Origin of the sequence: Saccharibacillus sacchari (genome assembly GCF_037722395.1) — a bacterium.
Taxonomy (GTDB): Bacteria; Bacillota; Bacilli; order Paenibacillales; family Paenibacillaceae; genus Saccharibacillus; species Saccharibacillus sacchari_A.
This window is the reverse complement of the sequence record NZ_JBBKAR010000048.1, coordinates 1-115343: the sequence shown is the minus strand read 5'-3', so window position 1 is coordinate 115343 and position 115343 is coordinate 1. Positions and strand designations below refer to the sequence as shown.

The 115343-nt window shown below is 52.0% G+C and carries 98 protein-coding genes, 11 tRNA genes, 1 rRNA gene and 1 riboswitch (1 of these 111 running past the window's edge); of the genes, 17 read left to right on the top strand and 93 right to left on the bottom strand.

What is annotated here, in order from left to right:
• The 10 genes from gatC to yyaC all read right to left on the bottom strand — a co-directional run.
• On the bottom strand, window positions 1-237 hold the 5' portion of the coding sequence (gene gatC, locus WKI47_RS19390) for an Asp-tRNA(Asn)/Glu-tRNA(Gln) amidotransferase subunit GatC (RefSeq protein ID WP_340228825.1). Its footprint begins 51 nt before the window's first position; the window shows 237 of its 288 coding nt (coding positions 1-237); the start codon lies at window positions 235-237; the stop codon falls past the left edge of the window.
• 679 nt (window positions 238-916) lie between these two features.
• A complete protein-coding gene (locus WKI47_RS19385; RefSeq protein WP_340228824.1) occupies window positions 917-1303 on the bottom strand; it encodes an ATPase in 387 nt (128 codons plus the stop codon).
• Between the two features lie 200 nt (window positions 1304-1503).
• Window positions 1504-1764 carry a hypothetical protein gene (locus WKI47_RS19380; protein ID WP_340228823.1) on the bottom strand — a complete coding sequence of 87 codons (261 nt, stop codon included), beginning with the start codon at window positions 1762-1764 and terminating at the stop codon, window positions 1504-1506.
• Window positions 1765-2115: 351 nt separating this feature from the next.
• Window positions 2116-2748 carry an MBL fold metallo-hydrolase gene (locus tag WKI47_RS19375; RefSeq protein WP_340228822.1) on the bottom strand — a complete coding sequence of 211 codons (633 nt, stop codon included), beginning with the start codon at window positions 2746-2748 and terminating at the stop codon, window positions 2116-2118.
• A gap of 1 nt (window position 2749) precedes the next feature.
• The gene (locus WKI47_RS19370; RefSeq protein WP_340228821.1) at window positions 2750-3319 is read right to left on the bottom strand and encodes a thioredoxin family protein; all 570 of its coding nucleotides are present in this window, start codon (window positions 3317-3319) and stop codon (window positions 2750-2752) included.
• Window positions 3320-3372: 53 nt separating this feature from the next.
• Entirely contained in the window at window positions 3373-3987 is a 615-nt protein-coding gene (locus WKI47_RS19365; protein WP_340228820.1) for a DedA family protein, read from the bottom strand.
• Between the two features lie 83 nt (window positions 3988-4070).
• The gene (locus WKI47_RS19360; RefSeq protein ID WP_340228819.1) at window positions 4071-5249 is read right to left on the bottom strand and encodes an SAM-dependent methyltransferase; all 1179 of its coding nucleotides are present in this window, start codon (window positions 5247-5249) and stop codon (window positions 4071-4073) included.
• 33 nt (window positions 5250-5282) lie between these two features.
• Complete coding sequence (locus tag WKI47_RS19355) at window positions 5283-5939, bottom strand: DUF6483 family protein (RefSeq protein ID WP_340228818.1); 657 nt, start codon at window positions 5937-5939, stop codon at window positions 5283-5285.
• Between the two features lie 30 nt (window positions 5940-5969).
• The gene (locus tag WKI47_RS19350) at window positions 5970-6755 is read right to left on the bottom strand and encodes an alpha/beta hydrolase (protein ID WP_340228817.1); all 786 of its coding nucleotides are present in this window, start codon (window positions 6753-6755) and stop codon (window positions 5970-5972) included.
• 17 nt (window positions 6756-6772) lie between these two features.
• Window positions 6773-7348: a spore protease YyaC gene (gene yyaC / locus WKI47_RS19345; protein ID WP_340228816.1), complete on the bottom strand. Its 576-nt coding sequence runs from the start codon at window positions 7346-7348 to the stop codon at window positions 6773-6775.
• A 432-nt stretch (window positions 7349-7780) separates the two neighbouring features.
• Between yyaC and WKI47_RS19340 the strand changes: the two genes are divergently transcribed.
• From WKI47_RS19340 to WKI47_RS19325, 4 genes are all read left to right on the top strand, one after another.
• Complete coding sequence (locus WKI47_RS19340; protein WP_340228815.1) at window positions 7781-8005, top strand: DUF1128 domain-containing protein; 225 nt, start codon at window positions 7781-7783, stop codon at window positions 8003-8005.
• A gap of 252 nt (window positions 8006-8257) precedes the next feature.
• Window positions 8258-8515 carry a GlsB/YeaQ/YmgE family stress response membrane protein gene (locus tag WKI47_RS19335; protein WP_340228814.1) on the top strand — a complete coding sequence of 86 codons (258 nt, stop codon included), beginning with the start codon at window positions 8258-8260 and terminating at the stop codon, window positions 8513-8515.
• A 101-nt stretch (window positions 8516-8616) separates the two neighbouring features.
• A complete protein-coding gene (locus WKI47_RS19330) occupies window positions 8617-9186 on the top strand; it encodes a YtxH domain-containing protein (RefSeq protein WP_340228813.1) in 570 nt (189 codons plus the stop codon).
• Window positions 9187-9297: 111 nt separating this feature from the next.
• On the top strand, window positions 9298-9717 hold the full coding sequence (locus WKI47_RS19325; RefSeq protein WP_340228811.1) for a DUF5665 domain-containing protein: 420 nt from the start codon (window positions 9298-9300) through the stop codon (window positions 9715-9717).
• A gap of 183 nt (window positions 9718-9900) precedes the next feature.
• Here the strand turns inward: WKI47_RS19325 and WKI47_RS19320 are convergent, their stop codons facing one another.
• The 10 genes from WKI47_RS19320 to WKI47_RS19275 form a co-directional block, all read right to left on the bottom strand.
• Window positions 9901-10674 carry a sigma-70 family RNA polymerase sigma factor gene (locus WKI47_RS19320; RefSeq protein WP_340228810.1) on the bottom strand — a complete coding sequence of 258 codons (774 nt, stop codon included), beginning with the start codon at window positions 10672-10674 and terminating at the stop codon, window positions 9901-9903.
• On the bottom strand, window positions 10671-11126 hold the full coding sequence (rsbW, locus tag WKI47_RS19315) for an anti-sigma B factor RsbW (protein WP_340228809.1): 456 nt from the start codon (window positions 11124-11126) through the stop codon (window positions 10671-10673). The genes WKI47_RS19320 and rsbW overlap by 4 nt, the downstream gene beginning before the upstream one ends.
• Window positions 11127-11144: 18 nt before the next feature.
• Window positions 11145-11483: an STAS domain-containing protein gene (locus WKI47_RS19310; protein ID WP_340228808.1), complete on the bottom strand. Its 339-nt coding sequence runs from the start codon at window positions 11481-11483 to the stop codon at window positions 11145-11147.
• A gap of 118 nt (window positions 11484-11601) precedes the next feature.
• Entirely contained in the window at window positions 11602-13260 is a 1659-nt protein-coding gene (locus WKI47_RS19305; protein WP_340228807.1) for a response regulator, read from the bottom strand.
• Between the two features lie 18 nt (window positions 13261-13278).
• Complete coding sequence (locus WKI47_RS19300) at window positions 13279-14148, bottom strand: protein-glutamate O-methyltransferase CheR (protein ID WP_340228806.1); 870 nt, start codon at window positions 14146-14148, stop codon at window positions 13279-13281.
• A 74-nt stretch (window positions 14149-14222) separates the two neighbouring features.
• Complete coding sequence (locus WKI47_RS19295) at window positions 14223-17915, bottom strand: response regulator (RefSeq protein WP_340228805.1); 3693 nt, start codon at window positions 17913-17915, stop codon at window positions 14223-14225.
• Window positions 17916-19079, bottom strand: coding sequence for a fused response regulator/phosphatase (locus WKI47_RS19290; RefSeq protein WP_340228804.1), 1164 nt, complete (start codon window positions 19077-19079; stop codon window positions 17916-17918). It abuts the gene before it with no gap.
• Window positions 19080-19266: 187 nt separating this feature from the next.
• Window positions 19267-19614: a general stress protein gene (locus WKI47_RS19285; protein WP_340228803.1), complete on the bottom strand. Its 348-nt coding sequence runs from the start codon at window positions 19612-19614 to the stop codon at window positions 19267-19269.
• A gap of 81 nt (window positions 19615-19695) precedes the next feature.
• The gene (locus WKI47_RS19280; RefSeq protein WP_340228802.1) at window positions 19696-20229 is read right to left on the bottom strand and encodes a hypothetical protein; all 534 of its coding nucleotides are present in this window, start codon (window positions 20227-20229) and stop codon (window positions 19696-19698) included.
• Between the two features lie 104 nt (window positions 20230-20333).
• A complete protein-coding gene (locus WKI47_RS19275) occupies window positions 20334-20855 on the bottom strand; it encodes a DUF948 domain-containing protein (protein WP_340228801.1) in 522 nt (173 codons plus the stop codon).
• 370 nt (window positions 20856-21225) lie between these two features.
• Here WKI47_RS19275 and WKI47_RS19270 point away from each other — a divergent pair, with 370 nt between their 5' ends.
• The 3 genes from WKI47_RS19270 (at window position 21226) to WKI47_RS19260 (ending at window position 22875) form a co-directional block, all read left to right on the top strand.
• Entirely contained in the window at window positions 21226-21393 is a 168-nt protein-coding gene (locus WKI47_RS19270; RefSeq protein WP_340228800.1) for a DUF1328 domain-containing protein, read from the top strand.
• 496 nt (window positions 21394-21889) lie between these two features.
• Window positions 21890-22516, top strand: a complete 627-nt coding sequence (locus tag WKI47_RS19265) for a hypothetical protein (protein WP_340228799.1) — start codon at window positions 21890-21892, stop codon at window positions 22514-22516.
• A gap of 176 nt (window positions 22517-22692) precedes the next feature.
• The gene (locus tag WKI47_RS19260; protein ID WP_340228798.1) at window positions 22693-22875 is read left to right on the top strand and encodes a hypothetical protein; all 183 of its coding nucleotides are present in this window, start codon (window positions 22693-22695) and stop codon (window positions 22873-22875) included.
• A gap of 201 nt (window positions 22876-23076) precedes the next feature.
• Here WKI47_RS19260 and WKI47_RS19255 read toward each other — a convergent pair whose 3' ends face one another.
• Complete coding sequence (locus WKI47_RS19255; protein WP_340228797.1) at window positions 23077-24702, bottom strand: ABC-F family ATP-binding cassette domain-containing protein; 1626 nt, start codon at window positions 24700-24702, stop codon at window positions 23077-23079.
• Between the two features lie 241 nt (window positions 24703-24943).
• The gene (locus WKI47_RS19250; RefSeq protein ID WP_340228796.1) at window positions 24944-26050 is read right to left on the bottom strand and encodes an MBL fold metallo-hydrolase; all 1107 of its coding nucleotides are present in this window, start codon (window positions 26048-26050) and stop codon (window positions 24944-24946) included.
• A 158-nt stretch (window positions 26051-26208) separates the two neighbouring features.
• Between WKI47_RS19250 and WKI47_RS19245 the strand changes: the two genes are divergently transcribed.
• Together WKI47_RS19245 and WKI47_RS19240 are read left to right on the top strand one after the other, a co-directional pair.
• Window positions 26209-27357 (top strand): conserved virulence factor C family protein, encoded by a 1149-nt coding sequence (locus WKI47_RS19245; protein ID WP_340228795.1) that lies wholly within the window; start codon window positions 26209-26211, stop codon window positions 27355-27357.
• A gap of 180 nt (window positions 27358-27537) precedes the next feature.
• A riboswitch (Lysine riboswitch) is annotated at window positions 27538-27724 on the top strand.
• Between the two features lie 117 nt (window positions 27725-27841).
• Window positions 27842-29311 carry an amino acid permease gene (locus tag WKI47_RS19240; RefSeq protein ID WP_340228794.1) on the top strand — a complete coding sequence of 490 codons (1470 nt, stop codon included), beginning with the start codon at window positions 27842-27844 and terminating at the stop codon, window positions 29309-29311.
• Between the two features lie 70 nt (window positions 29312-29381).
• Here WKI47_RS19240 and WKI47_RS19235 read toward each other — a convergent pair whose 3' ends face one another.
• The 3 genes from WKI47_RS19235 to xylA form a co-directional block, all read right to left on the bottom strand.
• Window positions 29382-30503, bottom strand: coding sequence for a transglutaminase domain-containing protein (locus WKI47_RS19235; RefSeq protein ID WP_340228793.1), 1122 nt, complete (start codon window positions 30501-30503; stop codon window positions 29382-29384).
• Between the two features lie 261 nt (window positions 30504-30764).
• Window positions 30765-32270, bottom strand: a complete 1506-nt coding sequence (xylB, locus tag WKI47_RS19230; RefSeq protein WP_340228792.1) for a xylulokinase — start codon at window positions 32268-32270, stop codon at window positions 30765-30767.
• A gap of 332 nt (window positions 32271-32602) precedes the next feature.
• Entirely contained in the window at window positions 32603-33916 is a 1314-nt protein-coding gene (gene xylA, locus WKI47_RS19225; protein WP_340228791.1) for a xylose isomerase, read from the bottom strand.
• Between the two features lie 620 nt (window positions 33917-34536).
• On the opposite strand from xylA, the gene WKI47_RS19220 reads away from it, so the two are divergent.
• Window positions 34537-35778: an ROK family transcriptional regulator gene (locus tag WKI47_RS19220; RefSeq protein WP_340228790.1), complete on the top strand. Its 1242-nt coding sequence runs from the start codon at window positions 34537-34539 to the stop codon at window positions 35776-35778.
• Window positions 35779-35881: 103 nt separating this feature from the next.
• Here the strand turns inward: WKI47_RS19220 and WKI47_RS19215 are convergent, their stop codons facing one another.
• From WKI47_RS19215 to kduI, 8 genes are all read right to left on the bottom strand, one after another.
• Window positions 35882-36112, bottom strand: a complete 231-nt coding sequence (locus WKI47_RS19215) for a glutaredoxin family protein (protein WP_340228789.1) — start codon at window positions 36110-36112, stop codon at window positions 35882-35884.
• A gap of 111 nt (window positions 36113-36223) precedes the next feature.
• A complete protein-coding gene (gene trxB / locus WKI47_RS19210) occupies window positions 36224-37177 on the bottom strand; it encodes a thioredoxin-disulfide reductase (RefSeq protein WP_340228788.1) in 954 nt (317 codons plus the stop codon).
• A 238-nt stretch (window positions 37178-37415) separates the two neighbouring features.
• Complete coding sequence (locus tag WKI47_RS19205) at window positions 37416-38711, bottom strand: homocysteine synthase (protein ID WP_340228787.1); 1296 nt, start codon at window positions 38709-38711, stop codon at window positions 37416-37418.
• A 924-nt stretch (window positions 38712-39635) separates the two neighbouring features.
• The gene (locus tag WKI47_RS19200; protein ID WP_340228786.1) at window positions 39636-40466 is read right to left on the bottom strand and encodes an SDR family oxidoreductase; all 831 of its coding nucleotides are present in this window, start codon (window positions 40464-40466) and stop codon (window positions 39636-39638) included.
• 131 nt (window positions 40467-40597) lie between these two features.
• Window positions 40598-41470: a sugar phosphate isomerase/epimerase family protein gene (locus WKI47_RS19195; protein ID WP_340228785.1), complete on the bottom strand. Its 873-nt coding sequence runs from the start codon at window positions 41468-41470 to the stop codon at window positions 40598-40600.
• A 119-nt stretch (window positions 41471-41589) separates the two neighbouring features.
• Window positions 41590-42342: a 2-dehydro-3-deoxy-D-gluconate 5-dehydrogenase KduD gene (gene kduD, locus WKI47_RS19190; protein ID WP_340228784.1), complete on the bottom strand. Its 753-nt coding sequence runs from the start codon at window positions 42340-42342 to the stop codon at window positions 41590-41592.
• A gap of 42 nt (window positions 42343-42384) precedes the next feature.
• A complete protein-coding gene (locus WKI47_RS19185; protein WP_340228783.1) occupies window positions 42385-43164 on the bottom strand; it encodes a DeoR/GlpR family DNA-binding transcription regulator in 780 nt (259 codons plus the stop codon).
• 41 nt (window positions 43165-43205) lie between these two features.
• Window positions 43206-44039 carry a 5-dehydro-4-deoxy-D-glucuronate isomerase gene (gene kduI, locus WKI47_RS19180; RefSeq protein ID WP_340228782.1) on the bottom strand — a complete coding sequence of 278 codons (834 nt, stop codon included), beginning with the start codon at window positions 44037-44039 and terminating at the stop codon, window positions 43206-43208.
• A gap of 256 nt (window positions 44040-44295) precedes the next feature.
• On the opposite strand from kduI, the gene WKI47_RS19175 reads away from it, so the two are divergent.
• Both WKI47_RS19175 and WKI47_RS19170 read left to right on the top strand, forming a co-directional pair.
• The gene (locus tag WKI47_RS19175; protein ID WP_340228781.1) at window positions 44296-46305 is read left to right on the top strand and encodes a glycosyltransferase family 39 protein; all 2010 of its coding nucleotides are present in this window, start codon (window positions 44296-44298) and stop codon (window positions 46303-46305) included.
• Between the two features lie 33 nt (window positions 46306-46338).
• Window positions 46339-46737, top strand: a complete 399-nt coding sequence (locus WKI47_RS19170; protein ID WP_340228780.1) for a GtrA family protein — start codon at window positions 46339-46341, stop codon at window positions 46735-46737.
• Here the strand turns inward: WKI47_RS19170 and WKI47_RS19165 are convergent.
• On the bottom strand, window positions 46734-47840 hold the full coding sequence (locus WKI47_RS19165; protein ID WP_340228779.1) for an SGNH/GDSL hydrolase family protein: 1107 nt from the start codon (window positions 47838-47840) through the stop codon (window positions 46734-46736). The genes WKI47_RS19170 and WKI47_RS19165 overlap by 4 nt on opposite strands.
• Window positions 47837-48775, bottom strand: coding sequence for an ArsR/SmtB family transcription factor (locus tag WKI47_RS19160; protein WP_340228777.1), 939 nt, complete (start codon window positions 48773-48775; stop codon window positions 47837-47839). Before WKI47_RS19160 ends, WKI47_RS19165 begins: the two co-directional genes overlap by 4 nt.
• A 173-nt stretch (window positions 48776-48948) precedes the next feature.
• Between WKI47_RS19160 and WKI47_RS19155 the strand changes: the two genes are divergently transcribed.
• Window positions 48949-50448 (top strand): glycoside hydrolase family 43 protein, encoded by a 1500-nt coding sequence (locus WKI47_RS19155; RefSeq protein ID WP_340228776.1) that lies wholly within the window; start codon window positions 48949-48951, stop codon window positions 50446-50448.
• A 405-nt stretch (window positions 50449-50853) separates the two neighbouring features.
• Here WKI47_RS19155 and cyoD read toward each other — a convergent pair whose 3' ends face one another.
• The 16 genes from cyoD to WKI47_RS19075 form a co-directional block, all read right to left on the bottom strand.
• The gene (gene cyoD, locus WKI47_RS19150) at window positions 50854-51198 is read right to left on the bottom strand and encodes a cytochrome o ubiquinol oxidase subunit IV (RefSeq protein ID WP_340228775.1); all 345 of its coding nucleotides are present in this window, start codon (window positions 51196-51198) and stop codon (window positions 50854-50856) included.
• Window position 51199: 1 nt separating this feature from the next.
• Window positions 51200-51817 carry a cytochrome (ubi)quinol oxidase subunit III gene (locus tag WKI47_RS19145; protein ID WP_340228774.1) on the bottom strand — a complete coding sequence of 206 codons (618 nt, stop codon included), beginning with the start codon at window positions 51815-51817 and terminating at the stop codon, window positions 51200-51202.
• Window positions 51817-53790: a cbb3-type cytochrome c oxidase subunit I gene (locus tag WKI47_RS19140; RefSeq protein WP_340228773.1), complete on the bottom strand. Its 1974-nt coding sequence runs from the start codon at window positions 53788-53790 to the stop codon at window positions 51817-51819. Before WKI47_RS19140 ends, WKI47_RS19145 begins: the two co-directional genes overlap by 1 nt.
• Before the next feature lie 62 nt (window positions 53791-53852).
• The gene (gene cyoA / locus WKI47_RS19135; protein WP_340228772.1) at window positions 53853-54821 is read right to left on the bottom strand and encodes a ubiquinol oxidase subunit II; all 969 of its coding nucleotides are present in this window, start codon (window positions 54819-54821) and stop codon (window positions 53853-53855) included.
• A 696-nt stretch (window positions 54822-55517) separates the two neighbouring features.
• Entirely contained in the window at window positions 55518-55727 is a 210-nt protein-coding gene (locus WKI47_RS19130) for a hypothetical protein (protein WP_340228771.1), read from the bottom strand.
• Window positions 55728-56010: 283 nt separating this feature from the next.
• Window positions 56011-57363 carry a GH1 family beta-glucosidase gene (locus tag WKI47_RS19125; RefSeq protein WP_340228770.1) on the bottom strand — a complete coding sequence of 451 codons (1353 nt, stop codon included), beginning with the start codon at window positions 57361-57363 and terminating at the stop codon, window positions 56011-56013.
• Window positions 57364-57764: 401 nt separating this feature from the next.
• Window positions 57765-60122, bottom strand: a complete 2358-nt coding sequence (locus WKI47_RS19120; RefSeq protein WP_340228769.1) for a glycoside hydrolase family 95 protein — start codon at window positions 60120-60122, stop codon at window positions 57765-57767.
• Between the two features lie 798 nt (window positions 60123-60920).
• Complete coding sequence (locus WKI47_RS19115; protein WP_340228768.1) at window positions 60921-61103, bottom strand: hypothetical protein; 183 nt, start codon at window positions 61101-61103, stop codon at window positions 60921-60923.
• Between the two features lie 241 nt (window positions 61104-61344).
• Entirely contained in the window at window positions 61345-63075 is a 1731-nt protein-coding gene (locus tag WKI47_RS19110; RefSeq protein WP_340228767.1) for an ABC transporter substrate-binding protein, read from the bottom strand.
• Between the two features lie 206 nt (window positions 63076-63281).
• Window positions 63282-65009 carry an ABC transporter substrate-binding protein gene (locus tag WKI47_RS19105; protein WP_340228766.1) on the bottom strand — a complete coding sequence of 576 codons (1728 nt, stop codon included), beginning with the start codon at window positions 65007-65009 and terminating at the stop codon, window positions 63282-63284.
• Between the two features lie 280 nt (window positions 65010-65289).
• On the bottom strand, window positions 65290-67023 hold the full coding sequence (locus tag WKI47_RS19100; RefSeq protein ID WP_340228765.1) for an ABC transporter substrate-binding protein: 1734 nt from the start codon (window positions 67021-67023) through the stop codon (window positions 65290-65292).
• Between the two features lie 362 nt (window positions 67024-67385).
• Window positions 67386-69086: an ABC transporter substrate-binding protein gene (locus tag WKI47_RS19095; protein WP_425355488.1), complete on the bottom strand. Its 1701-nt coding sequence runs from the start codon at window positions 69084-69086 to the stop codon at window positions 67386-67388.
• 173 nt (window positions 69087-69259) lie between these two features.
• Window positions 69260-70168 carry a carbohydrate ABC transporter permease gene (locus tag WKI47_RS19090; protein WP_340228764.1) on the bottom strand — a complete coding sequence of 303 codons (909 nt, stop codon included), beginning with the start codon at window positions 70166-70168 and terminating at the stop codon, window positions 69260-69262.
• A gap of 13 nt (window positions 70169-70181) precedes the next feature.
• Window positions 70182-71177, bottom strand: a complete 996-nt coding sequence (locus tag WKI47_RS19085; protein WP_340228763.1) for a sugar ABC transporter permease — start codon at window positions 71175-71177, stop codon at window positions 70182-70184.
• Between the two features lie 439 nt (window positions 71178-71616).
• Window positions 71617-73203 carry a response regulator transcription factor gene (locus tag WKI47_RS19080; RefSeq protein ID WP_340228762.1) on the bottom strand — a complete coding sequence of 529 codons (1587 nt, stop codon included), beginning with the start codon at window positions 73201-73203 and terminating at the stop codon, window positions 71617-71619.
• Window positions 73200-75011: a sensor histidine kinase gene (locus tag WKI47_RS19075; RefSeq protein ID WP_340228761.1), complete on the bottom strand. Its 1812-nt coding sequence runs from the start codon at window positions 75009-75011 to the stop codon at window positions 73200-73202. Before WKI47_RS19075 ends, WKI47_RS19080 begins: the two co-directional genes overlap by 4 nt.
• 193 nt (window positions 75012-75204) lie before the next feature.
• Between WKI47_RS19075 and WKI47_RS19070 the strand changes: the two genes are divergently transcribed.
• Window positions 75205-76164, top strand: coding sequence for an MraY family glycosyltransferase (locus WKI47_RS19070; protein WP_340228760.1), 960 nt, complete (start codon window positions 75205-75207; stop codon window positions 76162-76164).
• Between the two features lie 84 nt (window positions 76165-76248).
• Here the strand turns inward: WKI47_RS19070 and WKI47_RS19065 are convergent, their stop codons facing one another.
• The 13 genes from WKI47_RS19065 to WKI47_RS19005 all read right to left on the bottom strand — a co-directional run bounded on the left by WKI47_RS19065 (window position 76249) and on the right by WKI47_RS19005 (window position 86764).
• Window positions 76249-76761 carry a GNAT family N-acetyltransferase gene (locus WKI47_RS19065; protein WP_340228759.1) on the bottom strand — a complete coding sequence of 171 codons (513 nt, stop codon included), beginning with the start codon at window positions 76759-76761 and terminating at the stop codon, window positions 76249-76251.
• 133 nt (window positions 76762-76894) lie between these two features.
• Entirely contained in the window at window positions 76895-77089 is a 195-nt protein-coding gene (locus WKI47_RS19060; protein ID WP_340228758.1) for a YwbE family protein, read from the bottom strand.
• 133 nt (window positions 77090-77222) lie between these two features.
• Complete coding sequence (locus tag WKI47_RS19055) at window positions 77223-78308, bottom strand: metal ABC transporter substrate-binding protein (RefSeq protein ID WP_340228757.1); 1086 nt, start codon at window positions 78306-78308, stop codon at window positions 77223-77225.
• Window positions 78305-79165, bottom strand: a complete 861-nt coding sequence (locus tag WKI47_RS19050; RefSeq protein WP_340228756.1) for a metal ABC transporter permease — start codon at window positions 79163-79165, stop codon at window positions 78305-78307. Before WKI47_RS19050 ends, WKI47_RS19055 begins: the two co-directional genes overlap by 4 nt.
• Before the next feature lie 5 nt (window positions 79166-79170).
• Window positions 79171-79899: a metal ABC transporter ATP-binding protein gene (locus tag WKI47_RS19045; RefSeq protein WP_340228755.1), complete on the bottom strand. Its 729-nt coding sequence runs from the start codon at window positions 79897-79899 to the stop codon at window positions 79171-79173.
• Window positions 79900-79992: 93 nt separating this feature from the next.
• Window positions 79993-80142: a 50S ribosomal protein L33 gene (gene rpmG, locus WKI47_RS19040; protein ID WP_340228754.1), complete on the bottom strand. Its 150-nt coding sequence runs from the start codon at window positions 80140-80142 to the stop codon at window positions 79993-79995.
• A gap of 182 nt (window positions 80143-80324) precedes the next feature.
• The gene (rpsN, locus tag WKI47_RS19035) at window positions 80325-80594 is read right to left on the bottom strand and encodes a 30S ribosomal protein S14 (RefSeq protein WP_340228753.1); all 270 of its coding nucleotides are present in this window, start codon (window positions 80592-80594) and stop codon (window positions 80325-80327) included.
• Between the two features lie 48 nt (window positions 80595-80642).
• Complete coding sequence (locus WKI47_RS19030; RefSeq protein ID WP_340228752.1) at window positions 80643-81848, bottom strand: GTP-binding protein; 1206 nt, start codon at window positions 81846-81848, stop codon at window positions 80643-80645.
• A 568-nt stretch (window positions 81849-82416) separates the two neighbouring features.
• On the bottom strand, window positions 82417-82677 hold the full coding sequence (locus tag WKI47_RS19025; RefSeq protein WP_340228751.1) for a YqkE family protein: 261 nt from the start codon (window positions 82675-82677) through the stop codon (window positions 82417-82419).
• Window positions 82678-82915: 238 nt separating this feature from the next.
• Window positions 82916-83587, bottom strand: coding sequence for a hypothetical protein (locus WKI47_RS19020; protein ID WP_340228750.1), 672 nt, complete (start codon window positions 83585-83587; stop codon window positions 82916-82918).
• A 57-nt stretch (window positions 83588-83644) separates the two neighbouring features.
• The gene (locus WKI47_RS19015) at window positions 83645-84976 is read right to left on the bottom strand and encodes a hemolysin family protein (protein WP_340228749.1); all 1332 of its coding nucleotides are present in this window, start codon (window positions 84974-84976) and stop codon (window positions 83645-83647) included.
• 182 nt (window positions 84977-85158) lie between these two features.
• Window positions 85159-86043, bottom strand: coding sequence for a DMT family transporter (locus tag WKI47_RS19010; protein ID WP_340228748.1), 885 nt, complete (start codon window positions 86041-86043; stop codon window positions 85159-85161).
• A gap of 100 nt (window positions 86044-86143) precedes the next feature.
• Complete coding sequence (locus WKI47_RS19005; RefSeq protein ID WP_425355490.1) at window positions 86144-86764, bottom strand: lysophospholipid acyltransferase family protein; 621 nt, start codon at window positions 86762-86764, stop codon at window positions 86144-86146.
• A gap of 292 nt (window positions 86765-87056) precedes the next feature.
• Here WKI47_RS19005 and WKI47_RS19000 point away from each other — a divergent pair, with 292 nt between their 5' ends.
• A complete protein-coding gene (locus WKI47_RS19000) occupies window positions 87057-87476 on the top strand; it encodes a chemotaxis protein CheW (RefSeq protein WP_340228747.1) in 420 nt (139 codons plus the stop codon).
• Between the two features lie 382 nt (window positions 87477-87858).
• Here the strand turns inward: WKI47_RS19000 and mmuM are convergent, their stop codons facing one another.
• From mmuM to WKI47_RS18955, 9 genes are all read right to left on the bottom strand, one after another.
• Complete coding sequence (mmuM, locus tag WKI47_RS18995) at window positions 87859-88812, bottom strand: homocysteine S-methyltransferase (RefSeq protein ID WP_425355489.1); 954 nt, start codon at window positions 88810-88812, stop codon at window positions 87859-87861.
• A gap of 8 nt (window positions 88813-88820) precedes the next feature.
• Entirely contained in the window at window positions 88821-90215 is a 1395-nt protein-coding gene (mmuP, locus tag WKI47_RS18990) for an S-methylmethionine permease (RefSeq protein ID WP_340228745.1), read from the bottom strand.
• An 845-nt stretch (window positions 90216-91060) separates the two neighbouring features.
• Window positions 91061-92044 (bottom strand): hypothetical protein, encoded by a 984-nt coding sequence (locus WKI47_RS18985; RefSeq protein ID WP_340228744.1) that lies wholly within the window; start codon window positions 92042-92044, stop codon window positions 91061-91063.
• A 9-nt stretch (window positions 92045-92053) separates the two neighbouring features.
• Window positions 92054-92800, bottom strand: a complete 747-nt coding sequence (gene map / locus WKI47_RS18980) for a type I methionyl aminopeptidase (protein WP_340228743.1) — start codon at window positions 92798-92800, stop codon at window positions 92054-92056.
• 20 nt (window positions 92801-92820) lie between these two features.
• Window positions 92821-93288: a DUF523 domain-containing protein gene (locus tag WKI47_RS18975; protein WP_340228742.1), complete on the bottom strand. Its 468-nt coding sequence runs from the start codon at window positions 93286-93288 to the stop codon at window positions 92821-92823.
• A 104-nt stretch (window positions 93289-93392) separates the two neighbouring features.
• Entirely contained in the window at window positions 93393-94484 is a 1092-nt protein-coding gene (locus tag WKI47_RS18970) for an SGNH/GDSL hydrolase family protein (protein ID WP_340228741.1), read from the bottom strand.
• A 103-nt stretch (window positions 94485-94587) separates the two neighbouring features.
• A complete protein-coding gene (locus tag WKI47_RS18965; RefSeq protein WP_340228740.1) occupies window positions 94588-96219 on the bottom strand; it encodes an ABC transporter ATP-binding protein in 1632 nt (543 codons plus the stop codon).
• Between the two features lie 170 nt (window positions 96220-96389).
• Complete coding sequence (locus WKI47_RS18960; protein ID WP_340228739.1) at window positions 96390-97910, bottom strand: glycoside hydrolase family 43 protein; 1521 nt, start codon at window positions 97908-97910, stop codon at window positions 96390-96392.
• Between the two features lie 16 nt (window positions 97911-97926).
• On the bottom strand, window positions 97927-99609 hold the full coding sequence (locus WKI47_RS18955; RefSeq protein ID WP_340228738.1) for an ABC transporter substrate-binding protein: 1683 nt from the start codon (window positions 99607-99609) through the stop codon (window positions 97927-97929).
• Between the two features lie 220 nt (window positions 99610-99829).
• Here WKI47_RS18955 and WKI47_RS18950 point away from each other — a divergent pair, with 220 nt between their 5' ends.
• Window positions 99830-100690, top strand: a complete 861-nt coding sequence (locus WKI47_RS18950; RefSeq protein WP_340228737.1) for a helix-turn-helix domain-containing protein — start codon at window positions 99830-99832, stop codon at window positions 100688-100690.
• A gap of 181 nt (window positions 100691-100871) precedes the next feature.
• On the opposite strand, the gene WKI47_RS18945 is transcribed toward WKI47_RS18950, so the two are convergent.
• Window positions 100872-101912 carry an NAD(P)-dependent alcohol dehydrogenase gene (locus WKI47_RS18945; RefSeq protein ID WP_340228736.1) on the bottom strand — a complete coding sequence of 347 codons (1041 nt, stop codon included), beginning with the start codon at window positions 101910-101912 and terminating at the stop codon, window positions 100872-100874.
• A 166-nt stretch (window positions 101913-102078) separates the two neighbouring features.
• Here WKI47_RS18945 and WKI47_RS18940 point away from each other — a divergent pair, with 166 nt between their 5' ends.
• Window positions 102079-102495, top strand: coding sequence for a MerR family transcriptional regulator (locus WKI47_RS18940; RefSeq protein ID WP_340228735.1), 417 nt, complete (start codon window positions 102079-102081; stop codon window positions 102493-102495).
• Between the two features lie 144 nt (window positions 102496-102639).
• Here the strand turns inward: WKI47_RS18940 and glmS are convergent, their stop codons facing one another.
• The 19 genes from glmS to rrf all read right to left on the bottom strand — a co-directional run bounded on the left by glmS (window position 102640) and on the right by rrf (window position 115316).
• Window positions 102640-104472 (bottom strand): glutamine--fructose-6-phosphate transaminase (isomerizing), encoded by a 1833-nt coding sequence (gene glmS / locus WKI47_RS18935; RefSeq protein WP_340228734.1) that lies wholly within the window; start codon window positions 104470-104472, stop codon window positions 102640-102642.
• A gap of 582 nt (window positions 104473-105054) precedes the next feature.
• Complete coding sequence (gene glmM, locus WKI47_RS18930) at window positions 105055-106395, bottom strand: phosphoglucosamine mutase (protein ID WP_340228733.1); 1341 nt, start codon at window positions 106393-106395, stop codon at window positions 105055-105057.
• Window positions 106396-106502: 107 nt separating this feature from the next.
• On the bottom strand, window positions 106503-108086 hold the full coding sequence (locus tag WKI47_RS18925) for a CdaR family protein (protein WP_340228732.1): 1584 nt from the start codon (window positions 108084-108086) through the stop codon (window positions 106503-106505).
• The gene (cdaA, locus tag WKI47_RS18920) at window positions 108079-108912 is read right to left on the bottom strand and encodes a diadenylate cyclase CdaA (protein WP_340228731.1); all 834 of its coding nucleotides are present in this window, start codon (window positions 108910-108912) and stop codon (window positions 108079-108081) included. Before cdaA ends, WKI47_RS18925 begins: the two co-directional genes overlap by 8 nt.
• A 429-nt stretch (window positions 108913-109341) precedes the next feature.
• On the bottom strand, window positions 109342-109962 hold the full coding sequence (locus tag WKI47_RS18915; RefSeq protein WP_340228730.1) for a zf-HC2 domain-containing protein: 621 nt from the start codon (window positions 109960-109962) through the stop codon (window positions 109342-109344).
• A gap of 210 nt (window positions 109963-110172) precedes the next feature.
• Window positions 110173-110745, bottom strand: coding sequence for an RNA polymerase sigma factor SigW (gene sigW, locus WKI47_RS18910; RefSeq protein ID WP_340228729.1), 573 nt, complete (start codon window positions 110743-110745; stop codon window positions 110173-110175).
• A gap of 377 nt (window positions 110746-111122) precedes the next feature.
• Complete coding sequence (ppc, locus tag WKI47_RS18905) at window positions 111123-113918, bottom strand: phosphoenolpyruvate carboxylase (RefSeq protein WP_340228728.1); 2796 nt, start codon at window positions 113916-113918, stop codon at window positions 111123-111125.
• Window positions 113919-114207: 289 nt separating this feature from the next.
• Window positions 114208-114281, bottom strand: a tRNA-Gly gene (locus tag WKI47_RS18900).
• 8 nt (window positions 114282-114289) lie between these two features.
• Window positions 114290-114363: transfer RNA gene (locus WKI47_RS18895), tRNA-Pro, on the bottom strand.
• Between the two features lie 17 nt (window positions 114364-114380).
• Window positions 114381-114457, bottom strand: a tRNA-Arg gene (locus WKI47_RS18890).
• Between the two features lie 7 nt (window positions 114458-114464).
• Window positions 114465-114539, bottom strand: a tRNA-Gly gene (locus WKI47_RS18885).
• A gap of 8 nt (window positions 114540-114547) precedes the next feature.
• Window positions 114548-114632 (bottom strand) — tRNA-Leu (locus WKI47_RS18880).
• Between the two features lie 20 nt (window positions 114633-114652).
• Window positions 114653-114728, bottom strand: a tRNA-Lys gene (locus WKI47_RS18875).
• A gap of 6 nt (window positions 114729-114734) precedes the next feature.
• Window positions 114735-114809: transfer RNA gene (locus WKI47_RS18870), tRNA-Gln, on the bottom strand.
• A 14-nt stretch (window positions 114810-114823) separates the two neighbouring features.
• Window positions 114824-114899, bottom strand: a tRNA-Val gene (locus tag WKI47_RS18865).
• 9 nt (window positions 114900-114908) lie between these two features.
• Window positions 114909-114980 (bottom strand) — tRNA-Glu (locus WKI47_RS18860).
• A 35-nt stretch (window positions 114981-115015) separates the two neighbouring features.
• Window positions 115016-115088, bottom strand: a tRNA-Thr gene (locus WKI47_RS18855).
• A gap of 3 nt (window positions 115089-115091) precedes the next feature.
• A tRNA-Asn gene (locus WKI47_RS18850) sits at window positions 115092-115167 on the bottom strand.
• Between the two features lie 32 nt (window positions 115168-115199).
• A 5S ribosomal RNA gene (gene rrf, locus WKI47_RS18845) occupies window positions 115200-115316 on the bottom strand.
• Between the last annotated feature and the right edge of the window lie 27 nt (window positions 115317-115343).

Genomic DNA, 115343 nt, shown 5'->3' with positions numbered 1-115343 from the left:
ATTATGCAGCACCCGCTCGATCGGCAAACTTTCATGTACCTTGTCTTCACGCATAACGCTATGCAGCGGCAACACGTGCGTCGTCGGCTCTACGCCTTCCGTATCCAGCTCGTCCAACTTTTCCGCATATTGCAGAATCGCGCTCAGCTGCTCGGCGAACAATTCTTTTTCTTCGTCGCTTACATTCAACCGCGCCAACTTGGCCACGTGCTCGACCTGTTCCACCGTAATTTTCATGTTAAGTTCTCCTATCGTTTAAAGGGTTAAAGTGCCGAAACTCCTCAACGTCCCCATTATAGGTTAGCAACCCGCAAAAATCTAGGGCGTGTACGTTCTCAGGCTGTCCTCGAAAGTTACGTTTGCGGGGGAAGGTAACAGGCTCCGAGAGAAATTCGTTCCGGTCGCGTGTTGAAATCGGGAAAAAGATTGAATTTTAGTGGAATTTTCCCGATTTCAAAGGCGATCACTATTGTTCCTTCACTGAATTTCTCTCTCCGCCTGCTGCCTTCCAGCTACGTTAGACTTTCTCGACATTTTGAAGACGTGTACGCCTTTTACTTTGTCAGTATTAAAGATAAGGTATTAGAGCTAGACCCTCCCGAAGTCGGCAAAGCCGCTTCCCCGAGCTTTTCCGCTGCGCGAAACTCCGTTCGTACAGCCCTAACAAAGAAAAAAGCCGGCAGCAGCCGGCTTCATATGTAGGGAAGGTCTGGTTCGTAAAAGGCTGATTTAGCGGAGGGAAAGTTCCGTGAAGGAGCGTTAGCGATCGCCTTTGAAATCGGGAAATCTCAACTTTAATCCAATTCTAATTTCCCGATTTCAACAAGCGACCGTAACGGAACTTTCCCGGCGCGTGCTACAAGCCTTCCTTCCGAACAGGACCTTCCCGGCAATCAAAAGCCGGCTCCCGCCGACATCAAATCCATGCCCGTAAATTAATCCGCTTAATAAACTCCGCCTGCGTCATCGGCTCAGCCGACGCTTCAGCTTCGGGTTCAAGCGTCTCTTCGTCTTCGCCGTTCATCACTTGATAGAACAGCTTCTCGTTGTGCGTCGCCAGCGCATAATCAATCAATGCGGCACGCTCGACCTGATCCGCCTCAAAACGCAGCACATTTTCCTCCGGCTCGATATCTTTTTCCGTTACGAAAAAGTTGCGGTTAGCCTGCGGGATTCGGACGATATAATCGAAAGCGTTATCCGGATTACGGTCATAAGCGATCAAGTAGCCGTATTCTCCCACAGGGAGGTTCTGCTCGAAGACATCCGCGACGATCACGATTTTTTCTCCCAGATGAAGCATTGTTTCTCCCCCTCGGTCGTCATCTACAAAGCCTGGCCCTCCCGGGTCTTTCCGGCTTCATGGTCCACTCACTCGTGAAAATGAATGTAATGCAAATGCTTAGCTTATATCGTACTAAAAAAAGGTTTTGCTGTCCACGCCAACGGCTCACTTTATGTAGGTTTTAAACAAAAATGTAGTCGAATTTTGCCGACTGGGGTTTATCGCGGGTCTTCCCCGTTCCGAATCCGGCTCAAGCGCTCGTACCACGGCTGGTTTACGCGTCCCTCTTGAAACTTGGCAGAGTTCCAGGCGCGCACAAAAACTCTACCGTCCCCATGTCGATACGTTGGCTTTTTATCTCGAATTTCGATCTGTTCGTTCTCCGCAATCGGTTCCGACTCTGTTCGCCGCTCCAGTACGAGTCTTGGTTGTTCTCTTTTGTCCGCGTCAAAAGGCTTAGCTCCGTCCACTTTGCTCATATCCCCCTTGAATGTTACCGGATGTACATCCATCCATATCGGCTTGAACGCTCACTTCGGTTATCTGATTGCCAATTTAATCGTTAAAAAGCAAAAAAAAGAACGCAAACCGGGATTGAATCCTCAGCTTGCGTGCTTCGCAGGCATCATGCGTGTAGCGAATCAACAACAGCCAAAGGCCATGTCCGCAACAAACGCGTATTCACTTCCATCCTATCGAGAAGCAAAGTAATGATGAATAGACCCTGAAAGCCTCTTCTCCAAATATCTTGCGTCAGGACGGATGCTCAATAGGTGTATCTTACTACCGCTCCATCGCCTTGTCCAGCTTTTTAGGGATGCGATCGAATTTTACAAAGCAGGCACGAACGGGTTATTCGCCTTCTCGTAACCGATTTTCGTGCGGGGTCCATGACCTGGATAGACGACCGTTTCGTCAGGCAGCTTGTACAATTTCAAACGAATCGAATCGACCAAATCGCCTTGGCGACCGCCGTACAGATCGGTACGACCTACGCCTTCGCGGAACAGTACGTCGCCAGCGAACAAGTCTTTGCCGCAGAGGAAGCTTACGCTGCCCGGCGAGTGACCCGGTGTATGTAGCACTTTGAATTGGTTGCCGATCAGGCTCAATGTCTGTCCTTGGGCCAGCGCAAACTCGGCAGGATCGGTCGTGATCGGCCCGCCGAGCTCGGACCACATGGCGGAACCGTCATGTTTGGCGTCAGTCAACCAATCGGCTTCCAGATCATGCAGATAGACCGGGCAGCCTTTGGCTTTGCGAAGTTCTTCGACGCCTGCCATATGGTCGAAATGGGCATGGGTGAGCAGAATCGCTTCCACATGGAGATGCTCGACTCGGCGCATCAGCGCGGCCGGATTCATGCCCGGATCGATCACGACGGCCTTCAGATCGTCTTCGCCGCGAAGCAGATACGCATTGGTTTGCAGCGGACCCAGATTGAATGTCTCGACTCTCAGCATCTCAGACCTCCGACAGCAGCGTCCGCAGCTCGTGCACGATCACTTCATGAATCGATGTGCCTTCCCCGTAACGCTCCATCATCTGCTCGCGGACGACTTTCATGTTATCCGCATAGTCGGCTGCTTCGCGGTCCGGATTCTCCGCTTTGAATTTGCGCATCAACTCTTGCACTTTCTCCGGACGAGGTCCCCACTGAAGCAGGGGTTCACCGTCTTCATTAGCAAAGATCACGATCGGCACCGAACGGCCGCCCATGGTCAGATACTCGTCCATCAGATCGAAGTTCTGTTCCAAAATCAAAACGTCTACAGGAATATCGGCGGTTTCCAGCACCCGGAAAACGACAGGCACGTTACGCACGACGTCGCCGCACCAGTCTGCCGCCAAAATGACCGTTCTCAGATCCGTGCGCGAGCGTAAGCCTTCGAAGAAGAGCCGGTCCTCCTCCTTTTTCCAAGTAAAGTCGCGGTAACCCGCTTCAAAAGTTTCTTTGTTTTTTTCCATAGCGTCGATAAAGCCTTGCGGGGTCAAGCCTGTTCCGAATCGGGATTTCAAATTGGATTTGCTCATGTTGTTCCCTCTTTTCTTCATGGTATGGGTATGGATGCGGATAGGATTGTGGATTAAACTCTGGCTTTTTTGCGACGGGTCAGAACAGCTTTGACGATCAGGTACACCAGCATCAGGAATACGGCTCCCAAAATGATCGGTACGACATACGGCGCCGCTTTTTCGTCGATATGCTCCCATTGTCCGCCAAGCTGATAGCCCAGGAATACAAACAGAATCGACCATGGAATAACAGCCAGCGTCGTCAGCAGCGTAAAGCGCCAGGTCGGCATTTTGGCCAAACCTGCCGGGATAGAGATCGCGTGTCTGACAACCGGGATAAAACGACCGCTGAAAATGATGCCGGCTCCGTACTTGTTGAACCACGCTTCGGCGTGATCGATATGCGATTCTTTGATAAAAATGTATTTGCCGAATTTCTCTAATACCGGGCGACCGCCGTAGCGGCTAATCCAATAAATGAACAACTGGGCAAACACGCCGCCGATCGTCCCGAACAAAACGGCTCCCCAGAAGTTGATATCTCCCGAGTAGACCAAAAATCCGCCGTATGCCAAAACGATCTCGCTGGGAATCACTTCGACCATCAGGCCGAACATGATGCCGAAGTAACCCAACCCTTGTATCCACGCAAACAGCTGCGCGACGATATCCGAAATAAAGCTCACCGTTTTCCCTCTTTCCTCTACTTATTGCGCCGACCGCGAACGCTCCGGGCGGCGCATGCCTTAACGTTTATGGACTGCCGCTTTTAGACCACCGAAGGAGCAGGCAAGCGGTCGCTTAGCGCTTTTTCCAGATACGGGGAAGCGCCGAGGAATCCTCGGAACGCTTCGTATTCGCGCCAAAGGGTTGCCGTATCCTGACCGTCCGATTTGACCGCGCGGATCAGGATGTTTTTCGGCGTATGCTCCATATCGATAAATTCGAGCAACTGCGTTTTGTACCCGACGATGTCGAGCAGCTTGGCCCGGATCGCATCGGTCGCGAGCGCCGAGAAGCGTTCTTTCAGTATGCCGTGCGAGAGCAGCGGCTCCAGAAGATCGTTTTGTACCTGCGAAAAAAGTTCATGTTGGCAGCACGGGACGGACAGAATCGCGGAAGCGCCCCAACGTACCGCTTTTTCCAACGCGGCATCGGTTGCGGTGTCGCAGGCATGCAGGGTGATCACCATATCCACAGCATCAAACTCGTTATAATCGGCGATATCGCAAATGCGGAAATGCAGGCCTTCGTAGTTCAGCGTCCGAGCCAGCGATTCGCAATGTTCGATAACGTCGGCTTTCAGATCCAGTCCCACTACATTCAGCTCGAACTTTTCCTGTACGGCAAGGTAATGATAAAGCGCGAAGGTCAGATACGATTTGCCGCAGCCGAAGTCGACGATGGTCAGCTTGCGTTCTTTGGGCAGGGCAGGCAAAATGTCTCGCACCATCTCCAGGAACCGATTGATCTGACGGAACTTATCGTATTTGGCGGCCAGTACGCGACCTTTGTCGTTCATGACGCCCAGCTCCACCAGAAAAGGAACCGGTTCGCCTTCCTCCAGCACATACGTTTTTTTGCGATCGTGGGCGAGGTTGGCAGCCTGTTTTTTGGTCGGCGCTTTTTTCAAAATGCCCAACTTGCCTTTTTTGCTGACCAGCACTTGATAATCGGCTTCCAGGGTGCAGAACAGTCCTTGACGCATTTCTTCTTCCAGCAGAAGAGCGATGCGCGGCAAAGCTTGTTCAAGCGTCAGGTTCTCATGCGTGACTTTTTTCTCATAATGGTACGCCAGCTGGTAATGCAGTTCATTCTTTAGCATAAGCGGCTTTACGGCGACTTTGCTGTACGTTTCGTCATCTTTTCGCCGCGGTTGGCTAAGGGTTGCCGTAATCAGTTTGCCTTCCGGCAGCACGGCGTTTAGTAGCTCATTCATATTTTGCATAAGGTGGTTCTCATCCTCTCGGGCATGGTACGCCTACTCGTCTTGGAGAGCTTCAATGCCTTCTTCTAGTTCTTCGCGAGTCAGACCGCCAGCTTGAAGGATATCCGGTTCAAGCCCGGACAGTCTGGCGTAAAACATTCTTCCTTCTTCGAGCGCGTTTTTGTCATGTTCGGGACTGGCGTTCAGCATACGGTACATCGCGTCTTCGGCCTGCACATAGCGACCTTCCCGTTCTTCGTACAGCATGACGAGCCGTTCGGCATCCGCCGGCAAACGGTAACGTTCCAGCAATGCGGACAATTCGGCGATTCGAACCGGATAATCGACCAATTCGCGACTGCCCCCGTTGAGCGCCGCGTACAGATACAGATGCAGCGCTTTGATTCGGGAAGCTACGGCTTCTTGTTCATCGTTCATATTTTCGCGGATTTCTCCGTTTTCTTGCAACATGCGTGCCACAAGCTGAAGGCTCTCTGCATCGACGCCTTCGCGCTGACGGAATAATTGAATCAATTCTTCGGGCGGCAAAGAACGCAGCATTTGCTCACTCATGCGGAAGTTGCGTTTCAATAAACCGTCGAGTTTTTCCAAGGCTTGCTCGTTTTTTTGTTCGCGGCGCAAGCCTAGCATAGATCCTACGGCCTCGGTCATTTCCTCGATCATACGCGTCAAATAGTCTTTTCTTAACATTTCGATCCCACCTTTGGGTTAGACAAGGTTTTACAAACTTTCGGCAAACGAAGCGATGTGGCGGGCCAACTCCTGGGGCGCTTCAAACAAGCTCATATGGCCCGAACCTTCGATCACGAATTTGGAAGTATGCGCATTTTCCGCGGCAAAGGCTTTTTCAGGCGGCGCAATCCCGTCTTCGCTACCGGCAATCAGCAGGATCGGGAGCTGCGAGTCACGAATGACATGCCCGCGATCCGGCCGTTCTCTCATCGCAAGCGCGGCACCGGCTGCACCTACGGGCTTGGTACCGTAACCGATTTGCAGGACACGGTCCAGCTCGGCCGGCATACGCGTCGCGGCGTTCGGAGCAAACCAATTCGGGGCGGATTGCTCGACGAAAGGCTTTGTTCCTTCGCGCAGCACGCGTTCGGCAACCGCCGTGCGTTTTTCTTTTCCGGCAACGTCATCAGGTAAAGGCATCGAGTGAACCAACCCGAAGGCACGTAAGCGCTCCGGGTAACGCTCCGCAAAAGACAATGCGGTGTAACCCCCCATAGAATGCCCCAACAACACAACTTGCTCGATCCCCAGCGCATCCAACAGATTCAAAACGTCGTCCGCCAATTGCTCAATCGTATACGGTCCTTCCGGAGCTTCCGATTCGCCATGTCCCCGCAAATCCGGCACGATGCAGCGAAAATGTCCTTCCAACAATGGAACAACCCGCTCCCAGTAATCTGCGCTGCCTACAAATCCGTGCAGCAGCACCAATACAGGGCCTTCTCCCCGATCCACATAACGAATCGGAAGACCCGTCTGTTCCTGTCTCTGCATATCGACGCCTTCTTCCTTTATCTTTTATCCGCTAATGATCCCGAAATTCCGAGCCGCGGATTCATGCCAAATGATAGTTGCGCAGCCTCGACGGTTTGCCGAACAAGTTGTAAAACCAATCCCAGCGACGCGGTCTGAAGCGCCTGATACGGCTTGGGTCCATGAATGTTGACTACCGCGGCGATGCTATAGTCACCTACCGGAGCAAACGATCCCTTCATTGATCCGGCCGGTGTCAATGCGGTTCGGGTTGCCAATAACTTCCCGATAGAGCCCGGTTTTCCCAGACAGGCATCAAAAGCGATAATTTTCAATCCAGCAGGCAATGCAGCTACAACCAGCTCCAGATTAGTCGCATCGCAAGGCTCTTCCAATGTGCCGATAACGTACGGGAATCCTGCTGCTTTGAGTTGACTACCCACAAGCGGACCAAAAGCATCCCCGCTGGAGCGGTCTGTACCTATACATAAAAATAGAAGTTCATCCGGGCGATAACGTGCTGCGACTTCTGCAAATAGTTCACGGAAATCCGCAAAACGATCTGCCCGTCTCTCCTCGCCCGTCTGGGCCCATACCGATTCGCTTATACTCACGATTCACTCTCACCTCTTACACTGTCTTCCCTTACATAAAGATCGCACTTCGATTTTATCGCACTTGTAGGGGTTTCTGCAAAAAAGGATGAGTCCTCAGTCGGTTCGTGCTACAATGAGGAATCATGAGCCGTCGAAGCCGCGCATTTTTTCCGATCTTTTAGTACCTTATCAACTCTTAATCATAGGATTATGTTCGCTGGAAACCCACACGCTTTAGGTGGGTTTTCGGCGGGCATAACCTTACTTGTAGCGTTGATAAGGTTCCAGTACTCTGTATCAGGTCCGATAGTAGGTTTACGTTTGGCCGAAACGCACACGGGTCTAGTGCGCTTCGGCCAAACGTAACCTTACCTTCTTTTGATACAGAGTACAAAGTGACGAAAGCGCATCACTCTCCTCGACGAATTGCCTGCCGGAAGGAGATTATACATGGATTTGTCCAATAAAACTCAGGAAAATGTGGAGTATATGATCGAAGAGATCAAAAATAAGTTGCGAATGGCATCCGGAGCGGCAATGCAGCCTTCTTCGTTCTCGGTCGACCAGTACGACGATATTTTCGACGTATACGATCTGATCATGAACAAACCTACGCTTAGTATTTCCGAAGTTGAAGCAATCGCCTCTGAACTGGGCCGGTTGCGTAGGAAATAAGCATGTAAGTGCCGCAAACCTCTTAGAATCCGCATCTTTCGTTAAGCCCGGCCTTTTGTGCTCGTTTTTGAGCAAAAGGCCGGGCTTTTGCTTTCACGCAAACCTCTACTCGGATGTTCATTCGCTCTATGGCGCGCCTGCTTTCCTGTTTCAGCGAGAAAGGTGACGTTTATATAGCAATTAAGAGCGGCGGCGCAGTCATCCAGATACATGCAGTTCGCACGCGAAAAGCTTGGAGTGGAGGTGAGCGGGATGTGGGGGCTGGTCATCAGCCTGATTATGGCGATCGTTATCGGATTTATCGGAAATGCGCTGGCGGATAATATGATGCCGGGCGGAATCATAGGTGCAGCAATTGCAGGCTTCGCGGGTTCATGGATCGGAAATACGTTATTCGGCGGTTTCGGACCGACGATCGCGGACTTCGCCATTATCCCGGCTGTACTCGGCACCGCGATTTTCGTTCTGGTTCTAGGACTTATCGCCAAATTGTTGAGACGTACAACTTAGAAGCAAGAACCTCAAAACATCTTGGAACGATTCGGCCAGTACCTGTACCCGGCCGCACGACCCAATATTGATTTTACGACTAATTGAAGGAGTGATTATTCATGAACGAAGCAGAAAAAGATTATCCGGTACAAAGCGGTTCGACTTTCGCAAAAGGTCTATTGATCGGTGGCCTGATCGGTGCGGCGGCAGCCCTGCTGTTCGCTCCTAAACCGGGACGCGATCTTCGCAGCGATATCTCCGACCAAATCGGTGTCGCTACGGATAAAACAAAAGGCGCAGCGAGCACGATTGGTCTTAAAGCCAAAGATACGGCTACGGTTGTGAGCGAAAAAGCCAAAACGGCAACTGCGGTAGTCAGCGACAAAGCGAAGGCAGCAGCCGAAGTCGTCAGCGATAAAGCAACAACGCTGGCTCAATCGGTATCCGAAAAGACGTCTAATGTCGTCCAATCGGTACGCAAAAACAGTGCCGACGTAGCCGAGTCCGTAAAAGAAGCTTCCGCCGATGTCGGCGAAACGGTAAAAGCCGCTTCCGCAGACGTTGCAAACGAAGCCGCAAAAGCGGATAAGGAAATCATGAAAGAAACGGCTGACAAAACGGAAGAAGCCAAAAAAGAAATCAAAGCTTTGGATTCGGGTTCGTCGAACGGCGAAAAACCGGTTCTGTAATCTTCCACAGTCTTCAAAAGCCGGCTGAATCAGCCGGCTTTTTTTATCGGAATCGTCAGCCCAAGCTTGCGTTTCCGTTGCACTTATTCGAAAGAAAGCGGGGGATTTGCCATGTCTCATACCGAAACCACACCGAATCCTGGCGATCGTTTCGCCAGCGGGACGATCGAACAGAACGAGCGGACCAACGACGGCACGCTTCGTCCGCAAGATTTATCCAAAGACCATCCGTTTGAATTGCGTCATGAAGTCTCCCGTTTGAACAAGCAACTGGAAGACATATCGGTTGCGTTGAAAAAAGGCGATTTTAAAGACTTGGTCGAAAACTATACCGACTGGAAAAAACGTATTATCTCCAACTTTACAGCAGGCATTGCCAGAGGTCTTGGCTTGTCGGTAGGTACGGTTGTCGTTATCGCGTTATTGACCTGGCTCGCCTCGGTAATGGCAAGCCTGGGCGTGCCTTACGTCAGCGATTTCTTCGATTACGTAGGTAGCTTGATTCAAGAAGGACGAGGCGGTACCAAATAAAAAGCTTTGTCAAACAAGTGCAACGTTAAACGAAAAGTCGTTATTTCTGTAACAGATCTTCTGTTTGTTACAGAAATAACGACTTTTTTCGATTTATTTTGTTCCGAATCAATAAATAACCGTGCTCTCTTTTCCGTTAAGGAAGAGGCACGGTCACAGGATACGAATATTGAATCTCTATATTCATAACGAAGACGAATTGGACATGATCTGTTTGAGTTTTTCCGTAGCCCGCTTTTGAATTCGGGATACACTCATTTGGGAAACGCCAAGCTTTTGCGCGATTGCACGCTGCGATTGACCTTCCTGGAAAGCAAGCAGCAGCACTTTCTGCTCCTGCTCCTTCAGCTGACTAAGTGCCTGTTGAAGGTCCATTCGCCGTTCGACCGTATCATAGTCGTTGACGTCCGAGCTGATCAGTTCTCCAAGCGTTGCGGCACTTTCTTCTTGGGAAAGCGGAGAATCGAGAGAAACGTAATGGTAGCATTCGCGTCCGGCCAACACTTCCACCGTTTCTTCTACGCTCAAGTCGAGATATTGCGCAATTTCTTTTACATCGGGTGAACGCTCCAAGCGAACCGTCAATTCGTCGATGGCCTGTTGGACGAGCGCTCCTTTTTCCTTGATTCGTCTAGGCACCTGTATGTACCATGATTTATCGCGCAAAAAGTTCTTCATATGCCCGATCATACTTTTCATCGCATAGGGTTCGAAAGGAATCCCCAATTGGATGTCGTACTGTTGAAGCAGGCGAATCAATGCCATTTGACCAACCTGATACAAGTCTTCGTAGAGATCAGGCCGATTTCTGGCAATCTTGCCTGCGGCCATCTTCACCATCGGTTCATACTTTTTGATCAGTACCGTGGCGATGTCGTTGTCCTTGGTCTGCTGATATTCCCAAATCAAGGACACCGCTTCGGACATGGATTCAGGCGGGGTCACTTTATCATTCATACTTTCTCCTCACTCCTGGTGAGACGCTTGGTCAAAATGACCTGCGTTCCTTTTCCGCTCTCGCTGGCAACACTAACGTCGTCCATAAGAGCTTGCATCAGATAGAAACCAAGGCCGCCGATTTCCACATCGTGCAAATCTTTGTCGTGCAGCGTAGGGGCAGTATCGGAAGGTTCGTTGCCTGGCAACGAGAAGCTTACGCCTTCGTCCTTGACCGTAATCGTAAGTTCTTCTCTGGTTACGCCAAAGACAACTTCCACTAATCCTCCTTCCTGTCCATACGCATATAAAACTGAGTTATTGCAGGCTTCCGACACGGCAACTTTCATATCCTCGATGTCTTCATAGGAAAAACCCATCTTGGACGCGATGCCGTACAGGTTCAGCCGTACAATATCCACATAGTCGGCGGTAGCCGGTAAGTTGAGGGTAACGGTTTGATCTGCTTTCATGCGTTGTTCGATCCTTTCCTATTGGGAATTCTCTTGGGGTTCAAAAAATTTGGCGATGCCTGTCATATCGAATAGCTTTTGAATTTGTGTCGGCACTTCTTCGACGCTAAACGAAGCATTTGCAGAATGCCGTGCTTTCAAAATAGACAGCAAAATGCCAATCCCCGTACTGTCGATATACTTCAATTCTTTCAAATTGATGGCCAAATCGACCTCGGAATCCCCTACAAGCGGCTCCATCACAAGGCGAAAGTCAGGCGCTACAGATAAATCAAGTTCCCCACTCAAATAGACGATGCTTTTGCCTTCTTCAGAAACCGTTCTAGCGTTGAACTTATCATTTTTGTTTGTAGTCATAGACATTCTCCCTAAAAAAATGTTTTCTAAGCTTATTAAACATAAACCAAGCGATTGAAACGAAAGCCGACAGTTCCTCATCCGCAAACCGCGTTCGAAACCAGAGCTTGCAAATAGCTTAATGAGCGGCCCTGTTGATCGAATAACCGCGGTATGCCGACAAATGACGTGTGATCACTTGCTTGATTCCAGCCATCTTGACCGGCTTGCTGATATAATCGTCCATTCCGGCTTCAAGACAGCGTGACTGAATGTCGTTCATTACATTCGCTGTCATCGCCACGATCACCGGGCCTGTCCCCGCCGGGAACTGTTCCCGAATGCGTCTCGTTGCCTCAATTCCGTCCATCACAGGCATTTGCAGATCCATGAATACATAATCATAAGCCCGGTCCCCTAACATCTGCAATGCCTGCTCTCCGTCTTCCGCAGCTGCGGCCGACACTTCCATCTTGCCCAACATGCTGAGCATAAGCTTACGGTTAACCGGGTGATCGTCCACAATCAATACGGATGCAGGAATGCCCGAGTCCTCATGCAATACGTTTAAAGATTCGTTTTGAAACGGAATGGGTTCGTCGGGTTGAAAAGCTTGAACCTGGATGGTGAAGATAAACGTAGCTCCTCCTTCATCCATGGCCTCAACGTAAATATTGCCGCCCATCATTTCGACCAACGTTTTGCAAATGGCCAGGCCAAGCCCCGTACCTCCGTATTTTCGAGTCATCGAAGAATCAAGCTGCGAGAACGGTTGGAACAAACGGTGCACCTTGTCCGGCGAAATGCCGATTCCGGTGTCTTTAACCGCAAATTCCAGCATCAATCGGCCATCTTCTTCCGCTCGTTTGGAGACGACGAGGTAAATGCCGCCTTGATCGGTAAACTTCACGGCATTCGCCACTAGGTTAATCAGTACCTGCCGCAAACGGGTCATATCGCCGTATAGCAGCTCCGGTACCGATTCCTCTGTAAAGTATACCATCTCTAGGTTCTTTCGCGTCGTTTCCATCGTAAACAGATTAAAAACTTCGCTAATACATGTTTTCAGTTCAAAAGGATGCTCTTCAAGCTCCATCTTGCCGGATTCCATTTTGGTGAAGTCCAAGATATCGTTGATGACCGTTACGAGCGAATCCGCGCTGCCGCGAATAATCTCTGTATACTCCTTTTGCTCAGGCTTCAGCTCCGTCTCCATCAACAAATCGATCATACCGATAACCCCATTCATCGGCGTACGGATCTCATGGCTCATCATGGCCAGAAACTCGGTTTTGGCCTTGACTGCGATCTCAGCCGCTTCTTTCGCTTTGACCAGTTCTTCATTGATCTTCTCCAACTCCTGCTTTTTCTGATGCAAAAGTGTGGTCTGATCCTTCAGACGCTTATTGGCCAAATACATGCTAACGAACCCCTCAATTTTGGACTTCAAAATTTGGGGGATGAACGGTTTTACCATATAATCGATTGCGCCCGCGGAATAACCCGCAAACAAATGCTCGGATTCCTTGCTGTTGGCGGAGATGAAGATAATCGGAATATCTTTTGTCTTCTCTCTGGCTTTGACAAGCTTTGCAGTCTCGATACCATCCATGCCCGGCATCTGCACATCGAGCACAATAACTGCAAACTCGTCCTTCAGCAGGCAGCGAAGCGCTTCTTCACCCGAAGTTGCCTTCACAAGCGTATAGCGCTCACTCCCCAAAACGGCTTCCAAAGCGAGCAAGTTCTCCGGACGGTCGTCAACCAACAGGATATGAATGGGCTCTTGAACCACCATGGAATCCCCCTACACTTTCTATTTAATCTTCCGATAGATCTTTTCGACCCGATCCAGCGGCTCATAGCAGTCACTGAATTGAGTGAAATGAATGGACTCTTTCGAACCAAGAACGAGAATGCCGAAACGGCTAAGACTCTCGTAGAAAAGTCCATGCACCTGATCCCGGAGCGTGTCGTTAAAATAAATCATAACGTTCCGGCAAAGGATAACGTTAAATTCATTGAAGGAACGGTCGGTCGCCAGATTATGCTCGGCAAAGATAATGTTTTTACGCAGATAAGGCTGAAGCATGACCGAGTTGTACTTGGCGGTGTAGTAGTCCGAAAAAGACTGCGTACCTCCGGCTTCCAAATAATTTTTCGTGTACAGCTTCATTTTCTCGATCCCGTAAATGCCTTCTTTGGCCTGCTTCAGTGAACGGTCGTTCATATCGGTGGCATAAATGCGCGCCTTGTCATAGAGCCCTTCTTCATGCAACAGAATCGCCATGGAATAGACTTCTTCTCCCGTCGAACAACCGGCATGCCAGATTCGGATATACGGATAGGTTCGCAGGATGGGCACGATTTCGCGGCGAAACGTACGGAAAAGCTCCGGGTCACGGAACATTTCGGTTACCGGAATAGAAAGGCTCTGTACCATACGCTCAAAGCAGGATCGATCATGCAGCACTTTATTTTGAAGTTGGGAGATCGTATCGAGGTTCTCCGCGTGCACATGGTGCCAAATCCGACGCATAAGCGACGGCTTGGCGTAATTCCGAAAATCGTATCCATATAATCGATGCACGCCTTCAAGCAGAAGATCCGCTTCAATGGTCTCGCGCTCGGTCAAATCGGGATTATTTTCCGGTGTGGTCGTTTCTTGAAATCCGTTGAATGTCATAGGTTCAACCTCAGCTTATCTAAAAAAATCTTGAAGATCGTCGTTAATCTTTGTTTATTACCCAAAACTTTTGCTTACGAATACAACCAAACGCGCATCAACGAAAGAAGTTGCTCCGTTTGTATCGGTTTTTTGACATAATCGGATGCTCCGGCCTCGATACATTTGCCTCGGTCTTCTTTCATCGCTTTTGCCGTCAAGGCAATGATCGGAATTCGCTCAAACTCAGGCAGCTGCCGAATATGACGCATTGCTTCGTAACCATCCATCTCCGGCATCATCATATCCATCAAAATCAGATCAAAGTCTTGCTGATTTTCCAAAACTTCAAGTGCTTCGCGGCCATTCTCGGCAAAGGTCACGTCCATCCGGTAACCTTCGAGAACGCTCGACAACGCGAATACATTTCGCACATCGTCGTCGACGAGCAGAATTTTCTTGCCTTCGAACAGCGTTTCTTTGTTATGCAGCTTTTGCAGGATTTTGCGCTTGTCCTCCGGCAGATCGGCTTCGACCCGGTGCAGGAACAACGTAGTCTCGTCAAGCAAACGCTCCGGCGATTTGACATCTTTGACGATGATGGACTCCGCGTATTGCCGCAACTTGGTTTCTTCTTTGGCGTCGAGATCTTTACCCGTGTAAATGATAATCGGCAGATCGCGCAAGCGTTCGTCTTCGCGGATACGGTCCAGCATCTCGAACCCGGTCATATCCGACAGCATCAGATCCAATACCATGCAGTCGTAACGGTGACGCTGCAATTCTTCCAGCGCTTGCGCTCCGGTCCCTACAGCTTTGATCGCTACGTCGTCGTGTCCAATCAACTCGATAATGGCATGGCGTTGTACATCGTCATCCTCGACGATGAGCAGATGCTTGAGCCCTTTGTCCGCATACGAACCAATGTAGGAAAAAGCGCGCTCCAACCCTTCTTTGTTAGCCGGCTTTTTCAGATATGCGATCGCGCCCATCATCAGTCCCTGCTTCACATCATCGACGACGGACACCACATGGACCGGAATATGGCGTGTCTCGGAGTTACTCTTCAATTCGCTCAAAATCGTCCAACCGTCGATCACCGGAAGCTGGATATCCAGAATGATCGCATCCGGCATTCGGCTTCGCGCCGTTTCAAGACCTGTATCGCCTTGAACCTCAACGATCGCTTTATAGCCGTTGCCGCGCGCCATATCGCGCAGGATGACGGCGAATTTCGGATCGTCTTCGATAATCAACAGTACTTTGTCCTGAGGTATCACGCTGTCGCGATCATCCTCGATCTCTGGACGGTTCGGCTTCGGCGCGATCGGTTCGACCGCCGCCGGCTGGCTGCGTCTTGCGATCATTCGTTCATCGTCACTTGGTTGAAGAAGCTGCATGGCGGCGTTGATTTTGTCCCCTGAATCTTCACCGGAGGCATACGTGGTTAATTTCGGCACATAGAGCGTGAAGCGACTGCCTCGGCCGTCTTCGCTGTCGAGTTCGATTCCGCCTCCGAGCAGCTTCGCCAGTTCGCGGCTGATCGAAAGGCCCAAGCCGGTTCCGCCGTATTTGCGACTGGTCGTGCCGTCAACCTGTTGGAAAGCTTCGAATACGATATCCGTTTTGTCCTGCGGAATGCCAATGCCCGTATCGATTACGGAAAACTCGATGAATTTCCGCTTTTTCTCCAAATATTCAGGCAAATGTTCAGGCTTCGCTTCTTGGACTTGGAAGGTTACCGAGCCTTCGGATGTAAATTTGAACGCATTGGACAATAGATTGCGCAGTACTTGCTTGAGTCGATGTCCGTCGGTCAACAACGCATTCGGCAAATGAGCCGCATCAACTTCGATATTCAGATCGATGCCTTTTTTCTCCGCGACTGCCGAGAAGTTGTTAACCACGAACGTCGTGATCTCGTCAAGCTCTACCGGCTCGCGATTCAGTTCCATTTTGCCTGCATCCACTTTGGACAGATCCAGAATTTCGTCGATCATTTTGAGCAAATCCGCACCGGACATATAGATCGTCTGCGCGTATTCGACTTGCTTCGGTTCCAGATTGCCTTGTTTGTTTTCTGCGAGCAATTGCGACAAAATCAACAAACTATTCAGCGGCGTGCGCAACTCATGCGACATATTCGCCAAGAACTCGGATTTGTATTTGCTGGATACGGCCAACTGCATCGTCTGACGTTCCAGCTGCACCCGAGCCTGTTCGACTTCGCGGTTTTTCTCTTCGGTCTCGTGCACTTGTTCTTCCAAAGCACGGGTCTTTGCAATAAGCTCGGTATTGAAATGTTCCAACTCTTCTTGTTGACGCTGGAGCTGTTCTTCGGAGCGCTTGAGCGCATCGGTTTGCGATTCGAGGCTTTCGTTCGAACGTTTCAATTCTTCCTGCTGAGTCTGAAGCTCTTCCGATTGGCATTGCAATTCTTCGGTCAGCGCCTGCGACTCACGCAGCAACTCTTCGACTTTCAAACGCCCGTTGATATTGTTCATGATCACGCCCAGGTTCGTCAACAACTGATCAAGCAATTGCCGCTGAAGATCATTGAACGGAGTCAACGAAGCAAGCTCGAATACGCCGATCAACTCGCCTTCCGTTACGATCGGATGGATCAGGATCTGCGCGGAGGGACTTTCGCCCAACGCCGAATGAATCCGAATATACTGCTGCGAAGCTTCTTCGAGCACGATCGTGCGACGATCGGCCGCGCTTTGTCCGAGCAACCCTTCTCCGACGATAAAAGAAGGATTGGATTTGGCGTGTTGTTCGTTCGAAAAAGCGTATGTACCGTATAGGTTCAGTTCGTTCGGATTTTTCAAATCCGCCAAATACAATGCGCCGTACTCCGCTCCCAATACCGGCGTAAACTCGCTAACGAAAGTCTGCGAAACCTTTTCCAGCGACATGATCCCTTTTAATACGTCGGTGATCCGGGCCATATTCGAATTGATCCAGGCTTGGTTGTTTTGCGCTTCTGCGTAAGCCCGTTCGATCGCTTGTTTTTCTTCGATATCCTGAGCCATCTGTTGGAAAACGCTCGCGACGGTGCCGATCTCGTCTTTCGACTTTACTTTGATCCGGCGGATCGCTTTCAAACGACCTTTTCCAAAACTGGAGATCATCATGGAAACGGTGTTCAATCCCCGCGTGATGCTCGGAATGATCCACATCATGATCCCTAGCCCGAGCAGCAAACCGACGACGAGGAAAGCCGTAGTGATTTGCGTGGAACGTTGATAGGAAGCTTTGACGCTATCCACTTCGGCTTCGACCTGAAGATCCTGATAGTTGGATAACTCGTTCATTGCACTCAGAGCCGCTTTTTGCAGCCCCATGCCTGTCGTATCGCGATAATTTTGTGCTTGTTGCAGCTCCCCGTTTTCAAGCAACTGCATCAAATCGGTTTCGTAAGACGAGAAATTTTCCCAGGCGATGCCTACGTTGTTGACCAAGCGCCTCTCTTCCGCAGAACCTTGCTCCGCCGTAATCCAATTCCAATACTCTTGAGCGCGTTCTTTGGAATTTTCGATCAGCAGACGGCTTTCCGACAAAGCGGACGCTTGACCGCCCAGCAGTTGGTTGGCAAGTTCGGTCGCGATGTTGTTGACTTCGCCTCTCATCCCGCTGCTGTAACGGACTTTCAAATAACGATCCTGATACACGCGGTCAATCTGATCATTCATATAACTCATTCGGTCATAACTTGCTAACGACAACGACAACATAATCAGTAGAAGCGCGGAAAATCCGACGACCAGTTTGGTCTTTATTTTCATTTATTCAGCCGCTCCTTCTTTCAGTGAGATCCATACCAGGCACTTATCGTCATCCTGTTCGGCATCGGGTTCACCTACGAAAAAGGTCTCTTCCATTCGCGGCTTATTGAAAGCATGCTCTCCTCTGAGATGGGAAACCAAAAACGCAAGCTGATCTTCCTGTTCGCCGTCAACCGCTTCAAGCAATCCATCCGTGTAAAGGACCAAGTGGCTTTCGTCTTCGTAGGAAACCGTTTGTGGCTCTGCATCGATGCGATCGAACAATCCCACCGGGTGAGAAGAACGCTCCAACTTGACGACTTCTTCACCGCGGAACAGCAATCCCGGAGGATGACCTGCATTCACATAGTCGATCCGTTTGAAACGCGTGTCCACAACCATATAAATCGCTGTAAAGTAGTATTGGATTAATTGATTTTCGATATGCAGTTGATTGAAGCGACGATTTAATTCCTGAATAACTTTTTCCGGGTCCACATAGGTCACAACCGTGTCTTTGAGAACCGAAGCGATAAACATGGTGAACAACGACGAAGATATGCCATGTCCCATCATATCCAACAAAATAATCCCGTAGCGACCGTCTCCAAGCGGATACCAAGCATACAAATCCCCCGCCAACTCAAAGGAAGGTTTATACAAAGCATCGATTCCGATATTTCGGTCATCGACCGGAAGGCTTAATACGGCATTTTGAACCATAGCAGCCAATTTAAGCTCATCCTGAATGCGCTGATCGCGTTCCTTATGCCAATCTTTTTCCTGCTTCAAGCGCAAGGCAAGGCGAATCCGGGCCATCAGCTCGACTTTGTTGATCGGCTTGGTAACATAGTCGCCTGCTCCGGCATCAAGAGCTTCGGCCAGCTTTTTGGAATCGCCTACAGCCGTAACCATAATAATCGGAATATCGCGAAGATGCTCATAGGTTTGTACGATGCGACATGCTTCGATTCCGTCCATTTCCGGCATCATCATATCCAGCAAGATCAGATCGATATCCGAATTTTTGGCTTTGACCTGCGGATCGAGATCGGCCACTCCCAAAATGGAAAACATTTCGCGAGCGGAAGACGCAATCTCGATATTCCGGTATTCTTCTTTTTTTAAAATTTCACGAATGATAATGACGTTGGTAGGATTGTCGTCGACAACTAGAATCTTCATAATCCTCTCCCTCTTGCGTTAGCCGCGTTATAATGCTGGTTCTCTAACCTTATCCAACCTTTTGTTCAACATCTTGTAAAAGATTCCACAAACATAGATAAGGAATGGGACGCTAAGTTCCCATTCCTTATCTATACCTCGAATCCGCCAAAAGGCGGTAAATCGATCGGGGAGGCGCTTCTGTGCTTCAGATCGCCGGTGTCAGAGCGACAACCAGTACCTTCCCTGTCTCAAGTTGTTCTTCATAATACGTAGATTCCTCTTCGGAAAAACCCATGCCTGCAATACGCTCACGCAATTCTTCTGCACTGGATCTGAATATTTGCGTTCCTTTCAGATCCGGCTCATCCGGATTGGGGAGAATAGGACGGGCTCCTGCGGCTTCAGCCGTCAGTTCGGTATGCCCATCATCGTACGCAAGGACAAACAGTTGATCGCCGGTGTAACCGGTCATTCGAAGTTCGCGGATTGTTTCGACCGCTTGAATGCCGTTTTCTACAATTTTTGCATAAGCCTTGGCATTGGCAGCATCCATAATTGCGCACGCTCCTTTGCAAATTGCTTTACAACGGGCACAAATTATCATTTACCCGTATAGCTTGAGTTTGAAACAGGTTTATATCGAAGTGTTATCAAATAAATCCACGCTTCGAACTTTGCCGCTTGAAGGATCGATAAATATTTTGATTGCTTGCCCATCATGTTCGTAGCCGAAGCCATCATCAGCGGTAAAATCCGGCGTACCTAATTGTTGCTGAATTCGAGTACTGTCCATTGGCAGGTCTTGACCATTGAGATTAAAGCTACCTGCGCTACCCGGAACAGATACATAATAAATCCAATTTTCATAAGCGCCGACTTTTACATCTCCATAATGGTATTCGTCTCCGGCCATATAGGCAGGAATTTTATTAGCGGCTTCGCCGTATAAACGATTCGCGTCTTCGATGTCGTCCTGAAGTGTGAGTCCGTTTAGTGTCTCCACGCCTGATTGGGACGGGTAGACAGAAACGGGAGCTTGCTCGGAAGGTACGAAAGCGGATTGAACAATCGTTGGTGCGTTCACCGCAGCCACGTTATGAGAAGGAACAAGATCCGGCGCCGAAAGAGAAGATAACATTCCAGTGAGCAGCATCATGATTGTAAACATTGTTCTCATCCTTTCGTTTCGCTTCAAGGACTCCGGCAACCTACTTCTACGCGGTCCAGTGACGCACAAACGACGATTGTTCCTTTTTTAAATGGAGACGGGTGTTAGCGGCGGAACTTCTGCCACACCGAAGCACCTGTATCGATCCATTTCACAATCTTTTGTACGCCTACGCCTTCTCCGCTGCGCCCTTCGCTTCCGTAGGTCGCTTTGTAGCTTTGAACAGCCGGGCTTTCTTCGGATTCCGGAAGCAACGCTGCGCCTCCGTTTTCCCGTTTTTGCTTTTCTTTGTTTTCGCGATGATGTTTGGCTTTTTCGATCATGCGGTGGGAATACTGTTGGCTAACCAGCGTTACTTCGTTCAGAAGTTGTCCCAGGTTCTTGACCGATTCCATCACAGGATCAAGTTGCTTCAGCTTGTGATTCGCATCCAACGCGATATCGTTGGTGTGACGAACAACCTGCTTCACTTCATAAGTTAATTCGTCCATCGTTTTTTGTACTTCTTTTAACGTCTGCGCCGTATTTTCCAGCGTTTTGGTTCCCGCTTGCAACGTTTTGATCAAAAATACGATCAGCACCGCAAAAGCCACCGCCACTACCATCAAAGCCCATTGCCAAACCACATATAAAACCTCGCTTTCTCCACATCCGTTATTTTGTTTGTTTCATTTTCGAAACATCTCTTGCTTTACTGCATAGTTACCCTGAGCTTTTTTACCCGAAACAAAACAGCAAAGGCGTACGCCGCTGCCGGAGCGGACGTTGTTTCAACAAGAAAATGCCCGGTTAATTGAAATCTACGAGACAACGGAAACAAAAATCGGGGACGCGCCGAATTCCTTCTATTAATAATGTATCGCCAAGGATATTCAAATTTTCTTTTTAACTTCCATTTAGGGGAATTTAACGAAGAAAATGCAACGATTTTCGTTTCTTGATTTGCCTTTACGAACTGTACCGGATTTCGAATTTAAAAAAAGGAAGGTGACAATCATGTTGAAATGGTCTTTGATTCTGCTCGTGATCGCGGTCGTGCTGGGGATTTTCGGATTCGTCGGCATCATCGAAGCGGCAGCGGCAATCTTTAAAGTTTTGTTCTGGGTATTCTTGGCTCTGTTCGTTATTTCTCTGTTCTTCGGCCGCGGTCGATCAACACGTTAACGACCGGCAACGGTGTTTCGTTACCGAACCGCTCCTTGTGGAGCGGTTTTTTTATTTTTTTATTCCCCCTTTTTAACTGTTATTTTCGACAACGGTTTCGTTCGAAATAAGCGAGCAACCATTGATACTACAGCGATTATAACAACTTCACGCCGTTTATCCTAATCTCTTACTTCTATGAGACAAGTTACGATTCTGTTATTTTTTTTTGCAAGGTTGGTTCATTCCTCAAGCTAGGGTTTATTTTTATAGCAGGATGGAGCAAACAAGCTCCCAAACACAAAGGAGGTTTATTTTCATGAAAAAACTCGTTACTACACTTACAGCTTCGGCTTTGCTGATGGGCAGCCTGGCAACAGCGGTTTCGGCGGCTGAAACTTCGGCTACGGTGACAGATGCTACTTATACTCCGGTAGTGGAGACAAGCGCATCCGCGAGCTTCGTGGGCAACCAAAATGGTTTTAGCTTTTTGATTCCTGCATACTGGGATTCCAGAGTGAAAAACACAGAATATACGGCTGAACAACTGAGAACTGTAGGAGAAAGCGGCGTATACAAAGTTGATTTTACATATACTCCAGAAGTTGCCGCTCCTAACGGTTCGACAGACGCAGTAAAGTTCGCTACGATTCGCGGTTATGAAAAAACGGCTTGGGATGCGATTTCCAACAAAGCGGTACTGGGAACTGTACTCAACGATACAGGTAGCGTAGTATACGTTCTGGAAGGGGTTACAGCTAACCCGTTCACGAACGCAGACGACATGGAGCGCTTCAGCAAACTGCTGCAAGGCGTAAGAAGCGGAATTTCTTCCAACTTCACAACCGTGGTCGTACCTACGGTTCCGGGAACTCCAACTAACCCGACTACGCCAACGACGCCAGGCACAGGCACGGATGGTCCAGCAATCCCTAACGATCCATCTAAAGTGTCGGTTAACCCAACACCAACGATCGACCTGACTAGCATGACGCCGTTCTACAAATCCCCAGGCGGCACAATGATCGGATACCTCGGACCCCAAAAGCTCGATACGACAGGTAATGGTCAAACTGACCCTGCTAGCGGCCAATGGGTAGAAATCTACACTTGGATGGGTCTGGCTTGGATCGTAGTTGAGTAATCGACTCCTTTCCTAACAAACTTCCACATCAAGAAGCTCTGGCATCTGCCAGAGCTTTTCTTTTTTCTTCTTGTTCCGCCGGGTGAAAGCGGATAATATAAAGAAGAAATCCGCAGTCGCACGGCATTCGTTCAAGGGATGTCAGACAAGGCTGCGCCAGCGAGGAGGAGTTCCGTATGACCGAAGAAAAAGGAACCCGTAAAGTCGATCTAGCCGAAGCGATTCGCAATAAGCTGGAGCAAAAGAAGCAGCAAAACGGTTCAAACAAAGGCGGCTTCCATGGTAACGAAACCAAAAAGCTGACGACCCAAAATAACAAAAAACCAAATAATCAACGCCGCCGTACCGGAGGATCGTAAGCCGATCTTTTGCGCAAACACTGAAAAAGCCCGATTCCGGCCTACGCCGAAATCGGGCTTTTTCAGTGTTTGTGCATATCGTCAGATAGTCGAATTTGATCCGACCTGTGCATTTTTCAAAAGGATGAAAAAAAAGCCGCTTGGACAGTGAGGAGATTCCCTTTGTCCAAAGCAGCTTTTGGAACGATGACATGCTATATCTTACACTTGTACCGTGTACATACGATTACGAAGCTCTTTCACTTCTTCGCTCTCCAGGTACTCGTCGTACGTCATTACGCGATCAATGACGCCGTTCGGCGTAATTTCCACGATACGGTTCGCGATCGTTTGAATGAACTGATGGTCATGGGAAACGAACAGCAGAGTGCCGTCGAAATCGATCAGACCGTTGTTCAGCGCCGTGATAGACTCCAGATCCAAGTGATTGGTCGGTTCGTCCATGATAAGCGCGTTGGCGCCGTTCAGCATCATTTTTGCCAGCATACAACGAACTTTCTCGCCACCGGACAGAACGCTGGCTTTTTTCAGGCCTTCTTCGCCCGCAAACAGCATACGTCCAAGGAATCCGCGCAGGAACGTCTCGTCCTGATCGTTCGAATACTGACGCAGCCATTCGACAAGGTTCAGGTCCACGCCGTCGAAGTATTCGGAGTTGTCTTTCGGGAAATACGCCTGGGTCGTCGTAACGCCCCATGTGTATTCGCCGCCATCCGCTTCCTGCTCGCCCATGACGATATCGAACAGCGTCGATTTCGGTAGGCCATGTGGGCCAACGAATGCGATCTTGTCGCCTTTGTTGACGACCAGGTTGAAATTATCCAACACTTTTTCGCCTTCGATCGACTTGCTGAGGTTTTCGACGGTCAACAGTTGCTTGCCCGCCTCGCGCTCCGGCTTGAAGTTGATAAACGGATATTTGCGGTTCGAAGGACGGATATCGTCCAGCGAGATCTTTTCGAGTTGCTTTTTACGCGAAGTCGCTTGTTTGGATTTCGAAGCGTTCGCCGAGAAGCGTTGAATAAAAGCTTGCAGTTCTTTGATCTTTTCTTCTTTTTTCTTGTTTTGGTCGCGAACGAGGCGCAAAGCCAGTTGGCTGGATTCGTACCAGAAGTCGTAGTTGCCGACGTACAGCTGGATTTTGCCGAAGTCGATGTCCGCGATATGCGTGCAGACTTTGTTCAGGAAGTGACGGTCGTGAGAAACGACGATGACGGTGCCTTCGTAGCCCATCAGGAAGTTCTCCAGCCAGTTGATCGATTCAATGTCCAAGTGGTTGGTAGGTTCGTCCAGCAGCAAGATCTGCGGATTACCGAACAACGCTTGGGCCAACAGGACGCGGACTTTCTCGTTGCCGCTCAGTTCGTCCATCTTTTTGTCGTGCATGTCGCGTACGATGCCCAGACCGATCAGAAGCGCGGCAGCATCGGATTCGGCATCCCAACCGTTAAGCTCCGCAAAGTCGCCTTCCAGTTCGCCGGCACGGATGCCGTCTTCTTCGGAAAAGTCGCTTTTCGCGTACAGCGCGTCTTTTTCTTTCATAATCGAATACAGACGGCTGTGACCCATAATCACGGTCTCCAACACTTGATACTCGTCATATTCGAAATGGTTCTGTTTCAGTACGGCCAGACGTTCACCCGGCGTGATCGAAACTTCGCCTTGGTTGGCTTCGATTTCGCCGGAAAGAATTTTGAGGAAAGTCGATTTACCCGCGCCGTTGGCGCCGATCAGACCGTAACAGTTCCCCGGGTTAAACTGGATATTGACGTCTTCGAAAAGAGGTCTTTTGCCGTAACGAAGCGTTACGCCGCTTGTGCTAATCATGTGCATTCCCATCCTTTATTATAAACTTTTTGCTTAACGCCGATAACGCGCCGCAAAACCTGATTCTTCTTGAAAGTCTGATGTTCTTTTCAAAAGCTTATTATAGCATAAAAAGGTGTTTCGTAAGACGTTTCCTGCTGCTTTTCCGGTAAAAATTCATTCGCTGCATACGTTCGCGCCAAAATCCGCCCCGGCACATACCGGGGCGGATCATGCCTAACCGTCTGCAATCCCGCGACTTTTACGATTCGATCACTTTCTGCTGCGCGTGGACGATCATCGTCTCTCCGTGAATCATCAACTTGATGCAATCCCTGGACGTCCCGGTGCGCAGCCGTTCGGCTTCCAGGCGCGCCAACGCTTCTTCCGCCGTATCGTCGGAAAGCTTGAACGTGCCGTAGTGCATCGGAATCATGATCTCGGCTCCGACGTCGCGGAACGCTTGCAGCGCTTGCTCCGGATTCATATGCTGCGGTCCCATGAACCATTCCGGCTCGTACGCCCCGATCGGCATAAGCGTGATATGCACGCGGAATCGCTCGCCGATCTCCCTGAATCCCGCGAAATATCCGCTATCCCCGGCAAAATAAACCGTCGGCGGAAGCGGTTCGCCGTCCGCCGACACGTTGGCGTTCAACGAGTCGTTCCAGCGCCCGCATTTCGCTTTGCCCGCCGAGTCGATAGACGACGGATCGGCATGGCGCTCGTACGCCGGTTTTTCGTGTTCGCCGACGACGGTTGCCGCTGTCTCTTTCACCGCGTCGGCGGGTTCGAGCACGAATCCGCCCCAATGCGACGTATTCGCGTCAAACAAAGTCCGTCGCGTCCAGTGCTGGGTCGGCACGAAAGTGATCTTCACTCCTTCGATCACGATCTCCTCCCACCAGGACAATTCGATGCACCGGGTAACCTGCTTGCGGGCAAGCTTTTTTTTCAAACCCACAGGTACGACGATTTGCGTTTTGGGACTTTGCAATTTGCGGATCGACGCGATGTGCATATGGTCGTAATGGGAGTGCGAGATCAGAATCAGATCGATCGGCGGCACTTTTTCGATCGGAATCCCCGGCTCGGTCAACCGTTTGCCGATCCCCATCCGTTTGGCCCAGATCGGATCGGTCAAAATGTTCAGCCCGGCATATTGAATCAAAAAAGTCGAGTGACCCACCCAGGTGATGGTCACATCGTCGCGATTATCCGTCAGGTAATCCAATTTGGCTGGCTGACTGGGAATAATATAAGAATAATCGCGTTTCTTCCGTCTGCGATGCAGATGCCGATCGCGATGTTCTTTGAGCGTTTTCCCCATCGGGGTATTGTTTCCGTTCAAATATTTAACCTTGGGCATATCCGTTCCTCCTTCGCTAGATTGCCTCTCTATCCCATTACCCTCTCTTTGCTTATATCGACTAAGAAAGCGTAATTTTTTTATGAACCGGCTCTTTTCCTATTGTGACATTTCGTATTGCAGCGTGTAAAATAAGAAAGAAGGAGGTTGGACAACTCATGAAAATCAAATTGATCGAACCTACCCCTAGCCCAAACACGATGAAACTTCATCTGGACGAAACACTGGAAGCGGGTATCCGAAAAACATATACGCTCGACAACGAACGTTCCGCGCCGCCGATCGTTGCGCGGCTGCTGCATATCGAAGGCATGAAAAGCGTTTTCCACACGGCTGACTTCATGGCGATCGACCGCAAAGGCGGCGCCGATTGGCCTGCGATCCTCTCCGGCGTGCAAGACGTATTCGGCACGCGCTTCGAGCAGCCGATCGACTCGGACATCGAAGACGCGGCCGGACATTTTGGCGAAGCTCAGGTTTTCGTGCAATTTTTCCGCGGCATTCCGATGCAAATCCGGGTCAAATCCGGCTTGCAGGAAGAACGGATCGGCCTTGCAAAACGCTTTGTCGACGCGGTAACCGAAGTCGCCAGCGCCACGATGATCAAAGAACGCAAATTGACCGATTACGGCGTGCGCTACGGCGACCTGCCGGACATCGCGCGCGAAGTGGAACAGGAACTCGAAGCGGCGTTTCCCCAGGAGCGCCTCGAACGCGTCATCAAACAAGCGATCGCTCACGGAGCCAAAGCCGAAGAGTTCGTGGAACAACGTCGCGAATGGTCGCAAGCCGAGATCGAAGCTACGTTGAAAAACGAAGATTGGCGCCGACGCTATTCCGCGCTGGAAGCGATGGAAGTCAGCATGGAAAACCTCCCGTTGATCGAACAGGCCTTGAGCGACGACAAAATGCAAATTCGCCGCTTGGCGGTCGTCTACCTCGGGGATCTGAAAACGCCGGAAGCGATGCAGTTGCTGTTCCGCGCCATGAAGGACGGTTCTCCGGCTGTCCGCCGCACCGCAGGTGATACGTTGTCGGATATCGGGGATGCTTCCGCTACGCAGGTCATGCTCGAATCGCTGACCGACGGCAGTAAAATCGTACGTTGGCGCGCAGCCCGCTTCTTGTACGAAGTCGGTACGGACGCGGCACGGGACGCGCTGGAACAAGCCTCCAACGATCCGGAGTTCGAAGTCGGCCTTCAGGCGCGCATGGCTTTGGAACGGATCGATTCCGGCGAAGAAGCCGCAGGCACGATCTGGCAGCAGATGGCGAAAAGCCGTCAAAAACCAATCGAGTCCGCTTAAGACGGACGTCGAAACCGACCAACTCCTTGATTGTAAACCGGTTTTAAAAGATCGTGCGAAATAGGGTTGCTCCATCATAGACAATCCCGTATACTGTGAAAGTTATTCGCCCTGCGGATCGCAGGGCTTTTTCCTTTGAACCGAATAGTTTTCCCCTCATCGCACCCGAGATCGAACCGGTGATGAGGTAGAGGTTGCGGTGGCGATCAGTACACCGGAGGAGGCGCAGCAGAGCGCCGATGATCCCGGTCGGAAAGGCGCACCCGCCGAAGCATGGCATTCTCTGATCTGGATGCCATGCTGGGACCGTCTCCGAAAGGAACGGAACTGTCACCTGCTTCCGGGCAGGTGTTGAGCTATCTTCACGAAACGAAGCGCGTTTGCGATGCGGAATTTGCCTTGCCGGCGGACCCGTGTCTGTCGGCTTTTTGCCGTAAGCTTCTTTTCGTGGCATCCAAAACCACACGAGGAGAGTTGAAACCCCATGAAAGCTTCACCGCAAAAAGCACCACGCAAAAACGAGTTAAAAAAAGGCCTGCAAGCCCGACATATGACCATGATCGCCCTGGGCGGCGCGATCGGAACCGGGCTGTTTCTCGCCAGCGGCGGCGCGATCTCCAGCGCCGGTCCCGGCGGCGCGCTGCTCGCTTACGCCGCGGTCGGCATTATGGTCTACTTCCTGATGACGAGTCTCGGCGAACTGGCGACCCACTCCCCGGAGCCGGGATCGTTTAGCGCCTATGCCGGACGCTACGTCGATCCGGCTTTCGGCTTCGCCATGGGCTGGAACTATTGGTACAACTGGGCCGTGACGATAGCCGCGGAACTTGCCGCAGCGACGCTGATCATTAAATACTGGTTTCCGGACAGCTCGTCGTTCCTGTGGAGCGTCCTTTTCCTGGCGATTCTGTTCTTGTTAAACGCATTGTCCGTACGCGCTTACGGCGAAGCCGAATATTGGTTTGCGTTGATCAAAATCATCACCGTTATCGTATTCCTCGTCATCGGCGTTGCCATGATCTTCGGCGTGATGGGCGGCGAAGCCGTCGGCTTCAGCAACTTCACCGTCGCTTCCGCTCCGTTTAACGGTGGATTCTTCGCCTTCCTGGGCGTTTTCATGGCCGCAGGCTTCTCGTTCCAGGGCACCGAGCTGATCGGCGTCGCGGCGGGCGAAAGCGAAAATCCGAAACGCAACGTGCCCCGCGCGATCAAGCAGGTATTCTGGCGCATTCTGATCTTTTACATCCTGGCGATCTTCGTCATTGGTCTGCTGATTCCGTACACCGATCCCAATCTGCTGAGCAGCGATCTGGATCAAATCGGAACGAGCCCGTTCACCCTCGTGTTCGAACGCGCCGGCTTCGCTTTCGCGGCGGCGGTCATGAACGCGATCATCCTGACGTCGGTCTTGTCCGCAGGCAACTCCGGCATGTACGCGTCGACCCGGATGCTGTACGCCCTGGCTGTCGAAGGCAAAGCGCCGAAGTTCCTGGCCAAGCTCACCCGCGGCGGCGTGCCGATCCATGCGCTGATCGTGACCGCCGCTGTCGGCATGCTGGCGTTCCTGGCTTCGTTTTTCGGCGACGGGGTCGTGTATACGTGGCTGCTGAACGCTTCCGGCATGTGCGGCTTTATCACCTGGGTCGGTATCGCGATCAGCCATTACCGTTTCCGACGTGCTTTTATCAAACAAGGACACAGCCTCGACGAATTGCCGTACCGCGCGCGTTGGTTTCCGTTCGGTCCGTTGTTCGCTTTCGTGCTCTGCCTGTTCGTCATTGTCGGGCAAAGCCTGTCTACGATTGAAAACGGCACGGTCGACTGGCTGGGCTTGATCGCGACTTACCTGAGCGTGCCGCTATTCCTGATTCTGTGGTTCGGCTACAAGCGCGCAAAAGGCACCAAAGTCGTTCCGCTCGACCAATGCGATGTTAGCGGTCGTGACGATATGTAATTCGTATATCCTTTTTACCCACAAGCAAAAAGAGCCTTCGATTCCGGATTTCCGGCGAAGGCTCTTTGTTTTATTTCCAATATAACGTAACCTGCCAGTTGTTCGATCCGCTGAGCGATTTGCTGGTATAGCCGATCGGCGATACTCCGTAACTATAGAGCGTCAACAAATCGTTTTTCAACTTATTTTTCGTGCCTTGATAGCGGAAGGTCAGGCTGTTTTGCCCTTCTTGAGCCGCATCCTGAACGATCTGCTGCAAAATAGCCGCCGTCGACACGAGGCTGCTGGACGATCCGGTATACCCCAGCGCCGTGCGCAGTTCTTTCGCTCCCGTCGTGCCTTTGGCGATCAGCAGCTCCAACGTTTCATTGTACGAAGTCACGGCTTTCGGGTAATTCGCTGTTTTCCACGTGTGGTCCTGCTTCAACTGAGTGTCGGTCACCAAGTAATACGAGGTCGAGACGCGGTCGCCGCGGTCCGGCACCGGATCGTCCCAAGTCGTGTCGATCTGATACCATTTGCCGTCCAGTTTGACCATGTTCCACGCGTGCGCTTCGTCTCCGACATACCCTTCGACGATATTCGCTTCAAAGCCCGCCTGGATCAGCATGTCGTAAGTGAGCAGCGCGTATCCCTGGCACACGGTGCTTCCCGTTTTGAGCCCTTCATACGCCGTGAATTTTGAAAGGGTGGTATCGTATTTGAGCGTACGCACGACCCAGTCGTGAATCGCTTTGACCTTCAAATGATCGTTCATGTCGTCCGTGACGATCTCTTTGAGCGCAGCCGCGACTTGTTTGTGCACGTAAGCACTCTGCTCCGCCGTCTCCCGATACGTCAACTTGACCTCAGCCGTAGCCGAAGAGTTGTTGCCGCGCAGCGAATAGGCATAGCCTTTCATGGTGTAATGAATATAAGGATTTTGAGCGATCGCCTCGTCCAATGCCGGCTCGATCGCTTTTTTCAATTCATTGATTCCCCCGGCATAGGTCAGCTTCACGCTATCCTTATGCGCCGATAACGCCTCAAACAACTGCGCTTGCAGTTGCTTTTGCGCCTGGGTTTGCGATACGGTTGCCGCACTGACGGTCGGTGTAGCGGTCAGCGGCTGAAATCCTCCAAGCGTTCCTCCCGCCACCAGTGCGAGCGCGGTGCCCATCTTCAATAGCTGTCTTTTTGCGTTTTCCTTCATGTGCTTGCCTTCTCCCCTTCATTGACGAAAGTTTCTATTTCCTTTATCGGCACCCTGACCGGAGAACTGTAACGGATCGGCAAACGGATTGATTAAGTTTTTTTAAAAAAGCCCCTTTTTATTTATTATGAACGTCTTCCGTCAAAAAGCAACTTTACAGCCCCGTCCCTCCTTTCCTGCATCTGCACGGCAAAAAGCCGACCTCCCCGCATCGGGAAATCGGCTTTTTGCATCGAATCGGGTACGAATAAAACCTGGTTTTTACTGATCGCCGCCGCGGAACGCCGCCAGCTTGCGATTCAATTCGGCTGTCTGACCATATACGTCTTGGTAAACGTCGAACAGCTTGCTATACGTCTCGGCACGCTGCGCGTCCGGCGTGTACGTCTTGGCTTCGCGAATGAATTCGCGCGCGCAGTCCTGAAGACTCTCGAACCAGCCGCTGCCGAAAGCCGCCAGCATTGCTGCGCCCATCGCGGGACCCTGCTCGCTCTCCAACTTCACGACGTCGGCACCGAATACGTCGGCTTGCATTTGCAGCCATTCCCGGTTTTTCGCGCCGCCGCCGATCGACACCACTTTATCGACCGTTTTGCCGGCTGCGCGCAGGATATCGATCGATTCGCGCAGCGAGAACGTGATGCCTTCCATCACGGCACGGGCAAAGTGCGGAAGCTTGTGACTCGCGTCGATGCCGATAAAGCTGCCGCGAATATCCGCATCCGGGTGCGGCGTACGCTCGCCTACGATATAAGGCGTGAACAGCAGCCCGTTCGCGCCCGGCGCCACTTCGCCGATGCCGGCAAGCAACTCTTCGAACGAAGCTTCGCCGCCGAACGTCTCGCGGAACCATTGCATGCTGTAACCGGCCGCAAGTGTCACGCCCATAATATAGAAAGCATCTTTTTCGCTGTGGTTGAAAAAGTGGACTTTGCCTTCGAAATCCAGGTCGCGGCGAGTCTCGTACGACAGAACGACGCCGGACGTGCCGATGCTGCACATCGTTTGGCCTTCGTTCAGGATACCTGCGCCGATTGCGCCGCAGGCGTTGTCCGCGCCGCCTGCATAGACGCGCGTCACGTCTGTCAGGCCTGTTGCCTTCTGCATCTCGGGCAGCAGCGAACCCGTGTCGTCGAACGACTCGACGAGTGCCGGGAACAACGACGGTTTGAGACCGAACGCTTCGCCGATCTCTTCGCTCCACTTTTTGCCGCCGACGTCCAGCAGCAATGTACCTGCCGCGTCGGAGTAGTCCATCGCGGCATTGCCCGTGAGGCGCAGACGCACATAGTCTTTCGGCAGCAGGAACAGCGAAGCTTGTTCCAGAATTTCCGGTTCGTGTTCTTGCACCCACAGGATTTTCGGCAGGGTGAAGCCTTCGAGCGCGCGGTTGCGGGCGATCTTGAGCAGCTTGTCGCCGAGGACCTGTTCGATCTTGCGGCACTGCGGCGTCGTGCGCGTATCGTTCCAGAGGATGGCGCGGCGCAGAGCGCGTCCGTCTTCGCCGACGAGCACGAGGCCGTGCATTTGGCCGGAGAAGCTGATGCCTTCGATTTCTTCGGCTTTCACGCCGGAAGAAGCCAGCAGGTTTTTGAGGGAAAGGATCGTTTTGTCGACCCAGTCTTCCGCTTCCTGTTCGCTGTAGCCCGGTTTCGGTTGGTACAGCGGGTAAGCTTCGGACTGTTCGCTGACGACGGTGCCGGTTTTGTCGACAAGAACGGATTTGACGGCACTCGTGCCGAGGTCGATTCCGATAACGTAACTCATGATTTTCCTCCTTTGGGTAGGGACGCTGAAAGGCGTGAGCCTTTTTAAACACGCGAAGCATGGAAAAGGACGGCTTCCCTCCCCGAAGGGAGCTTGCGGGAAGCCGTCCGATTTATGGTGCGGTGATCGCTTTGCGCGATTCTTTTTTTAAGGTGAAGCCCTGACTTGGAGCGGGTTGGGAAAAGGGAAATAAAAGATTTCGCTTGGCGCGAGGAACTGGGATTCACTTTGCCCGGAGGGGTAGGTGAATCCTAATTCATTTAAAGATCTTCAAAGATTCTCGCTTAGCGCGGGGTGCAGGATTCTTCTTGCCCGAAGGGGTAGAAGATTCCTTAGCCATAAATATATTGGTTGAGGATCGATTGAAGATGCTCTTGACGTCCCGATTTGTTGGCACGCGGAGTTTCGTTGTTCAGCGCGTACTCGGCCAGGGAAGCCAGTGTCGTTTTGCCAGCAACCACGTCGGCGCCGATGCCTTCGGAGAAGCTGCTGTAGCGTTCTTCGATGACTTTTTCGAAAGCGCGGTCTTCGATCAGTTTAGCTGCGACTTTGAGGCCTTTGGCGTACGTGTCCATACCTGCGATATGAGCCAGGAACAGGTCGTCGGCTTCGAAAGAGTCGCGGCGTACTTTCGCGTCGAAGTTGATGCCGCCTTTGCCCAGACCGTCGTTTTGCAGCACTTCGTACAGCGTCAGTGTCGCGTCGTAGACGTTAACCGGGAATTCGTCGGTATCCCAACCCAGCAGCATATCGCCTTGGTTGGCATCCAGTGAACCCAGCATGCCGTTAATGCGGGCTACGCGCAGTTCGTGCTCGAACGTGTGGCCGGCCAGCGTTGCGTGGTTGGCTTCCAGGTTGAGTTTGAAGTGCTTCGCGAGATCGTATTTTTGCAGGAACGAAATCGTCGTCGCCGCGTCGAAATCGTATTGGTGTTTCGTCGGCTCTTTCGGTTTCGGTTCGATCAGGAATTGAGCGTCGAAGCCGATTTCTTTCGCGTAGTCGACAGCCATGTGGAACATGCGGGCGATATTGTCCTGCTCCAGTTTCATGTCTGTGTTCAGCAGGGACATGTAACCTTCGCGTCCGCCCCAGAATACATAGTTTTCGCCGCCGAGACGTTTGCCGACTTCGAGACCTTTTTTGATTTGAGCCGCTGCGTGAGCGTATACGTCAGCGTTGCAAGTGGAAGCCGCACCGTGTACGAAGCGCGGGTTCGTGAACATGTTCGCCGTGTTCCAGAGCAGTTTTTTGCCGCTGGATTTCATGTTTGTTTCAATCAGATCCACGATCGTGTCGATGTTCGCGAAAAACTCTTTGAGCGAAGATCCTTCAGGCGTGATGTCGATATCGTGGAAACAGAAATATTCCAGTCCCATTTTGTCCATGAATTCGAATCCGGCTTCAACGCGTGCTTTGGCCAGGTCGATTCCCGAGTAGGAATGCCAAGGGCGAATCGCTGTCGTTGCGCCGAACGGATCACTGCCTTCAGCCGTGAGCGTGTGCCAGTAAGCCATAGCGAACTTCAGGTGCTCGGACATTTTTTTGCCCAGAACCACTTCGTCCGCATTGTAGAATTTAAAAGCGAATGGGTTTTGCGACTGACTTCCTTCGTAAGCCACTTTACCGACATTTTCGTAATAAGCCATGTAAGAAATGCCTCCTTGTTATTTCGCAGAAATCGTTTACATCGATATCCTAGCATATTCGAAAAACTTTGTCTATTGGATAAACTAAGTCTTTCGGGGAAACTTTTTGTGGGGTAGAATTGGGGGAGGCGGCTGGCGGGGGACTCCTCCTTGTTGCGGAGGGCTCGGTGTTTTCGTCAGGCGCTCCGGTTGTTTTCCCTTGCGGGAAAGCCAAAGGTCGCTTCTGCCGAAAACACCGAGCCGAGGCAGGTTGGCGTGGGGCCGCCTCCCCCATCTCTTGGGGACGCAGGATTAGAGGAAGCGCTCCTCGATGCTCGGGGCGCAAGGCTTAAGAGGGCTGCCTGTTTCGGGTTTCTTCCGAGAACAGGGGCGCCAAAGGCCAAAAGAGAATAGAAAATAGAAAAGAATAAAGGCAGTATAAATATAAAGCACAAAAGATTTTAAATTCGAAGGTGCTCTTTTGCTTAGGGGCGGATTGGATTAAGATAGGTAAATGTTTGAGACAGGGCCGGGATGCGGGAACCCTAAACGGTAAAAGGGAAATGATCAAGCGATTAAAAGATTCGGGCAGGTTGTATAGATAAACGGCAAAGCTCCGAAACGGGGATGGAGGATAAGGGATGAGGGTGACCGGGGATCAGGCGTTGGTCAAGAAATTGAACAAGTCGATTGTGTTGGATACGATTCGGAGGAAAGGGCCGCTGTCCAGAACGGATGTATCGGAGCGGACGGGGCTTAATAAGGCGACCGTATCGAATTTGACGTTGGAACTGCTGGAGCAGAATTTGGTGGAGGAAACCGGGCTTGGGCAGTCCAGCGGCGGACGGAAACCGTTGATGCTGCTTTTTAACGGCGCGGCTGGATGTGTGGTTGGCGTTGAGTTGGGGGTTACGTTGGTGAAGGCGGCATTGACGGATTTGAATGGGGAGATTTTGCTTGAACGTAGTGCTCCGCTGGGCGGACTTGATCCGGACACGGCTTTTGATGTGATCTGCGAAGTGGTTGAACCGTTGTTGCAGGATGCTCCGGAGACGCCGCACGGAACGGTTGGAATCGGAATCGGGGTACCGGGGATGGTGGATGAATCGGGCTTGATTCTGTTTGCGCCCAACCTGGGCTGGGAAGGCGTAGATTTGAAGTCGCGGATAGAAGATCGATTCGGCGTGCCTGTCGTGATTGATAACGAAGCCAATGCAGGTGCGGCGGGCGAACGCGAATACGGGGCCGGACGGCATGTGAGGCATCTGGTCTATGTCAGCGCGGGGATGGGAATCGGCTCCGGTATGATTATCGACGGGCAACTCTACAAAGGAGCCTGGGGCTACGCGGGCGAGACCGGACATATGTCGATCGAAAGCGATGGGAGACTATGCAGCTGCGGGAGCCGGGGATGTTGGGAGCTGTATGCGTCGGAACGGGCTTACGCCTATGCTTCGCTGCCGGGTCAAAATGAACAGCACAACGAGCATGGTGAGGTGGCGAACAGATCGAAACTAGTGGATTCAGCAGAAGCTTTAAATCGCCTTCCCACTTTTACGACAGCCGAATTGATTGAATACGCTAGGCGAGAGGATTCCGAAACGCTTGCTATGTATAACGAAATCGGACGGCGGCTGGGCATCGGCATTACCAATCTCGTCAATGGCTTTAACCCCGAAAAAATCGTGGTCGGCGGTCCGTTAACGGAAGCCAAGCCCTGGATCGAATCGGCTATGCTGGCGGCGATCGCGGAGCGCGCTCTTCCCTATCATCGACGCGAGCTTGCCGTTGCTTTCTCGGAGTTGGGTAGCCGGTCCGCCGTTCTGGGCGCAGCCCATCTGGCCGTATCGCAATTTCTGGGACGTGTACGGGTATCGTTGTAAGCAAAAAGGCGCAGCCGATATGGCGCGCCTTTTTTGTGTTTCTCTGCGATTTTCGAATACCAACCAACCTCGAAACCCGAGATCGGAAGCGAAAAAGCCGAATTTACGCGTTCAGCGCTTTTTCCAGTTGCAGCTTGTTCATGCCTACGATTTTGGCTTCGCCGATTACGGTAACCGGCACGGCACGCAGTCCCATGTCCCAAACTTGTTGCGCGAAAGCGTCGCTTTGTTCGATGTTGCGTTCTTCGTAAGCTACGCCTTTACCATCCAGATAGCCTTTCACTTGTTTGCAGTGTGGGCAGTTGGTGCTTGTATATACGATTGCTGTCGTCATATTCGATTCTCCACCTTTACCGTATTGTTTTGAAACTAACTTTCTTTATTATATAACGTCAGGCGGACTTATACAAAGCGTTATCCGTGACGGAATTCAGTCGAATTTTTTTTATAAAACAGCTTCGGCAGCCGCTTGTGCGAACTCCAGGCTTTCGATGAAACGTTCAGCGTCCATCGCGGCCGAGCATCCGCTGCCCGCAGCGGTGATCGCCTGACGGTAGCGTGTATCTTGAACGTCGCCGCAAGCGAATACTCCGGGAATATTCGTTTCGGTTGTGCCTGGCGTTACCACGATGTAGCCGTTGGCATCCGTCGTGATTTGTCCGTTCAGGAAGCCTGTGTTCGGGTGGTGACCGATTGCGACGAATACGCCGCTAGCTTCGATCAATTGGTCCTCGCCTGTCTCATTGTTGCGAACGAGCAGTCCTTGCAGACCGTTTTCGCCTTTGACCACTTCAAGCGGAGTGCGATCCAGTGCCCATTCGATCTTCGGGTTCTGACGTGCACGGTCTTGCATGATTTTCGAAGCGCGCATTTCGTTTCTGCGGTGTACCAGCGTTACCTTCGTCGCGAAACGGGTCAGGAAGTTGGCTTCTTCAAGTGCCGAGTCGCCGCCGCCTACGACGATAATTTCTTTGCCGCGGAAAAAGAATCCGTCGCAAGTCGCGCAGGTGCTGACACCCATGCCTACGTTTTCTTCTTCGCCCGGAATGCCGAGGTATTTGGCGCTAGCACCCGTGGAGATGATCAGCGTATCGGTCACCAACTCGCCCATGCCTTCTACGTTCAGCTTGAAAGGACGCTGTGACAGATCCACGTTCTCAACCCAACCCGTACGGAATTCCGCACCAAAACGTTCCGCTTGCTTGCGCATATTGTCCATCAGTTCCGGACCCATGATGCCTTCCGGGAAGCCAGGGAAGTTCTCGACTTCGGTTGTTGTTGTCAATTGTCCGCCCGGTTGCGGTCCTTCAATAACCAGTGGACTCATATTAGCGCGAGCCAGGTAGATCGCGGCAGTCAGTCCGGCGGGGCCGGTACCGATGATGATCGATTTATGCATGATAGGTCCTCCTCTTTCTCAGTCATTCCTAATTTATAATGATTACAATGTAGTTCTTATTATGGAGTCTCCAATTGATTGTGTCAAGTTGAATTTGTTACCATGAAAATGAAGATTTCATGAACCTAAAGCCGTTTTTTTCTCGAAAATATGGCAAGTCGTACAACGAAAAACCCGCCTCCCCCTATTCGGGAAGGCGGACTTTTTTTAACGATCAGAGAATGCTTCCTGGTGTAGCCTAGTTGCTAGCCGAAGCTGCGATGGCTTGCTCCAGATCATGCAGAATATCATCAATCGACTCGGTGCCGATCGACAGTCGAACCATGCCCGGCAGAACGCCCGACGCTTCCTGCTCTTCCGGTCCAAGCTGCTGGTGCGTCGTGCTTGCCGGATGGATAATCAGACTCTTCGAGTCGCCGACATTCGCCAGGTGAGAGAACAATTGGACGCTTTCGATCAGCTTTTTGCCGGCTTCGATTCCGCCCTTGATCCCGAATGTAAGAATGGCCCCCTGCCCTTTCGGCAAATATCGTTGAGCAAGTTCGTAAGACGGATGGCTCGGCAGGCCGGAGTAGTTGACCCACTCTACCCGCTCATGTCCTTCGAGGAACTTCGCGACGGCGAGCGCATTCTGGCTGTGACGCTCCATGCGAAGATGCAGCGTTTCCAGCCCTTGAACAAGCAGCCAGGAGTTGAACGGAGAAATCGCCGCGCCCAAGTCCCGCATAAGCTGTACGCGAGCTTTGATGATATACGCGATCGGGCCGAGCGCTTCCGCGTACACCAGACCGTGATAGCTTGGATCAGGCTCGGTCAGGCCCGGGAACTTGCCGCTGGCTGCCCAGTCGAAGTTGCCGCCGTCGACAATGATCCCGCCGATCGAGGTGCCGTGGCCCCCGATGAATTTGGTCGCCGAATGAACCACGATATCCGCGCCGTGCTCGATCGGACGCAGCAAATACGGACTCGGGAACGTATTGTCCACGATCAACGGGAGACCGTTTTCGTGCGCAATGTCGGCTACCGCTCGAATATCCAGTACGTCGCCGCGTGGATTGCCGATCGTTTCGGCGTAAACCGCCTTCGTTTTATCGTTGATTGCGCGGCGGAAGTTTTCCGGATCGCTGGAATCCACGAAGCGTACTTTGATGCCCAGTTTCGGCAAAGTGACCGCAAACAGATTATATGTACCGCCGTAAAGACTCGCGGAAGAGACGATCTCGTCGCCTGCTCCGGCAATATTCAGCAGAGAGTACGTGATAGCCGCTTGACCGGATGCCGTGGCGAGCGCTCCGGCTCCGCCTTCGAGCGCCGCGATCCGCTGCTCGAACACATCGCTGGTCGGATTCATGAGACGGGTATAGATGTTGCCGAATTCCTTCAAGCCAAACAGATTGGCTGCATGCTCCGTGTCCCGGAAGCCGTACGAGGTCGTCTGGTACAACGGTACCGCACGAGCTCCCGTTACGGGATCGATCTCTTGTCCCCCGTGTACGGCAAGTGTTTCAAAGGAAAGCTTTCTTTCTTCCGTCATGTCCGATTCCTCCCGAAATTCCGGCTTTTGCGCCGGATGGTTAATAGAACGGCATCCCTGTTCAAGCAAACTCTGGCTGTCAACGATTCGTCTTGGAATTCCGTTTTTTTGCTTAGGGCGTGTCTTCAAACCTCGATGGAAGCAGATTTTACCGGAGTTTTAAGACACGCCCTAGTACTCTGTATCAGGTCGAATAGTGGGTTTACGTTTGGCCGAAACGCACACGGGTCTAGTGCGTTTCGGACGAGCGTAACCCTACCTTCTATTGATACAGAGTACTAGGGCGTGTACGCAAACTTCGCCGGGAGCAGATTGAGCTGGATTTTCGTTCTCAGCAAGGAATTTTTCTGAAGGTGTGCCGGGGCACATCAAAGGAAAATGACGCCGAAGAGGGCGAAAAGACAGCTCAAGATGCACGTCGTTGAGTTTGCGTACACGGCCTAGTCTGGTGCTTGACTTGGCTCTTATTCTTACACAGATCGTCAGGAATGAAAAGAGGGAATATTTAAATCCGATACGAATAGTGGTTTATTATGAATCCGCTTACTAGAAAGAAGGCAGATTCTGTTCGGAGTAAACGGATTTCGCTGAATAAGTGCGGATATGCACTTATTCTTTCTACATTTAACGTTTAGGCAGAAATAGATGCTAAAGTGCAATTAATTTCCACTTACCGCGTCTGTTTATAGGTTTTAGGCTTGAATAGTTGCACCTGAGCACTTATTTTGCGATTCGTTCAAAAAAGTCAGAAAATAGTTGCATATTCGCATTTATTTTTCTATTGCTTCCTCTAACAAAAGCCGTGCCGAAAAAGGTATGGTCCGGCTCGACCCGTACGTTAACCGATCTGCGGCCAACCCGAAAAAGCCGCGCGAAGCTTCGATCAAGCTTCGCGCGGCACTGTCGGTTTTCGAACCCTCGAACTCAATCGCTGCTTGGCGGATAGACCGTTCCCCAGCCGTAGCCGGCTTCTTCGGAGGTGTCTTCCGGCATGCCGGGAAGGATCAGGCCGCCGTCGATCCGCAGATTGATGCCGGTGATGTAGGCGGCTTGGTCGGATGCCAGCCAGGCTACCGCTTCGCCGATATCGGCAGGGGTTCCGAGTCGTCCTAGCGGGATTTTACGGCCCAAAGGTTCGGTTCTCGCGTCTTGATCCAAGTCGTTGACGGTTGCGCCGGGGGCTATGCAGTTGGTACGGATGCCGTGCGGAGCCCATTCCAGCGCAAGGGAACCGCAGGAGCGGATCAACGCGGCTTTCATCCCGCCGTAGATGCTGTCGCCGGGATAGGCGCGTTCGCCTCGGGACGACGTGATGAATAGGATGCTGCCTTTGATTTCGCGCTCGATCATGGATGCGGCGACGTATTTGGACAGAAGAATCGGCGCTTTATAATCCAAATCGATCATCCAACTGATGTCCTCTTCTTCAAGCTCGGTTAGAGGGTTCATCGTGCTTTGTCCGGCATTGTTGACGAGCAGGTCGATACGTCCGAAACGTTCCAGTACGGCTTCGGCTACGCGCTTGGGTTCGCCGGGTTGGGTCAGGTCGCTTTGGACGGCAAAAGGCTCCGCGCCGTAGATATGCTTCAGCTCTCGGGTCATTTCTTCCATGTCGTCCGAGCTGGAATGGTAGGTCAATGCGATCCGGTAGCCTTTTTGCGCAAGGACATGACAGATCCCACGACCGAGACCTTTGGCTCCTCCAGTGACCAATGCGACGAGGAACTGTTCGGAAGAATGGGCGTTGCTGCTCATAGTCGGTTCGCTCCTTTTTCAACGATTCTGGCGTACACGCCCCATTACCCGACGGGCGGGCGGCATAAGCGCACCTGCAAGACTTTAGGCGAAAAGTTGCAAGACAAACCTACGCCTATTCCATCGTCCTATTACGCTTGAGCATACAAACGTCGCAGCTCCGCGGCCGAACGCTTGGCCTGATCGGCCGTAACCCCTTCGAGCGAGATGTCGATATGCGGCTTATGTTCTTTTAACAACCGGTACAGCAGTTCCTTATTCAGCAACCCTTCTCCGACCGGACGATCCAGGCGCGGGCGTCCGCTGCCGGCAAAATGACCTCCGTCGCCGAAATCCAGGTCTTTGGCGTGAATGAGTACCATGCGATCGGCGAGGGTTTCGAATGCGTCTTTCATCAGATCGTCCTGGCTGGGCAAACGTTCTTCGTTGAGCAGATTGCAGGCGTCGAACAGCAGCCCGATCGTCGGCGAAGGCACTTCCTCGATCAAACGTCGAACATGCTCCAGCGAATTCAACGTATGGCTCGCCACCGGCTCCATCGCCAGCTTTACGCCCCACTTTTCCGCTTCCTCCGCCAATTCCGTCACCGTTTCGCGCAGCACGCTCCAGCCATGCTCTTCGTAATCGGACGGATGCGATTCCGCGTAAGTCCGAATCGATCCCGTTTCCGTCGCGACCATGCCGCAGCCGAAATCCCGCGCCAGACGCAGATGTTCTTTAAAACGATTGATTTCGGCGCGCCGAATGTCTTTGTCCGGATGCACGGGGTCGATATAGCAGCCGAGCACGGCGATCCGTACCCCTTCCCGCTGAAAAGTCTCGCCCAGATGGTTCGCCAGCCCCGGGCTTAGCTTGCCGGGGGAACAGTCGATATCTCCGATGGCTTTGAGCAAAGCCAACTGCACGGAAGTAAACCCTTCCTCCGCGACTTTTCGTGCCAGCTCCGCCGCCGGAAGCTTGCCGTACGTATGGGCCAAAATACCGAGTTTCATTTCAGGTTTCATTTTTGATTCCTCCTCATATGAACTCCGACAGAAAAGCCGCGAACTTCGAGGACGGATCCATGCCCTCCATCGCCGTCCGCGGCTTCGCTCGAAAATCTTCGGTTACTTGTACGCTACGATCAACGAATCATCCAACCGCCATCGACGCACAGCACATGGCCGTTGATATAATCCGCGGCCGACGACGATAGGAACACGGCGGGTCCGCCGACGTCTTCGCCCGTGCCCCAACGCGCTGCCGGAATACGCACCGTGATCGAATCCGTCCGGTCTTTGTCCTCGCGGATCGGCGCCGTGTTGTCGGTAGACATATAACCCGGCGCGATCGCGTTGACCTGAACCCCTTTCGAAGCCCATTCGTTGGCAAAAGCTTTCGTCAAACCGGCTACGCCGTGCTTGCTCGCCGTGTAGCCCGGAACGTTGATGCCGCCCTGGAACGACAGCATCGACGCGATATTGATCACTTTGCCGCTGCCGCGCTCGACCATATGGTTGCCGACGAGCTGGGTCAGGTAAAATACCGTTTTGAGGTTGATATCCAGCACGTCGTCGAAATCTTCCCAGCTATGCTGCGAGATCGGCGTACGACGGATGATGCCCGCGTTGTTGATCAGGATGTCGATATGGCCGGTGAACGCGAGACACTGTTTCACGACATCTTCAAGCTCTTCCTTTTTGCTGAGGTCCGCTTGAATCTCGTGTGCCTGACGTCCCAGCGCCCGTACCTTTTCCGCCGTGTCGGAGCAGGACGTGAACGAGACGGCGATGATGTCCGCTCCGGCTTCCGCCAACGCCAGCGCCATACCTTGACCGAGTCCCCCGCTTGCTCCCGTTACCAGTGCCGTTTTACCGCTTAGATCGAACATGCTCATCTTTTTTGCCTCCTGATTAGGGTACCGGACCAACCGAAGCCTTTATGCCTGATTCTCCTGTTCGCCGCTTCCATCGTCCAGTCGTATGTTTTTCTGCGCGAAAAGTTTTTTCTGTTCGGCGTCAAGCCCGCTGTCCGTGATGATCACATCCAGCTCCGCGCAATCCGCAAACGTCCATAAAGCGAACTTGCCGAATTTCTGGTGCTCGACCACGCCGTACACCTGCCGCGCCGTTTTAACCAATGCCTTCTTATAAGGAACCAAATCTCCCGTGTAGATCGAAGCGCCGAGTTCCGGATGCAGCGCCGTCGCCGACAGAAACGCTTTGCTGATATTCAGCCCTTCCACGAACGCCGCGCTGCCCGGACCGATCAGCACGTTGCGCACCCGTTCGCCGCCCGGCACGACAAGTCGAATCTTATCCTTGCGTGCCAGTTCGCTCAAAATGAACAAATCGTTCGTCACAACGGTCAGCGGTGCGTTATCGAGCTGGCGTGCCATTTCGAGCGTCGTGCCTCCGCCATCGAGCGCAACAATATCGCCCGGCTGGATATAGCGTAGCGCACGGGCGGCGATTTCCGCTTTTTCCGCCGTATGCTTGTCTCCGGTGCCTTTGGACGATAAGATGCCGAATTGGTCGTTCTGAGCCAGCATCGCGCCGCCGTGCACGCGAACGAGCAACCCTTTTTCCTCCAGACGCGCCAGATCTTCACGGATCGTTTTGCCTGTCACGTCGAGCAGGGAGCTGAGTTCGCCGACGCCGATTTCTTTGCGCTCGATGAGGATCTCCATCAATTTTTCATGCCGTTTGAGTGCGTTCATGGTTGGACATAGCTCCTATTCCGAAAAAAGTCGTGTAGGGTCTATTTTAAGTCCTTCATATCCACGCCGTCCATATCGTCGAACAGTTGATTTTCGCCGCCCATCGCCCAGCAGAACGTGTAGTTGTTCGTGCCGACGCCGCTATGGATCGACCAGCTCGGCGACAGGATCGCTTGCTCGTTGCGCACGACCAGATGACGCGTTTCCTGCGGATCGCCCATGAAGTGGAACACCGCGGCATTTTCCGGCATATTGAAGTACAGATACACTTCGGAGCGGCGGTTGTGCGTATGGCAAGGCATCGTATTCCACATGCTGCCCGGTGCCAGATGCGTAATGCCCATTACGAGCTGACAGCTTTCGATGCCGCCCGGCAGGATGTATTTGTTGATGGTGCGTTCGTTGGAACTGTCGAGGCTGCCCAAGTTCGCTTTGATCGCTTCGCCTTCGCCGGCTTTTTTCGTCGGATAGGCTTTATGTGCCGGCGTGGACACGAGATAGAATTTGGCCGGACTTTCTCCGTTCGAGCTTTTGAAAAAGACGTCTTTGACGCCGAGTCCGATATACAGACACTCATTTTCGCCGATCCCGTACGTTTCGCCGTCAGCCGTGACCGAACCTTCGCCGCCGACGTTGATGATGCCGACTTCGCGCCGCTCCAGGAAATAATCGGCCCCGATCTGCTTGAAGTCCGCTTCCAGCTTGAGTTCTTTCGACAAAGGCACGGCCGAACCGACGATATAGCGGTCCGTATGCGAGTAAACGGTTACAAGTTCGTCCGGTGCAAACAATGTCTCAATCAAAAATTCCTCGCGAAGCCGGGTCGTATCGAAGCCTTTTACGTCTTTCGGATTGGAGTCATAGCGGTTTTCCACAGTAGTCATCCTTTCAATTGGGAGAATTTACGTTAAAAAGCGTTAAATGAACGTTTATATAGGTTCATATTAGTTCATTTAATTCGCTTTGTACATCCTTTTTTGCTAAAAAGAAAAATCCTGCCCTCGCCACATCCGGCAAAGACAGGAACGTTCAGCTTTTTCTAAGCTTGCTTTCATTTCTTATTCATGTTTTCGGGTTATCATAAATATACTTGGATGAAACGGAATTTCGACAGACCGGAGGGACTTTGACGTGAATGCGCGACTACTGAAAAAAATCGATCCTATTCCGGCGATGCTTGCACTGGCGGCTTTGTTTTTGTCACTGTACCAGATTCAAAAATCCGGAAACCTGAACGCCTACTACACGGCTGCGGTCACGAGCATGACGCAGAGCTTTCACAACTTTTTCTATAATTCTTTCGATCCCGGAGGCTTCATTTCGATCGACAAACCTCCGGTTGCTTTTTGGCTGCAAGCCATTAGCGTCAAGCTGCTGGGTTTGCATTCGTGGACGCTTGCCCTTCCGTCGGCGCTGGCCTTTGCGGGCTCGGTCATTTTGCTGTACCTGATCGTGCGCGCTTCGTTCGGGTTGGCGGCGGGACGCCTGGCGGCACTCATCCTGACGTTCACCCCGATCGCCGCCGCCGTCAGCCGGACGAATAACGTCGATAGCGTATTGGTGTTTTTCCTGCTACTTGCCGTATACGTGCTGACCCGAGCCGTTGCAAACGGGAGTCTTTTTCAATTATGTCTGGCTTTTGCATTGGTGGGTGTAGGATTCAATACCAAGATGCTTCAAGCTTATCTGGTTCTGCCCGCTTTCTTTGTATTCGTGTGGGCCGCTTATCGGATGCGCAAGAGTGATTGGAAAAAAACGCTCCGGCACCTGACTGCGGCTACCGGAGTTCTTGTCGCCGTCTCGTTGTCCTGGGCGATCATCGTGGACGCTACGCCTGCCGATCAACGGCCTTATGTCGGCAGCAGCCAGCATAATTCGGTACTGGAGTTGGCGCTCGGCTATAACGGCATCGGCCGATTGACGGGCGACTTGAGCGGCAGCTCGGCTGCCCGGCAAAACGCCGCCCGCATCGCCGCGCAAGACGCCAGCCTGATCCCGGCTCTTCCTTCGGGATTGGACGCTTCGCGATTGGAAGCAGCAGGCGTGCCGACCGATAACCCGGTTCAGGAAAAGCATGCTTTCGCTCCGGCTTCTTTGGCGGGAACGATGAGTTCGACCGGCGAAGACGGACCGCCCGGGTTGCTGCGCCTGTTTGACGTGAAGCTTGCCGGACAAATTACTTGGCTGCTTCCTTTTGCTCTGTTCGGCGCCGTTCTGCTATGGATACGCCGTCCGGAGCGTCGCGTCGCAGTCATGCTGTGGGCGGGCTGGCTGCTGCCGATGATCGTCGTGTTCAGTCTGGCCGGATACTTCCACCGGTATTATCTGATTATGCTGGCGCCGGGGATCGCAGCGTTGGCGGGCGCAGCTATTGCCGAACTATGCCGTTCCCGCCAGTGGCGGTGGATTGCGCCCGGAGCCGCCTTGGCGTTCGGCACCGCGGCCTATATCGTTTACGACGACGGATTTCCGGCGATCGGCTTGGCCTGTGCGGCATTGGGCTTGATTTCCCTACTCGGTCTGTTCGTAAAAAAAAGAGGCGCGTCGAAGATTACGTTAACCGTGACGCTGACCGCTCTGCTTGCCGCTCCTGCTTATTGGGCGCTGACGCCTTCGCTGTACGGCGTAAGCGCCCGTCAGCCGTACGCTTCTCCGCATCTGGCCGAGGGCGGCGGAAGCTGGAGCCGCGACGGCGAGCCGCTCGACACGGCGCTGGTCGACTATCTGATCCGCAATCGCGGCAATGCCAAATATCTGGCCGCCATGCCTTCGTCCAACAGCGGCGCGGATTCGTTGATTATCCAGACCGGTCTTCCGGTACTGGCCTGGGGCGGCTTTAAAGGCGTAGATCCGGCACTGAATATCACGGGGCTTCAGAAAATGGCGAAATCCGGCGAGCTGCGCTACGTATTGATCGGCGGCACGCATAACACCCAAGACGCTCTTGCGCGTTGGGTCGAATCGAACGGAACCCCCGTGCCGGAATCGGCATGGAACGCGATGAAACCGGCCTCCGAGCAAACATTAGGCACGCCCGCGCGGGATACGCAAAGCATTGTTGGAGCGATCGGACAAGTTGTCGACACGCTCGGCCTGAATCGCACCTACACGCTATACGATTTAAGCAACCTGTCTTTATAAAAATCTGGGACGTCGCGAAGGAGGATTGAATCCGTGCCGCAAAAAAAAGTATCCGCCAGGCCGCTGCGCTTCGCCATTGTCGGCGTGTCCAATACGCTTGTCGATTTTATCGTCTTTTTCCTGCTGGAGGGCTTGATCGGTCCGATCGCCCAAATCGCAGGCTATGCCGCCGGTACGGCGAACAGCTACTATTGGAATCGCCGCTGGACCTTCAAGACCGATCAACCCAGACAAAAAGGCGAATTGACCCGGTTTCTGATCGTCAATCTGACCGTCGCCTTGCTAACCACCGCTCTGCTGACGCTGCTTGATCTGTTCATGCCTGTTTGGGCCGCCAAAGTGCTTGTGACCGTACCCGGCATGGCGCTGAATTATGTTTTGAGCAAAGTTTGGGTATTTCGCCCCGCGGCAAGCGAAACACCCAACCGTTAATTCGCGGGTGCAGAAGCAGTAATCCACCCAGGGTTTGTCTGATTGAACTCAGGTAGCCGCTTTCGAATGTATCGGACAAGTTGTTCACTGGCCTGACGATGCGTTTTTCGAGACGGATGGTAGTCAGCGGCATAACCGTCTTCGGCTTGCTGCAGGTTGAATTTCAGCGTCGTCACTTTTGTATCGCCCGTCTCTTGCACATACTGATCTACCGCCTGCTCGACAAACGGATACAGCCGATCGCCCATGATTCCCAACGTGCACAGGATCAACGCGCGATCGTTTCGATGTCTGACCGTTTTCAAAAATTCGGCATACTGCATCGCGAACTCCGTTTGTCTCTCCAAGTTATCCTGCGCATACGAGTCGTCGTTGGTGCCCAAATTGATAATGACCAGGTCGGGAACGAATTGCGCAAAATCCCAATCAACCGACAGCGGATCAAGCATCCCGTCCGGTCTGCCTTCGGATTTGGCCCATTTTTCATAATAATCCGGGACCAGATGGGTGAGCAGCTTGGCATCATTATCCGTATAACCGGAGATAATGCCGTAGCCGCTGTACGACACGATGCTGTAATCGGCGTCGAGCGCTTGAACCGTTCGATACGAATACGCCTTGGTTACGTCTTCTGTCGCGGTAGAAAAGGAGTGCTCCGCATGTTCATCGTCGATTCCGTATCCGCAAGTGATCGAATCGCCGATAATCTCGATTTTGTGCTTCTTTGGTGGAGTTGGCTGAATACCGCCTTCGGCGTCCACGGCAATATGCTGTATTCCGACCGTCGACATTGCCGCTTCCGAGAGCTTGACGATGGTCACGATGACGGTTTCGTCTGTTTCGCTTTCGAACACGGTGTATCTTTTTATCGCCTGATCGACCTGCTCGTCCACGACGCGCGTTCCGTTCACCCAGATTCCGATGCGCGCCCAATTATTCGTTCCCTGCGCCGTGCTATCGCCCCGAAGCGTAATCTCTGCCTTTTTCCCGGTAAAAGAAAACTCGGCGCCGCTACCGGACAAGCCCAGCCATAACGTCTCGTTGTGCGCGTGCGTTCTGCCCAGCTTTTTTACATCATCCCCTGTTGCTCTAAATTCGTTCATTTCCCATCCTCTTCCCTTTCACTTTGACGATCGCCGATATGCACGCGAATCACGATATCCTGATCATGGTTGCCGAAACCTGCGCCGTACAGCGTCAACCCGCCTACATGCTCGGCCTGTTCGTCTACCTGAAAACGCAGCGTCCAAAACGGTTCTTCCAAACGCAAATCAGAAATCGTCACATCCGACATACGTTCTCCGTCAATGGAAGTCCCTGAAGCGTCGATTCGAATAGTCTTAAGCAGGCCGTATTGGTTCACATTGCGATGCCACCAGGACGGCGTATATTTCCCCCTGGCGGCGCGACCGAAGTCTGCCGGACTGGTCCACGTTCCCAAGTCGATCCCGTTAAAAACAAAACCGATATCGGAAGGCCAATCATCGCGAAGCCCCGGCGCTTCCGAAGCCAACTCCATCGAAAGCTCGATCGCTTCCGCCTTCTGTGCAGGGAGTAGATAGTTCGGCGTTTTATACTCCACAAAACCCCGCCCCATCCACAAAATAGCGGCCTGCACCCGTTCCGGATCGAGAAAATAACGCGGATCGTCCCAAACGCCGATTTCCTTTTCCAACGTACCGAGCCCGCAAGTGGGATAAACGTCGAAAGCCGTGTAATGACCGATGGCGATCGACTGCTCCCGAATACGCGCCTCCTCGCTCGCTTGCGGCAAAAGAATCTCGATCCGGCTTTCCTTGATAAAACAGATCTTATGCGTGCCGCCGTTCAACCGTACCCTGCGGCTTCCGATCAATCCGGCTTCCTCCAGTTTCCGGATGTGCATCGTGACGATGGAAGGACTCAGATGGAGCCGCGTCGCTAGATCTTTGACGTTCGTCTCGGCGTCGGCCAGCAATCTCAGCATCTTCCATCTGACTTCGCTCGCCAAGGCTTCGTATAAGGGAATAAATCGCTCTTCGCCGTTCGCTTTGATCATTTACGCTTCACCTATTTCCGCTTATGTTGAAATCACATTCATGTTCATTGAATAGATTTTGTCTTTGCGCCTTACTTTATCATATTGTAAGCGGTATCGGAATACGGTTTAATTTGCTTAGATTCAATAAAATACGCAATTCGCAAAGATGTGAATTCAAGAAGAGGTGCGGCATGAAATACAACAATCCCGTCATCAAAGGCTTTTATCCCGATCCCAGCGTATGCCGAGTGGGCGACACGTATTATCTCGTATGCAGTTCTTTTCAATTCTTCCCCGGCGTCCCGCTTTTCGAAAGCAAGGACTTGATCAACTGGACGCAAATCGGCCATTGTCTGACACGTGAGAGCCAGGTGCAACTGAGTCACGTCAACAGCTCCGGCGGCGTATTCGCTCCGACGATTCGTCATAACGAAGGCCGTTTTTACATGACGACGACCAACGATACAACACGCCAGAATTTCTATGTATGGACAGACGATATTTACGGCGAATGGTCGGAACCTGTCTTTGTCGACCAAGGCGGCATCGATCCCGATTTGTATTTTGAAAACGGACGGGCTTTCTTTATGAGCAACGGCACGGACGATCAAGGCGTAGGCGGCGTGGTGCAATGCGAACTGAATATCGATACCGGAGCGAAGCTGTCGCCGAGCCGTTCGATCTGGAAAGGAACAGGCGGGCGCTATCTGGAAAGCCCGCATATGTACAAAATCGACGGGCGCTACTACCTCATGGCTGCCGAAGGCGGAACCGAATACGGCCATATGGTCATTTATGCGCGCAGCGAATCGCTCTCGGGTCCGTTCGAATCATACGCCGCCAACCCCGTGCTCACCAACCGCAACCTGGGTGGCTACGAGCTTCAGGGCGTAGGCCACGGCGATCTGATTCAAGACGGCGACGGCAACTGGTGGATGCTGCATCTGGGCTTCCGCCAGATCGGACGCTGGCTCACGTATCACCATCTGGGCCGCGAAGTCTTCCTCACCCCGGTCACATTCGGCGAAGACGGCTGGTTCACCGCAGGCCATGACGGCATCACGTTGACCAGCTTCACGACAGACCGTATTCCCGATCACGTGGTGCAGCAAGAACAAAAGACCGTAACCTTCGAAAATACCGACTGGAACCTGGATTGGTGCTACCTGCGTCATCCGGCAACCGAAAATTATAAATTGGAAGCCAATCGCGCAATGCTGAGCGGTACCGACGTTACGTTGGACGCTGCGGCTTCGCCCACATTCATCGGCATCCGGCAAAAAGACTTCGACGCCGTTATCTCCTGTGACGTTAAGCTTGCGGAAAACGTCGGCGAAGCCGGCATCACGTTGTACATGGACGAAAACCACCGCTATGACCTTGCCGTCCGCAAAGACAATGACGGCTCCCTAACGGTCATCGAACGCTTGAACGTGGGCGATATCAAATCAATCGAAAAGTCGATCGCGCTCCACCCTCAACAACCGGCCAAGCTGGTTATCCGTTCCGGTCACGAACGCTACCACTTCTTCCTTGTCCAAAACAACGAAGAAATCGCGTTGGGCACAGCCCAAACCCGCTACCTCTCCTCCGAAGTCGCAGGCGGTTTCACAGGCGTCGTCATCGGCCTCTACGCCGTCGGCGAAAGTGCAGAAGCGGAGTTCACGAATTTTAAATGCGAGTATCTCTAAAAGCTTAGCCCCAACAAAAAAACTACTCTCGTCACAAAAAGAGCTGTCCGTAAGCTAATTTAGCTTAGGACAGCCTCTTTTATATGTATTCTATGTCTTGAATTTGTCGATCATGCATCACCTAATCTCTTGTCTTCTCTTACCCCAGCCGCCCGTTTTGGCTGGCTCTTGGGTTGGGGACGGTTCGATTCCGGCTGAAGCGGAGCGGAGGGAGAAATTCAGTGTAGGAGCATTAGCGATCGCCTTTGCATTTGGGAAGCCTCCTTTTAAAACCTAATCCAGCTTCCCAAATGCAACACGCGACCGAAACGAATTTCTCCCGCAGCGTCTCCCCGCTCCAGCCCCCGAATCCAAACCCCTCCACAACCAAAAAAAGAGCCCGCCGAAGCGAGCCCTTCCCTCATCCTACATTTTCATCCCAATCGAGTTATTGCCCATAATCCAGATCGAACCGACGACGATGGTCAACAGGATCAGGACCCCGAAGATTAGCGTAATCAGGTTCCAACGAGGTTGTTCTCCGTCACGCACGTGCATGAAGAAGATCAACTGAACCAGGAATTGCAGCGTCGCGGTCACCATGATTACCGCGATCGTAGCCGTGCGTCCCATCATGTCGTTCAACACGACGACGAGCGGGATGATCGTCAATACGATCGAAATGATATAACCGATGATGTAGGACTTAAGCGAGCCGTGATCGTGACGTTCCCCACCATGGCTGTTATGCGCGTTGTTGTGATCCGCCATCTTACATCACCTCCATCAGGTACACGATCGAGAGCAGGAAGATCCAGACCGCGTCCAAGAAGTGCCAGTACAAGCTGAATACCGTGACTTTGCCTTTGGTATCGTCGGTCAGGCCGCGGCGGACGATCTGAATGATAATCGAGATCATCCAGAACAGACCGACCGTAACGTGCACGCCGTGCGTGCCGACCAATACGAAGAACGATGACCAGAACGCGCTGGTTTGCAGCGTCGCTCCTTCGCCGATCAGGTGCAGGAACTCATGGATTTCGAGGTACAGGAACCCTGCGCCGAGCAAGCCGGTAATCACCAGCCAGATAATCATCTGTTTGATCTTATGCTGGTGCATGGCCAGAACGGCCACGCCGCTTGTGAAGCTACTGGTCAACAGCAGGAACGTCGAGATGATGATCCCGTTGATTTCCAGCAGTTCCGCGCCGGTCGGACCGCCGTCCGTACCGCCGCGAAGCACGATAAACGTCGCGAAAAGCGTGGAAAACATGATTACGTCGGTTACAAGGAAAATCCAGAAACCGAGCAGTTTCAGATCCTGCGGGTCATGATGACCCGCAGCGTGATGGTCGTGATGGTCCGAGCCGTGTGCCGGAGACTGTGCCATTATACCGCGCCCCCTCTTAACTTAGCTTCGGTTCTTTCAATTTCTTCAACCGGAATATAGTATTCCGCTTTGTGAGCGCTGAAGGAACGAGCAAACATACAAACGAATACGCCGAGCAAGCCCGGAATCGCCAGCCACAACCAGTGGAAGACCAGGCCGAAGCCCGCAAGGAACCAGAATCCGCCCATGATCGGGCCGATCGCCGAGTTTTTCGGCATATGGATCGGTTCGATCTTGCCTTGCTGCCAAGGCTTTTCGCCTCTGGCACGGCGTTCTTTTTCTTCCCACCATTCGTCGCGGCTATGAACTTGCGGAATGACCGCGAAGTTGTATTCCGGCGCCGGGGAAGGAATCGAGAATTCGAGCGTGCGGGCGTCCCAGATATCGCCCGTCGTGTCTTTTTCATGACGGAAGATACTGTAGCCGATTTGCGCCACCTGGAACAGGAACGCAAGGCCCATGATATACGCGCCGATCGTCGAAGTCACGTTCAGTCCTTGCCAGTCCGGATCGCTGAATACGCTGATCCGGCGCGTCATGCCGTCGAGACCGACGAGGTATTGCGGCATGAAGCAGACATAGAAACCGATATTCCACAGCCAGAATGCCCATTTGCCGAGGTACTCGTTCAGCTTGAAGCCGAACATCTTCGGCCACCAGTAGTACAGACCCGCGAAGTAACCGAATACGACGCCGCCGATCAACACTTGGTGGAAGTGGGCGATCAGGAAGTAACTGTTGTGGAACTGGAAGTCGGCCGGTGCGACCGACAGCATGACCCCCGTCATCCCGCCGACAACGAATGCCGGTATGAACGCAATCGTCCACATCATCGGGGTCGGGAAGGTGATCCTGCCCTTATACATCGTAAACAGCCAGTTGAATATCTTGACCCCGGTCGGAATCGCGATAATCATCGTCGTGACTGCGAAGAACGCATTAACGTTCGCGCCGGAGCCCATCGTGAAGAAGTGGTGAGCCCAAGTGAAGAACGAGATGATACTGATGATAACCATAGCGAATACCATCGAAGCGTAGCCGAACAGCCGTTTTCTCGCGAAGGTCGCAACCGTTTCGGAGAATACGCCGAAGGCTGGCAGAACGACGATATACACTTCCGGGTGACCCCACATCCAGATGAGGTTGATATACATCATCGGGTTACCGCCGCCGTCAAGCGTGAAGAAATGGGCACCGAAGAAGCGGTCCATAAAGAGCAGCAGCAGCGTGATTGTCAGGATCGGGAAAGCGAAGATGATCGTTGTCGAAGCAGCGAATACCGACCAGGTGAACATCGGCATTTTCATCATCGTCATGCCCGGAGCACGCATTTTGAGGATCGTTACCAAGAAGTTGATACCGGACGCAAGCGAGCCGATACCGGAGATCTGAATCCCCCAAATATAGAAGTTTTGTCCGACGCCCGGGTTGAATTGCGAACCGGAAAGCGGCGGATACGCAAGCCAGCCGGCGTCAGGCGAACCGCCGATGACGAACGACAGGTTGAACAGCATCGCGCCGGCGAAGAACAGCCAGAAGCTCAGCGAGTTCAGGAAAGGGAACGCAACGTCGCGCGCGCCGATCTGAAGCGGCACGACGATATTGAACAGACCGAACATCAGCGGCATCGCCATGAAGAAGATCATGACTACGCCGTGCGTGGTAAAGATTTGGTTGTAGTGATCGGCTTCCAGGAAGTTTAGATCCGGGAAAGCTAACTGAGTCCGCATCATGACGGCGTCGACGCCGCCGCGGAACAGCATGACGATCGCGGCCAGGATATACATGATGCCGATCTTTTTATGATCGACGGTCGTCAGCCAGTCCCGCCAGAGCCAACCCCATTTTTTGAAGTATGTCAGTACGAACACGATCCCGAGTGTCGCCAGAACGATCGACACGTCAGCGCCGTAGATCAGCGGATCGCCCGTTACAAAAAACTCGGATGCGAACTCTTTGATATTATCGAGCATTAGGGAGCTCCTTTCATTGCATTGATTGTTCAGGCTCTTTTACATCCGGTTTGATCCGAATCTTAGTGGCCGTTGTGCGAAGAAGAATCTTCTTCCGAGTTCGCGGCGTCTGCCGATGCCGTACCGTCCGTATCGTCAGCAGATGCGCTTCCGTGTTGGTGAAGCTCTGCACCGTCATGCATGTACTTGGTTACGATACGTTCGTAAATACCGTCTGGGAACGAAGAGTACAGTGTCGGCTCTTCTTTCTCGGTCGGTTTCGACATTTCCTCGTACGATTCGTCCGTGATTGTGTTTGGCGAGCTTTTCGCCTCTTGAATCCACTGTTCGTACTCGGCGTCGCTGGTTGCGTGAACGTCGAAAGTCATGTTTTCGAAGTGTTCACCCGTAAAGTTGGCCGCCGTACCGAAATACGTTCCCGGCTCGTCAGCTTGCAAATGCAGAGCCATGGACATCCCGGACATCGCATAAATCTGTCCGCCCAATTCCGGAATCCAGAACGAGTTCATCGGCGAATCCGCCGTTAACTCGAAGCGTACCGGACGGTCTTCCGGAATCGTGATCGTATTAACGGTCGCAATTCCTTCTTCCGGATACAGGAACAGCCATTTCCAGTTCAGCGATACGACCTGGATCGTAACTTCGTCCTTGTCCGATGCCAAAGCTTTGGCTGGCTCAAGCTCATGCGTATAACGCACGGTGATGATGGCGAGAACGATAATGATGACAATCGGAATTCCCCACCAGATCGTCTCCAGCAGGTTACTGTGTGCCCATTCCGGCTTATAATCGGCCTTCTTGTTGCTGGCCCGATAACGCCATACAATGATGAACGTAATAATCAACACCGGCACGATAATAATCGAGCATAGAATAACGGTGATAATCATCAGGTCCAACTGCTTGGCTGCGATCGGTCCTTTCGGGTCGAGAACCATATAGTCCGCGCATCCCGAGAGCAACAGCATCGTCATTACCAGAACGACGGCCGAGAAAGCTGCGCGAACGAGCGATCTTCGTTTTTTGCCCATGTGGATCCCCTCTCTTTGTTGAACGCTCAATAAAATCCGATAAGCATTTCACACATTAAAACGCAACTTTGATTCTACACTTAAAGATACCAGAAATGAACAGGTTTTTCGAAAAGTTTTGACTTTGTTAACAAAGATGTCAAACTATCTGCTTCTTTTCGTGATATTGAGCCTTGAAAAACCCTTGTTTCGACATAGTTACTTCCCTTCGATTAGCGGCTAATCTTCCACTCCCCTCTCACTTTATTTCAAATTTTAATTTTCTCTTCCTTTATATGCGCTCTAATAGCTTTTAACGTCTTCCTGTCCTTTCTTAAACATATTTATCTATTTAGTAGATTGTCTTGAATGAATTGCAGGTTTAAGTTCGTCTGAAACGCGCACGGTTTAAGAGGGTTTTCGATGGGCGTAACCTATCCTCTTAAGCGGTTATGGTACTCGTAGCTTGTCTCGCTTTAATCTGGGGTTTGCGCTTGCCTGAAACGTTCAGGACTCTAGTACGTTTTAAGCAAGTGTAATCTTTATCGGATACGCAACAGGTTAGCATTCGACGAAGTTAACGCTTTCTTCGACAATTTTGTGACATTTATCATAGTTGTGATTTTCAGTTCTACAAAAGTAACTCCAAACGGCTCTTTTGGAGCTTCGTTGGAGTTGTGATTTTGCACGTCTTCGGTTTTCGATATCAAAAAGCAATCAGCTGTCTACTTTGCCGTTGCTCCCTTCTTTACGCATCTGGGCTATTCCGACCGCACGACTCAAGCCGTAAATGATAATATTCCAAACGATAAATCCGATCCCTACCGTAACCGGGTAACTTTTGTCGCTAAAATTACCGAGGGCCGTAATAATCATAACGATCCCGATGATCATCAAAACGATAAAGATGATGGTTGAAACCAACATAAGACCTCTGGTGTTTTCGGTTTGTGATTCATTGTCTTTCCCCTCTTTAACTCTTTTTTAAAAGGGATCAAACCATTGCTGGATACTGTTGGGGGAAGGCTGGTGGAGAGAAACTCAAACACCCGACGCTCTAAAAAGAGGCCGGGTGTTTGAAAAATAAGGGGAACTTATTGGAACGGGGGCGCTGCTGTGCTAGTGCTTGCGTGTCATCCGCAAGCCGTTCGCACTGCGCGGCTTCACTATCCCTTGCGGGTCACACGCAAGCCGTTCGCGCTTCGCGGCTTCACTGTTCCTTGCGTGTTTCCATCCAACCGTTTTTCACCACGTTTTGGTACCAGTAGAAACTCTCTTTTGGCGTGCGTTTCAGGGAGCGGTAGTCCACGTGTACGAGGCCGAAGCGCATACGGTAGCCTTCTGCCCACTCGAAATTGTCCATCAACGACCAGGCCATGTAGCCTTTCAGGTTGATGCCGTCCTGGATGACGCGGTGAACCTGCGCGATGTGCTGCTGGAGGTAGGAGATACGGCGTGAGTCGTTCACTTTGCCGTTAACGATGTCGTCGTTAATGCAAGCGCCGTTTTCGGTGATATAGATGTCGATGTTGCCGTATTTTTGCAGGTAATGGATGACTTCGTACAGGCCTCTCGATTCCACCGGCCAGCCGATGTCGGTCTTGACCAGACCCATATCGACTTCTTCCATTTGCAGATAGCCGCCGTCCGGATTGAAACGGTTGACGCTCATCGCATAATAGTTGATTCCGATATGGTCGATCGGCTGCGCGATCGCTTCCATGTCGCCTTCGTGGATCGGAGGCACATGACCGGATTGCTCGAACCACGAGTAGAGCGATTGCGGATAGCTTCCTTTATAGATCGGATCAAGGAACCAGTCGGAGAAGACTTGAATATTGCGGTCGGCTGCGCCTTGGTCTGCTTCGTTTTTGGAATACGGAACCGCCCAAGCTACGTTCGGAGCGATGCCGATCTTGCCGTCTACGCCGATTTCGCGGAACTTGGATACCGATTTGCCATGCGCAACGAGCAGGTTGTGCGCAACGTCCAATCCGGCTTGCAGATCTTGCTTGCCCGGAGCATGTACGCCTATCACGTTGGACAGGAACGCGATGCACCAAGGCTCGTTGAACGTCAGCCAGTATCTGATTTTGCCGTTGAATTCGCGATACATGACTTCGGAGAACTTAACGAAAGCATCGATGCTGCGACGATTTTCCCAGCCGCCTACATCTTGAAGCGCCTGCGGCAGGTCCCAGTGATACAACGTGCAGAATGGCTCAATGCCGGCTTCCAGCAGCTTGTCGACAAAACGGTGATAGTAATCCAGACCTTCTTGGTTGATCTCGCCGTCACCGTCCGGAATGATACGGGACCAGGAGATCGAGAAGCGGTAGGTGTTGATGCCAAGTTCTTTCATCAGCTCGACATCTTCTTCGTAACGGTGGTAGCTGTCGCAAGCGACGTCGCCGTTGTCTCCGTTAAAGACCCGACCAGGCGTATGGGAGAACGTATCCCAGATGGACGGACCGCGTCCGCCTTCCCGTGCGGCTCCTTCGATTTGGTAGGCAGCTGTAGCTGTGCCCCATTTGAAGTCGTTCGGAAATTGAAAAATCGTCATGTTTGTTCCTCCATAGGCTTGTTAGGTTTTATTAAACCGTCGGCTGGAGGCTCCAAGAAAGTTTCGCTTCGGTCGCGTGTTGAAATCGGGAAGCAGGATTGGACAACGATGAAGCTTCCCGATTTCAAAGGCGAATATTTCATTCCTCCGCTGAAACTTTCCCGGAGCCTTAGGCCAGGTTAAATCAAAGCTCCCACAACCCGTAGGTTGTTGGGCAGGGTAAAAGATGCGACCTTTGTAGCTAAGGCCACAGACTGCACATTCAAAGCCATTGAAGCCGCGCTTGGCAGCGGCTCAATGGCAGAGCATACACGAAAAACGGAAAGTATTTTCTCTAAAAAGCTTTAATATCGTTAATCTTTGAATAATGCTACAACCTGAGCTTGGTGCTTAACTACGGCTTATTCAAAAGCAAGCGCGATGCTTTCGCCAGCCGCCAAACTCAGGGTGCGTGCGAATTGAGTGGATTCGCTTGAGGTGGAGACTACAGGCGAAGAACCTTCAAAGGCGCGATGCGTACGCAGGCGGATCGGGCCGGAGAAATCGGCGGTGATTTCGGCGGATTGGATTTGGCCGTTTTGCCACTTCAGGGAGACGGTGTAGCCGCCGCGGGCGCGAAGGCCGCGAACGGAGCCGTCGGGCCATGCTGAAGGCAGTGCCGGAAGGAGATGCAGTTCATCCAGATGACTCTGGAGCAGCAGTTCCGCGATGCCTGCCGTGCCACCGAAGTTGCCGTCGATCTGGAATGGCGGGTGATCGTCGAACAAGTTCGGATGCGTCGAACGTGCCAACAACGTATGCACGAAATGATGCGCGCTTTCGCCGTCGAGCAGACGGGCATACAAGTTGATCAACCATGCGCAGCTCCAGCCCGTGTGGCCGCCGCCATTGGCAATGCGGGCTGCAAGAGAAGCTTTTGCCGCTTCCAGCAGTTCCGGCGTCTGTTCGCTATTGATCGAGCGTCCCGGGTAAACGCCATACAGATGGGAGACGTGACGGTGACCTGGCTCGTGCTCTTTCAATTCAGCTCCCCATTCAAGTAAGCGACCGTCTGAGCCGACCTGAAGCGGCTGCAAGCGTTGCAGCGCAGAGCGGAACTCTGCCGCTTCGGCGCTATTTAAGCCCAAAATCCCTTCCGCTTCGATAACATGCTCCATAACGTCCCGAATCAATGTCAGATCCATTGCCGATCCGAATGCCGTACTGCAAGCTTCTCCGCTTTCCGTGACAAAACGATTCTCCGGCGAAGTCGACGGAGCCGTCGTCAGTTGGCCGTCGGGGCCTTCAACGAGCCAGTCCAACGCAAACAGCGCCGCTTCACGCAGAATCGGATAAGCTTCATTGCGCAAAAATGCCTGGTCTTTGGTAAACAAATAATGTTCCCACAGATGAGAGGTCAGCCACAAGCCGCCCATAGGCCAGAAAGCCCAACTGGCATCGCCGCCCGAAGGAGTGGACATCCGCCACAGGTCAACGTTGTGGTGTGCGGCCCAGCCGCGAGTTCCGTAATGAATTTTGGCTGTGCGCCGACCTGCCTGCGCCAACTCGCCGATCATTTTCAGCATCGGTTCGTGGCACTCGCCCAGGTTAACGCTCTCTGCCGGCCAATAGTTCATTTGCACATTGATGTTTGACGTATAGTTGCTGTTCCACGGCGGTTCGATCTGATGGTTCCAGATACCTTGCAAGTTGGCAGGCTGCGTTCCCGGACGCGAGCTTCCCATCAGCAGGTAGCGGCCGTAATGGAAATAGAGAGCTTCCAGCGCCGGATCAACCGCTCCTTGCTTGTACGCTTCAAGACGCTCGTCCGTTGGCAATTCTGCACGTTCGTTGCCGCCGAGATCCAGCTCTACGCGCCCGAACAACGCTGCATGATCGCGAATATGACGCTCACGCAAAGTTTTTTCATCCCATGTCGAAGCTGCTTTCAACCAGGCTTCGCACAACCGATCTGGACGACGGGAACCGCTTTCGGGAAGTTTGTCGTACGATTCAAAGTTAGTCGCCGCCGCGAGCAGCAACACCACCCGGTCCGCACGCCGAATCTCGATCCGCCCTTCGACAGCCCGAACCTCCCCGCCTTCGGCCTGCGTCTTCAACTGAGCTTCAAAACGCATGCCCAGACCTTCTTCGAACAGAATCGCCTCGGGATGATCGCGGAAGTAATTCGTCTCCACATGGCTCGGCGCCATGCCCTTGATCGCCAGACGACCGTCGGTATAGGAAGCTGTCTCATACGGCAGCAGGCTCTCCAGTGACACATCAACGTCGATCGAACCTGCTTGGTCTGCGCTCAACACGACAGCCAGCACCTGGTCCGGCTCGCTGATCCATACTTCGCGGGTAAAACGGACTCCGTCCGCCGTAAACGCCGTCGTCAGCACCCCGTTGGTCAGATCCAGCTCACGCTCGTAATCTGTCGCTTCCCCGCCGCCGATCCGGTCGATATACAAGTCGCCCAACGGCTGATACGCTTCCGTATTCCAGCCCAGCATACGCAGATTGATGATCTTCTCCGCTTCATCGTATTTTCCCGCAAAAATCAACTCACGCACCTGCTTCAAATAACGCTGCGCATCATAATTGACCTTATCCCGCGGAAATCCCGACCATAGCGTATCTTCGTTCAATTGCAACCGTTCCCGACGCTCGCCGCCGAACACCATCGCGCCCAGGCGTCCGTTCCCCGCAGGCAGCGCTTCTTCCCATCGCTGCGCAGGTTGTTTGTACCATAATTTATACGTTTGATTGCTTTTCATTCCGACTAACCCCCGTTTTCAGAAAACGTTTTAGGTAGATACCGGCCTTCTTCGCTGAAAATGCTTACACATCCGTTTTCAGTATAAGACAGCCGCCAAACACCGTCAATTCATTCCTTCAAATTCTCGTTATATTTTTCGACATCTTTTTTGAGTTTTTTAGGAGATTGCAAGTACGTGTATCGCGTTCGTTGCGAAGCCGGAATTCGTACTTATTGATTGAATCGTTGAAAACGGATAGAACAAACGGTTCATCTGTCCGATGCGCGGATTTGGACGGCATAACGAACCCGATTGTAAGCGAAAAGAAAGCTTCGAGCCTTTTTTTTCGAATGGCCTTTCTTTGACGAAAGTCGTTAAAATAAGTGCTCCTATACACTTATTTTGTCCGATTTACTTGCGAATTTTCAATTAGATGCGTATATACACTTATTTGAAGAAAAAAAGCGTAAAATCGATGATGTACGAGAAATTAAGTGCATATCCGCATCTATTCTTCTCAAATCGAAAAATGAGAGGAAATTAAATGTATATTCGCACTTATTATCGAAATCCCGGCCGAACCTTGTACTAGGCCGTGTACGCAAACTCAGGCGACGTGCATCTTTTACTGCCTTTTCGCCCTCTACTGCGTCACTTTTCCTTGACGTGCCCCGGCACGCCTGCGAAAAAGTTCCTTGCCGAGAACGAAAATTCAGCAAAATCTGCTTCCGGCGGAGTTTGCGTACGCGCCCTAATTCTTCTTTTCCGAACTTTTGAATGTGTCTTTTCGCTTATCCGTCTGTTCGTTGATCTTTTTCATCGTTCATCCGTCCCATCCGCCTCCTCATTTTCCTTTTTCTCTTCTCCATTTTCTTCTGCTTTCTCTTTCTCTTTCTCTTTCTCTTTCTCTTTTGCCCTTGTACTTTTTCTTTTATGTTTTTCCCCATCAAAAAAGGCGGAGCTTAACCCGCCTTTTTTGTGGGAATCTTCTATTCGCAAGAAGTCAGGCCAAGCGGAGGGAAAAATTCAGTGAAATATAGGTTTTCGAAGAAAACCTACGATAACACAGTTAGCGTGTTGGCCTTTGAGCGCGGAAAGCCGAAGGCTTTCTGCGCGAGACAGCGGATTGTGAAGCATTTCGAAGAAATGCACTTCGGAAGCTTATGCTTGTAATTTTTCCCGCAACGCCCTCCCGAGCTTCCCCGCGAACAGGACCTTCCCGGCAAAAACCGTGCCGGCTTTACTCCGCCGACTCGCCCCATGTCGAGACGGTGTCTTTGATCATCTGCGTATACAAAGCCTCCATCTCCGGAATGCCGTTGCCGTCCAGATCGGTTAGCATCTGGTCGTAGATGGCGTCGAATTGGTCTGTCGGCGCCACGATCGCGGCCGGAATCGCTTTGCGCACGATGTCCTGCGACTTTTGATACGGCACGGTGAAGTCCGACGTGCTTGGCGCAGGCAGATTGTACGCCGCTCCCCAAGGCTTGACCGGGAATTCGTCTTTATCCGGGAACAAGTCTTTCCAAGTAGTCGCGTCGTAAGCGGCAAGCGCTTTTTTCTCCGGTTCGCTGTAGCTGTTCGTGATCTGTTCCGGGTAATTCGTGGTGTAATAGTTGCCCGTCGCGTCTTTTACCCCGTCTCCGTAACGCACCGTAAACGGCGTATACAGCCCGATCCCGGTTTGTTTTTGGAACGCGGAGTTGTCGTTGATCTTCTGGTCGAGCACGTCCGCCGGGATCACGCGCTTGCCGTCTTCGACGTTGTACTGCTTGCCTTCGATGCCCCAGTTCACGAGCAGTTGGCCTTCGTCGGACGCCATCCAATCCAGGAACTTGATCGCGCGAATCTGTTTCTCTTCGCTCATGGACGTCGAGAACGAAAGGCCGTAGCCCGAAGCGTTGCCGATATCGACGAACGAATGGTCTTTATACTCTTCCGTCAAAGTAACCGGGAAATGACCGTATAGCTTGTCGTACTTGCCTGCCGCTTTCAGCGAGTTGGTCGCTTCTTGGAAATCCCAATTCTGATCAATTAGGCCAAGCACGCGTCCGCTGGAGATTTTGGCGAGATACTGGTCGTTTTTTTGCGTGAACGCTTCGGGATCGATCAGACCTTCGTTGTACATATGGTTCAGCCAACGGAAATATTCTTTTTCGGCCGGACGTTTGTAATGCAGCTGCGCTTCGTACGTTTCCGGATCGATATAAAATTCGCCGTCGTCGGGAGCGCCCGTCGCCAGAAAAGCCGGGTTGGTGACGGTGATCATGATTTTCCAATCGTCGGCGTTCAGCGTAAGCGGAATGGTCGGCTGCCCGTCGATCGTCGGGTGCTTGGCGTAATACTCTTTTAAAACCTTTTCGAAATCTTCGACGGTGCGAATCTCCGGGTAGCCCAGCTCTTCAAGAACGGCAAGCTGGACTTCAAAGCCACCTCCGGCTTCGAAAGCCGTGTTATCGACAGCCGTATTGGTCGGGATGGTATAGATGGAAGGATCGTCTTTGCTGTATTTGAGACGATTCATGTAAGGACCGTACAGTTTTTTGATATTCGGGGCGTACTGCTCGATCAAGTCGGTCAGGTCCACCAGCGCGCCGGCTTCCACCAGTTTGCTCGTTTCGCCTTTGGGATACAGAAGTTCGGGATACTCGCCGGAAGCGATCATCAGAGCGATTTTTTGTTGGTCGGTCCCGCTGACGGCAAATTCGCCTTCGATCGTAACGCCTGTTTTTTCTGTAATGACTTTGCCCGTCTCGTCCTGCATGCGCGCCCAGTTCGGACTTGCGTCGCCGCCGAAAAAGCTGAATGTGACCGGAGAAGTATCGTCGCTGCCCGAATCGGTCGTCGCCGGAGTCGTTTGAGCCGCTTGATCGGCATTGTTTGACGAAGTCCCTCCGCCCGTGCAACCTGCCGCCGCAACCGATACCGCCGTCAACAACATTGCCGCTTTCCACTTCTTCTTGCTTTCCATCTTATCCCACCCTTCCGAAAATGGCCTTGCCCCCTTAATAATTTAAGCGCTTACAAAAAAGGCTGAATTGACTTTGTTCGAGCTTATTATATCTTAATTCTCCAATTTTTAGAACGCTTACATTTCGATAAAACCAACTTTTTTTCGGATTAAAAAAGCCCTTATCCTGTTCGGAAAAGAGCTTGGATTTAAAAAGATTACGCTGTTTATTTTCCGGTTCCCCATGTCTCAACCGTATCTTTGACCACTTGCGTATACAGAGCTTCCATCTCCGGAATGCCGCTCCCCTCCAAATCCGTCAGCATCTGATCATAAATCGCATCAAATTGCTCCGGCGTTGCGACGATCGCGGCTGGAATAGCTTTACGGACGATATCCTGCGACTTTTGGAAAGGCACCGTGTAGTCAGGTCCGCCCGGTCCAGGCAGGTTGTACGCAGCTCCCCAGGCTTTAACCGGGAACTCGTCTTTGCCCGGGAATAGATCTTTCCATGTCGTTGCATCATAGGCGGCCAGCGCTTTCTTCATCGGCTCGCTGTAGTTCGCCGTAATTTGCTCCGGGTAGTTCGTCGTGTAATAGTTGTCCGTCTCATCTTTCACGCCGTCGCCGTAACGAACCGATACCGCGTTATACAAGCCGATACCGGACTCTTTGGTAAAAGCGGCGTTATCGTTCGTTTTGCGATCCTGCACGTCGGCCGGAATCACGCGCTTGCCGTCTTCGATCGTATAATGCTCGCCTTCGATCCCCCAGTTGTTGAGGATTTGCGCTTCATCGGAAGCCATCCAGTCGAGAAACTCAATCGCGCGGATCTGCTCTTCTTCGCTTAATGCCGTCGTTAGACTCACTCCCCAGCCGGAACCGTTACCGATATCGACGAAGGAATTGTCTTTGTACTGTTCAGTCAACGTAACCGGGAAATGGCCGTACGTACGCTCATGTTTGCCTGCGCTTTTCAAAGAGTTCTCGGCTTCTTGATAGTCCCAATTCTGATCGATCAGGCCGAGCACGCGACCGCTTGCGATCTTCGCCAAGTATTGATCATTTTTTTGCGTAAACGACTCTTTATCCAGCAGACCGGTGTTGTACATATGATTCAGCCAGCGGAAATATTCTTTCTCCTCGGGACGTTTGTAGTGCAGTTTGGCTTCATAGGTTTCCGGATCGATATAGAACTCTCCGTCGTCAGGCGCTCCGGTTGCCAAAAAGGCCGGGTTGGTGACGGTAATCATGATCTTCCAATCGTCGGCATTCAGCGTGAGCGGAATGGTCGGCTGGCCGTCGATCGTCGGGTTCTTTTTGTAATAGTCGCGCAGTACCTTCTCGTAATCTTGAACCGTACGAATTTCGGGATAGCCCAGTTCTTCCAAAACCGCAAGCTGCACTTCGAAACCGCCGCCTGCATCGAAAGGAGTATGATCGACGGTTGTGTTGGTAGGAATCGTATAGATAGACTGATCGTCTTTGCTATACTTCATCCGATTCATGTAAGGGCCGTAAATTTTCTTGATATTGGGCGCGTGCTTGTCGATTAGATCGGTAAGGTCGACCAACGCTCCGGCTTCGACCAATTTACTCGTTTCGCCTTTAGGAAAAATGATTTGCGGATATTCGCCGGAAGCGATCATAAGGGCCACTTTCTGCTGGTCGGTGCCGCTTACCGCAAACTCCGCAGTCAACGATACGCCCGTCTTCTCGGTAATGACTTTGCCAACCTTGTCCTGCATTGTATTCCAGTTTGGACTCGCGTCGCCGCCGAAAAAGGTAAACGTTACGGGTTCCGTGCTTGGCGCAGCCTCCGTCGTAGTTCCTGATTCGGTGTTCGCCGGTGTATTCGCAGGACTTGCCGTCTCGTTTCCGCCCCCGCATCCTGCTGCCACAACCAATGTGCTCGTCATCAGTAAAGCCGCCATTTTGTTATTTTTCGCCTTCATAAATTCTCATCCCCCTCTAGTAATATTTTTAAAACGCTTACATTTTAAATTTTAAAAAAATTGCTTCATTTATTAAAGTCTAGGCTCACAGTTAAGAATATAAGATGCGTTCATACTATTGTCAACGGATTACGGGCATATCGATACACGGTGAAAAAGAACTCTTCGCAGGATTCTTTTCCTTGTGAATTCAGCGCACGATCCCAATAAAAGCACAAAAAAAGAAGCCTTCATCCCCTGCGGGAGAAGACTCCTTTTTGTTAACTGCAATCTAACGATGTTACTTGGCGTTCCAAGCTTCTACCGTGTCTTTGATCAATTGCGTATACGTAGCTTCCATCTCCGGAATTCCGCTGCCTTCGAGTTCGGTCAGCATTTGATCGTAGATGCCGTCGAATTGGTCTGGCGTTGCAACGATTGCAGCCGGGATTGCTTTACGCACGATATCTTGCGATTTTTGGAAAGCGACCGTGTAATCCGAACCGCTTGGAGCCGGCAGATTGTACGCTGCGCCCCATGCTTTAACCGGGAATGCGTCTTTGTCCGGGAACAGGTCTTTCCAAGTTGTCGCGTCGTAAGCCGCCAAAGCTTTTTTCATCGGCTCGCTGTAGTTGGCCGTGATTTGCTCCGGATAGTTCGTCGTGTAGTAGTTGCCGGTCGAGTCTTTTACGCCGTCGCCGTAACGTACGGACAGCGGAGCGTACAGACCGATCCCTGTTTCTTTGGTGAAGGCCGCATTGTCGTTCGTTTTGCGGTCTTGCACGTCGGCCGGGATGGTGCGAATGCCGTTTTCGAGCGTGTATTGTTCGCCTTCGATTCCCCAGTTGTTAAGGATTTGGGCTTCGTCGGAAGCCATCCAGTCGAGGAACTGAATCGCGCGGATTTGCTCTTCTTCGCTCAGCGCCGTTGTCAGACCTACGCCGTAGCCGGAACCGTTGCCGATATCGACGAAGGAGTGGTCTTCATACTCTTCAGTCAATGTAACCGGGAAGTGGCCGTAAGTGCGCTCATGTTTGCCTGCGCCTTTGAGGGAGTTCTCGGCTTCTTGGTAATCCCAGTTTTGGTCGATCAGGCCGAGTACGCGACCGCTTGCGATCTTAGCCAGGTATTGGTCGTTCTTTTGCGTGAAGGATTCTTTGTCCAGCAGGCCGGTGTTGTACATATGGTTCAGCCAGCGGAAGTATTCTTTTTCTTCAGGACGTTTGTAGTGCAGTTTCGCTTCATAAGTTTCCGGATCGATATAGTATTCGCCGTCATCCGGTCCGCCTGTCGCGTATACGGCCGGGTTCGTCACGGTGATCATGATTTTCCAGTCATCCGCGTTCAGCGTCAACGGAATCGTAGGCTGGCCGTCGATCGTCGGGTTTTTCGCATAGTAGTCTTTAAGTGCTTTTTCGAAGTCTTCGACCGTACGGATTTCCGGATAGCCGAGCTCTTCCAGAACCGCGAGCTGCACTTCGAAACCGCCGCCTGCGTCGAACGAAGTCTGATCGACCATCGCATTCGTAGGAATGGTGTAGATCGAAGGATCGTCTTTGCTGAATTTCAAACGGTTCATGTACGGACCGTAGATTTTTTTGATGTTCGGTGCGTATTTGTCGATCAGGTCGGTCAAGTCTACCATAGCGCCCGCGTCAACCAGTTTGCTGGTCTCGCCTTTAGGGAAAATGATTTGCGGATACTCGCCGGAAGCGATCATCAACGCGATTTTTTGCTGGTCGGTGCCACTTACCGCAAATTCAGCCTGTAACGATACACCTGTTTTTTCTGTGATGACTTTACCTACTGCGTCCTGCATGCCGGTCCAGTTCGGGCTAGCATCGCCACCGAAGAACGAGAACGTTACCGGTTCTGTGCTTGGTGTTGTGTCTGTCGCTGCCGTTTCCTTCTTGGTACCTGTATCTGTGCTTGCAGGCGTCTTCGTTGCCGTATCGCCACCGCCGCCGCATCCTGCTGCTACAACCAGCGTGCTCGTCATGAGCAGAGCCGCCATTTTCTTTGTTTTCCCTTTCATAAATACATCCCCCTTTAGGACGAATTTTATATGCGTACAACGGGCGCTACCCGATTATACCGATGCCTGACCGATACATTTTTCTTATCACTTGTCATATAAAGCGTTTACATTATTAATAAATAATGAAGCTTCATTCTGCCTGCTTATCCAACCTGATTTATTAGTTACATAGATTGGTGTGAAGCGTTTTCGAATAAAGCTGAATAATTCCTTCATTTAATAATGTAAGTGCTTACAGTTAAGAATATAATACTCCGAAAACGTTTTGTCAACATAAATGTTTATTCTTGTTCAAAAAAGAAAAAGAACCCTGAAAAGGGTCCTTTTTCTTCAAATCTGATGCTGGATCAGGCTCTTGATTACTTGCCTGTACCCCACAGTTCAACTGTGTTTTTGATTTGTTGCGTGAAGAGTTTTTCCATCTCCAGGATGTCTGCGGAGTTCAGCTCTTCGATCATGCTGTCGTAAATGCCGTCGAATTGCGCCGCTGGAGCCAAAATGGCTTCCGGAATGCGTTTACGCACGATATCCTGCGACTTTTGGAAAGCTACCGTGTACGATGGGTCGTTAGGAGCTGGCAAGTTGTACGCTGCGCCCCAGTCGCTTGTACCCAGTTCGTCTGCCGGCGGGAACAGATCTTTCCAAGTGGTTGCGCCGTATTCTTTCAGTGCGTCTTTTTCAGGTTGCGTGTACGCGTTTTGGATTTGCTCAGGGAAGTTCGTTGTGTAGTAGTTGCCCGTTGCATCCTGTACGCCGTCGCCGTAGTGAGGAGACATTGTCGTGTACATTCCGATACCTGTTTCTTTGGTGAACGCTACATTGTCGTTTGTTTTGCGGTCTTGGATTTCTTGCGGAATTACGCGCTTGCCGTCTTCCACGTTGTAATGCTCGCCTTCGATGCCCCACTGTACCAGGACTTGACCTTCGTCAGATGCCAACCAGTCCAGGAATTTGATGGCGCGAATTTGCTCGGCTTCGCTCAGATTCGTCGTCAGACCGATTCCGTAGCCGCCCGGGAAGCCGACATCCATGAAGGAGTGGTCTTTGTATTCTTCGCTAAGGGTAACCGGGAAGTGACCGAAAATACGGTTTTGCGTTGTTGCATCGCTCGAACCTTTGAGTGCGTTCTCTGCTTCAGCATAGTCCCACTCTTGGTTGATTGTGCCCAGAACGCGTCCGCTGGAGATTTTCGCCAAGTATTGGTCGCTTTTTTGCGTGAAAGTTTCTTTATCAAGCAGACCTTCGTTGTACATTTTGTTCAACCAACGGAAGTATTCTTTTTCTTCCGGACGTTTGTAGTGCAGTTGGGATTCGTACGTTTCCGGGTTGATGTAGAATTCGCCGTTATCCGGCAGACCCGTAGCGAGGAACGCCGGGTTCGTTACGCCGATCATGATCTTCCAATCGTCGGCGTTCAGCGTCAATGGAATCGTAGGCTGTCCGTTGATTGTTGGATTCTTGGCATAATATTCCTTGATGGCTTTCTCGTAATCGTCAAGCGTGCGAATCTCCGGATAGCCCAGTTCTTTCAGGACTTCCAGTTGCAGTTCGAAGCCGCCGCCTGCATCAAACGAAGTTTGGCCTACGCCTGTGTAAGTCGGGATAATATAGATGGACTGATCGTCTTTGCTGTATTTCAGACGGTTCATGTCTTCAGCGTACATTTTTTTGATGTTCGGAGCGTATTTGTCGATCAGATCCGTCAGGTCGATCAGCGCGCCAGCGTCAACAAGCTTGCTCGTGTCGCCTTTCGGCATGATCAGATCCGGATACTCGCCCGAAGCGACCATCAGGGATACTTTTTGCGTGTCGCCGCCGATTGCGTATTCTGCTGCCAGCGTAACCCCTGTTTTTTCTGTAATTGCCGCGCCTACTGCATCCTTCATGCCTACCCAGTTACTGTTCGAATCTGCGCTGAACAAGCTGAATTCGATAGGACCGGATTCGACATCCGCCGCTGCGGAATCGCTGTCGCTGCTCGAACCGCCGCCACATGCTGTCAGACCTACGATAGATGCCAGTGCAACCGGCGCTATCCATTTTACCTTTTTGCTTACCACTTTAAAAAACCTCCCTTTTCAATCACCCTGAAAATATTCTTTTTCTGTATATGGATCACTTCATCGAAATTCTCAACATACGCTTCCAGCGAATTTCGCAAAGCGCCCTTTGTATATCGGGAGGCCGAAGCCTCCCGTAAATACCTGAGGAACAACTTGCATGACTGGCTAACTTACGATTTTACCGCACCCAGCGTCATACCGCTAACGAAGTATCTTTGCAGGAACGGATAGACGATCAGGATCGGTACAGTAACGACGATGGTGATCGCCATTTTGATCGACTCCGGCGAAATTTGTGTCATCTTGGATGCCATGTCGTTTGCGTTGACCATTTGACCGCTACCGCCCTGTTGGGTACTTTGCAGCACCTTCATCAGTTCGAATTGTAGCGTGGTCAGCTCCGGATGGCTACCGTTGTAGAGATACGTATCAAACCAGGAGTTCCATTGTCCAACGGCCAGGAACAAGGCGATCGTCGCCAGAACCGGCTTACACAGCGGCAAGATGATTCGGAAGAAGATGGTCAGATCGTTGGCTCCGTCCAGCTTCGCCGATTCTTGCAGCGCATATGGCAGGCCGTCCATGAAGGACCGGATGACGATAACGTTGAAGGCACTGACGATACCCGGCAGGATGTAGACCCAGAACGAGCCAAGCAGGCCCAGGTCGCGGAACAGGATGTAGACCGGAATCATACCGCCGCTGACATACATCGTGACAACCAGGAAAGTCGAAGTGAACTTACGAGCCTGGAAATCGGGACGGCTGAGCGTGTAGGCCAACATCGAAGCACTGGCAAGGCCGAAGATGGTACCGACGACCGTACGGATGATCGAGTTCCACAGACCGCGGATCAGTCCGTCGTATTGGAAAATTTGTTGATAGTTATCAAAAGTGAAAGCGCGCGGAATGATCGTGATGCCGCCTCTGACCGTATCGGATGACTCGTTGAGCGAGATCGCCAATACGTTGAGGAACGGATACAGCGTGACGATCAGAACCAGCGACATCAGAACGATATTGACGACGTCGAATACTTTATCGCCGCGTGTTGCGTTGAATGCTTTAGGCGCTGCCATGACTGTTCCCCCCTTACATGATGCTTTCTTTGGATACTTTTTTGAAGATGCCGTTTACCGTGAACAGCAGGATTACGCTGACAACGGAGTTGAAGATACTGATTGCGGTACCGTACGAGAAGCGTCCCATTTGGAGCCCGTACTGTAACGCGTACAGCTCAAGCACCTGCGAGTATTCCAGCACCAGGTTGTTGCCGAGAAGGAACTGTTTCTCGAAGCCGATCTGCAACAGGTGACCGATCTGCATGATGAACAATACGGAGATCGTCGTCCGGATGCCCGGAAGCGTGATATGCCACATCTGTCTGTAACGGCTTGCTCCGTCGACGCGGGAAGCTTCGTACAGCTCAGGGTCAATACCCGTGATAGCGGCCAGATAAATGATTGTATTCCAGCCCATTTCTTTCCAAACATCGGAAGCGGTTACAATGTACCAGAACCATTCGCCCTTGGCCATAAACTGGATAGGCTCGTTAATGATATGAAGACCGACCAGTAAATCGTTGATTGCGCCGCCCTGTGTCGAAAGCATTTTCGTAACAAGACCTGCTACAACGACCCAAGATACAAAGTGGGGCAGGTAAGATACCGTTTGCACGAAACGTTTGAACATCATACCGCGAAGTTCATTCAGCAGGATAGCGAAGATAATTGGGATTACGAAGCCTACAACCAGGCCCATAACGCTCATCGCCAGTGTATTTCGAAGTGCAAGATAGAAGCGATCATCGGAGAACAATTCGACGAAATGCTCGAATCCGACCCATTTTTGTTCGAAGAATCCTTTGGCCGGTTTGAAGTCCTGGAAGGCCATTGTCCATCCCCATAAAGGCAGATAACTGAAGATGAATGCCCAGATTACGAAAGGCAATGACATTAAATACAGGTACCTTTGCTGAAGAGCCGTTCGCCAGAAGCCTTGTGTTTTAAAGCGCTTACCAGCGAGTGGGTCCTTAGCAGGAGTACCCGGGTTGTTGTTGGAATTACCGCCTGGTGTGAGCGTTCCCATTTCTATAACCCCTCCTGATTTCCTTTATGTTTTTATGATAAGCGTTTTCTTTGAAAGCGCATACCCTACGAATTTTAGACAAAATCATGCGAAAATTAGACATGAAAAACGCATCCCCCCAAAATTCGCAAAAAAACAGGGTGAAAATCAGAGATTAAGCTCTGATTGTTCACCCGGCTAGGCTGAAAATCAGAGATTAAGCTCTGATTGTTCACCCGGCTAGGCTGAAAATCAGAGATTAGGCTCTGATTGTTCACCCGGCTAGGCTGAAAATCAGAGATTAAGCTCTGATTGTTCACCCGGCTAGGCTGAAAATCGGAGATTCATCTTCTGATCATGCACCCTGTTACCTGAAATTTAGAGATTGCCGTTTAATTTTTGCTCGTTTTTTTTCGAAATTTGTCAGATCGGATCGAAGCCCGCTCTAATCCCAATTGGATCAGGACTCGCCACCTTGCTGCTCTCCATGAGCCTCATTGCGGTACGCCGAAGGCGAGGTCCCTACATATTTACGGAATTTCGAGTGGAAATAATCCGCGTTCGAGTAGCCGACGCGTGCCGCCACCTGATGCACTTTCAAGCCTTGCGCCAACAATTCTTTCGCTTTTTCGACCCTGACTTTATCGACAAAAGCGTTAAAATACTCGCCCGTATAGTTTTTGAACAGCTTGCCCAGGTATCCACTGTTATAGCCGAACATCTCTGCCAACAGCTCCAGCTTCAGATTTTCGCTGTAGTTACGCCGGATAAAGTCAATCATCTGCTTCAGCACCGTATCCTTGTTCGCGCCGCCAAAACGATCGATCAGCTCGCCGAAACGGGTATGCACCTGCTGTTTGAGCGCTCCGTAACTCTGCGCCTGGTTGACGTCCGACAGCAGCAGGCTGTGATAGTTCTGAGCCAGTTCCGCCGCCGAGGAGCTTCCCGAGGATAGTTTTCCCATAGCTAGCGACAGTGTTCGAGAATATTCGCCTCGTACGGCCGCCTCGTCCATTCTGCGGCTTACCGCTTCTTGTTCCAGTTCAGTCAGTACCTTTTCCACGGCATCGCGGCTTCGAATATCCAGCGCATAGTAGAGCTTGTCTCCGAGCTGCGGGCCATCTTCTGATTCCAAAGTCAGTTCGTCCACATTCTCGGTTGCGAACAGCGCCTGGTAGGCAGCCGGATCGATGACCGAACCATTTTCGAAAAAGAAACGGGCGTGCAGCAAATGTTCGGCTTCCCGGAAAGAGGCTGAAATCTCAAGCAGATGATCGACAGCCGGTCCGCAGGAAGCGTGGAACTCAAGCCCCCCTGCCGCTTCCGCCAATTGATTACGCAGCTTGTCCCCGCACTCCGCGTGATTCTGACGTACCAGCAGCAGTCCGATATGCGAACCCGCCGAGAACAGGATATCGCCGTTTTTTTCTTCGAAAGCTTCTTTTAGACGCTGACGGAATACCGCATGTTGGCGCGACTCCGTCTCGGCACCTCCATGCGCATCAAGCAGCACGATCCGGTAGGCCGGAGCCGATAGTCCCAACGCGTTCACCAGCTTTTCCCGATGCTCGCCATCCTGCGGATCGTCCTCGAACAGCAGCTCTTCAACGAGTTGAGCCTTCGGAAGCGCCGCTTCCTGCTCGATACGGGCACTGCGGGCTTCCTTTTCCCGTTGCAGCAGCTCGTGTACCCGGCGCAGCTCGTCAAGCAGCTCCGCTTCGTCAACCGGCTTCAGCAGATATCCGCTGACGCCGCTGACGATGGCTCTTTTCGCATAATCAAATTCCGCATAGCCGCTCAGAATAAGGAAGTGCGCGGTCGAATTTTCTTTCCGTACGCGCTCGATCAGGTCAAGGCCCGTCATCCCCGGCATCCGAATATCGACGATCGTTAGATCCGGCGCGATTTGACCGAACTTTTCAAGTCCTTCTTTGCCGTTGGATGCAGTATCGATGATCTCGAATCCTTCCGATTCCCAATCGACGATCGTACGCAGTCCCTCCCGAATCATCGGCTCGTCGTCCACTATCAGCACTTTATACATCATTCGTCCCTCCCGGCGGGTATCTTGAAATAAATTTGTGTTCCTTTGCCCAATTCGCTCGAAATGCGCAATCCGCACTCTTCCCCATAGGTCATAACCAGCCGCTGATGCACATTGCGAAGCCCGATACGACTCTCTTCGCTCTCTTCCTTTTCACGGATCGATTCCTCGACCTGCCGGAGCCGCTCAGGGGTCATCCCCGCTCCGTTATCCGCCACGTCGATCAGCACTTCTTCGCCTACCCTGACCGCGTGAAGAATGACGGCGCCTTCGGTTTCCTTGTTTTCCAAGCCATGGACGATAGCGTTTTCGACCAATGGTTGTACGATAAGCGGCGGCAGCATCACATCAAGCGTATCTTCCCCCGCAGATAGCTCGTAATGCAGACGGTCGCCGTGACGGAATTTCTGGATATCCAGATAAGAGCGAACCATATCCAACTCGTTTTTGAGCGAGGTATGGCGGTTGCCCAGCTCCAGATTCCGGCGGATCAGCTTACCCAACAGTTGAACGGCTCGCGCAATATCTTTTTCCCCCTGAATATGAGCACGCATCCGTATCGATTCCAACGCGTTAAAAAGGAAATGCGGATTGATCTGGCTGGCGAGCATTTTGAGCTTGATCTCTCGCTGCATCACTTCCAGACGGTTGTTCGCTTCGCTCGCTTCATAGACCTGATTCATCAGTTCCTTGATATTGACGACCATATAATTGAATTGCTCCGACAGTTGGCCGATCTCGTCATGGCCGTCAATGCGGGAGACCGTATCCAGATCGCCTTCCGCGACCCGATTGAGATTGCGGTTCAACTTGTTCAGGCGGGAGCTGATCAGACGGGAATTGAAATACACGGCGAGCAGCGCCATTAATAGAATAAAGACGATCAACCCAGCCCCGATCAGACCGATCCGGTTCGCGTCATGCACGATGCTGGCCGCCGAGAACGCCGAGATAATGGTCAGTCCGCTTTTGCTCGAATCGGGAATCAGCGTATTGATCGAGACCTGGTAATCCACGCCGTCGATCGCGCGCTCGAACGTCTGCTCCCGCTCGGTATCGCCGACGGTGACTTGAAAGCCCATGTCGCGCAGCGTTTTTCCGATCGACGAACGATCTTTGGCTGCTACGATGTATCCGTCTTTGTCGGCAACCATCGTATCGAACGGCTCCTGGCTGAGCAGTTGGTTCAGATAGTCGGTATCCACCTGGATAACAAGCACGCTGCGTTTGCCCGTATTGGGGAAAAAGATTTGCCGAACCAGACTCAACTGTTTCGTCGCCGCCTGGCTCGGATCGTTCATATCGTCGATATACATCCAATAAATCGTCCGTTCCTTCATCGCCTGCTCGTACCAGTTCGTGGCGCGGACTTCGCTGTCGGCGTTCATGAATTGCAGGTTATCGAGCAAGGTAGGGTTGTCCGTGAACAATTGGATGCTTTTGATTTCGCTGTAGGCCCGTACGTAATCGGTAAAATCGGTATAGTTGCGGTACGCGTTGACCAGTTCGATCGGGTTGCTTTCGGAATAGATCGTGGTCGCCACGCGCTCCATGTCCCGGTCCAATAAAAGCTGGTTGGATACGCTGATCGGCACGTTAAGCTGGTTCTCGATCTGCGTCTTGATCCGCTGCACGTTGTTCTCGGTCTGCTCGGTCGCCTTCTCCAGCGCGTCTTGCCTGAAATACTGGATCACGATAAGACCTACGATCAATACCGGGATCATGACAACGATTACATAAAAAAAGATCAACTTGTTGCGTATTTTCATGTCGTTCAACCATCTGACAAACGGTTTCGTCAACCTTCTCATCACACGCTTCATCCTCCGTACATCAGGCGATTCTTAACGCTTTTCGCCTTACCGGTCGCTTTGCGACCCTTCCCCATCATAACACAGAACGCTATGGCTGTTCATCCGTACCCGAGCTTACACGAACCCTCCATTGCGAATTTGATAAAAGCGGACTATACTGACAACAGTGCTATCCTTTTAAGGAGGGTTTATGTATTATTTAGCCGCTTTTGCATTATCGCTGACGGTCGCTTTGATTTTGATTCCCGTTTTGCGCAAATGGGCCGTGCAACTCGACTTTGTCGACAAGCCACGCCCGGATAACGAACGTAAACTACACCGGGAACCGATTCCGCTGATGGCGGGGATCGCCTTGTTCGCCGGATTTGCCGCCACTTACATATTATTTACGGATATGACGCCTACGGAGTCGGCTGCCGTGCTCGGCGGTTCGCTGTTGATCCTACTGATCGGTCTGGTCGATGATTGGTATAAGGTGAGCCGGCGCGAATTTCCTGCACTGCCCAAATTGATCGTACAATTACTTGCCGCGTTGCTCGTGTATTTGGCAGGCATCCGCTTCTCCGGCTTCTCCAATCCATTTACCGATAGTTATGTGGTGCTGCCGGAATGGCTTCAGCTGGTGCTGACACTGCTATGGATTTTCGGCGTTACCACAGTCATCAACTTTACGGACGGGTTGGACGGTCTTGCAGGCAGCTTGGCCACCATCTCCGCAGGTACGCTATTCGTCGTCGCGATTGCGCAGCAGCGCGGAGATTCCGCGATCATGGCGATCAGCCTGGTCGGCGTGGGTCTGGCTTATCTGAAATACAACAAGCCTCCCGCCAAGGTCTATATGGGAGACTCGGGAGCCACCTTCCTCGGATTTATTTTGGCGATTATCGCTCTGGACGGTGCTTTCAAGCAAGCTACGCTGCTCTCGCTGCTCGTCCCGATCCTGGCGCTTGGCGTGCCTATCTTCGATAACATCTTTGTGGTGTTAAAACGTCTGAAGAACGGCAAAAAAATCTATGAAGCCGATGCTTCACAGATCCACTACAGACTGCTCTCAACCGGCCTGAACCCCAAGCAGGTTCTGTTCGTCCTGTGCCTCGTTAGCGTGTGTCTGAGCTTGTCTTCGATCATTCTGGTACTGCTGCCCGTTTAAAAGACCCTGTATACGTATCGTGCAGACGATAGGCTCTAACCAAAAGCCCCGAACTCGATCCCAAGATCGAATTCGGGGCTTTCGTTACTTTCTATTCATCCGGTAATGCAGCAGCACCTGAGCGCCGACCGGGCCGGATTTGCGGTGTCCCCGATCTTCGAATCCGGCCTGCTCGTACACGCGTAACGCAGCTTCGTTATGCTGGTTGACCACCAGCACAATCTCGTTCATATCCGGGAAATAGTCGCTGACGAATTTGGGCAGCAAAGTCATCGCTTGCTTGGCGTAGCCGTTTCCCTGCTCCGGCAAATTCACCGACATCGAACGGACCAGCATGGCACGCGGCGATTCCGTAATGCTGCGTATCCGGTCCCCACGATGCAAAACAAAGAACCCGACCGGCTTTTTTTCCACGAGAATCACGATCGGATGACGATCCCGATCCTCACGGCACAACTGGATAGCCCTGACCGGCAATGCCGTATATTTCTCCTGTTCTTCGGACACATGATAGTCCTCGAACAGAGCCTTTTCATACTCCGGGCGGAAAAACTTCAACTCAACCTTTAATTCCGTTCCTTCAGGCGTACTGCTCATCCTGTGTTCCTCCTGTCTTCCCTCCCGGCACCACGGTTGCATGCGGCTCGGCAGGAAGTTGTGAAGATGACGTCTACCCTACTATTAAACGCGAATATTCCTTCTCTAATCGCGGACTATACCCGAATCGAAATCATTCAATAATCTGCTTGACTCGCCCAACCTGTCCGTCCTGTAAACGAACCTTGATCCCATGCGGGTGTGTCGCGGAATTGGTCAAAATATCTTTGACGACGCCTCTTGTCAGCGCCCCTGTCGACTGATCTTTTTTGAGTACGATATCAACGGTAATGCCGGGTCGAATCGCGGATCGATTATTTCCATTCATAAATGTCTCTCCTTATCTATGTGTAACCATTTCCTTAATCATAGCATACGCCAGTGCTTTGTCCCATTTCGAACGCAAAACGCCGCGGTTCGCTGAACAAGCGAGCTACGGCGTTTCTTTTAAAAAAACTTTTCTATTCGTTCAATGCAGCTTGCAAAGCCTTCAGATTGGCACGCATGATCGACAAATAATCTTCGCCGGCAGCAATCTCTTCATCAGTCAGTCCTTCAAGCGGGTTCAGCACAGCCGTTTTGGCTCCGATCTCCGATGCAATCGCCTCAGCGACTTTGGACGATACTAGCGTTTCGAAAAAGATGGTTTTTACGTCGTGTTCTTTGGCGAACTCGACGATCTCAGCCATCTCCTGCGCGGACGGCTCCTGCTCAGGGGACAATCCGGCAATCGGCACTTGAGTCAGCCCGTATTCGCGAGCCAAGTAACCGAAGGCCGTATGTTGCGTGACAAAGTCTGTCCGTTTCGTACCTGACAGTCCATCCTTGAACTCTGTATCCAGTTTTTCAAGCTCGGCAATATAGGCATCTGCGTTGCTTTTATATTGATCGGCATGAGCGGGGTCTTTTTCTACAAAAGCCGCCTCAATGCTGCGTACTTCCTCGATAGCCAGTGCAGGCGACAACCACACATGGGGATCTAATCCACCATGATCGTGACTGTGAGCATGTCCGGCTTCTTCTTCATGCTCGTGGTCATGGTCATGCTCTTCCGTGGCGGCTTCGTCATGCTCATGATCGTGCTCTTCTTCCTCGGAACCTTCCATAATATCGATTCCTTGGCTAGCTTCGACCGCTACCAAATCACCATTTGCCGAAGCATCCAGCACCTGGTCGACCCAGCTTTCCATACCGGCTCCGTTGTAAATCAACAGGTCTGCTTCCTCGATCTTGGCAATATCCTGAGGCGTCGGCTCCCAGTCATGCGGCTCTGTCCCGGCAGGTACGAGCAGCTCCACATCCGCCAGATCGCCGCCGACATGACGCGCGAACTCGTACATCGGATAAAAGCTTGTTTCGACCTTGAGCTTTTCAGCTTGGGTCGTCACCGCTTCCGTTGTGCTCGCCGCTTGCGTATTTGGATCTGTAGTTGAAGCAGGAGCAGTGGCGACCTCGGACGCGTTCGAGCCACAACCTCCCAAAATCAGCATCAAGCTGAGAAAAGAAGCGCCTATACCGACTTTGATTGGATCTCGTCTATTTTTCATATCGATTCGATTCCTTCCTTTCTTTTCGGACTCTTGTCGGGTTCATGATTTTTTCGCTTCCATAATAAACGGAGCTTTTGCAGCGCCATGCCAAGCAGCAGAAACAGAAGCAAAATAAGAGCAATCGTGCCGCCCGGAGGCGTATTGCCTACATAAGATACGGTGAGTCCGCTGAAGATCCCGGCCAGTCCGATCCCAACAGCCCCTATCACCGCCGATAAAAAGCCGCCTGCGATGCGTAAAGCCAAAGCAGCCGGTAAAACGAGCAACGCCGACACCAACAAAACGCCAACGACCGGCATCGCCGCGGCGACGGTCATCCCGGTAAGCACCGAAAAAGCAATCGACAAAGCTTTCACCGGAACGCCGCTAATCCCCGCCGTTTCTTCATCGAACGTCAAGGTATAAAGCGGACGCCGAAACACGATAAAAAAGATCAAGCCAAGCACGGTCGCGCCGCCGATCAGCCAAAGCTGAGTCGAACTAACCGCCACGATCGATCCGAACAAATACGAGCTAAAGCTTTGCGACAACGTCCGGCCAAAACTCATCAGGACGACAGCCGTCGCCAGACCGCCCGTCATCATAATCGCAACCGGAACCTCCGCATATGTACGGTAAAGCCCTCTCAATCGCTCGATCAACAGCGCAGCCGCTACCGCCGCAACAAACCCGCCAATCGACGGATTCACGCCGAGCAGCGACCCCGCTGCCACACCGGCCAACGACACATGCGACAGCGTATCCGCCATCAGCACCTGCCTGCGCAACATCAGATATACCCCCAACACCGGTGCAACCAAGCCAATCAGCGCGCCTGCCAAAAAGGCACGCTGCATAAATTCGTAAGCCAACATCTCGGTCACTCCATTTCCCAGCGGTCGCCGGACAAACCGGGTTGCAGCTCGCTTGGGATCATGTCCGGCGCAATCTGCGGATGCTCCGCTTCAAGCCGCTCCAACGTCACGACCCGGTCCAGATAACGCCCGGCTTCTTCCAAACCATGCGTCACCATCACTACGGTTACGCCGTGATGCCGAACCTGATGTCGCATCAAGCGATATAACTCGGTACGGCTGCGAACGTCCATCCCTGTCGTCGGTTCGTCGAGTATGAGCACATCCGGACATTGGACGAGCGCTCTCGCGATGCAGACCCGCTGCTTTTGCCCACCCGATAGTTCTCCGATCCGGCGGCGACGCAACTCCCACATGCCTACCTGCTCCAGACTATCCCGCACCAGGCGCTCTTCTTCCAAGCCGAAACGTCCGAATAATCCGACGCGTGAATGGCATCCCGAACGCACCAGTTCGATCACCCGACTCGGAAAACCACCATTGAACGACGCCGCATGCTGCGGAACATACCCGATCACCGGCTTACCACCGCCAAAGGCTTCTTTGTTCAATTCAACGGTGCCGCTCCACGGCTTAAGTAGACCAAGCAGCAGCTTCAGCACAGTCGTCTTGGCTGTTCCGTTAGGTCCGGTAATGCCGAGAAATTCGCCTTTATGCACATCCAGCGATACTTGATGCACGACAGGCTCGTCTGCATAGCCGAAAACGACGTCCCGCATGGAAGAAAGAATCACGTTGACCGCCCCTTACGTAATCATTACGATTTAAAAAAGTGAAAAAAATTTTGTTCGGCTTGGCCGAGTGTTATCTTAACGAGTTGGCCGATCTTAACGAGTTTCGCGGTGAATCGTAACCTTTTTCAAACGTGGGCAATATTTCTTCAGCTCCAGGCGCTCGGGATGGTTACGCTTATTCTTGGTTGTCGTATAGTTACGGTCTCCGCATTCGGTGCAAGCCAGCGTGATGATCACTCTCATGGTTGAAATCCTCCTGTATGGTAAAAAGATAGGGATGACCAAACGTGCCTCGCACGATGTTTCGACCCTTTAATAGTTATCGTAATTTTTACGAATAAAACAAAGTATAACGAAGCCATGAATTGATGTCAATCTACATAAAGATTTCTAATACTCTTCTGCGGTTCTACGTTAAATTTCTTTTACCAACTTGATTTCATTACGCCGGGGATTTGTCCTTTGTGCGCCAATTCGCGGAACGCGATACGGGAAACTTTGAATTTACGCAGGTAACCGCGGGGACGCCCCGTGATCTCGCAGCGGTTTTTCAAACGGGTTGGGGAGGAGTCGCGCGGCAATTTTTGCAAAGCGGCGTAGTCGCCTTTTGCTTTCAATTCACGACGCAGATCCGCATACTTGGCGACCATTTCCTGACGTTTTTGCTCGCGTACGACTTTCGACTTTTTAGCCATGTTGAATATCTCCTTTTCTTCTATCTCGATTTTTTTAAAAAGACGGGGTTACACGCTCACCGCTTCGGCGGTCGTCCAGGGCAAAGGGTTGGTAAAAGTAGCCCAGTCTGCCTGCATTTCATACTCGTCCAGCAGACAGGCATCCAGTTCGGCTTCCAGCTCTTCCCGCTCTATGCCGATTCCGATCAGCACGAATTCATTAATCCGATCGCCGACGTTAACGTCCCAACCTTCCGCAAGCTCGGGCTGATCCGCAAACAGTTCTTCGCGCTCCTGCTCCGGCAGCCCCGCGATCCAGCTTCCGGCCGGTCCGAATTGGATCGACGGCCCGGCCTGACTGAAGCTCGCCGCCCAATTTTCCTGCACGGCAATCCACATCAATCCTTTGGCGCGTACGACTTCCATCGGCCATTCGGCCAGCAGGTTCGCCAGACGTTCCGGATGGAAAGGCGTTCTGCGGCGGTACACGAACGAGCCGATCCCGTATTCTTCCGTCTCCGGCGTATGCTCTTCCTTCTGCAATTCGCGCAACCATCCCGGTGACAGGCTCGCTTGTTCGAAATCGAACAGCCCCGTATTCAAAATCTCGGACAATTCCACTTCGCCGCGCACCGTACGAATGATTTTCGCCGACGGTTGCAGCTTGCGCAGTACGCCTTCCAGACGACGCAGTTCGCTTTCCTCCACCAGATCGCATTTGTTCAAAAGCAGCACGTCGCACGTCTCCACCTGATCGATCAGCAAATCCGTCACGTCGCGCGTATCGTCTTCGCCGGTTGCTTGGCCTCGCGCCAGCAGACTTTCGCCGGATTCGAAATCGTGCCAGAATCGATACGCGTCCACCACCGTCACCATGCAGTCCAATCGCGCGAGCGATGTCAGATCCACACCCGTTTCTTCGTCCGCGTACGTAAACGTCTGCGCAATCGGCACCGGCTCGCTGATTCCCGTCGACTCGATCAAAATGTAATCGAAACGCCCTTCCGCCGCCAGCCGCTCCACCTCACGCAGCAGATCTTCGCGGAGCGTGCAGCAGATGCAGCCGTTGGACATCTCTACCAGCTTTTCTTCGGTGCGCGACAACCCCGCTTCGCCCGCAATCAGCCCCGCATCCACGTTGATCTCGCTCATATCGTTGACGATGACCGCCACTTTCAAGCCCTGACGGTTATGAAGAATATGGTTCAAAAGAGTCGTTTTCCCCGATCCCAGATACCCGCACAGGACGGTGACCGGAATCTTTTTTCCTTCCATATCTACCGCTCCTTTTTCAAATAGTAATAATTACGATTAACGAAGAGTACTATACTCCTTTTTCTCCAAAGCTGTCAACGCTTATAAAAAAAGAAACCCGATCGGTTTCGGGTTTCCTGGTTTGTCTCGAAAGTTACTTGGGCGCGGGAAGCGAGCAGACTGCGAGAGAAATTCGTTCAATTCGCTGTCTCACTTGGAAAACCGATTGAAATTTTGAGTGGAAGTTTTCCAAGTTCAAAGGCGTCTTGAACTGAATTTCTCTCTCCGTCTGCCCGCTTCCAGCTACGTTTGGCTTTTTCGACAAAAAAAGAAATCCGAACGAGATCGGATTTCTTTTTTAATCTTTTCCGCTTTTCTTTTTTCTTTCCCTTTAAACAAAACGACTTAGCGTTAGCGGAGGGAGAAATTCAGTGGAATACAGGATTTCGAAGAAAACCTGCATTAACATCCAAAGCCATGTTGACGCCTTTGAACTCGGAAAGATTCCACTAAAAATTCCAATCGAACTTTCCGGGTGAAACAGCGCCCCGAACGAGTTTTTCCCGTAGCGCCTGCTTGCTTCCCACGCTCAGTCGTATTTGTTTATTTTCTTTCCTTCACTTTGCCCAAGCAGATATTCGAAGTCGTTCTCCAACCGCTTGCGTTCGGCTTTTTTCGCTTCGGAGGCAAGGCGTTGTTCTTCGTCGCGGCGCTCTTGTTCGGTAGCTTTCAGTTCGTTGGCTTGCGCTTGCAGCTTGGCCAATACTTCCGGGTTCAACATATCTTTGAGCGTTGCTGGCTTGTCCGATGCGGCTGGACGAGCGGCAGGCTGTTTTTTCTTTGCGGCCATTTGGATTACCTCCCTATATCGTTGCAGTGCTTCTTTTTTATTATACGGCGACCACAATAGGAAAGGAACCCTGGCGAACAGGAAAAGACCTGTGCATAAACACGACGTTACCCACAGGTTATTCTACCTTTATACACAAGTTTATCCCCAAAAATCGACCTTTTATCCCCAGTCTGTTGAAATCTTTCACAATTTCTTCATGGTTTTGGATTTTTCTATCCACATTTTCCTCGCTATCCTATATCGTCCACCGATCGCTGATGATACCCGACAGCTTCCATTCGCCTTGTTTTTGCTCGAAAACAAAGCGCAGACTGCCCCAATCCATTCCTCCGACATTGCCAATTCCGCTTCGACCGCCTTTGACGTAAAATTCGACGAATTGGGCATTCGGGTAGACCTCTTTCAGATTGCTGATCGTATTCCCGCTGCGCACGATCCGGTTATATCCGACGCCATCGGGCGCGGTATACGGCAGATTGTTCAGAAACCGATCGTAATAACCGCGAAAATCGAGCCGGATCACTTCGCCGCTGCCGTCGTACAGTCCCCAGATATACGGCTTGCGATTATCCCAGCCTTCGCGAATCTGCTGCGGCGTCAGCACAAGGTCCGCGCCGACCCCGATATAAGCGTACGGAGAAAAACGAATACCGCTCGGCGCTGCCATATCGGCCAATGTCTCGAAATCCCGATCCTTGAGCGCCCGCAACGCCAAATTCGCTTCGCGAACGATTTCCTTTTTCAATGCCGCGGCTTCATTTGTACTCACCGATGAAGCCGCCTGTCCACGCGTTGCGGAACCCATCGCCGCCGCGACTTGAATCGGCATAACCGAACTCCCCATCAAACAAGCCGCCGCCATAACCGAACTGAAGATACCGATTCTCCGTTTTTTCCGTTTATCCATCTCGCTTCACTCCTTTATCGGGCTTCGGCCCGCATAGTCGTTCGCTTGGACTTCAAATCAGGCTTGGTCTCGTTCTTTTTGCGTACGGCGAATGGCTTCAATCTGTCGAATGCGTCCGTCTTCCATGATCTTGATCGTCCACTCCCAACCGTCTTCCTTTAGCGTATCGCCTTGCTTGAGATCGAACTTTTCCGACAATAGCCAGCCGCCGATCGTATATACTTCCTCCGAGTCGATATCCGTGCCCAGCTTGCGGTTCACGTCATGCAGCAGCGCGTTCGAACTGAGCAGGAAACGGTCTTCCCCGTCCGGTCGGATCAGCGGCGTCGGCGCGGTTCCGCCTGCCGGCGAAGAGCTGGACGGGATATCGCCTACGATTTCTTCGAGCAGATCCTCAAGCGTGACCAACCCCGACGTGCCGCCGTATTCGTCCATCAGTACCGCCATATGAATCCCTTCTTTTTGCATACGGCCGAGCAGGTCGCGCGCCCGCACGGTTTCGATGACCTGAATCACGGGACGGATATACGGGGCGATCGGCTGCGGCTCCGCGTTGCCTTTTCTCACGTAATCGCTTAGCACTTGCTTGACGTTGACCATGCCGACAATATGATCCTTATCGCCGTTTACCGAGACCGGCACAAGGCTGTACGTTTTGGGCTCGATCAGCGTCAGCAAGTCTTGGACGTCCGCGTTCTGCGAAATATGCCGAATCTCCGTGCGCGGCACCATAATCTCTTGCGCGTCGCGCTCGTCAAAATCGAACACATTGTTCAGGTAGCGGTATTCGGTCGGGGTGATTTCTCCGCTTTTGAAGCCTTCGGATAGCGCCAGTCGAAGTTCCGCTTCGCTTTGCGCCGCTTCTCCTTCGGTCAACGGCTTAAGCCCGAACAATCCAGTGATGACACGGGATGAACGGCTTAAAATCCAGTTGAACGGGTACGTAATCCGGTAAAAAACGATCAACGGACGTGCCAGTGCGAGCGCCAGCGGTTCGGCTACCTGGATCGCGACCGTTTTTGGCACCAGTTCCCCGATCAATACCTCGAAGAACGTCAGAATCAGGAAGGCCAACAGGAACGACAGGACACCCGTGATGGAGGTCGGAACATGCAGCCAGACAAACACGGGCGCCAGCAGTTCCTCGACCGTCGATTCGCCTAGCCAACCGAGCGCCAGCGAAGTGAGCGTCGTGCCGAGCTGACTGGCGGACAGGAACTCATCAAGCCGCGATAAAATTCGTTTAACCGCCTGCGCGTTTTTGTTGCCGTCTTCCGCCAGTTGATTGATCCGCGAGACGCGTACCCGGATAATCGAATATTCGGACGCGACGAAAAATGCAGTAAGCAAGATCAGCAAAATAACCAGAATTACATTTACGATTTCCATATTGACCCTCCGTTTCGGCGCGATACAGCTGCGCAAACGGAGAACACCCCCTTCACAACTTCGTCATCTTCGTGATACCTATATACCCATTTTTACACATGAGCAGGCGGCACAAAAAAAGAGTCATTCCATACGCCGCCATAACAGCCTGGAATGACTCTTTTTCTATACAAGTTGCTTCATCAGTAAATCATCCGCCGCGGTTTCCGATTGACCAGATACACGCCGCTTCCGATTAACACCAAACCCAATAGCAGGAAACGACTGAACGGTTCGTGCAGCGCCAGCGTACCCACAAGCACCGACAATAGCGGCACCATGAAAGTATAGGACGCAACCTGGCTCGCTTCGCCCGATTGGGTCAGCGTGATGTAGATAATCCAGGAGAGCGCGATACCTACAAAAATCCCGAACAACAGTCCGATCCAATACGCACCGTTCCATACGATATCGCTCCAGCTTTCCGTCATCGAACCGGACAGCGTCAGCAGGATACCGCCGAATGTACATTGGAAAGCGACCAACCAAAGCGAATCGACGTCAGCGGCGGACTTTTTGATAAACACGGTTCCGAGCGCCCAACTGAGTGCCGATCCCAATGCCAAAATAACGCCGATCGCGGCAATATGCCCCGAGAATCCGCCGACGCTGACTGCGATCACGCCGAGGAAGCCCAGTAGCAAACCGGCCGCTTTTGGCAGCGTCATACGTTCGTTCAGCCATAGCGCCGCGAACAGTCCTACCAGTACCGGCTGCAAATACACGAGTACCGTAAACAATCCCGACGGCATATACATCAGTCCAACCGTTTGCAGACCGTAGAATAACGCCACGTTCAGCAGCGCAGAGATCAGATAGACCTTCCAATTCTTTTTCCACTGGACGCGATCGCGCTTGGGCAGTAAAAAGATGACCAATAACAAACCCCCGATTAGCGTTCGCATTCCTGCGAAAAGCAGCGGCGGTGTATAGTCGAGGGCGACTTTGTAGATCGACCAGGACACGCCCCAGATGAGAACCAGCGTAATGATCAAAAGCATGCGCTGCGTTCCGGATAATTTTTTCATGATGATTGGCTCCTCTGCGGGGTTTGGATATAGAAAAATAAAGAAACACGCCGGTAGGCGCGCTTCTTTTTGCGGCTATGGGTAGACATCAAATAGTGGTTCAGCTCGGCTGTTTATTTTGATCCAGGCGCTGCAATCCGGTTTCCAAATTGTTCATCGCGAGCACCAGACGGTCGGCCAGCTCGTTGAGGTCTTTTTTACCCTCTCCCGGTTCGTCGGATACGGTCGCGATCGGGTCTCCGATTACAAGCCGGGTCTTCGTTCCGCGCAGCAGTCCCTTGAACGTGGTAGGGCCGGAGAACGCCGCGGGTACGACCGGAACTTTGGCCATTTTGGCGATCGTGACCGCGCCGCGTTTCAGCGGTGCGTCTTCCGATGAACGGGTGCCTGAAGGAAAAATCCCGATCGTTTTTCCCTGCTTGAGCAATTGAATCGGAATTTTCAGGCTGCTCGGTCCCGGATTTTCGCGATCGACCGGAAATGCGTTGATATCGCGTAGAAATTTATCGGCAATCTTTTTTCGGAACAATTCTTTTTTGGCCATAAAATGAACTTCGGTCGGCAGCAGCGAGCTTCCGAGCGCGATGACGTCGATCCAGCCCCTATGCGTGCAGGTGATCACGTAGCCGCCTTCCTTCGGCAGCTTGTCCGCTCCGATAACCTCGAACTTCCCGAATCCACGCAGTATAAGTCTGGCTAATTTGGCGAGGGGTTGATACAACACGTCGACTGCTCCTTCCGCTTTCCGTTTCTCGATAAATTTAGTATCTGGTCCTAAATTTAAGCAATAGTGCATTTCCTCGTGAAAAATGTGCGATACGCTGTTAGTGTACCATGCGCTTTCTCTTCTGAACAGCATCCGGCTTGAAAAAGCACAGAGCTTTCGCAACGATGATGGTAGCAAGGTGAGACGTAATGACCTATAATGACGGTAAGCCTATGCTTTTGCGTCAAATATTGCTCACTCAACGCAGAAGGATTCTATTCGTAAACGAAGGAGACCGGCGCATACCATGAACGATTTTATTCTTTTTAAATTGGCCGACAAAACGTACGGTATTCCGTTCCATGAGATCGATGAAATCCAGAACTCCAAGCCGGGTACATCGATTCCTTTCTCCTCCAACTGGCATGAAGGCGTGGTCAAGATCCGTGAAGAGATCTACACCATCCTCAACCTGCGCAAAAAGCTGAACGTCTCCCATGAAGATCAAAATGACACCGATAAGTTTATTCTGCTGCGTCGCGAGAAGGTTGCACTGCTGGTCGACTCTCTTGACGATACGGCTTCGGTGCCGGACTCTGCTTTGGCTGACAACGAAGAAGTCGCCAGCCGCCGCTTCCTGCCTTCCGTATTCGAACACGGGGATCGGTTGGTGCTGGTGCTCAATGTGGACACTCTGTTGGCTTCGACAACGGGTGGCGGAGCGTAAAGTCCCGTTTGTAAGCGGAAAATCCAAGATCAGACCTAACAAAAAGCCCCGATTCGCATCGGGGCTTTTTGTCGTTTCCGCGACTTCGGCGTGCTGGATAATTGCTGCGAATCAACTGGATGGATGGAGCGTCGCCGTAACAGGAGATCATATCGATTGCGGTTCATGCTGACTGACGGGTTGCGCAAGTAGAAAGTCTGATGAAATACGCCGCGGAAAACGAGAGCGCCAACTGATGTATAAAAAACTCAAGCGGGCGATGGGGCCGTTCCTGATGTCTGGTCTGTGACGCTCTCATCCAATGAAACGCAATCGGTTTAAAGTTGGATCACTTTTAAAAAAACTTTTTTGAAAAAACAAAAAAGCATCGCGATATATACATTTAGCTACGCCACAGCGCCGAAACTTGAGCAATCTGCTCCGGTGTCGTTCGGCAGCAGCCTCCGATCAAACGCGCTCCCGCTTCATGCCAAGCACGCGCCGACTGCGCAAAGTCACTACAACTACGAGACTCTCCGGCATGCCAGGTTTTTGTGGACGCCTCGTATGTTTCTCCGGAGTTCGGATAGATCAGCAGCGGTTTATCGGTATAGGCGGCAAGCTGCTTGATCGCTTCGGTCGCAAAAGAAGCCGGAGCACAGTTAACGCCGATCGCGGCAATCTCTTCATAGCCTTCTAACGCCCGTGCGCACTCTTTTAGCGAAGTCCCTTCGCTGATCCGGCCTCCGTCTTGCAAAGAGAAGGACATCCAGGCAAAAGCTTCCGGGAATTCATTTTTCAACAATTCAGCCAGTACCAAAGCCTCCTGTAAAGAAGGAATCGTCTCGCAAGCAAGGATATCGGCTCCGGCTTCAATCAATGCTTGTACGCGAGGACGATGGAAATCGGTTAGACGTTGATCGTCGACACCGTAATGGCCGATATATTCCGATCCGTCTGCCAGAAAAGCACCATACGGACCGACTGAACCTGCGACGATCGGCTTCGGGCGACCTTCGCGTTGGACTTCCGCCCACACCTGATCGCGCGCTTCTGCTGCCAGTTTTACGGTATTTCGAATCAATTCCAGCGCCTGTTCTTCTCCGATTTCTTTTGCGGCAAACCCTTCTACCGTCGCCTGGTAACTCGCCGTAATGGCACAGTCGGCTCCGGCGCGGAAATACTCCTCGTGTACGCGGCGAATTTTCTCCGGCTGTTCCAGCAGCACGCGCGCCGACCACAACGGATCATCCAGATCGCAGCCGTGCCGCTCCAGTTCCGTCGCCATCGCTCCGTCCAGAACCAGCACCGGATACTCCGCCAGTATGGCCGCAATCGGGTTTTCGGAACTTTTTATAGGGTTATTCATGCTTGTGCGTCTCCCTTCCCTGCCCGTCCCCGAGCGGTTACGTAATAAGCCATATAACACAAAGCGATAAACGGAATCCCGCAGTATAAAGCGATACGCTGCGTCGGATCGAACGCGATCCCGATGCAGGACAACAAACACAACAAGAACGAAGCGATCGGCACGAACGGATATCCCGGCGTGCGGAAGCTTAGATCGCGAACCGAGTTTCCGGCTTTGATGTAGGCACGACGGAACATCAGCTGCGATAAGCTAATACTCATCCATACAATGACGACGGCAAGCCCCGAGATCGACACCAACGCGATATAGACCGTTCCCGGTGCCACAATGCTCGACAACAAAGCCAATGCGCCGCCCGCCATGCTGAGCGTCAACGCGTTCATCGGCACGCCGCGCTTGTTGATGGCGGAAAGCGAGCGCGGAATCGTTCCTTTGTCCGCCAACGACCATAACATACGCGAAGACGCATAAAGACCGGAATTGGCCGCTGACAAGATCGCCGTTAAAATCACAAAGTTCATCACGTCTGCCGCATAAGGAATACCGACGCGGTCCAGCACGGCAACGAACGGGCTTTCCAATACCCCCGCATCATCCATAGGCAGCAACGCCGACAAAATCACGATCGTTCCGATAAAAAACAGCACCAAACGCAGCAGCGTCGTTTGGATCGCTTTCGGGATCGTGCGCGCCGGATCGACGGTTTCGCCGGCCGCGATGCCGATCAGCTCCGTGCCGGAAAAAGCAAAGTTTACCGCCAGCATCGTCAGAAGAATCGCACCGGCTCCGTTCGGGAACCAACCACCAACGGTCAAGTTCGAAAATAAAGGCGCCGTGGGATGTCCCTCCATCGGCACAATGCCGAATACGGCCGCCGCTCCGATCACGATAAACGCGACGATCGTCAGCACTTTAACCAACGAGAACCAAAACTCCGATTCCGCAAAAAAACGGACGCTGCTTGCATTTAAAAAGAAAATCAAAGCCGCGAACAGCGCGCTCCAAATCCAAACGTTGACATCCGGGAACCACCGCTGCATCAGCAGTCCGGCCGCCGTAAATTCGGAGCCGAGCGCTACGGTCCACGTCAGCCAGTACAACCAAGCGACCGTGTATCCGGTAGCCGGACCGATGTACTTGGCGGCGTAACTGTGAAAAGCTCCCGTTTCCGGCATCTGCACGGAAAGTTCGCCCAGGCACAGCATCACGAGATAAACGGCCACCGCTCCGACCAGATACGAAAGAATCGCGCCGACGGGTCCTGCCTGCTGAATCGTATAGCCCGAACTCAGAAACAATCCCGTACCGATCACGCCGCCGAGCGATAGCATCACGACGTGTCTGACCTGCATTTTACGCTGAAAATTACCGCTGTTCTCTTGCCCCATCCAACTTCCCCACTTCCGGTCCGCACGCAAAAAAGACGCCTTCGCATTCAAGACGCCTCGGAAACATATTCCTGCCGGGTCCCACGATTTTCAACCCAATATACCGGGACTGTCATCGGGTGTCAACGATTTTTTGTGTGTTCCTTCACCGCATTGAATCGGCAGTTTGGAGAAGTTTGTTTGAATCCGCTACATCATGACTTTAATCCGTAGCCAAAAAGAATCCTTAATCAGATCCTTGCAGGCCCGCAAGCGGAATCGGAATCGAAATTGGAGTCGTGCGGCTAACGTGTGATCAGGTCAGGACGTATGGTTGCCTCTGATTCGATCTGCTCCATGGATGCCCATGATCTGCCGGGTTCCAGTCTGAAATAGATCGTTTTGAACCGAATCATCTGGCTACAGTGCCAAAAAAGCAAGCCAAAGTTCCTCATTTCGACCGCTACACTATCTTCATTGACGATTTGGCAACGTAGCCGTCGTATATGCTGAGATTTCAGAAAAAATCGGCTTGTAGATTGCTTTTCTGTCAACGTAATCCAAGAAATAAACGCATTTGCCTGTCTACGTTGCACTTTCGGCAATGACGCTTATCTCGGCTCGGCTCAATTGGTCTGGTTGATTCCTTAGCGCCATCGCGTGCTGGGCTTTTTTGCGGAGATTGACTATGTTTATGTTTGACGTGGCTTACAGAGATTTTGCTTGGTTTCAATTCATGATTCCTCGCGGGGTGCGAACCTCCCGGGAATTTTATGGGAGCTTGAGGTTCGCACTTTTTCAACCCGTTATCCTGATAAACGCAGAAAAAGGACTCACCCCGTCGGGTCAGTCCTTTCCGCGCCGCATCATTTGCCGTCGACTTCGGCTATCCATTTCAGCCCTTCCGCCAAACGAAGCGAGAAATCGGCCGGATAATCGTGCCCCAGTTCGGCCACGGTTTTCAACCGAGCTTTCAGTCCACGCTCTTGCATCGCCTGGGTCAACGTTCTGGACGATTCCCGTCCTTCCTCGTCTTCGGCTCCCGCGATCCATAAACTGCGCGGCTTCCGGTCTTCCAATCGGTGCAACGCTTCCGCCCATTCGGCTGCATCGTCCAACCACGGCGATACGAAGATCAGGCCGTCCGCCGGAAACTCGTCGTGCAGTACGGCATTCAGTGCCACTTCGGCTCCGGTCGAAAAAGCGCCCAATACGATAAAAGCTTCATCTCCCGCCGCATCGCGCAGCGTTTCCAGATGCTCCCGCAGCTCGGCCGCACCCAGATCGATATCGTCCCAACCGTAAGCATCCGAAAAGCGTATCTGCGACGAACGGATCAAGCCGACGTTCCAGCCCGACTCCTGCGCGGACTTCCAAAACGCTTCGGTATCGCGTTCGTTTTCCTGATCGCCGTGCAGCACGAGCAAGATCGGACGCGCCGACGCCGTTGTCTCTCCTTGTCCGGTTTCCGTCGCGGCAGACGAATCTTCACGCGGCTCCAGCACCGTAAGCCCCGGAGCCGCCTGATTCAACGCCGCTTCCTCGCGCTTCCCGCACAGTTTCGCCAGCTCGGCAAAGCCTTCGCGTCCGCGCAGCGATTCCAGATCCTCGTCCTCCAGCAGATACTCGGCCGGATACCAAAACCCTCGTTCCGTTACCGCTTCGTTCAGCAGCGCAAAAGCCTCGTCCGTTCGTCCCGACGCAGCCGCAAGCGCGTAAAGCAGATTCATCTGCCGTGCATCCGCCCGGTCGCCATGCTCTTGCACAAAGCCGAAAGCCTGCTCTACGCCCAATTGCTCCCGCCGCTCCAACGCTTCGTTGAACAGGCGGGTTGCCGTCATGTTTGTCATATCGGACTCCTACTTGGTCAGGATGATCGGCGCGCCTTTGGTAATAATCATCGTGTGTTCATATTGGGCAACCAGACTGCCGTCGTCCGCTCGCAGGGTCCAACCGTCGTGCTCGTCTTCCACCACTTCGCGCGCGTTGGTGGACACGAATGGTTCGAACGCGATCACGGAACCTTCTTTCCAAAGGTCGGTATCGGTCGGATCGTAGTAGCTCAAAATGTATTCCGGCTCGTCATGCAGCGCCGTGCCGATCCCGTGTCCGGTCAGCGTTTCGATGATATTGAACCCGTGACGGCGCGCGACGTTGTAAGCCGCTTTGCCCGCATTGTTGCGCTTCGATCCGGCTTTGATCTTGGCTGCGCCCGCTTCGAAAGCTTCGACAGCCGCTTCGCATAGCTCGACCAGACGCGGATCGCCTTTTCCGACCACGAACGATACGCCCGTATCCGCAAAATAACCGTCGCAGGAAGCGGACACGTCCACGTTCACCAGATCGCCTTCCTGAATGACGCGTTCGCTCGGAATGCCGTGCGCCACTTCTTCGTTCACGCTGATGCAGGTATAGCCGGGGAAGTCGTAAGTCGACTTGGGAGCGGATACCGCGCCGTGTTCTTTGAAAAGCTCAGCCGCGCGCAGATCCAGATCGAGCGTGCGTACGCCCGGTTTCGCCATTTCTTTCAAATCATCGCGGATCAAAGCCACGATTCGTCCGATTTTTTTCAAGCCTTCGATTTCTTGTTCTGTTTTTGCTATCATGCTTGTTCTCCTTTTTCCGGTTAAATAGTAAGCTTCAAAGCTTCCCGATAATTGTTCTCCGATAACACCCGTATGCCATGTCGGCGCAGCAGCGCTGAAGTCACGCCGTGTCCGGCCATTTTAATGCCTGCAAAGTCCCCGTTGTAAATCGCCAAACTCCCGCAAGACGGACTGTTTTCTTTCAAAATGACCGTGTCTGCCCCGATTTCGCGCGCTTTATCGAGTGTCAGCCGGGCACCTCGCAGATACAACTCCGTCACGTCGGCGCCGGAGCGCTCGATCACCTTCGCCAAGCCGTCCAGCACACCGTCTCCGTCGCCGCCGACGATCTCGGCAGGCTCGCGCGGCGTGAGAAATCCGCCCATCAGCTCCGGACAAACGGCGACCGCTTGCCCTTTTTCCAACAGCCTGCGAACATCGTCTTCCAGGCTGTCCGTGCCGTTATAGCGGACCGCAAATCCCGCCAGGCAGGAACTGACCAATATCATAGGTTCCCCTCCTTGCCGTTATCCGCTATTATACCACTGCACGCTGCATCTTTTCTTCCCCAGTCGCAAAAAAGACTTCGGGAAAGATCCCCAAAGTCTGCTTTTTACCATCCCAGCGTCTTCCGCAGTTCTTCCGTGAGCCGGTTCGCCATCTTCACGTTGCCTTGCGCGGAAGGATGCAGCTTATCGGTATAGTCGCCGTCAAGCTCCGACAGCCAGCCGTCCGTCGCGATCATATGCAGCTTCGTGTCGCCTTCCGACTGCCGAATCTCGCCCGCTTCGCGGCTTTCCTCGTTCATGTATCCGTTCAAAGGCAGCAACACCACCAATTCCGTATCCGGGTAAGCCTGCCGAAGTCGCTCCAGAAAACGCACATAAGCATCCCGGAACGTCTTCCCGTCGATGTCCGCCCGTGCATCATTGGTCCCCAGGTTGATCACGACGGCATCCGGCGCTTCTTTGTTCGTTTCCCACTCCGGCGAGTCCGCGTAGTCCAGCGGCTGCAACTTGAAATACTGCTCGCTCATCCCCGATGGCGGCAGCCCGTTGCAGGATACGCCGTCCACGAGACAGATTCCGGTGTAGGCAATCTGCGTATGATCGGCGTTCAACTGCTCGCCGGTCAGCCAGGCATACGATTCGATCGACACGTTCGGCGTTTTGTAGCCCACCGTGATCGAATCACCGACAAACTCGATCCGGCGCTTACGTTCCGGCGGAGGAATCGTTTGGGCGCCTTCGTCCAGCAGCAATCCTTTGAACACGGCGACGTCCCGGATATTTCGCGTCACCACGGTCAGCGTATGCTCGCCGGACGCCAACCGTTCGGGAGTCAGATTGACGATGCCCGAAGCATTTTTATATAAATGAAAAGGCCCACCGTCCACGGATGCGTACAGATCGGAACCGGCGGGCGGTGCGGCGTAACCCAATCTCAATCGCACGCTGCTTCCGGTAAAAGCCGTCGTGAACGACGTTCCCGCCCAGTATCCCCGATACGTATCCGGCGCGGAAGTGTCCCATCTGCCGACGTAACGGATATGGGGATCGTCCGGCCCGACCGCTGCCATATCCGCATTCACGCGATGGATCGAAGGCGCAGCAAGAAAGACCGTCGCGCTTAACAACAGAAAGACCAACAACAGACGGGCACGCGGAAAAGATGCCTGAAGATCGGAGGATGTGCGGATGTTCAATCGGTTCGCTCCTTTTTTTTAAAAGAAAGATCGCCTTGATTATATCGTCTTTCGATCCGGAATCCAGCAGGCATTTTCAAAAAAACTCGCATGTCAACGTCGGTCATCCGCTCAATCGGGCGTAGCTGTCCATCCCCCAGATCTGCTCCGGCGTTCCTGCCGCGATCAACCGCCCTTTTTCCATACATAAAATCTCGTCGAATTGCTCCAAATAACGTCGATCAATCTTGTGCGTGACCATAATAATCGTTTTGTTCTCCAGCGACATGAGCAGCTTTTGCACCTGTTCCGTCATTCGGGCGTCCATCGCGGCAAATGGCTCGTCCAGCACGCAGATACACGGATCAGCCAACATTAGACGAAGCGCAGCCAACATTTGCTTTTCGCCGCCGCTCATAGCTTGGGCATCGGTGCGGCTCCGCAAACTTTCCAGCATACCGGATTGCAATCGCCCCGACACTTTGTCCAGACCTCCTATCGGATACGAGCGAAATACGGATACGTTATTCAAAAAGTCGTCCGCGAATATCGGCTCGTGCTGATGGATGCAGCAGACGATACGGGATAAGTCCAGCTTTTCGATATCCTCTCCGTCGATAACGATTCTCCCCGCGCTTTGCGGCACGTATTTCATCAAGGCGTTCAACACGGTAGATTTGCCCGAGCCGCTGGGTCCGATCAATGCGTATTTCTTCCCTTTTTCAAATCGATAGGTAAAAGGCTCCAATCTAAAATCGCCCAAAGCGACACGGGTCTGTTGAAATTCGATCGCCTGCTCAAACGACGTTTTACACGGCAGTGGCGATTCAGATTCTTCCAGCAACGCGAGCAGATTTTTTTTCGCTTCTTTGGAAGCATTAAGACTGTTGATATCGTTCAGAATATACTTGATCGGATATATGAAGCTTTCGATATAACCGAACGTCGCAATCCCGGTTCCCACCGTAATCTGTCCCCGATAATACAGATAACCGACCGCGAAAAAAGCCGACAGACTCACAATATCCATCACAAAGCTGTTGGTCACGTTCGCCAGTGTTTTGAAACGTCCGAAGCGATAGTGTTTCTGCTCGGTATCCGCCAGTATTGCCGCATGTTGATCCCCGATCGCTCCGCGCGTGACGTAATCGATGCGTTTGAATCCGTCCAGCAAATCCTTTACCTTATCCGTATAACGTCCCAGCTGCTCCTGGTAAGCCAACCGCAGACGCGCCAGACGCCCTGCCATCAGTTTGGGAATGAATACGGAAACCAGCGACGCTGCTACAATCACCCCCGCAATCCGAACATCGATAAAAACAAACAGGAAAAACCCGTAAACAACCAGCATATTGATGGATTTTAAAATATCGATGATCGCGTCCACGTACTGCGTTTCCAGCATCTCTACGTCGTTGCTTAGCATCGATAAATATTCGCCCACGCTTTTTCCGGCAAAACGACGATATGGATAGCGGGCTACGGCGCGAAAAAAGTCGTTTTTGATCCGCAGATTAAACCCTTTGGCTGTCTTCCATTCATATACCTGCGAAATATACTGCGTCACCGCGCTCCCTGCAATGCAGCCGATATATAAAAATGCCAGCCCCAATAGCGCATGCGTGCCACTCCCAAACCCTTGGTCAAACAGCATTTTTTGAAGGTATGGAATACAAGCGATCGTTAAAGCATACAAACCTGAAAAAAGAACTTGCACAAAAATGACACCTTTTAACGCTTTAAGATACCGCCACATTCTATCCCCCGCCCTTTCCCGCCTTCATTCCCCTACGAAAATCAACACTCAATTTTATCATCCTGTTCAAAAAATTGGATATGAATAATTTCACCCGAACCCTAAATCTCTCCGTGAAAAATCTCTCCATAAAAAACGGCCCGCCGATTGCCGGCAGGCCGATCCAAATATTACGCATTCAAAGGCTCATAGTCGAACCAATCGAAAAAGGCGGACGTTGCTTGTGCCGTCTCTCCACCGGATACGGCGTACATCGCGGCGATCACGCCCGTGAAGCCGCCCGCGATCTCGGTCGACAGAAAATGCGTTTCGCCCCAACCGACCTCGATCTCCGAGCCGTTTGCTTCGCGGAAGAAAAAGACAAAGCGCTGACTTTCCGCATGCACGCGCAACTCGACTGGCCCGAATCCGCAGTCGAAAACCTGCTCCGTTCGCAGCGATCCCACCGTACGACGCAAGATCACTGCTTTACGGCCTTCGCGTTGCGTTACGGCCAGATCGTAGTGATACTTGCCGTTCATGAACAGCGTCATTCCGGCCTCCTCTGATTCGCTAGCAGGCTCGAAATCAAGCTGCGCCGCCAAACGGCAATCGAAATGCGATAATCGGCGTCCGACAAATGCCAGCGGACCGATCTCGTCCAGCGTCACCTCACCGCCTCTTAGCGCCAGATGACCGGGACGTTCCTCCAGTGACCAGCTTCCTGGCGCGGGATTGCGCAGGAAGATCCACTCCGGATCAAGCTCCGCTGCGATGAAATCATCGCGTACCGGCAGAGACGGCCACGGATGCGGCGCCAGCGCCGGAGCGTCCATCCGCTCACATACGCGTCCGTTTTCGCCGATGATCGGCCAACCGTCTTCGGTCCAGGTTACCGGAGCCAGGAAAGTCTCGCGCCCCAAGTGATGCCGCTTCGGATAAACAGGCGGACGGATGCCCAGAAATACCGCCCACCAGTCGCCGGCGGGGGTTTGCACCAGATCGGCATGACCCGCGCCTTGAATCGAAGACGGCAAACTTCGCTGCGTCAGGATGGGATTGTGCGGGCACGCTTCGAACGGCCCGTACGGCGTGTGGCTTCTTGCGACCGTCTCCATATGACCGTACTCGGTTCCGCCTTCGGCGATCATCAGATAGTACGATCCGTTTACCTTGTAGAGATGCGGCGCTTCCGGGCTTGCCCCGCCGGTTCCCGGCCAGATCAGTCGAGTCTCGGCCAGCTTTTCTCCGGTGTCGATATCGATCTCGCACTGATAGATGCCTTCGCCCTGCGGACCGTTCTGCGCCGTTTGGAAGTACACGGTGCCGTCGTCATCGAACAGCAACGACGGATCGATCCCGCCCTGATCGACCGCGATCGGTTCCGACCACGGGCCTTCGGCACGCTGACTGCGCACATAGAAATTGCCGATGCCGCTAACGTTGGTCGTCGTCATATAGAACCAGCCGCCATGATGGCGAAGCGTCGGCGCGTAGATCCCCCCGGAGCTGCCTGCGGTATGCAGCGGAAGCTGCGTCTCGGTCGTCAAACAATGTCCGATCCGGCGCCAGTTCACCAGATCCCGGCTGTGGAACACCGGAACGCCGGGGAAATATTCAAAGGTACTCGTCACCAAATAATAATCGTCGCCTACCCGGCAGATACTGGGATCGGGGTGAAAGCCGGGAATAACCGGATTTGCGTATTCCATGAATCAAACACTCCTGTCAGTCGTTCCAGAGCTTCACGAGATCCTGAACGTATTGGGTAAATCCTTGTTCCATTTCTTCGACGCCGTTATCCAGCAATTCCTGCTGGTAAGCGTCCCATAAGCGATCGAAATCAGCCGGATCGGAAACGACGATTTCCGGGATGCGTTTCCACGTAATGTCTTTGACGCGGCTTGACAGAAGCGTGACTTTGTCGCTGCTCGGAACGGCGATGTTCCAGGCTGCGCCCCACGGCTTGACCGGGAACTCGTCTTCGTTCGGGAACAGGTCCATCCATGTCGTCGCATCGTACGCCGCAAGCGTTTCTTTGTCCGCTTCCGTGTAGTTGGCCGCGATCATATCCGGAGAATTTTTCGTGTAGTAGTTGCCTGTGGAGTCCTCGACTCCGTCGCCGTAGCGCGCGCTCATCAGCGAGTAGAAACCGATACCGGATTCCCGGCTGAAGGCCGCGCTGTCGTTCGTGATACGATCCTGCACGTCGGCAGGCACGACCCTTTTTCCGTCCTCGACGTTGTAGTGCTCGCCTTCGATGCCCCAGTTGTTCATGATCTGTGCCTCTTCGGAAGCCAGGTAGTCAAGGAACTTAATGGCACGTACCGGATCTTTGGCCGACGTTGTGATCCCTACGCCCCAACCGGACATAAAGCCTGTCGACTGCATACGGTTATCCTTGTATTCATCGGACAGCGTGACTGAATAATGGCCGTACGTATCTTCGTATTTGCCTGCGCTTTTCAAGGAGTTCTCTGCTTCGGAGTAGCCCCAATCCGCGTCGATCATCCCGATCACGCGACCGGAAGCGATCTTGGCGAGGTACTGGTCGTTTTTCTGCACGAACGTATCTTTGTCCAGCAGACCGATATCATACATATGGTTCAGCCATTTAAAATATTCCTTCTCGCCTTCCGTACGGAAGTGATACGTGGCTTCATACGTCTCGGGATCGATATCGTATTCGCCGTCGCCGGATTTGCCTGTCACTTCCGCTGCCGGGTTGGTGACGGTAATCGACATATGCCAATCATCCGCGTTCAGCGTCATGCCGATATTCGGATTGCCGTCCGCGTCTGTCGGATTTTTATCGATATACGATTGGATAACGTCCTCGTAATCCTGAAGCGTTTTGATTTCCGGGTATCCGGCTTCTTTCACGGCTTTGTGCTGAAGCTCGAAACCGCCGCCTGCCACGAGATTTTTGGTTCCTACCGCCGAATATGTCGGGATGACGTAGATCGACTGATCCTCGTTGCTGTAACGCAAACGTTTAATTTGGTCACCGTATACTTTTTTAATATTCGGGGCGTACTTGTCGATCAATTCGGTTAAGTCCAGCATCGCGCCGGCTTCGACGAATTTGTCCACGTCGCCTTTGGCACTGAGCAGCTCCGGATATTCGCCGCTCGCCACGATCAGGGACAGCTTTTGCGACGGATCGGCCACTGCGAACTCTGCGTTCAGCGTGACGCCTGTCGCTTGCGTAATTTTTTTGCCCACCGCATCTTGCATATTGTTCCAGTTCGAGTTCGGATCAGCGCTAAAAAAGCTAAAGCTGATCGGTGACGTCTCGTCGCCTTCGGTAACCGGAGCTGCGTTATCCTCGCTCGAACCGCCACAGCCAGCAAGCAGTCCCATCGTCAGGGCCGCTGTTGCACTTATCGCCACAAACTTGCGTGTATTCATCCCTGTTTCCCCCTATGTCTATGATTGGATCGAAGCTACGCTGGTTCAAGTCCACTTATGCCCACTTTGAATACGCTTGCATTTTTCTTGGTGAGATTAGGACTTCCTGCCGTCTTCCCTTCGAATTTTACGGAAGAAACAGGATCACAGCCTTGATTTTCCGGCCCTGAACTAGCATGATATAGACATTCGACTGGACACGGAGTTTGGAGGAACGAAGATGAGCAACGCCTATTTGGGATGGTTTACGACGGATAAGACCTTTCCTTTTTTTATCCAATACGGCGGACATGACGAAGACACGGATCTGCACCGGCATGTCGACTTCTCGGAGCTTGTTATCGTACTGAGCGGGAATGCCAAGCATATCGTCAACAACGAAGAATCTTTTATCAAAAAAGGCAATGCTTTCGTGATCAACGGAGCAACCGAGCACGGCTATAGGGAACCGCATGACTTTAGGATCTGCAATATTATGTATCGCCCCGAGATGCTTGAAGCGATCGGACCGGATCTGCGGACTTCGAACGGCTTTCAGGCTTTGTTCGTTCTGCAACCGCTTTATTCCGACATGCGAGCGCATTCGGATAAACTGAGCCTGCCGATCGCGGGTGTCGAACATGTGGCTGCGCTGGTCTCTACTATGGTCAGTGAATACGAGAGTAAGCAGCAAGGGCGGCAAACGATGCTGATCGCGCGCTTTATGGAGCTGGTCGTCTATCTATGCCGGCACTACGATACGCAAAGCCGCGAGGCTCCCGATTCGCTGTCGCATCTCGCCAATGCCGTCTCGTATATGGAGGATCATTACCTGGAGGCGTTATCCCTAGAACAGATTGCGGTACGCTCCGGCGTGTCGGTACGGCATTTGAATCGGATGTTCAAAGCGTATTACCAGACAACTCCGGTCGCCTATCTGCAAAGTCTGCGCCTGGAGCGTTCGCGTATGCTTCTAAAGCACAGCGATCTGCCCGTGACGCAAATCTCGTACGAGTGCGGATTCAATGACAGTAACTATTTTACGCGGCAATTTACGAAGGCTTACGGGATGTCGCCAAAGGCGTATCGACAGAAGGGATAGTGACCGGCTTCAAGTTTAGCGGCAAATTGTCGCGCGCAATGGGAGGACCAGCTTTTTTCCAGTGTCATGCTTTTCCGTCCGCCGAATAGATCTTCCCGTTAAAAAGGTCCTCCATCAAAACAGACCCGATGCGATTGGCACCGGGTCTGTTTTTCGGTTATTGTTCGCTACCGCCTATGGCTTACAACGTCGCGATATCGATCACGAAGCGGTATTTCACGTCGGACTTCATCACGCGCTCCCAAGCTTCGTCGATCCGATCAGCCGAGATGACTTCGATCTCCGGCGTAATGTTATGCTCGGCGCAGAAGTCCAGCATTTCCTGCGTTTCGCGAATGCCGCCGATCGACGAGCCCGCGAACGAACGGCGTTGCGGAATCAACGAGAACACTTGAACCGGCAGCGGCTCCGAAGGAGCGCCGACGTTAACCAGCGTGCCGTCGACCGCAAGCAGCGACAGATAAGCGTTAATGTCGATTTGCGCGCTTACCGTGTTGATGATCAGATCGAATTTTCCAGCCAGTTCCTTGAACGTTTCCGGATCGCTTGTCGCATAGTAAGCACTCGCTCCCAGCTTCAATCCGTCTTCTTTTTTCTTCAAAGATTGCGACAGAACGGTCACTTCCGTACCCATGGCATGCGCGAATTTGACCGCCATATGTCCCAGACCACCGAGTCCGACGACCGCGATCTTTTTGCCCGGAGCCGCTCCCCAATGGCGCAGCGGCGAATACGTCGTGATCCCTGCGCACAGCAGCGGAGCCGCCGCATCCAAAGATATGTTGTCCGGAATTTTCACGACGAATTCTTCGGTCACGACGATATGGCTGGAATAGCCGCCTTGCGTATATTGACCGTAACGGTCAACCGATCCGTAAGTTCCTGTCATGCCTTCCAAACAGTATTGCTCTTCGCCATCATGGCAGTGTACGCATTTGCCGCATGAATCGACCATACAACCTACGCCGACGCGATCGCCGATGTTGTGCTTGGTAACGGCCGAACCGACTGCTGCGATAATGCCTGCGATTTCATGCCCCGGTACGAATGGATACTGCACGGGTCCCCATTCCTCACGCGCGCTATGGATATCGGAATGGCAGATGCCCGCGTATTTGATCTCGATCAGTACGTCATGCGGCTGAAGTTCCCGACGTTGAATCTCGGCAGATTGGAACGATTGATCCGCTCCGTATACGACTTTCGCTTGAGCTGTCGACATAGTAAGTACCTCCAAGAATAGTTGATTTATAATTGATCACTTATTCATCCTAAGCCTTACAGTTAACTCTAAGTCAAGCGGCATTTTCAGAATTGTTAACGCCTTTGACATCCGGCAGCTCCAATGATAAAATCGCATTCACCATACCGGGAATAGGAGAATGGCAATGAAAACATATTCAATCGGCGAAGCCGCCAAGGTCTTGAACCTGACGCCTTACACGCTGCGCTATTACGATAAAGAAGGCTTGCTTCCCCATATCGAACGAACTTCCGGCGGTATCCGCTCTTTCAAAGAATCCGACCTGGAAGCGTTGAAAATCATCGAATGCCTGAAAATGACGGGCATGCCGATCAAAGAGATCAAGACTTTTATCGACTGGTGCTCGGACGGCGACAATAGCTTGCAGCAGCGTTACGAGATGTTTCAGGAACGCAAAGCAGTGGTCGCCGCTCAGATGCAGGAATTGTTGCAAACGATGAGCGTAATCGAGCATAAATGCGAGTATTATCAGACCGCGCTGGATGCTGGGACGGAAGCCATACACAAGCACAACCATGCCAAAGCCGCTTCTCCCGTATAAACATGCGCATACACGAAAAAAGGACCGGCCTACCGAAATCCAATCGGAGCCGATCCTTTTTTTAAATGATCCAGTTTATTGCCGCTTCAGCAGGTATGAGGCACACGTCGCAAAAGCCGCAAAACATAGAAATTCAGTCTTTGCTTACTCTACCGTTACGCTTTTCGCCAGGTTACGCGGCTTGTCCACATCCAGACCCAGAGCCAGGGAAGCGTAGTACGACAGCAGTTGCAGTGCTACGACCGACAACGAAGCCGTAAGCAGTGGAAGGGTTTTTGGAATCGTGAATACGGAATCGACCGATTTCAACAGTTCCTGCGCGTCTTCTTCGTAGCAGATCGTCAGGACAACGCCGCCGCGAGCTTTGACTTCCTTGATGTTGCTGACTGTCTTCTCGATCAGCGCCTGCTCGGTTGCCAGCGCGATCACCGGTACGCCTTCTTCGATCAGCGCCAATGTGCCGTGCTTCAACTCGCCTGCCGCATACGCTTCGGAGTGAATGTACGAGATCTCTTTCAGCTTCAGCGAGCCTTCTTGAGCCGCTGCATAGTCCAGACCGCGTCCGATGAAGAACAGGTGCTTTTGGGAAGAGAATTCTTCGGCATGGGCTTTGGCTTCCAGCTCGCGCGTCAGGATCGATTCAACCTGTTCCGGCAGTGCCTGCATAGCCGCAAGCGTTTCTGCAACTTGAGCTTCCGTTTGCGTTCCGCGAACTTGCGCGAAGTATAGACCCAGCAGATAGAATGCGATCAGCTGCGATGTATAAGCTTTTGTCGAAGCTACCGCGATTTCCGGTCCGGCCAGTGTCGCGATAACGTCGTTCGCATCGCGCGCGATCGAGCTGCCTACGACGTTCGTGATTGCCAGAACGTGAGCGCCGTTTGCTTGCGCTTCGCGCAAAGCTGCCAATGTATCCGCCGTTTCGCCCGATTGGCTAACTACGATCACAAGCGTCTCAGGCGTTACGATCGGGGAACGGTAACGGTACTCGGAAGCGACGTCCGTTTCGACCGGAATGCGTACGAGACGTTCGATGACCGTGCGTCCCACAAGACCTGCATGGTAAGCCGTACCGCAAGCGATGATCTGTACGTTACGGATGTTTTTGATCTGCTCGTCTGTCATATGGAAGTCCGGCAGAACCACTTTCTTGCCGCTCTCGTCTACGCGTCCGCGCATCGTATCTTGGTACGCTCTAGGTTGCTCGTGAATTTCTTTGTGCATGAAATGCTCGTAGCCGCCTTTTTCCGCTGTAATAGCATCCCATTCGATATAGGTCATTTCCCGGGCAATTTCGTTGCCTTCGATCGTCATCAGCTTCACGCTATCGCGAGTCAGCAAAGCCATTTCGCCGTCGTTCAGAATGAACACGTTTCGCGTATACTTCAGAATAGCCGGAATGTCCGAACCGATGAAGTTTTCGTTTTCGCCAATACCGATAATCAGCGGGCTTGCATGGCGTACGGCTACGATACGGTCCGGTTCATACTCGGTAAGTACGGCCAAAGCGAACGCGCCGCGCAGATGCTTGATCACTTTTTGCACGGCTTCCACGATGTCGCCGTTATATTCACGGGCAACCAGATGGGAAATGACTTCCGTATCTGTCTCCGAAACGAATTCGACGCCGCTTGCGATCAGTTCGTCTTTCAATTCCAGATAGTTTTCGATGATTCCGTTATGCACGACCGAAAACTTCTGCGTAGCGTCCGTGTGTGGGTGAGAGTTCACGTCCGATGGCTTGCCGTGTGTTGCCCAACGCGTATGACCGATGCCGACCGAACCTACCAGTGGAGCGCCTTCCAGTTTGTTCTCCAGGTTAACCAGACGTCCAAGTGCTTTGGAGACTTTCAGACCTCCGTCGGTGTACACCGCGATACCCGCCGAGTCATATCCACGGTATTCCAGCTTCGAGAGACCTTCGATCAAAACGTCCTGCGTATTTCTTGGTCCGATATATCCTACGATTCCACACATAATTAAATATCCTCCGCTCATGTTTTGGGTTGGGATCTTGAAGCTTCGAGCGGTCCGGTGAAAAACAAAAGCTTATGAAGCACAGCAAAGTTTTCCGCGAAAAGACAGAACTCTCCCGTGTATGGTTTGAATAGTCAAAATCCATGCACCGAAAAACAGAGCCGTCGTCTGTCTTTTTCGGCTGCATAAGCTTTCGCGTTCTCAGTTTGCACACGAAAAGCTCCATGATTGAGCATCCGCGAATCCGTTTGTGCGGTCAGTCGCCTGTCCGTTTTCCGAAATTCGCTTACGGTTTGATGCGATACCGGGAGGTCCCCGCCGAATATTTCGAACACCTCCACCTCGTCAGCTTAAGTCGCGCATACCCGTTAGACACGATCGTATCCTCCGGCGTTCCGATCTGGCACTTAAGCTCTGGCGCTTATGAATCTTACCTCGCGTTCCTCCTCGTTCTTTTCAAAGTTATGGCTTACAGCCTTTTTACACAAAAATATAGGATGCCCACCTGAACGCAAGCGGGCACCCCATCATTATATGATATTGACAGTCGGTTTACAACTCAGGCTTTCTTTGTTGCTTGGCTTAAACCAGTTCGCTGCGTACCACGTCGGCGATCTGACCCACAACGCGATCCAACTGATCTTTATCCGGTCCTTCAGCCATAACGCGAATCAGTGCCTCTGTACCGGAAGGACGTACCAGAACGCGACCTTCGCTGCCCAGCTCCTGCTCAACCGATTCTACGGCAGCCAAGATCGCCTTATTGCCTTCGTAATTGCGCTTGTCCTGTACCCTTACGTTAACGAGCAATTGTGGATACTGACGCATCATCGTTTTCAGCTCGCTAAGCGGCTTACCTGCTTCTACCAGTGTATCCACCAGTTGAATCGCCGTTAGCATACCGTCTCCTGTCGTGCTATGGTCGAGGAAAATGACATGCCCGGATTGTTCGCCGCCCAGGTTAAAGTTCCCTTTGCGCATCTCTTCCATCACGTAACGGTCGCCTACAGCCGTTTTCAGTGTGTTCAAGCCCAGCTTTTCCGCCGCTTTATAAAAGCCGATGTTGCTCATAACCGTCGTTACGATCGTACTTCCGTTCAGTTTGCCCGCACGGTTCAGCGCATCGCCGCAAATGCACAAAATATAGTCGCCATCCAGCACTTCGCCTTTTTCATCGATTGCGATCAGACGATCCGCGTCGCCGTCGAAGGCGAGTCCGATATGCGCACCGTGCTTCAACACTTCTTCACGTAGCGCTTCCGGATGCGTGGAACCGACGTGATCGTTAATATTCAAGCCATTTGGCTCAGCGCCAATCGCAATCACTTCCGCACCAAGATCGCGGAACAGATGCGGAGCCAGTTCGTAAGCCGCACCGTGTGCACAGTCGAGAACGACTTTGATTCCGCTAAAAGACCGGGACACTGTAGTTTTCAGGTAATCCAGATACACGAATTTGGAAGCTTCATCGTTGATGACCGTACCCAGACCTGCACCTACAGGACGCGGCAATTCATCGACTTCGGCATCCATCAACGCTTCGATCTCAAGTTCCGTCTCGTCGGACAGCTTGAAGCCGTCTCCGCCGAAATATTTGATGCCGTTGTCTTGAACCGGGTTGTGCGAAGCCGAGATCATTACACCTGCATCGGCTTTAAGCGTACGCGTCAGATAAGCAACCGCAGGAGTCGATACCACGCCGAGTCGCACGACATTCGCACCGATCGACAGTAGTCCGGCAATCAGCGCAGACTCCAGCATAAGGCCCGAAACTCGTGTATCCATACCGATCAAAACGGTCGGCTTCTCTACTTTTCCCGCCAATACATAACCGCCGCAACGCCCTACCTTATACGCTAACTCAGCCGTCAATTCTTGGTTAGCGACCCCGCGGACGCCGTCAGTTCCAAAATACTTTCCCATATCGATTCTCGTTCTCCTTTTATTTCAAACCACGTGCACCTGAGGTAGTCCGTGCTTCGTATTCGAATGATGATGATTGATTAATGATTAAACTCCAGGGACGATGCTCAAGGCGTAACTGCCTCGCCCCCGGTATCATTCCCTTGTTCTGGTGCCGTTTCCCCATTGTTATTGGTTGTCCCATCGTTCTCGGTCGGATCAGTCTGACCAGAGTCCGTTGTTCCTTCGTCCGGCGTCGTAGTCGGTGTTTCTTCTGTCGTTCCCGGTTGTTCGGTGACAGGGTCTTCATTGCTTGGTGTATCCGTGTTGGCATTGTTCTCGGCATCGGAAGGCTCCGTTCCCGGATCAGTTTCGTTGGTGCTTCCGCTGTTTCCATCCGTTCCAGGAGTTGCAGCCGGATTTTCTGTATCTGTCTCAGCCGGCGGTTGACTCTCTGTATCGGATGCCGTCCCCGTGATTTCGACTGTAACCGAAAGCGGGTTCGCTTTATTCGTTTGAATGTAATTCGGCAGCTCCACTGCCAGTTGTACATTGTGCGTTCCTGCATTTAGTCCAGCAAGATCGGCTGTCAACGTAATATCACTGGCCGTCACTCCCGCCAAAAGACTAGATGCTCCCACAATCGTCACATCCATCTGGCTGGACTCCGGATCTGTAATCGTCGCCTCGTTACCTTTTGCCAAACCGGTCAGTGTAATAGGTACATTGGCAATCGTCTTCTGTTCATACGGAACTACCGTCAAAGTGTAATTCACCGAGGAGGGCACGATCCGATCGACGCCTTCCGGTGCTGCCAAGGCCTCAGAATACGTCGTTGCCCCCTCTGCCGTGATCCGATCCAGATCCAGTGTAACAGGCGGATAACTGCTCAAGCTCTCCAGCACACCGGCAGAGCCGTATACGGTCACCTCCTGAGCGCCAGCTTTGACATCGGACAACACAAGGCCATCCGGCAGGCTCCCACTGTAACTCACGTTCAAAGGCAAAGTTTTCGACGATACGTTAGAGGAAATCGGGATCTGTACCTTGAGAGATGCCGGTTCAATGACCGCATCGTCCAGTATCTCTCCGTTATTCGAGTAGGCAACTAGCTTGATTCGACCCGATACATTTCCGTTTGATCCCTCTACGCTAATTTCACCCTGGATTTTTTGCACTTGCTTCATCTCGCTGGCCGGAAGCGTAACCTGAACAGCATTCCCGTCTTCGAAAATAGGATCAAGCTCCGTAAATCCTTCAGCCGGCACACCGGTGGTCAGCACAACCGCATCAAATGCCTGCGTCACTTTCTCCTCGACGGTTACGGTCACTTTCGACGGCAGAATAGACAACAGCTCGACACCCGGCGGCGTATCGACTTGCAAAGAGACGGTATACTGCCCGGCTTCTTCGATCTTGCTTAAATCCATCTTCACTTCATATTCGCTGCTGGTCGCCAAGGATGCCAGCTGCGAAGACTGTCCTGACACATTGACGCTTACTTGCTGTGGACTTACCGTTTTCAGCACATATTTATCCGCATCCAAGCCGTAAGGCTCTATGGACAGATTCGCAATTGTCGTATGGTCTCCCTGGCTGCTTCTCGTAATCGTTGGCGCATCGGTATCGACATGCACCATGGCCCAAAGAATCAAGGCTACGGCTAATGCGATAATTTTGGCAGCTGTATTGTTTGCCAGCCACTTATCCATTCGGCTCGTCCCCTTTCTTTCTCCAGAACAAGCCCTTCTTTTCCTTTATGGACGCATTCGGTTTTAGTAATTCATACAACTTGGATACCAGTGCTTCTTCCCCGATATCGCGTACGACTTTTCCATCCAGCGCAAGCGAAACCTGTCCCGTCTCTTCCGAAACGATAACAGACACGGAATCCGCCACTTCGCTGATCCCGATCGCTGCACGGTGTCTCGTTCCGAGTTCTTTGCTGATAAACGGATTTTCGGACAAAGGCAGGTAACAGGCCGCCGCAGACAAAGTGCGATCCTGAATAATAACCGCCCCGTCGTGCAAAGGAGTGTTTGGCGTGAAAATGTTAATCAACAGCTCCGACGTTACGACGGACTTCATCGGAATGCCGGACTCCGTATATTCATTGAGTCCCGTATTCCGCTCGAAAACGATCAGCGCTCCGATCTTGCGACGGGACAAATAGGCGATCGACTTCATCAGTTCCCCGATCATATGCCCGACTTCTTCCTCGTCCGCACTGTTTCGACCCACGAACTTGCCGCGCCCCAGTTGTTCGAGTCCGCGGCGAAGCTCCGGTTGGAAGATGATAAAGATCGCGACGACCCCGAAGGTGAACATACGGTCCATCAGCCACTTTAACGTATACAGATCCAACCAACTGCTAATCGCCCAGACGATGACCAGCACAAGGATGCCTTTTAACAATTGTACGGCTCGGGTTCCGCGTACTAACAGAATCAATTGGTACACAATATAAGTAACGATCAAGATATCCGCGACATCCTTGATCGTATCTTGCCAAGTTAGGTTTGTAAAATAATCCATCATGACCCAAGCCCCCGTTATCTCCGTCTCTCTCAGGCTGCTGGCTGCTATATGGTTCCGCCGGCCAACCAAGCTTCGGAACCGACTGCCGGTTCGGATTGTAGTTCGGATTTATATATCTATAGGTTATAACGTTCGTGCTTGCGTTGCAAGCCGAGCCTTGCTGTGCAAGCAAAAAAAGGCGCTGCCCTAGCAGCCGGTCTCGCGTTAATATCAGGTTTGCGGTTGAATGAAACGTACATGGTTTGGGTACGTTTCAGCCAAGCGTAATCCTGCATTAATTTGAGACCAGCTACGAGTAACACGCCAGCTCTTAATCGGAGGTTTAGGTTCGGCTGAACATAACCTTACCTTGAGCGTTGACAGGATACCGGGCATAGCGCCATGCTTCTACTGCGATATAGACGAGAATCGAAACATTCGACGGATAGGCTAACGATAGGCGACTTCCGAGAAAATATTACCTAATTTATACCATACCCAGTCGAAAGCCTGGTTGATATCCTTGACCTGCCCCGCGACATGTGCCGTCGAAGCCTGATAGGCCGAACCGTCGATGACCGTTACATTCCCCTCCACATCGCCGTAGATCTTCAATTCTCCGCGTTCTACGGTGAGGTCGCCGCTCACAATCGTTCCTTCCGGAACGATGACGGTATTCCCCTCCACTTGGACGCGATTCAGATCACTGCCTCTAACAACAAGCTGAGTATCCGCATTCCAAAATCCGATCGACGTGCCCAGCATAATAAGAATAAAAGCGGCAGCCGCGGTCAACGCCGGGTGTCTACGCACCCAACTCCATACAGGACTGTGCTTTTTGGGCTGAGGAAGAAAACTCATGATGCGATCGGTCATATCTTCGGATACCGACACGGACTCGGACTTGCGGTTTGCCGCGAACAGCATCATCTCCGTCTCTTCGAGACGTCGAAATGCAGCTCGGCAATCCGGACAGGCTTCCAGGTGACTTTTTAATTCGCTTGCCTGCTCCGAAAGCAGATCTCCATCCAGGTAATCGTGCATGAGCGAGACGGCTTGTTTGCATTCCATATGAGCCAATCCTTTCGTAAAAACTCGGTAAAATCTGTTGTTGGCCTTATCATGCCCTTCTTAATACGCCGCATACCGATGATAGTTTCAATGGGTAACAATAAAATCGGATTAAATTTCGATTTTATTAAGCGACGTTCAATGTTTCGTAAAATTTGTGATTGGCTCTCGAAAAGATTTCCATAAAAAAACCGAAATCGCTTAGTACTGCTAGTACTGCTGCGATTCCAGCTTTTTTCGCAAAAATTCACGACCACGGTGTACGCGTGTCTTAATCGTCGTTACCGGCATATCGAGTACGTCGCTGATCTCTTGCAACGACAACTCCTGCAAATAACGCAAAATCATGACTGTCTTATACTTCGGAGGCAGACCATCAATCGCTTCATGAATCGTCGTTCGCGTCTCGGAAATCATGTATTCCGTTTCCGGCGTGCGATTGTCACCTGGTATAAGCGCGTAACCATCGGCGCCGTCCTGATCACCGATTTCCGCGTCGAGCGAGTATGTAGGTTTTCTTTTTCTTAGACGGTCGATGCTCAGGTTCGTTCCGATCCGATAAATCCAGGTCGAAAATTTCTGTCCAGGATCGTAACGATCCAAATTCCGGTAGACGCGCAAAAACGTCTCCTGAACGACATCCTCCGCCTCGTGTCGATTGCTTAGCATTCGATACGCGAGGTGAAAAATTCGATCCTTATAGAGATCAACGATTTCGGCGAACGCCCTCTGGTCACCTTTGAGCGCAAGTTTCACCAATCTCGTTTCCAGATTGTCCACCATGTCTCCCCCAGACTAAGCCCGCTGAGTTGGGAACCTGAAGCCCCTGCCGCTTCTTTTCCGGGATTCCCTAAACAACTGAAGGCAAGCATTACATCCGGCCGATTACATAACGTCCTTCTTCTTCAAGCTCATTGCTGCCTGTAGTCAGGTCGTAAATCGACCGCTTTATGCGTATGTTCAAATCGTAATTCATGCGGCGTTAAAAAGCAACACTGCTGCTGTAACTTCTTCCAAACCCTTACAAAATGAAAGAAACTTAAGCTTTTTCGATTCAAAAAAGAAAAGCCGCGCTTTTCGCTATGAAAAGACGCGGCTCGCCAATGAACACAGGTTACTTTATAAAAATAATTAAGGCTTGGTTTTTAGAACTCCAGCCATCAACCTGTATTCCGAAGTCCTGCTGCAATGCCGTTGATGGTAAGCAGAACTTCACGAATCAGTTCCTGATCTTCTGGCTCGGCCGTATCACGCAATTCGCGCAGTTCCGTCAGCAATTGAACTTGCAGGTAGCTAAGCGGATCGACGTAAGGATTGCGAAGTCTGATCGACTCCTGAATAACCGGTACATTATCCAAAATTTCTTGCTGACCCGTAATGTCGAGGATAAGTTGCTTAGTCAGACGGAACTCTTCTTCAATCAAGCCGAAGATCCGATTGCGACTTTCGTCGTCTCCGTACATGGAAGCATATTCCTTGGCAATAACCAGGTCGGCTTTGGCGACTGCCATCTGAAGCGAATCGACCAAAGAGGTAAAGAACGGGAATTTCGCGTACATCGTTTTCAACGTAGCCAGATTTTCCGCTTTGCCTTGATAGAAGCTCTGAATCCCCGTTCCTGCCGCATACCAAGCGGGAACCAGATAACGACCTTGCGTCCAGGCAAATACCCATGGAATCGCACGCAAGTCCTCGAAACGATCGCTGTTCTTCCGTTTGGCAGGACGGGAGCCGATATTCAACTCACCGATCTCGGATAAAGGCGTTGCTCCTTTGAAGAAGGACAAGAAGTCCGGATCACGGAAAATGAGATCCTGGTATTTCTCCAGAGAAGTTTCGGAAATTCCTCTTGCGATATCTTCCCACTGGCTTTCTTCTTCCATATAAGAAGTATCCGTTGCTGCGACTGCCGAAGTCAGCAGTGCTGAAGTCGCCTGTTCAAGGCTTCGATACGCAATACCTTTGAGCGAGTAACGGGAGGACAGCACTTCACCCTGCTCCGTAATCTTGATGCCCGCTCCCACCGTATGCGGAGGTTGAGCCAGAATGCTGCGGTTGAGCGGCATTCCGCCGCGGCCAAGGGAACCGCCGCGACCATGGAAGAACTTCAGCTTCACGTCGTACGAAGAAGCCATAGCCGTAATCTCATTCAACGCTACGCGAAGTTCCCAGTTCGCTGCAACCGTTCCCCCGTCTTTGCTACTGTCTGAATATCCCAGCATAATCTCCTGCTGATCATTCATGGCCGTAACGGCTTCGCGGTAGATCGGAATATCGAACAGGCGCTTCATAATGCCACTGGCTGCTTGAAGGTCGTCGATTGTCTCGAACAACGGTACAGCCTGTAGCGTGCTAACCACGGTTCCATCCGGATGTTTACGGAAGAGTCCGACTTCTTTGGCGAAGACCATGACCTCCAAAATATCGCTGGACGCCTCAGCCATACTAATGAGGTAACTGCTGATGCAATTTTTACCGAATTCGTTCTGTGCTTCGAATACCGTACGGTAGACCTGAAGACATTCTTCCGTACCGTCGCTGTACGTCTGATAAGGAGTCGTAAGCGGTCTTGGATCTTCCAACAAACGCACCAACAGCTCCACCTTCTCATCTTCGGACAACTGCGAGTAATCGGACACGATATTCATGCTGTTCAGAATCTCGGTCATCGCCTTCTCGTGTTCCTGGCTATGCTGACGAATATCGAGCGTAGCGGTATGGAACCCGAACAGTTCGACCTGGCGCACCAGCTTTTTGATCGAGCTATCCGCTACATAATCAGCATGGTGATAGCGTAAGCTGCGGTCAATGATTTGAAGATCTTCGATCAGTTCGGACGGATGCGCATAACGATCGGAGCCGCCTTTTTTCTCATCATCGAGCACATTGTCGAGCTTGCGCATCATGTAAGTGAGCTTCACTCGATACGGCTCGTTATCGTTGTGCCAGTAAGACTTCGCATCGACAGTCACGTTCTCGCGGTCATGTTCGATCGACTCCAACAGCTCATCCGTCACATTGACGATACTGCTGCTGAAGCTGAGCCCGTGGATAAGTTCAACAAGGATGCTGTGATATTCCCGAATAGCGAGCTTGCGCTGCATTTGCAGCGTCTGCCAAGTCACACTTGCCGTTACGGAAGGGTTACCGTCGCGGTCTCCGCCAATCCAAGAACCAAAACGCAGATAATTGGGCACATGCCAGTCGTGTCCTGGATAGTATTTATCGAGACATCGTTCCAATTCGCCATATACGTCAGGCAGGACATGGAACAGCGTCTCATGGAAGTAGTACATGCCGTTTCGCACTTCATCGAGTACCGTCGGCTTGCGATCGCGAAGCTCATCGGTTTGCCATAGGGTGATGACTTCGTTGAGCAATTTCTCGCGCAACTGTTCGCGTTCCCGGAAGGTCAACGATGGATCGTCGAGCTGCATCACGTCTGCCGCAATGCGCTTGTGGATGTCCAAAATAACTCTGCGAACCGCTTCTGTCGGATGCGCTGTCATAACAAGCTCAAGCGACAGGTTTTGCAGGAAATTCTGTACGTCTTCATAGGAGAAGTTTTGTTCTTTCAGTTGCTGAACCGAGGTTTCAATCGAGCCCGGTTGCGCGGCTTCACCAGCAGATCGTTCATAGTCACGTTTTCTGCGAATTCTATGGTTCTGTTCCGCAATATTGACGAGTTGAAAATAAATGGCGAAAGCCCGAATGACCTGGTGTCGAATCTCCGGATCGAGCGAATAGATTTCTCGCTTGAACTCTTCGTGGAGGTCAGGCAGATAGATCGCGCGAAGCGACTTGCTTAGTTCACGAATCTTTTCGACCTTGTCCAGGAGTTCCTGTCCGCTGTGATGAACGAGCACTTCTCCAAGAATATTCCCCAGGAACCGCACATCGCGTCTGAGCAGGTTGTTGGAACTGCCTTTGTTTGCGGTTACCGTCAGTTCAGTCATGTTACTCCTCCTATCTGTCTGCATTGCATGCTTGCTGATATGACATCTTCATCACATCATACAACAATTCATTTGATAAATCTTCACTTTATAGTGAAAAAGCGACCGGGTATTTTGTGCAACATCTCTAAAATCTATGAAATAAAAGCAGAAAAACATTATGTATGAATACAGAATTCCCGCTTTAAAACTGCGCAGAGACAAAGTTAAGGGATATAAGAAAATAGCGCTCTAAAGAACGCTAGGGTATATAACAAAAAAGACCGCTTCCGGTCTCGGCTTTTAAAGATGGAGCGGGTGATGGGAATCGAACCCACGCTACCAGCTTGGAAGGCTGGAGTTCTACCATTGAACTACACCCGCAAAAGCAATCGGGATGACACGATTTGAACATGCGACCCCCTGGTCCCAAACCAGGTGCTCTACCAAGCTGAGCTACATCCCGTTATTCATTTGTAAAAATGGCGCGCCCTGAGAGATTCGAACTCCCGGCCTTTTGATTCGTAGTCAAACGCTCTATCCAGCTGAGCTAAGGGCGCAAAAATATGGAGCGGACGACGGGAATCGAACCCGCGACCCTCGCCTTGGCAAGGCGATGCTCTACCGCTGAGCCACGTCCGCAAAATAAGTGGTGCGCGTGGAGGGACTTGAACCCCCACGTCGTAAGACGCTAGATCCTAAGTCTAGTGCGTCTGCCAATTCCGCCACACGCGCACAATACCAATGGTGTAAAATGGTGAGCCATGAAGGACTCGAACCTTCGACACCCTGATTAAAAGTCAGGTGCTCTACCAACTGAGCTAATGGCTCTCATAATGGCTGGGGGTATAGGATTTGAACCTATGCGTGACGGAGTCAAAGTCCGTTGCCTTACCGCTTGGCTAACCCCCAACAGAGAGTGAATATGGTGGAGGCTGAGGGGTTCGAACCCCCGACCCTCTGCTTGTAAGGCAGATGCTCTCCCAGCTGAGCTAAGCCTCCATACGATAATGACCCGTAGGGGATTCGAACCCCTGTTACCTCCGTGAAAGGGAGGTGTCTTAACCCCTTGACCAACGGGCCACGCTTAATCCTTGTGTTGCTTTTGCGCTTTGGCAAGCTCTCAACCGGGCTCGAACCGGTGACCTCATCCTTACCATGGATGCACTCTACCTACTGAGCTATGAGAGCAAATGGCTCCCCGAACAGGACTCGAACCTGTGACAACTCGATTAACAGTCGAGTGCTCTACCAACTGAGCTATCAGGGAATATAATGCGGTTCCGTGAGGAACCGCGAACGGCTTGGCAGCTTCCTACTCTCCCGGGACCCTGCGGTCCAAGTACCATCGGCGTTAGAGGGCTTAACGGTCGTGTTCGAGATGGGAACGTGTGGAACCCCTCTGCCATCACCACCAAACCATTTGTAGTTAAAAGACTTAACTAC

What these genes read in the sequence shown, in the direction of transcription:
- WKI47_RS19385 (WP_340228824.1), bottom strand. Translation starts at nt 1,303, where the DNA reads ATGCTTCATCTGGGAGAAAAAATCGTGATCGTCGCGGATGTCTTCGAG.
- WKI47_RS19380 (WP_340228823.1), bottom strand. Translation starts at nt 1,764, where the DNA reads ATGAGCAAAGTGGACGGAGCTAAGCCTTTTGACGCGGACAAAAGAGAA.
- WKI47_RS19375 (WP_340228822.1), bottom strand. Translation starts at nt 2,748, where the DNA reads ATGCTGAGAGTCGAGACATTCAATCTGGGTCCGCTGCAAACCAATGCG.
- WKI47_RS19370 (WP_340228821.1), bottom strand. Translation starts at nt 3,319, where the DNA reads ATGAGCAAATCCAATTTGAAATCCCGATTCGGAACAGGCTTGACCCCG.
- WKI47_RS19360 (WP_340228819.1), bottom strand. Translation starts at nt 5,249, where the DNA reads ATGCAAAATATGAATGAGCTACTAAACGCCGTGCTGCCGGAAGGCAAA.
- WKI47_RS19355 (WP_340228818.1), bottom strand. Translation starts at nt 5,939, where the DNA reads ATGTTAAGAAAAGACTATTTGACGCGTATGATCGAGGAAATGACCGAG.
- WKI47_RS19350 (WP_340228817.1), bottom strand. Translation starts at nt 6,755, where the DNA reads ATGCAGAGACAGGAACAGACGGGTCTTCCGATTCGTTATGTGGATCGG.
- WKI47_RS19340 (WP_340228815.1), top strand. Translation starts at nt 7,781, where the DNA reads ATGGATTTGTCCAATAAAACTCAGGAAAATGTGGAGTATATGATCGAA.
- WKI47_RS19335 (WP_340228814.1), top strand. Translation starts at nt 8,258, where the DNA reads ATGTGGGGGCTGGTCATCAGCCTGATTATGGCGATCGTTATCGGATTT.
- WKI47_RS19330 (WP_340228813.1), top strand. Translation starts at nt 8,617, where the DNA reads ATGAACGAAGCAGAAAAAGATTATCCGGTACAAAGCGGTTCGACTTTC.
- WKI47_RS19325 (WP_340228811.1), top strand. Translation starts at nt 9,298, where the DNA reads ATGTCTCATACCGAAACCACACCGAATCCTGGCGATCGTTTCGCCAGC.
- WKI47_RS19320 (WP_340228810.1), bottom strand. Translation starts at nt 10,674, where the DNA reads ATGAATGATAAAGTGACCCCGCCTGAATCCATGTCCGAAGCGGTGTCC.
- rsbW (WP_340228809.1), bottom strand. Translation starts at nt 11,126, where the DNA reads ATGAAAGCAGATCAAACCGTTACCCTCAACTTACCGGCTACCGCCGAC.
- WKI47_RS19310 (WP_340228808.1), bottom strand. Translation starts at nt 11,483, where the DNA reads ATGACTACAAACAAAAATGATAAGTTCAACGCTAGAACGGTTTCTGAA.
- WKI47_RS19305 (WP_340228807.1), bottom strand. Translation starts at nt 13,260, where the DNA reads ATGGTGGTTCAAGAGCCCATTCATATCCTGTTGGTTGACGACCGTCCG.
- WKI47_RS19300 (WP_340228806.1), bottom strand. Translation starts at nt 14,148, where the DNA reads ATGACATTCAACGGATTTCAAGAAACGACCACACCGGAAAATAATCCC.
- WKI47_RS19295 (WP_340228805.1), bottom strand. Translation starts at nt 17,915, where the DNA reads ATGAAAATAAAGACCAAACTGGTCGTCGGATTTTCCGCGCTTCTACTG.
- WKI47_RS19290 (WP_340228804.1), bottom strand. Translation starts at nt 19,079, where the DNA reads ATGAAGATTCTAGTTGTCGACGACAATCCTACCAACGTCATTATCATT.
- WKI47_RS19285 (WP_340228803.1), bottom strand. Translation starts at nt 19,614, where the DNA reads ATGGATGCTGCCAATGCCAAGGCTTATGCAAAAATTGTAGAAAACGGC.
- WKI47_RS19280 (WP_340228802.1), bottom strand. Translation starts at nt 20,229, where the DNA reads ATGTTTACAATCATGATGCTGCTCACTGGAATGTTATCTTCTCTTTCG.
- WKI47_RS19270 (WP_340228800.1), top strand. Translation starts at nt 21,226, where the DNA reads ATGTTGAAATGGTCTTTGATTCTGCTCGTGATCGCGGTCGTGCTGGGG.
- WKI47_RS19260 (WP_340228798.1), top strand. Translation starts at nt 22,693, where the DNA reads ATGACCGAAGAAAAAGGAACCCGTAAAGTCGATCTAGCCGAAGCGATT.
- WKI47_RS19255 (WP_340228797.1), bottom strand. Translation starts at nt 24,702, where the DNA reads ATGATTAGCACAAGCGGCGTAACGCTTCGTTACGGCAAAAGACCTCTT.
- WKI47_RS19250 (WP_340228796.1), bottom strand. Translation starts at nt 26,050, where the DNA reads ATGCCCAAGGTTAAATATTTGAACGGAAACAATACCCCGATGGGGAAA.
- WKI47_RS19245 (WP_340228795.1), top strand. Translation starts at nt 26,209, where the DNA reads ATGAAAATCAAATTGATCGAACCTACCCCTAGCCCAAACACGATGAAA.
- WKI47_RS19240 (WP_340228794.1), top strand. Translation starts at nt 27,842, where the DNA reads ATGAAAGCTTCACCGCAAAAAGCACCACGCAAAAACGAGTTAAAAAAA.
- WKI47_RS19235 (WP_340228793.1), bottom strand. Translation starts at nt 30,503, where the DNA reads ATGAAGGAAAACGCAAAAAGACAGCTATTGAAGATGGGCACCGCGCTC.
- xylB (WP_340228792.1), bottom strand. Translation starts at nt 32,270, where the DNA reads ATGAGTTACGTTATCGGAATCGACCTCGGCACGAGTGCCGTCAAATCC.
- xylA (WP_340228791.1), bottom strand. Translation starts at nt 33,916, where the DNA reads ATGGCTTATTACGAAAATGTCGGTAAAGTGGCTTACGAAGGAAGTCAG.
- WKI47_RS19220 (WP_340228790.1), top strand. Translation starts at nt 34,537, where the DNA reads ATGAGGGTGACCGGGGATCAGGCGTTGGTCAAGAAATTGAACAAGTCG.
- WKI47_RS19215 (WP_340228789.1), bottom strand. Translation starts at nt 36,112, where the DNA reads ATGACGACAGCAATCGTATATACAAGCACCAACTGCCCACACTGCAAA.
- trxB (WP_340228788.1), bottom strand. Translation starts at nt 37,177, where the DNA reads ATGCATAAATCGATCATCATCGGTACCGGCCCCGCCGGACTGACTGCC.
- WKI47_RS19205 (WP_340228787.1), bottom strand. Translation starts at nt 38,711, where the DNA reads ATGACGGAAGAAAGAAAGCTTTCCTTTGAAACACTTGCCGTACACGGG.
- WKI47_RS19200 (WP_340228786.1), bottom strand. Translation starts at nt 40,466, where the DNA reads ATGAGCAGCAACGCCCATTCTTCCGAACAGTTCCTCGTCGCATTGGTC.
- WKI47_RS19195 (WP_340228785.1), bottom strand. Translation starts at nt 41,470, where the DNA reads ATGAAACCTGAAATGAAACTCGGTATTTTGGCCCATACGTACGGCAAG.
- kduD (WP_340228784.1), bottom strand. Translation starts at nt 42,342, where the DNA reads ATGAGCATGTTCGATCTAAGCGGTAAAACGGCACTGGTAACGGGAGCA.
- WKI47_RS19185 (WP_340228783.1), bottom strand. Translation starts at nt 43,164, where the DNA reads ATGAACGCACTCAAACGGCATGAAAAATTGATGGAGATCCTCATCGAG.
- WKI47_RS19165 (WP_340228779.1), bottom strand. Translation starts at nt 47,840, where the DNA reads ATGAACGAATTTAGAGCAACAGGGGATGATGTAAAAAAGCTGGGCAGA.
- WKI47_RS19160 (WP_340228777.1), bottom strand. Translation starts at nt 48,775, where the DNA reads ATGATCAAAGCGAACGGCGAAGAGCGATTTATTCCCTTATACGAAGCC.
- WKI47_RS19155 (WP_340228776.1), top strand. Translation starts at nt 48,949, where the DNA reads ATGAAATACAACAATCCCGTCATCAAAGGCTTTTATCCCGATCCCAGC.
- cyoD (WP_340228775.1), bottom strand. Translation starts at nt 51,198, where the DNA reads ATGGCGGATCACAACAACGCGCATAACAGCCATGGTGGGGAACGTCAC.
- WKI47_RS19145 (WP_340228774.1), bottom strand. Translation starts at nt 51,817, where the DNA reads ATGGCACAGTCTCCGGCACACGGCTCGGACCATCACGACCATCACGCT.
- WKI47_RS19140 (WP_340228773.1), bottom strand. Translation starts at nt 53,790, where the DNA reads ATGCTCGATAATATCAAAGAGTTCGCATCCGAGTTTTTTGTAACGGGC.
- cyoA (WP_340228772.1), bottom strand. Translation starts at nt 54,821, where the DNA reads ATGGGCAAAAAACGAAGATCGCTCGTTCGCGCAGCTTTCTCGGCCGTC.
- WKI47_RS19130 (WP_340228771.1), bottom strand. Translation starts at nt 55,727, where the DNA reads ATGTTGGTTTCAACCATCATCTTTATCGTTTTGATGATCATCGGGATC.
- WKI47_RS19125 (WP_340228770.1), bottom strand. Translation starts at nt 57,363, where the DNA reads ATGACGATTTTTCAATTTCCGAACGACTTCAAATGGGGCACAGCTACA.
- WKI47_RS19120 (WP_340228769.1), bottom strand. Translation starts at nt 60,122, where the DNA reads ATGAAAAGCAATCAAACGTATAAATTATGGTACAAACAACCTGCGCAG.
- WKI47_RS19110 (WP_340228767.1), bottom strand. Translation starts at nt 63,075, where the DNA reads ATGGAAAGCAAGAAGAAGTGGAAAGCGGCAATGTTGTTGACGGCGGTA.
- WKI47_RS19105 (WP_340228766.1), bottom strand. Translation starts at nt 65,009, where the DNA reads ATGAAGGCGAAAAATAACAAAATGGCGGCTTTACTGATGACGAGCACA.
- WKI47_RS19100 (WP_340228765.1), bottom strand. Translation starts at nt 67,023, where the DNA reads ATGAAAGGGAAAACAAAGAAAATGGCGGCTCTGCTCATGACGAGCACG.
- WKI47_RS19090 (WP_340228764.1), bottom strand. Translation starts at nt 70,168, where the DNA reads ATGGCAGCGCCTAAAGCATTCAACGCAACACGCGGCGATAAAGTATTC.
- WKI47_RS19085 (WP_340228763.1), bottom strand. Translation starts at nt 71,177, where the DNA reads ATGGGAACGCTCACACCAGGCGGTAATTCCAACAACAACCCGGGTACT.
- WKI47_RS19080 (WP_340228762.1), bottom strand. Translation starts at nt 73,203, where the DNA reads ATGATGTATAAAGTGCTGATAGTGGACGACGAGCCGATGATTCGGGAG.
- WKI47_RS19075 (WP_340228761.1), bottom strand. Translation starts at nt 75,011, where the DNA reads ATGAGAAGGTTGACGAAACCGTTTGTCAGATGGTTGAACGACATGAAA.
- WKI47_RS19070 (WP_340228760.1), top strand. Translation starts at nt 75,205, where the DNA reads ATGTATTATTTAGCCGCTTTTGCATTATCGCTGACGGTCGCTTTGATT.
- WKI47_RS19065 (WP_340228759.1), bottom strand. Translation starts at nt 76,761, where the DNA reads ATGAGCAGTACGCCTGAAGGAACGGAATTAAAGGTTGAGTTGAAGTTT.
- WKI47_RS19060 (WP_340228758.1), bottom strand. Translation starts at nt 77,089, where the DNA reads ATGAATGGAAATAATCGATCCGCGATTCGACCCGGCATTACCGTTGAT.
- WKI47_RS19055 (WP_340228757.1), bottom strand. Translation starts at nt 78,308, where the DNA reads ATGAAAAATAGACGAGATCCAATCAAAGTCGGTATAGGCGCTTCTTTT.
- WKI47_RS19050 (WP_340228756.1), bottom strand. Translation starts at nt 79,165, where the DNA reads ATGTTGGCTTACGAATTTATGCAGCGTGCCTTTTTGGCAGGCGCGCTG.
- rpmG (WP_340228754.1), bottom strand. Translation starts at nt 80,142, where the DNA reads ATGAGAGTGATCATCACGCTGGCTTGCACCGAATGCGGAGACCGTAAC.
- rpsN (WP_340228753.1), bottom strand. Translation starts at nt 80,594, where the DNA reads ATGGCTAAAAAGTCGAAAGTCGTACGCGAGCAAAAACGTCAGGAAATG.
- WKI47_RS19030 (WP_340228752.1), bottom strand. Translation starts at nt 81,848, where the DNA reads ATGGAAGGAAAAAAGATTCCGGTCACCGTCCTGTGCGGGTATCTGGGA.
- WKI47_RS19025 (WP_340228751.1), bottom strand. Translation starts at nt 82,677, where the DNA reads ATGGCCGCAAAGAAAAAACAGCCTGCCGCTCGTCCAGCCGCATCGGAC.
- WKI47_RS19020 (WP_340228750.1), bottom strand. Translation starts at nt 83,587, where the DNA reads ATGGATAAACGGAAAAAACGGAGAATCGGTATCTTCAGTTCGGTTATG.
- WKI47_RS19015 (WP_340228749.1), bottom strand. Translation starts at nt 84,976, where the DNA reads ATGGAAATCGTAAATGTAATTCTGGTTATTTTGCTGATCTTGCTTACT.
- WKI47_RS19010 (WP_340228748.1), bottom strand. Translation starts at nt 86,043, where the DNA reads ATGAAAAAATTATCCGGAACGCAGCGCATGCTTTTGATCATTACGCTG.
- WKI47_RS19000 (WP_340228747.1), top strand. Translation starts at nt 87,057, where the DNA reads ATGAACGATTTTATTCTTTTTAAATTGGCCGACAAAACGTACGGTATT.
- mmuP (WP_340228745.1), bottom strand. Translation starts at nt 90,215, where the DNA reads ATGGGGCAAGAGAACAGCGGTAATTTTCAGCGTAAAATGCAGGTCAGA.
- WKI47_RS18985 (WP_340228744.1), bottom strand. Translation starts at nt 92,044, where the DNA reads ATGACAAACATGACGGCAACCCGCCTGTTCAACGAAGCGTTGGAGCGG.
- map (WP_340228743.1), bottom strand. Translation starts at nt 92,800, where the DNA reads ATGATAGCAAAAACAGAACAAGAAATCGAAGGCTTGAAAAAAATCGGA.
- WKI47_RS18975 (WP_340228742.1), bottom strand. Translation starts at nt 93,288, where the DNA reads ATGATATTGGTCAGTTCCTGCCTGGCGGGATTTGCGGTCCGCTATAAC.
- WKI47_RS18965 (WP_340228740.1), bottom strand. Translation starts at nt 96,219, where the DNA reads ATGTGGCGGTATCTTAAAGCGTTAAAAGGTGTCATTTTTGTGCAAGTT.
- WKI47_RS18960 (WP_340228739.1), bottom strand. Translation starts at nt 97,910, where the DNA reads ATGGAATACGCAAATCCGGTTATTCCCGGCTTTCACCCCGATCCCAGT.
- WKI47_RS18955 (WP_340228738.1), bottom strand. Translation starts at nt 99,609, where the DNA reads ATGAATACACGCAAGTTTGTGGCGATAAGTGCAACAGCGGCCCTGACG.
- WKI47_RS18950 (WP_340228737.1), top strand. Translation starts at nt 99,830, where the DNA reads ATGAGCAACGCCTATTTGGGATGGTTTACGACGGATAAGACCTTTCCT.
- WKI47_RS18945 (WP_340228736.1), bottom strand. Translation starts at nt 101,912, where the DNA reads ATGTCGACAGCTCAAGCGAAAGTCGTATACGGAGCGGATCAATCGTTC.
- WKI47_RS18940 (WP_340228735.1), top strand. Translation starts at nt 102,079, where the DNA reads ATGAAAACATATTCAATCGGCGAAGCCGCCAAGGTCTTGAACCTGACG.
- glmS (WP_340228734.1), bottom strand. Translation starts at nt 104,472, where the DNA reads ATGTGTGGAATCGTAGGATATATCGGACCAAGAAATACGCAGGACGTT.
- glmM (WP_340228733.1), bottom strand. Translation starts at nt 106,395, where the DNA reads ATGGGAAAGTATTTTGGAACTGACGGCGTCCGCGGGGTCGCTAACCAA.
- WKI47_RS18925 (WP_340228732.1), bottom strand. Translation starts at nt 108,086, where the DNA reads ATGGATAAGTGGCTGGCAAACAATACAGCTGCCAAAATTATCGCATTA.
- cdaA (WP_340228731.1), bottom strand. Translation starts at nt 108,912, where the DNA reads ATGATGGATTATTTTACAAACCTAACTTGGCAAGATACGATCAAGGAT.
- WKI47_RS18915 (WP_340228730.1), bottom strand. Translation starts at nt 109,962, where the DNA reads ATGGAATGCAAACAAGCCGTCTCGCTCATGCACGATTACCTGGATGGA.
- sigW (WP_340228729.1), bottom strand. Translation starts at nt 110,745, where the DNA reads ATGGTGGACAATCTGGAAACGAGATTGGTGAAACTTGCGCTCAAAGGT.
- ppc (WP_340228728.1), bottom strand. Translation starts at nt 113,918, where the DNA reads ATGACTGAACTGACGGTAACCGCAAACAAAGGCAGTTCCAACAACCTG.